Below are 115,343 nucleotides of genomic sequence, written 5' to 3'. Positions count from 1 at the left end.
ACCAAGGCGCTTGAGAGAACTCGGGTGAAGGAACTAGGCAAAATGGCACCGTAACTTCGGGAGAAGGTGCGCCGGTGAGGGTGAAGCACTTGCTGCGTAAGCCCACGCCGGTCGAAGATACCAGGCCGCTGCGACTGTTTATTAAAAACACAGCACTCTGCAAACACGAAAGTGGACGTATAGGGTGTGACGCCTGCCCGGTGCCGGAAGGTTAATTGATGGGGTTAGCTAACGCGAAGCTCTTGATCGAAGCCCCGGTAAACGGCGGCCGTAACTATAACGGTCCTAAGGTAGCGAAATTCCTTGTCGGGTAAGTTCCGACCTGCACGAATGGCGTAACGATGGCGGCGCTGTCTCCACCCGAGACTCAGTGAAATTGAAATCGCTGTGAAGATGCAGTGTATCCGCGGCTAGACGGAAAGACCCCGTGAACCTTTACTATAGCTTTGCACTGGACTTTGAATTTGCTTGTGTAGGATAGGTGGGAGGCTTTGAAGCGTGGACGCCAGTCTGCGTGGAGCCATCCTTGAAATACCACCCTGGCAACTTTGAGGTTCTAACTCAGGTCCGTTATCCGGATCGAGGACAGTGTATGGTGGGTAGTTTGACTGGGGCGGTCTCCTCCTAAAGAGTAACGGAGGAGTACGAAGGTGCGCTCAGACCGGTCGGAAATCGGTCGTAGAGTATAAAGGCAAAAGCGCGCTTGACTGCGAGACAGACACGTCGAGCAGGTACGAAAGTAGGTCTTAGTGATCCGGTGGTTCTGTATGGAAGGGCCATCGCTCAACGGATAAAAGGTACTCCGGGGATAACAGGCTGATACCGCCCAAGAGTTCATATCGACGGCGGTGTTTGGCACCTCGATGTCGGCTCATCACATCCTGGGGCTGAAGCCGGTCCCAAGGGTATGGCTGTTCGCCATTTAAAGTGGTACGCGAGCTGGGTTTAGAACGTCGTGAGACAGTTCGGTCCCTATCTGCCGTGGACGTTTGAGATTTGAGAGGGGCTGCTCCTAGTACGAGAGGACCGGAGTGGACGAACCTCTGGTGTTCCGGTTGTCACGCCAGTGGCATTGCCGGGTAGCTATGTTCGGAAAAGATAACCGCTGAAAGCATCTAAGCGGGAAACTTGCCTCAAGATGAGATCTCACTGGAGCCTTGAGCTCCCTGAAGGGCCGTCGAAGACTACGACGTTGATAGGCAGGGTGTGTAAGCGCTGTGAGGCGTTGAGCTAACCTGTACTAATTGCCCGTGAGGCTTGACCATATAACACCCAAGCAATTTGCGCTTAGAAAGCCAGATTGCGGTGTGGTGAAGACGAAACGAACCGAAAGTTTGCGGCTCACACCTGATCACATACCCGATTTGCTGGAACGCTGAAAAGCGCGCTGGCTMAAGAATTTCTTGACGACCATAGAGCATTGGAACCACCTGATCCCATCCCGAACTCAGCAGTGAAACGATGCATCGCCGATGGTAGTGTGGGGTTTCCCCATGTGAGAGTAGGTCATCGTCAAGATTAAATTCCGAAACCCCAATTGCGAAAGCAGTTGGGGTTTTGTTTTGCCCGCAGGAAAACTCTGACAACAAGCTCGGAAAGCGGGCGGCTGTCACAGCCCCCCGACAGTGCTAAGGTTCTGCCCTAGCTTTTTGCATTTTCAAGGATGCCTTTCATGCCGGACGCAACGTCCCTCAGCCCAGCGTTCATGGTGGTTCACGGGAATCGCCTGGATGAATTGCGCAGCCTGGTGATCAGCCTGATGCGGCGTTATCCGTTGGCTCCTCTTGAAAATGAAATAGCCCTGGTACAGAGCAACGGCATTGCCCAATGGCTCAAGCTGGCCTTGGCTGAGGACCCGGAGGATGACGATACGGGTGGTTGCGGTATCGCCGCTGCCATTGATGTGCAACTGCCCGGCAGCTTCATGTGGCAGCTCTACCGAACCGTCCTGGGGCGTGACGAGATTCCGGCCAAATCCTTGCTCGACAAGTCACCGTTAACCTGGCGCCTGATGCGCTTGCTGCCGCAATTGATCGAGCAACCTCATTTCGAACCGTTGCGTCGTTTCCTTACCCACGACACCGATCTGCGCAAGCGCTATCAATTGTCCGAACGCCTTGCCGACCTGTTCGACCAATACCAGGTATACCGCGCCGACTGGCTGGAAGACTGGGCTGACGGTCGACACCAGACGCGAAACGTCCGAGGGGAAATCAAACCCCTTGCACCGGAAAATTGCTGGCAGGCCGAACTGTGGCGAGCCTTGTTGGTAGACGTGGGGGAGGCCGGTATGGCGCAGAGCCGGGCCGGCGTTCACCAGCGCTACATTGAACGCATCAACAGCCTGGAGACGGCGCCCCACGGTCTGCCGGCGCGGGTCATCGTCTTTGGCATTTCGTCGTTGCCCGCCCAGGCGCTCGAGGCGCTCGCCGGGCTTTCCCGGTTCAGCCAGGTCTTGCTGTGCGTCCACAACCCGTGCCGCCACCACTGGACGGACATCGTGGCCGACAAGGACCTGCTGCGGCATCAATACAAGCGCCAGGCCCGCAAGAGCGGCATGCCCGTCGCCCTCGATCCGCAAACCCTGCATCAGCACGCCCACCCGCTCCTGGCTGCCTGGGGCAAGCAGGGGCGTGACTATATCAACCTGCTCGACAGCTACGATGATCCCAACAGCTATCGCTCGGTATTTCGCGACGGGCGTATCGACCTGTTCAGTGAAGCGAATCCCACGACGCTGCTTGGCCAGTTGCAGGATGACATCCTCGAACTGCGCCCCCTCAACGAAACCCGCGAACATTGGCCGGCTGTCGATACGGCGCAAGATGGTTCGATTCGCTTCCATGTTGCCCACAGTGCCCAGCGCGAAGTCGAGATTCTCCATGACCAGTTGCTGGCTCATTTCAGCGCGGATCCGACCCTGCGTCCCCGGGACATCATCGTCATGGTTCCTGACATCGACAGCTACGCGCCGCACATTCGCGCGGTGTTCGGCCAACTGGATCGAACCGACCCTCGCTTCATTCCCTTCACGTTGACGGATCAGGGGCAGCGCGGACGCGATCCGCTGCTGATCGCCGTGGAACATTTGCTCAAGCTGCCTGACAGTCGTTTCCCCGTCAGCGAAATCCTCGATTTGCTCGACGTCCCGGCGTTGCGTGAACGGTTCGGTATCGATGAGGCCGACCTGCCGACGTTGCACCTTTGGATCGAAGGGGCTGGTATCCGCTGGGGCATGAACGCCGAGCATCGCGCCGGGTTGGGTTTACCGGCGGAGCTTGAGCAGAATAGCTGGCGATTCGGGCTGCGCCGGATGTTGCTGGGGTATGCTGTCGGTCGCTCGGATGCTTACGAAGGCATCGAGCCCTACGATGAGATTGGCGGCCTGGACGCAGCCTTGATCGGTCCGCTTGTGGCTTTACTGGACGCACTGGAGGTCGCTCATCAGGCACTCACCCAGCCGGCCTCTCCACAGGAATGGGGAGCGCGCCTGCACGACCTCCTACAGCTGTTTTTCCAGGCGAGCAACGAACACGACGACTACCTGCTGGCCCAACTCGAAGACCTGCGTGAAACCTGGCTGGAAACCTGTGAATCGGTTGGCCTGTTGGACGAAATGCCGCTGACGGTCGTACGTGAAGCCTGGCTGGCCGGGCTGGATCAAGGCCGACTGTCCCAACGCTTTCTGGCCGGCGCGGTCAATTTCTGTACCTTGATGCCGATGCGGGCGATTCCCTTCAAGCTGGTGTGCCTGTTGGGCATGAACGATGGTGACTACCCGCGCGCCCAGCCACCCCTGGATTTCGACCTCATGGGCAGCGACTATCGTCCCGGCGATCGCTCCCGACGTGAGGATGATCGTTACCTGCTGCTGGAGGCGCTGCTTTCGGCTCGGGAAAAACTGTACATCAGTTGGGTGGGCCGCAGCATCCGTGACAACAGCGAGCGCCCCGCCTCGGTATTGATCGGCCAGTTGCGTGATCATCTGGCCAGCGGGTGGCGGTTGGTCGACGACCGCGAAACGCTGCTCGACGCACTGACCCAGGAACATCCGCTGCAACCATTCAGTGCGCGTTATTTTCATCGCGGTGATGCGCTGTTCAGCTATGCCAGCGAATGGCGAATGCTTCACGATGCCCCGGACCACACCGGCAAGCCCCAGGTGTTGGAGCCCTACATCCAGGACGAGCCCTTGGGCCTCGGCCAACTGCAGGATTTCCTGCGCAATCCGGTCCGCCATTTCTTCAGCCAGCGGCTGAAAGTATTCTTCGAGGCCATCGAAGCCCCCCTGGCCGACGACGAACCCTTCGTGCTCGACGCCCTGCAACGCTACAGCCTGAGCGACAGTTTGCTGGAGGCCGCGCTGATGCGCCTGGACCAACCGGATCTTGCCCTGAGCGCTCACGCCAGGCGGCTTCAGAACAGCGGCCTGTTGCCGATGGCCGGCTTCGGTGAGTGCATGCAACGCGAGTTGATCGAGCCCTTGCCGGACCTGCTCCAGCGTTACCAACAACTCCTGGCGCTATGGCCCACGCCGCTGACCAGCGCCGTGCAGGTCAGTGTGCAGTCGCAAGGTGTGAGCGTCGAAGGGTGGCTCAGCGGCCTGCATCAGCGAGGCGACGGCGAGGTCCTCGCGATCACGGCGATACCCAACGGCATTGGCGCCTCCAAGACGCGTAAATGGCATCGCCTGATACGTCCGTGGGTCAACCATCTTGTGGCCTGTGCCAATGGCCTGTCGCTGACGACAGCGTTGGTGGCCAGTGATGACAGCTTGTTGCTGGCTCCTTTCGAGGCGCCTGTGGCGCAACGGCTGTTGGGCGACCTGTTGCAAGCCTGGCAGGCCGGTATGCGCCAGCCGCTGCCCATTGCAGTGAAGACGGCCTTTGCCTGGCTTGGCCAGAGCGAGGTGCCCAAGGCTGAAGCGGCTGCGCGAAAAGCCTATGAAGGCGACGGGCAGACCTCTGAAGGCGAGCGACGGGAAAGCCCAGCCCTGGCTCGCCAGTTCCCGGACTTCGATGCGCTGATGGCCGACGAAACCTTTCCCGATTGGTGCGACGCGCTTTACCGGCCATTGCTCCAGGCGCCATGGGTTTCATCGGCCGGCGAGCAGGTGCGTCCATGAGTCGGCAAACACCGCTGGCCCTGGCGTTTCCGCTACGTGGCAGCCAACTGATCGAAGCCAGCGCCGGTACCGGCAAGACCTTTACCATCTCGGCGCTGTACCTGCGCCTGGTGCTCGGGCACGGTGGCCCTGCCAGCGGGTTTGGCCGTGAATTGCTTCCACCGCAAATCCTGGTGGTGACGTTTACCGACGCCGCCACCAAGGAGCTGCGCGAACGGATCCGCACTCGTCTCGCCGAAGCGGCGCGTTTCTTTCGTGACGAAATTCCCGCCCCGGATGCATTGATCGCCGAACTGCGTGATGAGTTCGACGCCGGGCAATGGCCGGGCTGCGCGAACCGTTTGGACATTGCCGCGCAGTGGATGGATGAAGCGGCCGTCTCCACCATCCATAGCTGGTGCCAGCGGATGTTGCGAGAGCATGCGTTCGACAGTGGCAGTCTATTTACCCAGACCCTGGAAACCGATCACAGCGAATTGCTTGGCGAAGTGCTGCGCGATTATTGGCGGTTGTTCTGCTACTCGATGCAGGGCGATGCATTGAATTGGGTGCGTAGCCACTGGGGAAGCCCGGCTGCGCTGCTGCCACGTGTGCGAGGGTTGTTTTCCAGCGAACGGGATAACGGTGACGGGACCGAACCGGCCGAACTCATCGCCGCGTCCTTGCAGGAGCGCAGTGCCGCCTTGCTTGATCTCAAGGCGCCCTGGCGTCAATGGGCCGTGGAGTTGCTACAGATCTGCCAGCAGGGCGTCGCCAGCAAGAGCGTCGATGGGCGCAAGATGCAGGCGCGTTATTTCGAACCATGGTTTCAGAAGATCACGGCCTGGGTCGAGGACGAAAGCCTCGAGCTGTTGGACATTGGCAGTGGCTTCACCCGGCTGACGCCCGAGGGGATGGCGGAAGCCTGGAAGGGCGAAGTGCCCAGCCACCCCGGACTGGATGCCATGGCCGGCCTCAAGGCCAGCCTGGACGCATTGCCCACACCCGATGCTGCCGTGCTGCAACATGCCGCGCAATGGGTCGGTGCGCGCTTCGAGTCCGAGAAGCGTCGTCGGGCGGAGATGGGCTTCGACGACATGCTGCTGCGTCTCGATGCAGCGTTGCAGGCCGACGGCGGTGAGCGCCTGGCGAGTCTGATTCGCGAGCAGTTTCCGGTGGCGCTGATCGATGAATTCCAGGACACGGATCCGGTTCAGTACCGGATCTTCGAGAGTATCTATCGCATCGAAGAGAACAATCCAGAAACCGGGCTGTTCCTGATCGGCGATCCGAAACAGGCGATCTATGCCTTTCGCGGGGCCGACATCTACACCTACCTGCGTGCTCGCGAGGCCACCGCTGGCCGATTGCACACGTTGGGCACGAACTTCCGCTCGAGTCATGCCATGGTGGGCGCGGTCAACCACATTTTCCTGAATGCCGAAGCTCGGCGGGAGGGCCGCGGGGCTTTTCTGTTTCGTGAGCGCTCGGGCGAGAACCCGGTGCCATTCCTGGCCGTCGAGTCCCAGGGCCGCAAGGAATCCTTGCAGATCGCCGGGCACACTGTCGCCGCCCTGAACGTCTGGCAGTTGCCTTCGGATCAACCGGTTTCCGGTGCGGTGTACCGGCAGCACATGGCGGCTGCCTGCGCCAGCCAGATCACCGCGTTGCTCAACGGCGGCCAGGCGGGGCGCGACGGCTTCAGGGGCGATGACGAGACCCTCCGCGGATTGCGCCCGGCGGACATCGCCATCCTGGTGCGCGACGGCAAGGAAGCACAGGCCGTGCGAGATCAGTTGTCCGCCCGGGGTGTGCGCAGTGTCTATCTGTCGGACAAGGACTCGGTCTTCGCTTCGCAGGAAGCACGGGACCTGCTGACCTGGCTCAAGGCCTGCGCCGAGCCGGATGTGGAGCGACCGCTGCGGGCAGCGCTGGCCAGCATCACGTTGAACCTGCCGTTGACCGAACTGGAGCGCCTCAATCAGGACGAGTTGGCCTGGGAAGCCCGGGTCATGCAATTCCGTGGCTATCGCACCGTCTGGCGTACCCAGGGCGTGCTGCCGATGTTGCGGCGCCTGCTGCATGATTTTGAGTTGCCCCAGGCGCTGATGGCGCGCAGCGATGGGGAGCGGGTGCTGACGAACCTGTTGCATCTGAGCGAGCTGTTGCAGCAGGCGGCTGGCGAACTGGATGGCGAACAGGCCCTGATCCGGCATTTATCCGAACACCTGGCGTTGTCCGGGCAGGCCGGAGAAGAACAGATCCTGCGGTTGGAAAGCGATGAGCAACTGGTCAAGGTGGTCACGATCCACAAGTCCAAGGGCCTCGAATATCCGTTGGTCTTCCTGCCTTTCATCTGCTCGACGAAACCGGTGGATGGCAGTCGATTGCCGTTGCATTACCACGACGAAGCCGGCAGGGCGCAGATCAGTCTCCAGCCCACGGCCGAATTGATTGCCAAGGCCGATGACGAGCGGTTGGCCGAGGACCTGCGGCTTCTCTACGTGGCGCTCACGCGGGCGCAACATGCCTGCTGGCTGGGCGTCGCCGATCTCAAGCGGGGCAGCAACAGCCGCTCGATCCTGCACCTCTCTGCGCTGGGCTATCTGTTGGGCGGTGGCAGCCCGCTGGCCGAATCGGTCGGGTTGAGGCGCTGGCTGGAGGACCTGCAACAAGGCAGCGATGCAGTCAGTTGCCAGGAAATGCCCCAGGCCACCGACGAGCGCTATCACCCGCCCCGCAACGAGGCGGTGTTGCTCGAACCCCTGGTGCCCGTGCGCAAAGCCAGCGAGCATTGGTGGATCGCCTCCTACAGCGCGTTGCGCATTGGCGAAGTGATGAGCGAAGGCAGCGATGCCGCGCCAGAAAATCCGCAGGCCCAGAAACTGTTCGACGATGAGCGTCTGGACCCGCAAGCCCCCAGAGAGGCCAACGCCGTGGGCGGCGATATCCACCGCTTTCCTCGGGGTCCCAACCCGGGCACTTTCCTTCACGGCCTGCTGGAGTGGGTGGCCGGAGAGGGCTTTTCTCCTGCACCCGCGGTTATCGAGGATGCGGTGGCACGACGCTGCAATCGCCGAGGCTGGAAGGGCTGGATCGCCACGCTGAGCGATTGGCTGCAGCACGTGGTCAAGACGCCTTTGCCTGTCGGCGATGGCCAGGCGCCGGTGGTGCTCGAACACCTGGCCCAGTTCCAGGTAGAGATGGAGTTCTGGTTCGCCAGCCATAAGGTCGACGTGCAAAAGCTCGACCAGTTGGTCTGCCGATTCACCCATGGCGGCGTCGCCCGTGTCGCGGCGGAGCCGGTGTTGCTCAACGGCATGTTCAAGGGTTTCATCGATTTGACGTTCGAGCACGGTGGTCGGTATTACGTGGCCGACTACAAGTCCAACTGGCTGGGTGTCGATGACACGGCCTACACCGCACAGGCCATGGAGCAATCGATCCTGGATAACCGCTATGACCTGCAATACGTGCTGTACCTGTTGGCCCTGCACCGACAGCTCAAGGCGCGGTTACCCGACTATGACTATGACCGGCACGTCGGTGGCGCGCTGTACCTGTTCCTACGCGGGACCCGCTCGGCCAGCCGTGGCGTGTATTTCACCAGGCCGCCACGGGCCTTGATCGAACAGCTCGACCGCCTGTTCCAGGGCGCGCCCGAACCCAAGGCCGAGCCCGCGTGGGTACAGGGAGAATTGCTATGAGCCGTTCCTTTGCCGACCTGCTACCCACGCCGGCCGACGACGAGCGCCTGGTCGACCTGGCCCCTTTAAGCCGGGCAGATGATCTGCTGTTGCTGCTGACGCGCTGGGTCGAGCGAGGCTGGTTGCGTGCCCTGGACAAGGCCTTCGTCGCATTCCTCCATGAATTGGCGCCGGATGACGATCCGCTGGTCCTGCTCGCCGCCGCCCTCACCAGTCACCAATTGGGCCACGGGCACGTTTGCCTGGACCTGTTTGAAACCCTCAAGGAACCGGACTTCGCACTGTCGCTGCCTCCCGAGGGCGATGCGCAGGCCGGGGCCATGCTGCTGCCCTCGCAGATACTGCGCACACTGGACGGGGCCCATTGGTGCAAGGTGCTGGCGGCCAGTCGACTGGTGGCGCTGGCGGTCGATGAGCATGAAGAAGCCCGGCAACGGCCGTTGGTGTTGTCCGGCAAACGGCTTTACCTGCGCCGCTACTGGGGCTACGAGCGCCGTATCGACGAGGCATTGCGGCAACGGCTCGCTGAGCAGGAAGCCGCGCCCGACGACCTGCGCGAGCGTCTGGACGGGCTGTTTGGGCCGGCCCATGCGGCGGGCCCGATCGATTGGCAGAAACTGGCCTGTGCCCTGGCGACCCGCGGTGCCTTCAGCATCGTGACGGGAGGGCCCGGCACGGGCAAGACCACCACGGTCGTGCGCTTGCTGGCCTTGTTGCAGGCACCGGCCGTCGAGGCGGGGAAGCCGCTGCGGATCCGCCTGGCCGCCCCGACCGGCAAGGCCGCGGCGCGCCTGACCGAGTCCATCAGCCAGCAGGTCCGCACCCTGGACGTGGCTGACGCGGTACGCGAACGCATTCCCTGTGATGTGACCACGGTCCACCGTTTGCTGGGCAGTCGTCCCGGCACCCGGCATTTCCGTCACCATGGCGGTAACCGGCTGCCGCTGGACCTGCTGGTGGTCGATGAAGCGTCCATGATCGACCTGGAGATGATGGCCAACTTGCTGGATGCGCTGCCGCCCCAGGCGCGATTGGTGTTGCTGGGGGACAAGGATCAGTTGGCCTCGGTTGAAGCAGGGGCCGTGCTGGGGGATTTGTGCCGGGACGCCGAGGACGGCTGGTATAGCCCCCGGACCCGCGCCTGGCTTGAGTCGGTCAGCGGCGAAAACCTTGCGGCCAGCGACTTGCAGCAGGACCTGGACGGTTCTCATCCCCTGGCGCAGCAAGTGGTCATGCTCAGGCATTCACGGCGTTTCGGCGAAGGCAGCGGGATCGGCCAGATGGCTCGCCAGGTCAATCAGCAGCAGCCTGAAAAAGCTCGTCAGTCATTGGTGGGCGGCCAGTATGCCGACCTGTTTTCCCTGGCGTTGACGGGGGAGCACGATGGCAAGCTCGAGCGTCTGGCGCTCGAAGGCCATGCCGGCGGGCCACAGGGCTACCGGCACTACCTGAACGTGTTGCGCGAGCGTCGCCCGGCCCCGGATCGCCCGTTGGCGGACAGCTGCTGGGCCGATTGGGCCCGGGACGTCCTGTCGGCGTTCGACGCCTTCCAGTTGCTCTGCGCCGTGCGCAAGGGCCCATGGGGCGTTGACGGCTTGAACCAGCGGGTCACCGCCGCGTTGCTCAAGGCTCGCCTGATCGAGAGCGATCACCAGTGGTATGAAGGACGCCCGGTGTTGATGACCCGCAATGACTATGGCTTGGGGTTGATGAACGGTGATATCGGAATCGCCCTCAAATTGCCCGAGCGTGCCGGGCCCGATGCCGGCAAGCAGGTCTTGCGGGTGGCCTTCCTGCGCAACGACGGCGAGGGGGGCGTGCGCTTCGTGTTGCCCAGTCGCCTGAACGATGTGGAAACCGTCTACGCCATGACCGTACACAAGTCACAGGGCTCGGAGTTCACCCACACCGCGCTGATCCTCCCGGATGCGCTGAACCCGGTATTGACCAAGGAACTGGTGTACACCGCCATTACCCGAGCCAAGCAGTGGTTCAGCCTGATCGAACCGCGTGCGGGGGTATTCGAGGAGGCGGTGCGACGCAAGGTCAAGCGCTTGAGCGGTTTGATGCTGGAACTGGAGCGGGAGACGGACTGATCTGCTGTTAGTGCGAAAGGGGGCTGACGTTGTTTTGACGCTTTTCTGTCGCAAGTCACTGTAGAACGGCTTCTCGCTGGCTTTTTGGCACTGTGCTATCGTTCCGACATTTACTGTAACGGATAGAGACTCGCCATGGTTTTGGCTGTTCGGGAGGCAATGCGCTACGGAAGCTGGAGGCATTACGTGCTCGCCAGTCTCCTGTGCCTGTTGCCGCCTGTCGTGATGGCCGAGGAACAAGTGTCGCCGAGCAAGGCCGAGCTGCGGGCCGAATCCGTGACGCAGGTGGTCCTGGGCATCCTCAGCTACGCCCGTTGGCCTGTGGAGCCTACGCAATTGGCGTTGTGCATCGTCGGGCCGACCCAGTACACCGACGACCTGATCAACGGCACTACCCAGGCCACCGGCCGGCCAGTGATCGTGCAGCGCTTGCTGGCCGACAGCCCTCGCATCGCCACCGATTGCAACGCCCTCTACATTGGTCGGCTGACCGACGATGAGCGCTCGCGGCTGTTCGCCTCGTTGATCGATAAACCCGTGCTGAGCATCAGCGAAGGCGGTGACCAGTGCACGGTTGGTAGCCTGTTCTGCCTGAGGGTCGGCGATGATCAGGTCTCGTTCGAGGTCAACCTCGACTCGGTGGCGCGCAGCGGCGTGCGCATCCATCCGAGTGTCCTGCAGTTGTCCCGCCGCCGGCCGGCAAGCCCATGAGCCCGGCCCCGACACGGATCCGCCCGACCCTGGGCTCGGTCATCGGTCGAGGTCATTTGATCGTCGCGCTGGTGGCCGTGGCCATGGCCAGCGTCTCCTTGACCCTGCTTGGGGTGCTTGCGCTGCGGGTCTACGCCGATCACAACCTGCACCTGATCGCCCGCTCGATCAACTACACCGTGGAGGCGGCGGTGGTGTTCGATGACTCGGCCGCGGCCACCGAGGCGCTGGCGCTGATTGCGACCACCGAAGAAGTGGCCGAAGCCCAGGTCTTCAATGAGCACGGTCGCCTGCTGGCGCGCTGGCAACGACCGGACACCGGATTGTTGTCTGAACTGGAAATGCACATCGCCAAGGCGTTTCTTGAAAAACCCATCAGCCTGCCGATCGTCCACCAGGGGCAGAACATTGGCAGGATCCAATTGGCGGGGCACGGTGGCAGCCTGTTGCGTTTTTTGCTCAGCGGTCTGGCGGGAATTATCGTCTGTACAGCGGTGAGTGCCGGGGTGGCACTGTACCTGGCGCGGCGCCAGTTGCGGGCGATCACCGGGCCCCTGCGCAGCCTCGCCGAAGTGGCGCACGCGGCGCGTAGCGAGCGGGCCATGGACCGACGAGTGCCGCCGGCCGCCATCGCCGAGCTGGACAACCTGGGCAACGACTTCAATGCGCTGCTCGACGAGCTTGAGTCCTGGCAGACCCATCTGCAAAGCGAGAACGAAACCCTGGCTCACCAGGCCAGCCACGACAGCCTGACCGGGTTGCCCAACCGGGCGTTCTTCGAAGGCCGGCTGATCCGCGCCTTGCGCAACGCCAGCAAACTCGACGAGCAGTTGGCGGTGCTGTACCTGGACAGCGACCGGTTCAAGGGCATCAATGACAATTTCGGCCACGCCGCCGGTGACGCGGTGCTGACGGCGGTGGCGACCCGCGTTCGGGCGCAGTTGCGTGAGGATGACCTGGTGGCGCGCCTGGGCGGCGACGAATTCGCCGTGTTGCTGGCTCCCCTGCACGATGCCGAGGACGCCGAGCGAATTGCCGAAAAGATCATCGCCTGCATGGAACTGCCGATTCAATTACCCGGAGATGCGTCGGTCCTGACTTCCCTCAGTGTCGGCATTGCCGTTTACCCCGATCATGGCGCCACCCCCGGCGCACTGCTTCATGCCGCCGATGCGGCGATGTACCAGGCCAAACGCCTCGCCCGAGGTGGGCAACACATGGCGGGGGCGGAGCACCCTGTCACTGACTTTCAAACCAGGAGCTGATTCGTGCGTGTACTTTTTCAACTTCCCTTGAGGCGGTTCGCCGCGTTCGTGTTGATCGCCGCCCTGGCCCTGACCGGCTGCCAGACCGCACCGCAGAAAGGCTTGAGCCCGGCCCAGGTTGCCGTCCTCAAGCAACAGGGGTTCGAACTGACTGACGAAGGCTGGGCCTTTGGCCTGTCGGGCAAGGTGCTGTTCGGCAGCGACGTGGAAAAGCTCAACCCGGCCAGCACCGAAATCGTCGAGCGCATCGGCAAGGCACTGTTGGGCGCCGGTATTGCGCGGGTACGGGTGGATGGCCATACCGATGCATCGGGCTCGCAAGCCTACAACGAACAACTGTCGAAGCGTCGGGCCAGCAGCGTCGGCACGGTGCTGGCAAGTGTCGGCATGCGCGAGGAAAACATCCAACTGCGCGGCCTCGGCAGCAGCAAGCCGGTCGCCTCCAACGACACGGCCAGCGGGCGCACCGAGAACCGTCGCGTCGCCATCGTGGTCATCGCCGATTAATCGGCGAACACCATCTCCCGACTCTCGCCCATCAACAACGCCTGATTGCGCTCCGTCACCTCGCGGATGTAATCCCACAGCAACGTAATCCGTTTGAGCTTGCGCAGGTCCTCGCGGCAGTACATCCAGAACTGCCGGGTGACGGTGATCTCATCCGGCAGCACCGGCAGCAGGCGCGGGTCCTGGGCGGCGAGGAAGCACGGCAGGATCGCCAGCGACCGGCCTTGTTGCGCGGCCACGAACTGGGCGATCACGCTGGTGCTGCGCAGGTGGGCGTTGGCGCCGGGGAGTACGTTGGCCAGGTAGAGCAGTTCGGAGCTGAAGGCCAGGTCATCCACGTAGCTGATGAACGAATGCCTGCTCAAGTCGGCCGGGCGCTGGATGGGCGGGTGGTTGTCGAGGTAGGGCTGGGTGGCATAGAGCTGGAGCCGGTAGTCGCAGAGTTTGCAGCACACATACGGGCCGTGTTCCGGGCGTTCGAGGGCGATGACGATGTCGGCTTCGCGCTTGGAGAGGCTGATGAAGTGCGGCAGCGGCAGGATGTCCACCGAGATGGCCGGGTAGGCGTCGACAAAATGGCTCAGTTGCGGGGTGATGAAGAAGCTGCCGAAACCTTCGGTGCAGCCCATGCGCACGTGGCCGGACAGCGCGACGCCAGAGCCGGACACCTGCTCGCACGCCATGTGCAGGGTGCTTTCGATCGATTCGGCGTAACCCAGCAGGCGCTGGCCTTCGGCGGTCAGGACAAAACCGTTGGTCCGGGATTTCTCGAACAGCAGCGTGCCTAAAGATGCCTCCAGCGAACTGATGCGTCGCGACACCGTGGTGTAGTCGACGGCCAGGCGCTTGGCTGCGGTGCTGGCCTTGCGGGTGCGGGCCACTTCGAGGAAAAACTTGAGGTCGTCCCAGTTCAGCGAGCCCAGGGAGGTGAGGTTTTTTTGCATGATGGACCGGTTTTTATGTGCGTTCTTATTAGAAGTTTGCACATCTATACTCCAAAAACGGTCTTATCACCAAGGTGTCTGTACGCCCTGGTTCCTGCTGAAGCAGCGCTCTCTATAAGAACAATCCCGGAGGCCAGCATGAATGTTTCCCTTACCCCCAGCGATACCACCCTGCAAACCGTCAAACTGCTGATCGATGGCGAGTGGGTTGAATCCCAGTCCAGCGAATGGCACGACATCGTCAACCCGGCCACCCAGCAGGTGCTGGCGAAAGTCCCCTTTGCCACGGCGGCGGAAGTCGATGCCGCCATCGCCGCTGCCCAGCACGCGTTCCAGACCTGGAAGCTGACGCCCATCGGGGCACGCATGCGCATCATGCTCAAGCTCCAGGCGTTGATCCGCGAACACTCCAAGCGTATCGCCGCCGTGCTCAGCGCCGAGCAGGGCAAGACCATCGCTGACGCCGAGGGTGACATTTTCCGTGGCCTGGAAGTGGTCGAGCACGCCTGCTCCATCGGCACCCTGCAAATGGGCGAGTTCGCCGAGAACGTCGCCGGTGGCGTCGACACCTACACCCTGCGCCAACCGATCGGGGTGTGCGCGGGCATTACGCCGTTCAACTTCCCGGCGATGATCCCGCTATGGATGTTTCCGATGGCCATCGCCTGCGGCAACACCTTCGTGCTCAAGCCCTCGGAACAGGATCCGCTGTCGACCATGCTGTTGGTGGAGCTGGCGATCGAGGCCGGTGTGCCGGCGGGCGTGCTCAATGTGGTGCACGGCGGCAAGGACGTGGTGGATGCGCTCTGCACCCACCGGGACATCCAGGCGGTGTCCTTCGTCGGCTCGACTGCGGTCGGCACCCATGTGTATGACCTGGCGGGCCGCCATGGCAAGCGCGTGCAATCGATGATGGGCGCCAAGAACCACGCGGTGGTGCTGCCGGACGCCAACCGCGAGCAAACCCTCAATGCCCTGGTCGGCGCCGGTTTCGGCGCGGCGGGCCAGCGCTGCATGGCCACCTCGGTGGTGGTGATGGTGGGCGCGGCCAGGCAGTGGTTGCCGGAGTTGAAGGCACTGGCGCAAAAACTCAAGGTCAACGCCGGCAGTGAGCCGGGCACGGACGTGGGGCCGGTGATTTCCAAGCGGGCCAAGGCACGGATCCTCGAGTTGATCGAGAGCGGCGTGCAGCAAGGGGCGAAGCTGGAACTCGACGGCCGTGACATTCGCGTGCCGGGGTTCGAGCAGGGCAATTTCGTCGGGCCGACCCTGTTTTCCGGGGTGACCACCGACATGCGCATCTACACCGAGGAAATCTTCGGGCCGGTGCTGGTGGTGCTGGAAGTCGACACCCTCGACCAGGCGATTGCCCTGGTCAACGCCAACCCGTTTGGCAACGGCACGGGCCTGTTCACCCAGAGCGGCGCGGCGGCCCGCAAGTTTCAGAGTGAGATCGACGTCGGCCAGGTGGGGATCAACATCCCGATCCCAGTGCCGGTGCCGTTCTTCAGCTTCACCGGTTCGCGGGGTTCGAAACTCGGCGACCTCGGCCCGTACGGCAAACAAGTGGTGCAGTTCTACACTCAGACCAAGACCGTTACCGCGCGCTGGTTCGATGATGACAGCGTCAATGACGGCGTGAACACCACCATCAACCTGCGTTAAGGAGCCGGACATGAACATCGCATTTATCGGCCTTGGCAACATGGGCGCCCCGATGGCGCGCAACCTGCTCAAGGCCGGCCATTCGTTGAACCTGTTCGACCTGAACCAGACGGTATTGGCCGAGCTGGCGGCGTTGGGCGGCACGATCAGCGCCTCGCCGCGCGATGCGGCCCAAGGGGCTGGACTGGTGATCACCATGTTGCCGGCCGCGGCTCATGTGCGCAGTGTCTGGCTGGGTGAAGACGGCGTACTGGCCGGGATCGCCGCCGGCACGCCCGCGGTGGATTGCAGCACCATCGATCCGCAGACCGCCCGCGAGGTCGCCGCCGCTGCCGCCAAGCAGGGCGTGGCGATGGCCGACGCACCGGTCTCGGGTGGCACCGGTGGCGCGGCGGCCGGCACGCTGACGTTCATGGTGGGCGCGAGCACAGAACTGTTCGCGACCCTGCAACCGGTGCTGGCGCAGATGGGCCGCAACATCGTGCATTGCGGCGACGTCGGCACGGGGCAGATCGCCAAGATCTGCAACAACCTGCTGCTGGGGATTTCCATGGTCGGCCTCAGCGAAGCCATGGCCCTGGGCGACGCCTTGGGCATCGACACCCAGGTGCTGGCCGGCATCATCAACAGTTCGACGGGCCGTTGCTGGAGCTCGGACACTTACAACCCATGGCCGGGCGTGATCGAAACCGCGCCGGCGTCCCGGGGTTACACCGGTGGCTTTGGCGCCGACCTGATGCTCAAGGACCTGGGCCTGGCCACCGAGGCCGCGCGACAAGCCCATCAGCCGGTGGTGCTGGGGGCGGTGGCGCAGCAGTTGTACCAGGCGATGAGCCAGCGCGGCGAGGGCGGCAAGGATTTTTCAGCGATCGTTAACAGCTATCGCAAGCCGCAGTAACGCCGTCACGACAGTTAGAGACGACTTTCGTGGCGAGGGAGCTTGCTCCCGCTCGGTTGCGCAGCAACCGCTTAAAGCAAAGGGCCGCTGCGCTGCCCAGCGGGAGCAAGCTCCCTCGCCACGGGGAAAGGTGGGTAGGCAGTCAGTACTTTGCGAGGGACCACGTCGGGTGGTTCCTCGCTTTTTTGCTTCAGGCAAAGACGAAGTATTTGCGCACGGTCTCGACCACTTCCCAGGTGCCTTTCATGCCGGGCTCGACCACAAAGATGTCACCGGCACGCAGGTGGATCGGCGCCATGCCGTCGGGGGTGATGACGCAGTAGCCTTCCTGGAAATGGCAGTATTCCCACTTCACATAATCCACCCGCCATTTGCCGGGGGTGCAGATCCAGGTGCCCATGATCTTGCTGCCGTCTTCGCTGGTGTAGGCGTTGAGGTTGACGGTGTGCGGGTCGCCTTCAAGTTTTTCCCATTTGCAGGCGTCGAGTACGGGCAGCGGATGGGTGTCGCGCAGGACGGTGATGGGTGCGGTCATGTGAGCTCCGAAAAGGGGCGGAAGAGAACCGGCACCCTAACGCGAGGCATGAATGCAAAGATGCCTGTGTTCGACACCGGGTTGTCCAGAACCGCGCTTCAACCGGCCAGATGCCGCGCCAGGGCCCTGGCATAGGCGGGCAAAGCGTCGAAGTCGCGGGCACACAGCAACAGCGCCCGGTGCGCCCAGGGCTCTTGCAGCGGGAGGCATTGATACGAAGGCTCGGGTGGGCGCCGGTCGATGGCCGCCTTCGGCACGATGGCAATGCCTGCACCATGGGCCACCATACGAATCATCCCGTCGAAACCATCGACGCGAATGCGCACTTGCATGCGTGAGCCGATGTGCAGTGCCTGCTCTTCCAGGTGGATCGCCAGGGCGCTGGATGCATTCAGGCCGACATAATCGTGGCTGAGGGTCTCGCTGAAACGTACGGCGCGACCGTCAGCCAGGGGGTGTCCGGTCGGTAGGATCAATACCAGCGGATCGTCCCGAAAAGGCCAGGTCTGAAGGCCATCGGTGTCCACTGCGTCGGAAACGATCCCGAGGTCTGCCGCGCCTTGGCGCAGCGCATGGGTGATCCGTGAGCTGGGCAATTCCTGCAGGTCAATGTCGAGGTTGAGATGGGCCTGGAGAAAATCGGCCAACAGCTCGGGCAGGTATTCGGTCATGGCGCTGGTATTGCACAGCAACCGCACCCGGCCTTTGACGCCCTTGGCGTATTCGGCCAGGTCTTGTTGCAGGCGTTCGGCCTGTTGCAGCAAGACTCGGGCATGCTGGGCCAGGGCTTTGCCTGCGGGAGTCGGCGTCACGCCGCGCCGGCCGCGTTCGAGCAGGTCGATGCCCAGGGACGCCTCCATGGCCCGGACGCGAGCACTGGCCGCCGCCAGCGACAAATGGCTACGAGCCGCACCGGCGGTGATGTTGCCGGTGTCGAGGGTGTTCAGGTAGAGGCGCAGGTCGGTGAGGTCGAAGTGCATGGAAGGGGTCCTGTCTCGAATACTGCGGTGTTGGGTATGCCGCCTTCGCGGGCAAGCACGCTCCCACCGTTTGAAATGCGTTCCGCAGTGGGGAGCGGGCTTGCTCGCGAAGGCGCCAGTGGCACCCCACAAGGTTTTCAGCCTCTTGCGCGAAGAGAGGCTGCCTCAGTATATGGCAGATTTAAAACCTGTCCTCCAGGGCTCACCATGGCCCCATGAACACACTCATCGCTTTCTATCAGAACCTTGGTCCGGCCCTTTCTTTATTGGTCATGGTCACCTTCTTGCTGGCTGGCACCCTCAAGGGCGTCATCGGCCTCGGCTTGCCGACCCTTTCCATGGGCTTGCTCGGGCTGGCTATGGCGCCGACGCAGGCTGCGGCGCTGCTGGTCATTCCGGCGACCCTGACCAACGTCTGGCAACTGGCGTTTGGTGGGCACCTGCGAGCGTTGATCCGGCGATTGTGGCCGTTGCTCCTGGCGATAGGCCTGGGCACCGGGCTCGGTACGCTGTGGATCGGCATGACGGGCGGGGCGTGGGTCGTGCGTGCCTTGGGCGGAGCCTTGTTGCTGTATGCACTGGCCGGGCTGTTGCTGCCGACGCTGCGGGTGGGGGCTGGTGTCGAGCCGTGGCTCGGCCCGCTGTGCGGAATGATCACCGGCGTCATCACCAGCGCCACCGGGGTGTTCGTGATTCCGGCGGTGCCTTATCTGCAAGCCTTGGGCTTGGACAAGGATGAGCTGGTGCAGGCCCTGGGCCTGTCGTTCACGGTCTCGACCCTGGCCCTGGCCGCCGGCCTGTTCTGGCGCGACGCCCTGGGCGTGGGTGAGATGAGCGCTTCATTGCTGGCGTTGTTGCCGGCGCTGCTGGGCATGTGGCTGGGGCAATGGTTGCGCCAGCGGATCAACGCCGTGTTGTTCAAGCGTGTGTTCTTCGTGGGCCTCGGGGTGCTCGGCGGCCATCTGCTGATCAGCGGCTAGCCGAGGATGGGCTGAGCATGTCGATGCGACGGATCTCGAAGTCGCGCTCCAGGTAATCCATGCGCTGCGCGAAGAATTGCTGCATGTGCGGCAGGTTCGAGTGCACGTCCAGGTGTGCCTGGGAGGCCCACACCTCGTAGAAGATAAACAGCGTGGGGTCCTGCTGGTCCCGCAGCATGTGGTATTCGATGCAGCCGGGTTCGGCGCGGCTCGGTTCGACATAGGCGCGAAACAGTGCTTCGAAGGCGTCGGCTTTTTCCGGGCGGGTCTTGGCGTGAAGGATGAAAGCGTGTTGCTCGCTCATCGCGTGGCTCCTGGAATGAATTTCGGTGCAGGAGTCTAAGGCAACAATCTGTGGTTGATTCGTGCGTTTGCGTCAAATCAGTTTTGCCGGTGCGGGGCTTATTCCGCGCGAGGTGCCTCGGTAGTCTGCCGCCATCATTTTCAACCTTCTCCTTCGGCAGCCTTCGAGGCGGTGCCGTGGAACCCGAATGAGGCGCTCCATGAAAAAAGTCCTGTTGCTCAACGGCGGCAAACAATTCGCCCACTCCGATGGTCGCTACAACGCCACCCTTCACGACACGGCGCTCAGCGTGCTGGACCGTGGCGGCCTGGATGTGAAGACCACGTTCATCGACGGCGGCTACGACATCCAGGAAGAGGTGGCCAAGTTCCTCTGGGCCGACGTGATCATCTACCAGATGCCCGGCTGGTGGATGGGCGCGCCGTGGACCGTGAAAAAATACATCGACGAAGTCTTCACCGAGGGCCATGGCAGCCTTTATGCCAGCGACGGTCGAACCCGCTCCGACGCCTCTCAGAAGTACGGCAGCGGTGGCCTGATACAAGGCAAACAATACCTGTTGTCCCTGACCTGGAACGCCCCGCAACAGGCCTTCGACGACCCCACCGACTTCTTCGAGGCCAAAGGTGTGGACGCGGTGTATTTCCCCTTCCACAAGGCCAATCAGTTCCTCGGCATGACCGCGCTGCCGACGTTCCTGTGCGTGGACGTGATGAAGCGCCCGAACATCGAGGCGGATGTGGCGCGGTATGAGCAGCATCTGGTTGAGGTGTTCGGTCTGAAGGCTTGACCTTCCTTTCCCTACGCATCCCGTTACTATCCTGTGGCAATGGATTTGCCTGTGGCGAGGGGATAAATCCCCTCGCCACAGATAGATCCTTGCCACAACAGCTCAGTCGACAGGGGGATACGTGAAAGCCAGATCCGACGAACTGCAGATCTTCGTCTGCGTCATCGAGTGCGGGTCGATTTCCGCCGCCGCCGAGCAGGTCGGGCAAACGCCGTCGGCGGTCAGCCGCACGTTGTCGCGCCTGGAAGCCAAGCTCGAGACCACGCTGATCAACCGCACCACGCGGCGCATGGATCTGACGGAGGAGGGCAAGTATTTCTTCGAGCAGGCCAAGGGCATTCTCGACCAGATGGACGAACTGGAAGAGCGTCTGTCGTCGCGCCAGAAAAACCCCGCCGGGCGCTTGCGGATCAACGCCGCGTCGCCGTTCATGCTCCACGCCATCGTCCCTCACATCGAAGAGTTCCGCAGCCTTTACCCGGACATCCAGCTTGAACTCAACAGCAATGACTTGATCATCGATTTGCTGGAGCAAAGCACCGACGTCGCCATTCGCATCGGCACCCTCACCGACTCGACGCTGCACGCCCGCTCGCTGGGTTGCAGCCCGCTGCACATCCTGGCGAGCCCGGCTTACCTGAAGCGACACGGTACTCCCGCCAGCGTCGCTGAACTGGCGGAGCATGCGTTGCTGGGATTTGCCCAGAACGAAGGGCTCAACCGGTGGCCGTTGCGCCATGTGCACGGCGACCGCTGGCCGATCCAGCCGCTCATCAGCGCTTCCAGTGGCGAAACAGTGCGGCACCTGGCGCTGGAAGGCCAGGGCATTGCCTGCCTGTCGGACTTCATGACCCGTGACGACATCCGTACCGGCCGGTTGAAGGTGCTGCTGGCGGAGGCCAACAGCGGCTACCGCCAGCCGATTCATGCGGTGTACTACCGCAACTCCCAACTGGCGTTGCGGATCCAGTGCTTTCTCGATTTCATCCAAGGCAAGCTCGCCGACTACGCCTCGCGGGAATTCAAGGGCGATTCGTGACTCCAGGACAAGAGTGATTTGGGCAAGGCGGTCTGTTTCCCCCGGCAGCCGTCCTCGATACTCGTCCCATCACTTATCTGGCCAAGGAGTTTGACATGAACGTATTCATCACCGGCGCCGCCGGTTTCATCGGCGGTTCCATCGCCACCGGTTTGGTTCGCGCCGGGCATCGAGTCACCGGGTTGGTGCGCAACGCCGAGCAGGCGAGCGAACTGACTGCGCTGGGCATCGAGCCGGTGATCGGCACCCTTGACGACAGCGCGCTGCTGGCCGAGCAGGCCCGTGCCGCCGACGCGGTGATCAACGCCGCCAGCAGTGACCACCGCGGGGCGGTCGAAGCCTTGATCGACGGGCTCAAGGGCTCGAACAAGGTGCTGCTGCACACCAGCGGTTCGAGCATTGTCGGCGACGCTTCGGGCGGGCATCACAGCGATGAGATCTACCAGGAAAACCACTTGCCGCAGCCCACTGCCGACAAGGCCGCGCGTGTCGCGATCGATACGCTGGTGCTGGACGCCGCCAGGCAGGGCGTGAATTCGGCGGTGATCTGCAACACCCTGATCTACGGCCACAGCCTGGGCGTCAGGCGCGACAGCGTGCAATTGCCTCGCTTGCTCAAGCAAGCGCGCAAGAGCGGGGTGGTGCGGCATGTCGGGCCGGGGCAGAACATCTGGTCCAACGTGCACATCGAAGACGTGGTCCAGTTGTACACACTGGCCCTGAGCCGCAATGTGCCGGGCACGTTCTACTTCGTCGAAAGCGGCGAGGCCTCGTTCATCGACATGACCACCGCCATGGCCCAGGCCCTTGGCCTCGGGCAGCCACAGGACTGGCCATTGGCCGAGGCCGAGGCCGAATGGGGCTACGAAATGGCCAACTACGGCCTGGGCTCCAACAGCCGCGTGCGTGGCCGCAATGCTCGTGAACTGCTGGGCTGGGTGCCGAAGCGGACGTCGGTGGTGGAGTGGATACGCAACGAGATGGTGTGAACGATCCCCTGCTTGTGGGAGCGAGCGTGCTCGCGAAGCGGTGTGCCGGTCGACATCGAGGTTGGCTGGGTCGGCGCCTTCGCGAGCAAGCTCGCTCCCACAAGGGTTTGTGGGAAGCTTGATGCTCAGTCGTGATGCGCATCCGCGCGCTTGAGCATCTGCTTGCATCGCTCGGAGAGGTGGAACACCCGCAGGTGCTTGCCGGCCTTGCTGTAGCGCTCGCGCAGGGTCATGAGCGCGGCGATGGCCGAGTAGTCGACGAAGCGCAGGTGGCGGCAGTCCAGGGTGACCTGGGCCGGGTCGTTGGCCGGGTCGAACTGGTTGAGGAACGGTGTGGTCGAGGCGAAGAACAAGGTGCCGTGCAGGCGGTAGAGCTTGCTGCCGTCGGCTTCCAGGTGCGTGTCGGCGTACAACTCCCGCGCTTGCTGCCAGGCAAAGTTCAGCGCGGCGATGATGATGCCGCAGAGCACGGCGACGGCCAGGTCGGTGAACACGGTGATGAGGGTCACCGCGATGATCACCAGCACATCGTTGACCGGCACCTTGTTGAGCACCCGCAGCGAGGCCCAGGCAAACGTCTGCTGCGACACCACGAACATCACGCCCACCAGCGCGGCGAGCGGGATGCGCTCGATCAGCGGTGACAGGAACAACACGAACAGCAACACCATCACCCCGGCCACCACGCCCGACAGGCGCCCGCGTCCGCCGGAGCTGAGGTTGATCACCGTCTGGCCGATCATCGCGCAACCGCCCATGCCGCCGAACAGGCCCGAGACGATGTTCGAGGCGCCCAGGGCCACGCATTCACGGTCCGGGTAACCGCGGCTCTCGGTGATTTCGTCGGTCATGTTCAGTGTCAGCAGGGTTTCCAGTAGGCCTACCATGGCCATGATCACGGCGTAGGGGGCGATGATCTGCAGGGTTTGAAGGTTCCAGGGAATGTCCGGCCAGGCGAGGCTTGGCAAACCGCCGGCGATGTGGGCCATGTCGCCCAGGGTGCGGGTGGGCAGGCCGAGCAGGTAGACCGCCAGGCCGACACCCAGGATCGCCACCAGGGCCGGTGGTACGCTGCGGGTCAGGCGCGGCAACAGGTAGACGATGGCCATGGTCAGTGCCACCAGGCCCGCCATCAGGTACAGCGCTGTACCGCTCAGCCAGGTGCCGCCACTCTTGAAGTGTTCCAGCTGGGCCAGTGCGATCACGATCGCCAGGCCGTTGACGAAACCGAGCATCACCGGGTGCGGCACCATGCGCACCAGCTTGCCCAGCCGCAACAGCCCAAACGCCATCATGATCACCCCGCCCAATAGCACGGTGGCCAGCAGGTACTGCACGCCGTGCTGCACCACCAGGGCGACAATCACCACGGCCATCGACCCCGCCGCGCCGGACACCATGCCCGGACGCCCGCCGAACAGGGCGGTGAGGGTGCAGAGGATGAACGCGCCGTAGAGCCCCATCAGTGGATTGAGGTGAGCAACCAGGGCGAAGGCGATGCATTCGGGAAGCAAGGCGAAAGACGTGGTGAGGCCGGCGAGGACGTCGGCGCGAGGGCGTGCTGGTTTCATGATTTACCTGACAGGGCACCGATTGAGGCTCGGCGGCCGGGGGACGTGGTGCAAAAACAGGGGCGGATGGTACGCAATTGCCGGGCGCAAGAACAGTGAACCTGAGGGCGCCGGCGCTGCTTGCACAGGAATGAAAGTTTCACAGCGGATTTTCATCAGGCCTGCCGGGCGATGTCCCTGGGCGACACTTCTTGTCTGTGCACGAAAATGACTTTCAGAATGTTTGAAGAATTCTCCTTGAAATGATTTATGAGTTTCACAACTCGACGTGACCCTGTTCAAGGAGTACCGCATGGCCCCTGCTTTCGGATACTGGCTGCTGGTCTATGCGGCCATCGCCATCATTGCGCTGATCGTGCTGATCGCCCGTTACCGGCTCAATCCGTTCATCGTGATCACGCTGGTGTCCATCGGCCTGGCGTTGCTGGCGGGGATGCCGCCGTCGGGCGTGGTGGGGGCCTATGAGGCCGGAGTCGGCAAGACGCTGGGGCACATTGCGCTGGTGGTGGCCCTGGGCACGATGCTCGGCAAAATGATGGCCGAGTCCGGCGGGGCGGAGCGGCTGGCGCAGACGCTGATCGAACGCTTCGGCGAGCGCAACGCCCATTGGGCGATGGTGTGCATCGCCTTCCTGGTGGGGCTGCCGTTGTTCTTCGAAGTCGGTTTCGTGCTGCTGGTGCCCATTGCCTTCACCATCGCCCGGCGCGTGGGGGTGTCGATCCTGATGGTGGGGTTGCCGATGGTTGCCGGGCTTTCGGTGGTCCATGCCCTGGTGCCGCCGCATCCGGCGGCGATGCTGGCGGTGCAGGCGTTCCAGGCCTCCGTGGGACAGACCCTGCTGTATGCGATCCTGATTGGCATCCCCACCGCGATCATCGCCGGGCCGCTCTATGCGAAATTCATCGTGCCGCGCATCCCGTTGCCGGCGGAAAACCCGCTGGAGCGGCAGTTTCTCGACCGCGAACCCCGCGCCCGGTTGCCGGGGTTCGGCATCACCCTGGGGACGATCCTGCTGCCGGTGATCCTGATGCTGATCGGCGGTTGGGCCAACCTGATTTCCACGCCGGGCAGCGGTTTCAACCAGTTCCTGCTGTTCATTGGCAACTCGGTGATTGCCTTGCTGCTGGCGACCCTCCTCAGTTTCTGGACCCTCGGCCTGGCCCAGGGCTTCAACCGCGAATCGATCCTCAAATTCACCAACGAATGCCTGGCACCGACGGCGAGCATCACCTTGCTGGTGGGCGCCGGCGGCGGCTTGAACCGGATCCTGGTGGACGCCGGGGTCACCCAGCAGATCGTCGGCCTGGCCCAGGCGTTCCAGTTGTCGCCACTGGTCATGGGCTGGCTGTTCGCGGCCTTGATGCGCGTCGCCACGGGGTCGGCCACGGTGGCGATGACCACGGCCTCGGGTATCGTCGCGCCCGTGGCGATCAGCCTCGGCTACCCGCACCCCGAGCTGCTGGTGCTGGCCACCGGGGCCGGGTCGGTTATCTTTTCCCACGTGAATGACGGCGGCTTCTGGCTGATCAAGGAATACTTCAATATGACCGTTGCCCAGACCTTCAAGACCTGGACGGTGCTCGAAACCCTGATTTCCCTGGTCGCCTTCGGCCTGACCCTCGGGCTTGCGCGTTTGCTCTGAGCGTTACGCACCCACACAGGAGCCCCCATGGACATCCTCTACCAGATCCGCGCTCGCCAGGATTCCTTCAGTGCCGGCGAAGGCCGAATCGCCCGGCTGATGCTCGACGACGTCGGCTTTGCCGCCTCCGCCAGCCTGGACGAACTGGCCCGGCGCGCCGACGTCAGCAGCGCCACGCTGTCACGGTTTGCCCGTAGCGTCGGTTGTCGCGACCTGCGGGACCTGCGCCTGCAACTGGCCCAGGCCAGCGGTGTCGGCAGCCGGTTTCTCGACCCGGCGGGCGCGCCTGAGCAATCGGCGTTCTATGGGCAGATTGTCGGCGACATCGAGTCCACGTTGCGCCAGCACCTCTCGGCATTCGAAGAAACGCGGTTCGCCGATGCCGTGCGGATGCTGGGCAAGGCGCGGATGATCCATGCGTTCGGGCTCGGCGGCTGGTCGGCGCTGTGTTGCGAAGAGTTGCAGGTGCGCCTGGTGCGTTTCGGCTACCCGATTGCCGCGTGCCGCGATCCGGTGATGATGCGCATCACCGCCACCTCGCTCAGCGAAGCCCATCTGGTCATCGCCTGCTCGCTCACCGGCATCACCCCGGAACTGCTCGATGCCGTTGAACTGGCCCGCGGCTATGGCGCGCCGATCCTGGCCATTACCCGAGCCGACTCGCCGCTGGCCCAACTGGCCGATGGGGTGCTGCCCCTGCAAGGCGCCGAAACCTCGTTCATCTACAAACCCACGGCAGCGCGCTACGGCATGCTGCTGGCCATCGACGTGCTCGCCACCGAGCTTGCCCTGGCCCACCCCGAAGACAATCAAGAGCGCCTGCGGCGAGTCAAACTCGCGCTGGACGACTACCGTGGCGGCGACGACGACCTGCCGCTGGGAGACTGACATGCTGTACGACACGCTTATCCGCAACGCGCACGTCATCGATGGCCGCGACACCCCTGGCTACGACGCCGATGTCGCAATTCGCGCCGGGCGCATCGAGCGCATCGGTGACGTGGGCGCGGCGCGGGCGGTGGTCGACATCGACGCCGCTGGCCGCGTGCTGGCGCCGGGGTTCATCGACGTGCACACCCATGACGACACGGTGGTGATCCGCCAACCGCAGATGCTGCCCAAGCTCAGCCAGGGCGTGACCACGGTGATCGTCGGCAACTGCGGCATCAGCGCCTCGCCGGTGAGCCTGCGGGGCGATCCGCCCGACCCGATGAACCTGCTCGGCCCGGCCTCGGCGTTTACCTACCCGCGCTTCAGCGATTATCGCGACGCCGTGGAAGCGGCTGCACCGGCGGTCAACGTTGCCGCGTTGGTGGGCCACACGGCGTTGCGCAACAATCACATGGACGATCTGCTGCGCACCGCCAGCGCGCCGCAAATCGCCGCCATGCGCCGGCAACTGCGCGAAAGCCTGGAGAACGGCGCGCTGGGGTTGTCCACCGGACTGGCCTACGCCAACGCGTTTTGCGCGTCCACCGACGAAGTCATGCAACTGACCGAAGAGCTGCAGGCCTTCGGTGCGGTCTACACCACTCACCTGCGCAGCGAATTCGAGCCCGTGCTCGAGGCCATGGCCGAAGCGTTCCAGATCGGTCGTCATGCGCAGAGTCCAGTGATCATTTCCCACCTCAAATGCGCTGGCGCCGGTAATTGGGGGCGCAGTCCACAGGTGCTCGCGGCGCTGGAAAATGCCGCGCGAAACCATCCTGTCGGTTGTGACTGCTACCCCTATGCAGCGAGTTCTTCGACGCTGGACCTCAAGCAAGTGACTGACGCCCATCGCATCACCATCACCTGGTCGACGCCGCATCCGTCGATGGGTGGCCGCGACCTGACCGATATTGCCGGCGAGTGGGGCGTGTCGCTGCTGGACGCGGCGCAGCGCCTGCAACCGGCGGGTGCGGTGTACTACGGCATGGATGAAGGTGATGTAAGACGAATCCTCGCCCACCCGCTGTCCATGGTCGGTTCCGACGGATTGCCCGAAGACCCGTTTCCCCACCCGCGCCTGTGGGGCGCTTTCCCACGGGTGCTGGGACATTTCAGTCGTGACGTCGGGCTTTTTCCGCTGCATACCGCCGTGCACAAAATGACCGGTCTTTCTGCGGCGCGCTTCGGCTTGGAAGGGCGCGGGGACATCCGTGAAGGGCATTGGGCTGATCTGGTGCTGTTCAATCCACAGACCATTCGTGATGTCGCCGATTTCATCGAACCGCAACGGGCTGCCGAAGGCATTGATGGCGTGTGGGTCAATGGCGTCCTGAGTTATGACGAAGGCCAGGCGAATGGGCGCCGGGGAGGACGGTTCCTGGCGCGAGGAAGTCTCGCGGGGTGATGAGTCAGTGTGGCGAGGGCGCTTGCTCCCGCTGGGGGGCGAAGCAGCGCTTGTGTTGACATCATCACACGGCAGGGGACGCTGGCGCGTCCAGCGGGAGCAAGCTCCCTCGCCACGGATTCGTTGGAGCCTTCAAATGTGCAGTGTTATCCAGGGGGGGTGGCACTTCGACATTAAAGAACCCCGCGCCAAGGCCGAAGCACTGGGTTCAACCCAGCTAGACTGGGTCCTTTCAGCCAGGGAGCAAACCCATGAGCTTCGGTAAAACCACTCCGATCCTGCGGATCTTCGATGAAGCCAAGGCGATGGAGTTCTACGTCGACTTCCTGGGCTTTACCGTCGACTGGCAACACCGCTTTGGCGACAACTTCCCGCTCTACCTGCAAGTGTCCCGTGGCGAGTGCGTGTTGCACCTGTCCGAGCACCATAGCGATTGCACGCCGGGCTCGGCGCTGCGCATCGAGACGGATGAACTGCAAGCGTTCCAGCAGCAATTGCGGGCCACGCAGTACCGTTACGCTCACCCGGAGATCCAGGCGATGCCTTGGGGGACCCAGGAACTGACCGTCACCGACCCGTTCGGGAACCGGTTGGTGTTTACCGACGCGATCAGTGCCTGAGTCCTGAACTGCCAAGGCGCTAAGGTCGTGTGATTGCCTGGACGTGATCGTTGTACATCTCATAGCTCCTGGGGTGGCGCTGCGTGGGAATATGGACGTTTTCGGGAATGATCCCGCTGCAGTTGAAGCAGGCAATGAACGGTTCCGGTTGAGCCACGCCGGTGATTTTTTCGGTGAACAGGTACGTGTCCGAAAGCACTCGCTCGGCCTGGCCCGGATAGAGCGCGACGACATCGTTCAGTACCCGGACTTCCCCATGCGCCCCCGGCCCCCCGGCGCGCACGGGGATGATGCCGTTGCAGCGCTCGATATGCGTGGCGATGAGGTTCTGGGTGTTGGGCTGGAGCTCCGACAGGGCATCGACCGTCCTGCTCAGCGTGGGCTCGCGCTTGAGTAACTCGGGATCCACTTCGAGTCTGTGGATCGGGTCGTTCTTGGTGGCGCGGTAGCGTTCGGCCAGGTCGCTCAGGTACTCGCTGGTATTGCCGATCCTGTAGCTGCCGAAGTTCAGGTAGAAACTGTCGCTTTTAGCGCTGCCTTCGTAGTGGGCGTCCACGCCGCGATAACCCGTCGGGCCGGATTTGGGGCCGGAGAGATTGTGGTACTCGTAGAGCGCCACCGGCTTACTGTCCAGGGTATCGCCGGTCACGCCAAACGAGTGAACCACCAGGTCCTTGCGCTTTGTCTTGCTCAAGCCTGGGGTCGGACGCAGGGCCAGGTTGAGCGCGGCGTTTTCTCGGTCGTCACCGGCCATTCGCCTGGGCGGCAGGGCCGAGGGAGGCTGCATCATCGCCAGGGACCGGGCGTGCCCATCAGCCTCCACCCCTTTGACGACGTCATCCTTCAGCCATCCCTGATGGTCGACGAACCTGAGCGGATTGTTGGCCACCATGGCGTACAGGTTCAATCCGTCGACCGCCCCCGCCGGGTCGGGGCTGATCCAGCGTTGCAACCAGGGCGCGTAGTAGCGTTGGCCGTAGTAATACAGGCCGCTGGCGTCGCGCTCCTTGCCGCAATAGCGAAGGGTGCGATAGCTGACTTCCAGCGCCGAGCGCGAGGCCAACCAGGCGGTCCCTCCGTAGGGCAGGTAGCCTTCCTGGCTGATCAACCCGCCTTGGGCGTCGAGCTCCAGTGAGCAGGAGCTCAGGTGGTCGCCAAGGCCGTAGCGCATTGGGTTGGCGGCGATGCCGGAGGGTCGGCCTGCGGTCCAGTGCAGGTAACGCACGCTGAAGCGGCCGGCTTGCAGGCTGATCATTTCCAGCCGTTCATTGGGACGGGTGTGGATTTCCAGGCCCGGCAGGTAGCGCACCTCCCGGGTATGGATGATGGCCTCGGTGTGGACCGTGCGGACCTTGCGCACCCGTTGGCCGCCGTTGTCGTAGAGATAGCGCTCAACGTCGTCGGGCGCGTCTGCACGCTGGACCAGCACCACGCTGTCGAGTTGATTGCGGTTGTTCCAGGCCAGCGCCTGCCCGGGCAGCAGCGCCTGCTGGTTGCCGTTGGCATCGAAGGCCATCGTGACGTCGGGCGCCGACTGGCCGGTGTTCCAGCTCAGCAGGCGGTTGCTGGTGGGGCTGACGTTGAACGTCCGGGTGTAGTGGTTGCGCTCGCGGACATGGCGCAGCTCGGTCAGGTTGCCGCCGATGTCGTAGGTGTAGTGCTCGGTGTAATTGAACAACTGACCGGCATCGATCGGAATGTTGAGGAGGGTCGGGGCCAGGCCTGCGGTTTCACGCCCTGTCGCACGGATCAATTGATACAGGCTGTCGTAGGTGAAAGTGCGCGTGGCTTCGACCCGCTGGTTACTGCCGTACTGCACCGGCTGGGCCTTGTCTTCGATGCGCAGCACGTTTCCCACCGGGTCGTAGGTGTAATGCAGGTCCTGCAAGGTTCGGGTGGACAGCGATGCGCTGAGGGCGGTCAGTCGCCCGGTGGCCGGGTCGAACACGGCGCGGCTGATGACACCGTTGCCGGCGGCCTGGGATTCGAGCTGGCCGGAGGCGTTGTAGGTGAGTTGGCTTGCGACGGTTGTTTCGACGGTGGCGTCCCGGGGCTTCAGGCTCACGGCACTGAGCTGGCCCGCGCGATCGAACGTGTACCGCTGTTGGTGCCGGGCCGCATCGGTTTGTTCGATGACCTGCCCGAGTGCGTCGTAGCGCCAATGTGTGGTGTGGCCGTCGCCGTGTTCCAGCAGCAGGTCTCGGTCTTTTTCGTTCCCTGGCCAGTCGCCGGGCGCGGTGTCGGCTGACAGGTGCCGGGTCTGACTCAGCGGGTTGGCGCAAAGCGCGTAGGCATGGGTGAGCAGGGTGCCGGCGCTGTCATCCTGACGGACCAGGGCACCACACAGGTTACGGGCGGCAGACGCTGGCGAACTGTCGCCGTAGCGCAGGCATTCGACTGTGCGTGGCGCCTGCCCTGGCGTTTGCTCGCGACGCATGACCGGCCGCCGTTGATCGTCGAAGGTGGTTTGCTCCTGGTTTCCCCGTTGGTCCCAACGGCGCAGCACCTGCCCGGCGTCGCCCGGCAGGCTCAGGCGCCATCCGGCGTCGACACTGCTCACCCGCAGTGGCTTGCCCGACAAGCTGTAGACGGTGTGCAGGTTGGCTTCGGGGGCGTTGGCGAACAGCCGGGCGTCCCACTGCGCCACCTGCCGCCCCGCCGCGTCGTAGTGATGCCGGATGATGCGCGCCTGGCTTGGCTCGTCTGCCTCGCGTCGGTGGTAAGCCACCTGCCGCACGGGCAGGCCACGGTTGTCGATGACGTTGATCGTGGGCGTCTTGTGGTGAAGGCGAGCGCTCATGCAGCACCCCCGCGGGTCGACATGACCTCCTGCAAGGTGTCGTTCTCGTCTTCGTCCACGCTGTACCAGGGGTGGCGCGTGTGGCGGCGCAAATAGCAAAGGTCATCCTGCCGGGCGAGCCACGTGTGGGTCAGGCGTCCGAGGGGGTCGTGGACATGCTGGTCGAAATGACCGCACTGGCGCAGGGGCGCGTCGTTGATGTGGCGATGATGATCGGCAAAGTAAGGCCGATAGACCCGCACCACCCACCCCTTGCCGTTGTATTCCACCCGTTCGCTGACACGCCAGCGCACCGCGGCGATCTGCGCCTTGGGCTTTCCATCTGCCAGGGTCAGTTCGCCTTTGGCGTCGACGACACAGGCCATGCCCGACTCGACCCGTTGTTTGTTTTGCAACGTTCGACCGAAGCCATCGAAATGGGTGATGGCAATGCGGATCTGTTGCTGCGGGTCATCGGGGTAGCGGTCGGCGACCAGGGTCGCGACATGCACGGGCTCTCGGCTTGAGGCCTCGAGTTCGTCTTTGAGCTTCAGGTCGTCGCCGGACAGTGCTCGGCCAGACGACAACCGGGTTCGGGCTGACGCGCAGAGATGCCCGTCGGCAAGCAGGTCCCCTCTTGCTACGCAACGCGCCAGCCAGTCGGTGTCGGCCAATGCGGCCGTCGATACCCGCCCCATCCAGCTGAAGGGCGCGTAATAGTGGGCCGTGGCGGCGCCCTGCACGGCTTCCCTTTCCCGGCGGACGGCCTGCGCCGCAGGCTCGAACGAAGGGCGCTTGAACTGGGCGAGGGGCTTGAAGCCCGCGGGCGTGCCATCTTCATCGCCATGAAAAGAGCTGGCCAGGACCTGCCCGAACCCATCGAACAAGGCTTCCTGGACGTTGCCGTTGGGGTCGGTGATGCGCACCGGTTGCAGCGAGCGGTAGTCGTGGACAGCCTGGGTGGTGCAGCCATCGGGCAGCGTGAAGGCGATGACCCGGCAGGCATACGGGTCGTAGCTGATCTGGGTCACCCCCTGGCTTTGGCTCGGTTGTACGGCGTTGACCTTGTAGAATCCTTCCAGCGGCGCGTAGCTCGCGAAGTCGCACTTGACCGACCAGAGCCTTGCGGGCGCCGACGCGGGCAGGAAGTCGGTCATTCGGTGATAGCCGATTTGCTCCAGCAGTTTTCCTTGAGGGCGGGCGTCTTGTGGCAGCGACTGGAAGGCTTCCAGGGCCTTTTCATCCAGCTCGGCGTGCTCCAGGTGATCGACCAGGGCCTGCAGGTCGGCGACGCCGTCGGGCCAGATGGCTCCGTTCGACGCCTGTTTATAGCGCTGCACGGACAGGCCTGTGAGCACGCCTTGGGTGTTCCAAATGGTGGCTGTCACACGGTCATCGAGTGTTTCGAACGTGATGTCCCGCGGGGCGAGCCCCTCGTCTTCAGGGGCCTTGGGGCGCTGCAAGGCCTGGGTGCGCTGGCGATAAGGCAGGCCGAGTCGCCATTGCCGGGCTGTTTGCAGGTGAATGAACTCGGCGCGGGTTTCGTTCAGTTGGTAGCGCTGCTGCGCCGGGTCGTGAGCGTCGTGCCACCACTGCTGTTGGTCGGCGTCGTTGAATGGTGGGGTGTCGCTCGCGGTTGTTCGTCGGGCGTAATGGACATCCACGCTGCGGGTCTGCGCACCGTACAGGTCGTGTTGCAGATTCAGGGTGTGCCGGCATTGCGGGTCATCGACAAAGCCGTCGTATTGATACGTGATCGACTCCAGCAGCAGCGGCAGCATCCGGGCCTGGCGGCGATGGTTGTCGGGGGCTTGCAGCAGGCGCAGCCCGTAACGGTGCTCCTGGACCGTATAGAGGCGGGTAGCGTTGCGGCGTTCATCGACGCCGAAGACCTCGCTGCGCAGCAAGCGGCCACACAGGGCGCGGGCCATTTCCAGGTCGGTGGTCGCGTCTGGCGAGGCGATGATCCGGTCGCGCTGCGTCTCGGGTTGGTATTGGCAAAGCAATGTCTTGCCCAGCGCCATGGCCTGCTTGTCTGCGCGGCTGTAGCCGTTTCGCGGCAGATCCACTCGGCGTCCGGTGTGAAACCAGGTTTTCTTCAGGCACAGAGAGGTGATGTCCTGGGCGTCGCTGTCGCCGGGGCTGGCTGGAGTGTCGGTTTGCAGCAGCAGGCCGAAACCGCGAAATTCCCGCTCGCTGCCGTCGTAGTAACCTTGGCGATAGGCGAACGCCTGGGTCAGCTGGTTGCCGGTGGTTTCGTCCAGGCGGGTCTGACTGCACACCAGGTGCAGGGCCAAGGGTAGGCGGCAAGTGAGTGGCTTGCCAGCAGCGATTCTCTCCTGTTTCTCATCCAGCCATTCCTGCGCCGAGCTGCGGTAGTCGATGCGGTCGTCGGCGCCCATGTTGTTGTTGGTGCCGGTGAGCAGATACGGTTTGGCGCTGACGAAGTCGTAGTGCCAATGTTGCGAGTTCATGTGCGGTGAGCTCAGGATCAGACTGGAACAGCCAAGCCCTTGCAGGTCGGCGACGCTCACTTGGCACAACGGATCGTAGCGCAGCTCTTCGGGCCAGGGCAGCGCCACCGGGAGGGCGAAGCCCTGGCCGCAGCGGTTCATGAAAATCAGTGCCTGATCCGCTTGCAGGTAGATCAGGTCGACGGCGCCGGAGCCATCCAGGTCCGCCAGGCGAATACGCGAGGCGTCGAAGCTTTCGTGGGCCAACCCGGGGAAATCCAGCACCCGGCCTTGGCCGAAGCGTCCGCGTCCGAGGTTGTGCCAGCACTTCACTTCGTTATGACGAATGCGCACCAGGTGCTGCTGGCCGCTGCCCAGTACGTCGCTGAAAGCCACCAGTTCGCCGGCAGAGCCGGTGAACACGGGCAGGGCGTCTTCATGCGCTTCTCGGGGGACCTCGAATGGCGGTGAAAAACCGTATTTTCGTTGGTTGGCGTACAGGCGAACGCTACGCGGGCCGATCAATGCCAGATCGCCGAGCCCGTCCCCCATCAGATCGGCCAACTGCCCTTGAGGACTGAAGAACTCTGGGGCAAATGCCTCGAACGTGGCGAAGTCCGACCAGCTTCGATCGGCTTCGAGGGAGAAGAAACCGCTCACTTGCGGCCGGGCGATGAGCCAGTCCAAACGACCGTCCCCCGTGAGATCGCTCAAGGCCTGGTGCACCGATGTTGCCGTGTCGGCTACCGGGAGGTTGGGGAGCGTTCGCCACGGCGCGTAGGCCACTTCGTTGCCGTTGTCCTTGGCGCGCATGGGTTCACGGTAATGCCAGCCTTTTTCGTTTCGATGGAGCACACCCGACAGGCCTTCGCCGTACAGGTCCACTAACTGATAGCTGTGGCCGTCGTTGAGCCCCGGCATGTCCGCAAAACGCTGCCAGGCGAGGGGGTCGAGCGTGAGCTTGAATGCGCTGTAGCTGAACTCGACGGGAGGGCGTCGCTCGACGGTTTTGTCTTCGGCGAACGCCTGTTCGTGGGCGGCGCTCAAGTGCTGATAACCCAAGGGCGTCTGTCGATAGTCAAGCAGCAGGCGCCGCACCAGGACGGGGGCCGCGCCCAGTTCATCGGGGAAACGGTGAAACATCAGGACCTGGCGACACAGGCGTTCGGTGCGTAATTCAAAACCGTAGGCGAAGCTGGAAAATGGATCGCTGCGGGTCGGCCACTGCCGGCCCTCATACGGCGGCTTTTCTGTATAGGCAGTGGTTCGTTCACCGTAGTCGAACACCAGTTCGAAGTGCCATTGCACGGCCGTGAGCCGCTGCGCAGTCCATGAATAGAGCTGCGTGTCGGCCTTGAAATTGCCATAGCTGACCCGGCTCAAATAGCGTTGGGCCGTGGCGTCTGTCTGGTATTGATAGAGGATATGTTCGCCGTGGGCGTTCAGGCTTTCCTCCAGCAGCCATTCGCCGACTCGGCGCGCATCCCCGGGATCGACGCGCCGCGATGCCTGGCTCTTTCCGAACACGTGGAGGCTGCCGTCGGCACCGTGCACCAGCCAGAAGCCCGGCGTATCGCCTGGCGAAGCCCAATGCTCGATCCGGTCGAAACGGTTTTCGGTCCTGGGGAAGTGTCGGGTGACGGTATAAACCGTCCCCAGCGCCAATTCGTTGTAGTGGTCGACGCGGGTCGAGGCGACAGCCTCTTGCGCATCACGCTCGGGCAGCCACACCACCCCGGTGGGCCCGATGATTTCGTCGTCTTGCCCGTAGGCCGGCACACCCTGGCTGGTGCGTCGCGCCACGCTGGGCAATGACAGCCCCCAGCCGATGCCGAACACACCGTTGCCGAGCGTACTGGCGTAGTTCAAGGACAGGGGCGGCGCAAAGCCGCGACCCGGCGAGATGGGCAAGGCCATCTCATAGACAGCCGTACCGTGGGCGCCCACGGGGCTCCATCCTTTGCCAATACTTTGAATGGCGCCCCCACCCTTGGGCAGGGAAGGGGCGGTGACCGGCAACGCGGAGGGCTCGTTCATTGCGCACCTCCGCCGACCCTGGCCGTGTAGCTCACGTGCACGATGATGTCGGTCAGCGATTCCAGCAGGTCTTTTTGCGCCTTGGGGTTCGGGAAGGTCAGCTGCCATTGGGAAATGGCACCGGTGTATTCGAACGGCAGGTAGCGTTCATCGTTGAAGCTCAGGGTAAACAGACCGTTGTCGTCGATCCCTGTCGACAGGGCGATCTGCTGATTGGCGCGGCGGCTCTCCATGGCCTTGCCTCGGTCACCTGGCGACAGGAACACCGTGCTGGCGGTCTGGGTCAGCGTGGCCCGAATGTTTTCGTAAGGACCGACGACGGCCGGCAAGGTCACGCTGATGGTCTTGAGGCGCCGCAGGTAATGTTGCTGGCCCTGGTAATCGTCTTCGAACAACTGATGAGGCAGTTCGAACTCACACGCGCCTTTCTTCAGGTTGTCCAGCATCTGCGGCCATGGTTTGTTCAGGTGGCTGGCCGGGGTCTTGTCCTTCAGGTGTCGCAGCGACACCGTCTTGCGGATCTCCAGCTCGCGCTCATGGCGTTGCAGGTAGCCGGCGTGCATGTTCATCAGGTTCAGCTTCAGCGACTCGCCGGCGCCGAGCCCTCGATAGGTCGTGTGCCACGCTCCGGGTTGAATGAAGCGACTGTCGAAGTCGGCGGTCTCATATTGCCAACAGGCTTCGGCGGCCAGGCACAGGCTCAGGGTTGCGTCGTAGGCCTGGCGATAGACCACGGCCAACTGGCTGTTGAGCCATTGGTACAGCTGCGTCCTGGAGAAGCGCTTGCTCAGGAAATCGTAGTTGGCCTTGGCCTGGCCGAGGGTCGCTTCGACCAGGCGCAATTGCAGGCGGGTGGCGGTTTCCTGCTCGGCGAAGTGCGCCAGTTGGGCGTCGAGCTGCTCCAGTTCGAGTTGGGCCTGGTCGTACGCATGGCGCCACTCGTCCCACCGACGATTGAACGAGGCTGTACGCTCGCAGTGGTCCGCTGCCGTACGGGCGAGGATGGCCGCGCTGTGAGCCGCCGCCGAGGCGGCGAGCGTTGGCCCTTCCCAGCGACTGCCACCGTTGGCGAGGCCAAAGATGTTGGGCAGCGTCATCATGGCGCCTGCCGCGATCTGGCAGGTCATGGCGGCGAGCTCGGCACTGCCGCTGGCCAGGTAGAACTGAGTGGCGTGTTTTTCCGAGTCGTTGAGGTTCTCTTCCATCAGTTTTCCGTAATGGCGGGCTCGGTCCTGGACGATCCCTTTGGTGGCCTCCAGTGCCTGACGGTTACGATGATCGATGTTCAAGGCCTGGCGTTGCAGGTCGACGGCGCGCTTCGCCAGGTCCCAGGCTTGCTGTTGCTGCAAGGCCTGCAACTGGGCTTCTTCCTTGCGTTCGATCAGCGACAGCAACAGGGTGCCGAATTGGCTGAGGCTGTCCACCGCTTGCAGGGCGTGGCTATGCAGGGTCGTGAAGCGGTAAGGGGGAATGGCGGCGGTGGGCAGGCGGGTCGTTGCGCTGTCCGCCAGGTTCAGGGCCAGGGTGCTGGAGAGGGCGCGAGGGTCCAGCGGCGCCGCGATGACCGGCAGGTGCAGCGGCTTGCCGGCGATGTCGAGGTTGTGCCGCAGGTTGTGCAGGCGGCTCTCGGCCGTGTCCCAGCCTCTGAGCAACTGCGGGTTGAACGGCAGATGCAAATACGGGCTATCGATGGCCGGCAGGGTCGAGCGTGTACTGCCTTCGCGAAGGACCAACGCGCGGTGGTCGTTCAGGCGGGTCAGCGAGTACTCGAAGGTGCGCAGGTCGTCGTCGGGTGTTTCGACCAACGTTTGCAGGCTGAGGGCCGTCCAGGGCGCCACTGGCCGAACGGCCGGGCGCGGGCCCAGCAGGTCGAGCACACGCACGTACCACAGCTTCGCTTCGCTGAGGCCGTCTGGTGTCATGGCGCGGTATGCGGCATCGCCCCGGTTGATCAGGATGTCCAGGTACAGGAAGTACAGCGCCTTGCACAAGTGCACGGGATGACTGAGGGCGATCTGGTGCGGGTCATGAGGCGCCTGATCGGCGTACGACGGCACGCCGCGATCGACCAGCGGCACGCTGCGCCAGCATTCATCCTGGTTGCGATCCGGATCGAAGGCGTAGCGCAACCAGCGCTCGGCTTCCTCATACCGCTGCTCGGCGTTCAAGCGATGGGCGACCAGCCATGGCACATGGAGGAACAGCTCGGTGAAGTAACGGCCGTAGGCGCCATGAAAATCCATCGCGATGTTCGGGTCGTCGGGTATCGAGGGTTCCTGCAGGTGTTGGGTCGTCCAGTCGAACAGTTCATCCAGGCCGTCCTCGGTACGCCGGATCAGTTCGGCGGCGAACACGGTGTTCAAACGGATCGGCGAGCGCCGTCGACTGGAGGCGTCACTGGTTTTGATCGTGGACTTGGCGAAATCGATGAACTGGGTGGACCCCAAGCCGGGCGCCGTGACCTGGGTAATGTCGGGCGGTTGCTGGCGTTTCAAGGGGCGTTTGAGCGTGACGGCCCGGAGGACGGAGTAGAGCTTTCTTGTCGGATCGAGAGGGTGGACGAACGCCACCCCGAGAAGCAGGATGGTGCCGTCGCCGCCGGGATCGGTGCCGGGCCACTCGAAGTCAAAGGACGGCGGCAGATGCTCGGCCGGAACGGACTCGGCCACGATGCTCAGGTCTGCGTAGGTCAGCGGTCGGTCTAATGAGGCGGCGGGTTGCCGGAAGACGACGTATTGCTTGTCCAGCGGTTCATCGCAGAGCACGGCGACGTGTTCCACGTCAAAAGTTTTGGCATGCTCGGTCTGCAGGGTCATGGTTTGCGAACCGCTGGTGGAGGAGCTTCTGTTCTTACGCCGGCTGGCCTTGATCAGGTGTCTGACGGCATCCGTGGAGATGAATTTTCCCTCAAGGCTGGTCTGGCTGGAGAGCGTAATGTTGGGCGTGTGTTCGCTGTCTCTCAGAACGTCAGCCGTGTGCGAAAAGGACACCGTGAAGCTTCGATCGAGGGCGACGGGGAGCTTGCTGAGATTAAGGCTCGAACCGCCATGAAGCCGCATGTAGGGCGCCTGCGGCAGGCGTTGGGCAGGGAACAGCAGGTTCATTTGCAGGCGAGGTTCAAGACTGAAGGCGTTCTCTACCCTCAAGCGCATTACGTTGCGCGGCAGGTACCCCATGTTCCCTGCGCTGGTCATGTCGATGTTGGCCGCCATTTGCAACGTGAGCCTGGAGTCGTGCCGGGTGTAGGTGAGCGTGATGCGATCGCGATAGGCGCTTTCGAAATCCGACAGAGTGGGGGGCAGGTTGCCGGGCAGGGCAACTTCTGTGATTTCGAGGTTGGTGGACGTTGTGGCTTGGATACGCTGTGCGGCGGCGCTCAGGAGTTGCTGTGCGTTGTCCGCGTCCGTTGAGCGACCCGGTTCATGATTGAGGTGCCTGTCGATGCAGACCGTCTGTCTGAAGGCAAGCTCCTTGCCGCTGGCCAGGCCTGACGCTGCCGGTGATCCATAACCCTGCAAGGCGAGAAACAGCGAGTCGCGCGAGCCTTGGCGATAATGCACGGCGACCGTGACGAGCAACGTCTTGATCGCCGCAAGGCCTTTGTTGCCCAGGGAACTGTCTTCCCAATGGCCTTGCAGGGCCACCCGCGGCGTACTCCAGGTTCCATCGTGTTTTTTGAAGCAATAGCTCAGGCGCAACAGCGGATGGTGCTTGCTCGCTGCCGTTGTATCGTCCTGCGAAGAGGCGCTGGAGGCTGAAGGGTCCTGGTGAATGCATTCGGCCCAGATAACGAACAGCCGATTGTTGAACCAGACCGGTCGCACCGAATGCTCGGGCGCGTTCTCGGGGATGGGGAGGTCGGCTTTTTCCCAGTCCGACCAGGCGTATGGGGCGGGCTGGTCCAGCTTGGGCGTGATGCCCGGTGGTTGTGTCGGCACACCCGCGAGGGGCCGCTGCGCCATGTTCAGTGAGCGCCAGAAGTAGCTGTTTTCGCTGCGGGACTTGGCGATGAAATAGTAGGTGCTGTTGGCGTAGTCCTCGCCATCGATGTAGCCGTTGAGGATGTTCAGGTTGGCCACTTCTTCGAATCGGGTCAGGTACGCCATGACCGCCGATTGAACGGCGTCGGGTTGGATCTGGTTCTGGTTGAGGGCGTTTTCCAGCTGTTGGAAGTTGGCGCTTTTGTCGGCTCTCAGGTTCGGGTCGAGGTACATCGCAGGGAAGTAAAGCAACTGCTGGTGGGCGGCCCAGGTCGGGTACTGGTGCATTTCGTCGCGCCAGGTTTGCCGCAGATCGGGGGTGATGTCGGCGGGCTCATAGCCGGGCTCCAGGTTCATCAGGATGCGGTTGATGTACTGCTGCAAACTGGCAATGGCGCAGGCCACGGGGGTGGTGGGCACGTCCTGGCTGACGAGTACGTCCAGCAGCCAGAATTCGTAGAGGTCCCGGGCGGTCTTGATCTTGTAGGGTTTCATCCTGTCCCGATCGGGCGCGACCTTGTTCAGGTAAAGCGCCAACAGCGCATCGCGCAGGCTTTCATCGAGCTGCTTCTTAAGGGCAACGGTCATATTCAATCCTTGAATGTTGAAGCGGGGCGCCGGTCAATGGCAGGCCGCGATCAGTGCTGCGCCGACGGTTTTCCAGTCCGATGCAGGACTTTGGGTTTTCAGCGAGGTTGCCTGGAGCAACAGGTCTGCCGACAGTCCTGTGCTGACGCAGCACGCCTGGCAGCGCATGATCCAATCCACCGCTTCCATTGAGGTGGCCTGTCCTGGCTCCAACTGCGCCGTCAGACGACTCACTTGCTCAGTGTTCCAGTTCAAAAGGTTGGCCAGCAGGTTGTTGGCCTCTTTTTCCGAGGAATGCCCATCCTGATTGGCCACTTGCAGGTAGTGCAGCAGGTTTTCTTGCGACTGCGCCTGATGGCGGGCGCAATGGCTGAAGCGTTCGAGCAGATACAGCGTGTGGGGTGTGAGGGTTACGGAGGTCTTCGAGGCCAGCCATGTCGGATTATCCATCAGGGTTTTCAGCGTGCTGCTGTCCAGGTGCAGACGCTGGAAGGCCTCGGCGATGCGAAGGACTGTTGCCAGCACAGGCGGCATCATGCCCGGGGTTGTGTTGATGGCCGTGACGATCGCCTTTGCGTCGGTACCGGCCATTTGCGTCGCGCAAAGGACGTATTCGGCCGGAAGGTCCGCAATGTCATGCAGCAGCGTTTCAATCAGACGCTGAGGATCCTGGTTGGCGTTGTTGTCCGCTCGTAGTCTCGCCAGTCGTTCCTCCACCTTCTGATTCAGCGGCAAGCTCGTTCCTGGTTCATCGAACAGACGGCACCACTGCAGTACATCAAGCTGGTTTTGCCTGAGCCAGTCCACGGCCCATTCCAGCGCCATCAACACGTCGAGAATGTCCGCCTCTGTGGATTGCGAGGTGTGCAATCGCCCGGTTACCAGTGCCTTGCAGAAGTCGTCTCCTCCCAACAACCGGGCCAGCTCGGTGCATTCAAGAGGAGACAGGCCCAGCATCCGGGCGATACGGGCCTGGCGATAGAGTGAAGAAACCGTGGGCAAGTCGTGTTTCGGCGAGCCCAGGTATGTCTCGCTCTGTCGCACAAGCAACAGCAGCGAATCCTGGGTCGTGGGGAGTCCGAGACCTGCGCTCAGATAGCTGAGGGTTTGCCGGTCGGCGGTCAGAGGGCTCTGGGGGAGCTCCCACACGGGGCTTTCAAGCAGCCGGGTGCGATTGAACACTTGATCGAACAACGGCATGCGGTCGCCGCAAGCATCCACCGGCATGTCGTGCAGCAAAGAGGCAAACTCTTCAGGGGCAATGCCATGGCGTTGATTCAGGTAGCGGTAGACGCCCAGTGTGCGCAACGTGTTGGCGTTGAGTGTGTTAGTCCCTTCGGAGCGCTGGGCATTGACGATCAGCGTATCCAGTTCGGCAACGGGGATAGCGGTCCAGCGATGCAGGCGGATCATTCGCTGCGCACGGTCGAAACGCTCATGGGAGTGATGGGTGAAAACCTGCGTCTCCCCTTGGGTGGCAATACTCAGGACGGAAGTCTGTTCCGGCCCGTTGATGTAGCTGGCGCCATAGCCGGTCTGCCTGGCGTCTGGGCTGTTGATTGAGGACCGAGGGGTGTAATTACCTTGCGCCAACAGTTGTTCCACTTGCCCCGTCGTCAGGCCGGTGCGTTCCTTGAAAAACTCCAGCTGACCCAGGTTCGTTATGTTTCGGGTTCCGTAGTTCTTCTTCAGTGGATCTGGCTTGGAGATCGACGCAATGGGCGCGAGCAACAGGTTCTGTTGTTCCGGACTGAGACCGGACAGCAGTATTTGCGCGTCGAGAGGGGACGTCGTTACGCTGCCGTAGGTTGAGTTGCCTCGTGAAAACGGCAATTGCAGGCTGGCCCGATAGTTCAGCTCGCCCAGCGCGGGCTTGCCGGCCCCCAGCCCGAGCAGACACTGATGATGGTACAGGTTGTAGGGCAGCGAAAAGGGATAGCGCTCGCTGCTCAGCACCTGCGGGATTGCCCTGTCCTTGCCTTCCTCTTTCAGGTAAGCCTCGATGTTGCTGCGCAGGGTGTCATTGATGAGGTCGAGCATCGGACGCGTGGCGAATGCGCTCTGTCGATCGAGTATCAGGTGCTTGAGGTCCGGGCGGCGTTCTTCCAGGGTGATCCTGGCGGATGAGGCGGATGCCGGTAGTTTCTCCAGTTGCCTGGCAAACAGATACAGGGCACGTAGATACGCCACGGGTGAGTCGATTGCCGCGATATCGCCTTCGTTGCAGAACTGATCCCAGTTTTCCTCGAAGAGGGCCTGGTAGCCGGCGGACGCGGGCGTCGAGTCCGATCCCAGGCTGCGCCGCACGCGCCCCGGGGCATCCTTCCCGGCCGACACACGATGCGCTTGGTACCGGCGAGCGATTTGCCCGGCGTAATTCGCCGCACGATAATAGGCCAGCCCGGCATCCGCGTCGCTGTACTTGGCCAGCTCAAGGGCGAACGGTGCCTTGCCCATGCGCACGATATCGAAAACCGACGCCAGCCCCATTCGCTGCAGTGCGTTTGCAAAGCGAGCCTTTGCGGTGTCGCTGTCGTTGTCGTCGGCAAAGGCGACGAGCTTGTGCAGCAGCGAGTCATTGCTTGCGTCCATGTAGGGTTCATCTCCTGTTCGCACAAAGGTGCTTGTCCAGGGGAAACCGTACAACAGCGGTCAAAAAAAGGCGGTAGGACGAGAATGGGGGATTTGTACGAAAGGGCGATGCGTGGGGAGGGTTTTGGTTAACCGGGAATCCAGGAGAGGGGCTGGTGAGTGGAGGGTGGCTGGACAAATTGGCTATTCTTAAACTAGGCTGCAATCAATGATTTCATTGATTGCATGGAGCGCTATGGCCAGCATCACTATTCGAAACCTGGACGATCAGATAAAGGAACAATTGCGTATCGCGGCGGCCCATAACGGCCATTCCATGGAAGAGGAGGCTCGGCTGATTTTAGGGCGTGCACTGGCAAAAGTGAGTCCGGAAGGTGGATTGGGAAGCCGTATCCGAAAAAGATTCAGTACTCTGGGCGATGTTGATCTGGATCTACCCTCGCGCGACGAAAAGGCCACTGCGGCGGATCTTTTCGAATGATAGTGCTCGATACCAATGTTATTTCAGAGTTTATGCGTGCAGAGCCAAACCCCAATGTCTTGGCCTGGATTGATTCGCAGCCGGCAATGGATCTGGTCATTTGCGCTATTACCGTGGCGGAAATTCTTCACGGTGTCGCCCGGCTACCCTTTGGGAAGCGCAAGCAAAAGCTTGAAGCCCATGCAATGGCAATGTTCGAAGAGGATTTTGCCGGCAGGATCCTGCCTTTTGATGCCCATGCTGCCGTTGAGTATGCGACCCTCGTTGCGTCATGCGAGGCCAAGGGGAGGGCGGCAAGCACGGCTGATGCTCAAATCGCCGCTATTTGCCGGACTCACGGGGCGTGGATTGCAACCCGCAATATCAGAGACTTTGAGTTCCCCGGCGTTGAGGTGATCAACCCCTGGAACGCCTGAAGGATGCCTGGCGCAAAACGCCCGTGTCCCACCGGACCCGGGCGTTGTGCCTGATCAAACGCGGAAGTGACTGACCATCATCTGCAACTGATTGCCCAACCGCGCCAGCTCGACACTGGAGGCGGCGGTTTCTTCGCTGGCGGCGGCGGTCTGTTCGGAGACGTCGCGCACGTTGATGATGCTGCGGCTGATCTCTTCGGCCACGGCGCTTTGTTGCTCGGCCGCGGCGGCAATCTGCTGGTTCATCGACTGGATGTTCGACACCGTGCGGGTGATGTTCTCCAGTGAGGCGCCGGCCTTGCGGGTCAGGGCCACGCTGCTGTCGGTGAGGCTGCGGCTGTTGTTCATCACCGCGGCCACTTGTTGCGTGCCGTTCTGCAGGCCGGCCACCAGGCCTTCGATTTCCTCGGTGGATTTCTGCGTGCGCTGGGCCAGGCCACGGACTTCGTCGGCCACCACGGCAAAGCCGCGACCGGCTTCACCGGCACGTGCCGCTTCGATCGCGGCGTTGAGGGCCAGCAGGTTAGTCTGCTCGGCCACGGCCTTGATCACGTCCATGACGCTGCCGATCTTGTCGCTTTCCTGTTGCAGCACGGTCATGGCGTCGGTGGAGCGCACCACTTCGCTGGCCAAGCGCTCGATCTGGGCGATGGCTTCGCTGACCACCTGGTCGCCGGCACGGGCTTCGCCGTCGGCCGCGGCGGCGGCTTGAGACGCTTCCTCGGCGTTACGCGCAACTTCCTGCACGGTGGCGGTCATCTCGTGCATGGCGGTCGCCACCTGGTCGGTCTCGACTTTCTGGCTGTTGACGCCGGCACTGGTCTGCTCGGTGACGGCGGACAGCTCTTCGGCGGCGCTGGCGATCTGGGTCACGCCATCGCGGATACCGCTGATCAGGTCGCGCAGGGTCACGCCCATGCGAGCGATGCCTTGTTGCAGCACGCCGAGTTCGTCGCGGCGGGTGACGGTGACCGTGTGGGACAAATCGCCACTGGCGATGCGTTCGACCACGGCCAGGGTTTCGCGCAACGGCCCGGTGATCTGGCGCGTGATGACCACGGCGGCAATGATGCCCACCAGCAACGCCAGCAATGTGCTGACCAACTGCAGGGTACGCGCCTGGGCGCTTTCGGCGTCGCGACGGTCAAGCTGGATCTGGTACAGCTGCTCGCTCAGGTTCACGATGGCCGTGCCCTGGTCGGTCATTTCCTTGCGTGCCTGCACTGTATCGGCGGTGGCGACCTTGAAGGCCTGCAACGCGCTGCGGTACTGGACCAGGGCGTTTTCCAACTGGCGCATTTCAGCTTGGCGGGTGCTGGCGAAATGTTCATCCAGCGGCTTGAGCGAAGCGATGGCGGCGTCCAGTTGAGCGACGGCCTTGCGTTCGGTATCGGCGTTGCTGTTGGCGGTATAGCCGCGCACTTCATAGCGGGCCAGCATGAATTCCTGCTTGGCGCGGGTGATCGCCTGGAACTGCTCGAAGCGCTGGTCGCTCAGGGCCATTTGCTGCACGTCGGTGTTGATCGCCTCGATCAGCTTGTAGGCGGCCTCGGCGTTTGCGCCCATGGCATCGCGGGCGGTGTTGCCCGTGCGATAGGCACTGCGCATTTTGTTCAGGGACACCTGGTAGGCGCTGATGGTCGCGCTCTGCTCCTTGAGCAGCCTGACGTTTTCAGGGCTCTTGAAGCTATTGAGCAGCGCGTTCTGTTGCGCCACGAAACCATCGAGGGTGGTCTGCACATTTTGTGCGGCGGTTTCGTCGCCGTTGGTCAACATGTATTGCAGGCGCGCGACCCGCAACTTGGTCAGGCCGGCATTGAGCTGGGTGATGTCGCTCATCCAGTTGCTGCGATCGATCAGCCCGCCCAGGCTGGTCCAGCCGGTCAGGGCCAGGATGCAAGTCAGGACCAGGACCAGGCCGAAGCCCAGGCCCAGCTTCATGTTGACGCTAATGTTGCCAAACCAGCTGTTCATCCAATTCCTCCAGGAAACGTTGTGCTGCTTGTCGTCGGTTGGCTGGAAGAGTTGTTGTTGTTAAGCACCAGCAGAAATGTGTAGCAGGCTTGTATCGGCCGCCTCCTCTGGATCTGAAAGATTTTTTTCCGGGGCTTCGGCTTTCGTTGAAAGATCGGGATCTGCGCCAAGCTTTTTTTCACATCGGTTTCACCGCTTGCCTACGTGAGCCCCTCTACTGTCGCGCCATCGAATGTTTGGGTGGATGCCGTCGGGGCGGCTTGATGTGGAACTGAGACTGAGTCTTTTCGGCCAGACACGCTCGATTGATACGAGCCGGTTTGCCCGTTACCGAAACACCGCGGTCGTCCTGGCTTCGGCGCTGCTGGTGAGTGCGCTGAGCCTCTGGCTGCTGGGCCCGGCGACGCTGCCGGACCTGGCCCATGGCAACGTCGCCGGTGCGCGGGCGCTGGCTGACGGCTGGGCGAAGGGGGAAATGATCGTGCTGGTACGCCACGTCGAGCGCTGCGACCACTCCAAGGCGGCTTGCCTGAACGATCGCGAAGGCATCACCGATCGCGCCCGTGCCGTGGCGGTGGGCCTGGGAGCGCGGTTCGAGCAATTGGGCCTGGACCACGCCGATCTCTACAACAGCCCATTGACCCGCACCGCCCAGACGGCGGGGTACATGTTCAACAAGGTCAGCGCCGGCGACGATTGGCTGGTCAATTGCCGGCACGACCTGCTGCGCAACGCCCTGGCCCACAAGGTGCCCGGGCGCAACCTGATCCTGGTGACCCACAGCGAATGCATGCAGGCCATGGAGACTGCGCTCAAGCAACCGACCTCGACGTTTGGCTATGGCGCGTCGCTGTTCGTTTCCACCGCCCAACCCCAAGCGCCCCGGCTGCTCGGCTTTATCGAAGCGTCTGACTGGCGCTCGGTGACATTTAAGTAAACTTTCCCACGATCAGGACTGCCCATGCTGACGTCTGCTCGCTCCCGTTTCTACGGGCTCAATCTTGGAATTCCCCTGGTTTGCGCCGTTGTGGTGTTCCTGCTGTTCGACATGACCCGCATCGACATCGCCATCAGCGATTTTTTCTACGACCCGGTGCACCAGGTGTTCCCTTTGGAACATGTACGGCTGTTCGAGCAGATCACCCACAAGTGGGCCAGGATCATCCCGAACTGGACCGGCGAGGCGGCGATCATCGGTGCGCTGCTGTCGTTCATCTGGCCGCTGCTCAAGCCGCAGAATCGCCCTGGGTTGCTGCGCGTGCTGGACAAGGCCAGGCTGAGCAAGCCACTGCGTTTTGCCTACAGGCACCGTCGTGATTTCCTGTATGTGGTCTTCGCTTTCTTCCTCAGCACGGGGGTCATTCATTACCTCAAGGGACACACCAGCGTGTACTGCCCGGTGGAAACCACCCAGTACGCCGGCAAAATCGAGCACAAGGAGTGGTATCAGAATTTCGACCTGCTGAAGGTCGCCGGTGACGGCCGCTGCTGGCCCGGCGGCCATGCCTCCGGCGGCTTTACCATGCTCGCGCTGTACTTTGTCGCCCGTCGTTATCGCTGGCGTCATTCCAAAGCGTTGATGTACGGCGCACTGACCCTGGGGTTCGTCTACGGCACCACACGCGTCCTGCAGGGCTGGCACTACATGTCGCACACCTTCTGGGCGGGGATTTTCGTCTGGTTGAGCTGCTGGCTGATGGCGCTGGTGTTCTACGGCCGCCGGGTCCTGGAGCAACCTGTGCTGAACAAACCCCAGCCGATGGCGACCCGTGTCTTGCCGAACCTGGACGGGGCTCATCCTTCGGCCTGAAGGGCAGGCAAAAAAAAGCCCGCGGGAGAGCGGGCTAAAACCTTAGTTTCTTGAATGAGCGAGGGGACTGTACCGAATCAGGCAGGCGCATGGGGTGAAGAAAAGTTTATACGGGTAAAGGGGATTTCCTGATCCGCTTGCCGAACAATCGCTTTTTTGTGGGAGCGGGCTTGCTCGCGAAGACGGTGGGTCAGTCGATATCGATGCCGGATGCTAGAGCGCTTTCGCGGGCAAGCCCGCTCCCACAGGTGACTTGGGGTGCTCACAAAGGCTGTATTCACCCTAAAGCCCATGTGGGAGCGGGCTTGCTCGCGAAGACGGCGGCACAGTCAACACCACCACAAACTGACCCACCGCTTTCGCGAGCCTGCTCCCACCAGTGTGGGTGCAGGCTCGTGCTCTAAATTTTGAAATGCCTTGTGTAGGCACCTTTCCCATTGACTTGCAGGACATTTCCTAGAAAATTCCAACCCCTTGCGCCTGCGGATTTCGGTGCCTAGTCTCTGTTCGCCGCTGCCCATTCAGCGGTCGGGTTTAGCAGCTCGGAAATCACGTTAGGCGCATGGCAATCACCATGAACGCGGGCATCTTGATCGTCCGAACTTATGGCGGCTGTGCGCAGGGCATCTTCGGGTGCGCCGGTTTCCTAACGTGCCGGTCTGCTAACCTGCGCATGGCTGCCACCCAATCGTTTAGCAGCGAACGTGGCGGCTCCGACATACGTTAGGAGTACCCATGGAAAAACTCATCCCAGACCCACCCGTCCCACCGCTGCACCTGGACATCGCCGCCGATCCCGATGCCGAACGTGTTATCGATTCCTACCTGAACGCCAACGCCGCCCAGCCCGCAGAGAACCCCTCGCCGGACCTGCTCTTCACCATCGTCGATGGCGTCGATGCGGAGAGTCTGTTGGCCAACCTCAGCGAAACCCTGGCCTCTGCCAACGTCATGGCCGGTGACCTGGCATTCGAACTGGAGGGCTCGCGACGGCACTTTGCGTTGGGGCTGCAACAGCTGATCGAACTGGGCCAGCTCTTAGCAAACCGGGCGTTGGATACGGTGGACCCGAGGTAGAAACTGAAAAAGGGTTTGATCGATGATCAAACCCTTTTTTGTGCCTCTTTGCTTGACTCACATTGACAGAAAGTTGGCCGGCACATGGTCCGTCAACCAGACCCCGTTATCGGCTTGAAAAAAACTGAAGCCCTGCTGATGCATTCGCAGCGCTTCAACTTCAAGCACTACGGGCTTGCCGTAACGCTGTCCAACCGCGATCGCTGTTGGCATGTCCTGTGACAGGTGCACATGATGACGCGAGCCAGCGATCAGGCCTTTTTCTCTGATTGAGTCCAGAAAGCGTGTTGCAGTGCCGTGATAAAGAAGCGCTGGTGGCTCTTTCTCTATGTATTGAATGCGGACGCTGGCGTTGGAGTGCCCCTGTACGGCGCCAATACGCAAGCCATCTTCGGAGAGACTGAAGCGTTTTTTATCGCTGCTGTCGACGACGGCTTGGATCAGGGCGATATCCAGGGATCGGCCGTCACACGCAGCGCCGGCTATTAACGATCCAATGTCTGCCCAGCCTTCGCCGTCCAGTTGTAAACCGATCGCTTGTGGTTCATGCCTGAGAACATAGCTCAGGAACTTGCTGGTTTCGTTGAGTCGCTTGGTGTCCATACGGCTTGAGCCTCAATGTCATGCTTTGATTGGCCAGTCGCTGCCCGTGCCTGATTTTGTCGTCGCAAGCTTACAGCAGGGCCTTGATACGGTGCTGGTTTCCCAGCGTTGAGCGCTCACTGACGAAATCATTTCGGTGCAGGATTGCGCCGATAAAGGATTGCGCCTCTGCTAACCTGCGTGGGCTGCCACCTTAATACTCACTTCGGACCTCCAGCCCGTGCCAACCCCCAACCGCGACGCCCTGACCGCCCACCTCGCCCGCGCACCCGATGACGTGGCGGCGCGTGCCTCCCTTTATCGTGATCTGCTCGATGGCGCCGAGGTTTCCCTGGCGGGCGTGCGGGTGGCGGCCGGGTTGTGTGACCCGGCTGCGATGGCGGTGATTGCCGCGTTGAACGTCACGCCCCATTGCAATCGCCCCGGCCCTTTATTGCCGCAGTTGCGTGGCCTGCCGGTGGACCAGGTGGTGCTGGAGGAGGCCGAGTCGCAGTGGCTCGATGCCCTGGCTGGGTTGCCGTTGCGGACACTGGTGCTTAACGGCCCGAGGTTTTGTTGCGGGCCGGACATCTGGGGGCGTTTGCCGGGTGTCGCCCTCGAAAGCCTGGCCATCAGCGGCTTTGCCCGCAGCGATGACGCCACCAGCCTCCCGTCGCTCGAACGTCTGCGGCACTTGAAGCTGGACACCTACGGTGAGGACTTCGACGACGGTTTTCTTCGGCGATTGGCCGGCAGCCCGTTGCAGACGTTGTCGTTGAACCGCTGCGATGACATCACCGATGACGGCCTTCGCGCGTTGTCGTCTTTCTCGTTGCGCTCGCTCACCTTGGGCTGTGCAGGGGCGCTGACTTCTGCCGGTATGCGGCACCTGTGCGCGCAGCCACTGGAACAACTGAGCGTCGGCTCCAGCAGCGCCATCCTGCAAGATCCTGCGTGGCTCAGCGCGCTAACGGCGTTGCGGTCATTGAGCCTGAACGATTGCTACGCGAGCGATGCCGCGCTCCAAGCCATTCGCGATCTGCCCCTCGAGCGACTGTCACTTCACGCGGCGTATGTTTGCGAGGACGATTTCGAAGGGCTCGAAGGCATGCCGCTCGCCGACCTGGACCTCAAGGGCTCACGGCAAATGATCGAGCGACTCGATGTACTGCACGGTTTTCCACTCAAGCGGCTTGGGCTCTGCGATGTGCAGGGGATCAGCGCGCAGACGTTGCGCGATCTTGAAGGGTTGGGGCTGGAGGCGCTCGACCTGTCCTTGAACGAGGTCACCTGGAAGGAACTCAAACAACTGGCCGGCCTGCCGCTGAAGCGATTGAGTCTGAGTTTCTGTCAGGGCGTGGATGGCAAGGTGTTGCGCAAGCTCACCGAACTGGGATTGCCGTTGGAGCAACTGGAAATCAGCGGCCTGGACCTGCGCGACAGCGACCTGGCGTGTCTGCGTAACCTGCCGTTGCAACGCCTGGGCTTGTATGAAAGCCCGTGGCTGACCGATGCCGGCGTCGCCCATCTGGCCGGGCTGCCGTTGCGGGATCTGACGCTTGAGGCGGGGCCGGGGGAGTCGCGGCTTACGTCGGCCATGGTGTCGGTGCTGGAAGGGTTGCCGCTGGAAAGGTTGTCGTTGCGCAATGGCTCGCAGATCAGCGCAGACGGGTGGGATCGCCTGGCCAGGCTGCCGGCCCGCGTCAGCGGCCCGGGTATTTGATGCGCCGCGGTACTTTTAGTTATGCGCAGTGAGGAACCTTCTCCACTTCCCGGTAGATCTGCTCACCTTTAGCAATCTCGGCTGTACGTAAATCATAGGCAATCTGCAGGTTCAGCCAAAATTGCGCTGACGTATCCAACGCGGCTGCCAAGCGCAAGGCAACATCTGCGCTGATGCTGCGACGCTTCAACACAATGTCATTTATCGTGGGAGCCGAAACGTGCAAAGCCCTTGCAAGCGCGGCTGCCGAAAGACCAAGTGGTTCCAGGTATTCTTCTTTGAGAATTTCCCCGGGATGTACAGGCCTCATGCCGTTCTTAAACATGGCTCACCTCAGTGATAATCGACGATTTCTACCTGTTCGGGGCCATTGATGCCCCAGACAAAACAGATTCGGTACTGACCATTGATCCGAATGCTGTGCTGACCCTGTCTGTCGCCCTGCAGCGGCTCCAGCCTGTTTCCCGGTGGGGAGCAGAGGTCATTGAGTTCGACCGCTGCGTTGAGCATCCCCAGCTTTCGTTCCGCAACTGAAAGGATAGCGGCCCAGCGCCGGGCCTTGCCGGTTTCAAAAAGGGCTTGGATGTCGGCGCATTTGAAGCTTCGGATCATAGCTTAATGCTTAACGTTATTCGTTAAGGCGAGTCTACATCGTTTGCAGGGATACTCAACGGGTTGCCGCATACCGGTTGTCGTGAGGCAGCAAGCCTTGATGCTGGTCGGGCCCATAGAACCCTGTTCGATAACTGACCGCATCAAGTCGAGCACCGCCATAAACAGCAGACTTACCAGTTGTAACTCAGCTTCGCGGTGATTTCGCGGCCGGGGTTGTAGTAGTTCGCGGTCCCTGAGCCGACCACATGCTGCTCATCCAGCAGGTTGCTGACGTTGATCGCCAGGTCGGTGCCTTTGAAGAGTTTGTAGTTGAACGCCGCGTCGAACAGTGTCGTGCCATCGCTGGTGTCGGTGTTGGCCGCGTCGAAGTAGTAAGCGCCCACATAGCGTGCACCCAGGCCAACGCTGACATCGGTGTCGGGTACGTTGTAGTAGGTCCACAGCGATGCGGAGTGTTTTGGCGCCGTGGCGAATTCATTGCCCTTGAGTGAGCTGCCGTCATACAGCGTGCCGCGCAACACTTCGGACTCCATGTAGGAATAACCACCCACCAGGCTCAGGTTGGGGGTCAGCTCGGCCTTGGCTTCCAGGTCCAGTCCGCGGACCCGTGATTCACCCACGGTTTGTTGTTCGATGACACCGCTGGGCAGTACCACGGCGATGCTGACATTTTCCTGGGTCAGGTCGTAGACGGCCGCCGAGAACAACGCGTCCATGCCGATGGGCGCATATTTTACCCCCACCTCATATTGTTTGCCGGTTTTCGGAATGACCCCCACCGTTGGTGGCGAGACCGACTCGACCATGCTGATGTAGGTGGAAACTTCGTCGTTGACGATGTAGGTCAGCGCGCCACGATAGGACGTCTCGGAGAAGTTGTCCGACTCTTTTACGCGGTTGATGTCGGTGCTGGACAGGTCCATCGAGTCGTTACGCACACCGGCGGTGACGATAAAGCGCTCGTAGAAGGACAGGTTCTGTTGCAGGAACACGGCCTTGGTCTTGGTATCGAGCTTGTCATTGCTATAGGGCGCTACGCCGCGTGGAACGCCGGTGAACACCGGGTTGGCCAGGTCGATGGAGCCGGTTGGGGCATAGACAGATCGTTCCTCGGTCGAGGAGTCGCCATACTCCACGCCCACCAAGGTGCTGCTGTCGATGTTTTCGAAGCGGGCATCGTATTGCAGCATCAAGTTGCCGTTCAGTTGCTCGGCTTCGCTGTCCGTGCCAAAGATGTAGCGAGGCACGGTGGTGCCGGTGCGCGTGGTGGAGTCGCTGAGGAACACATAGCCGAAATCATCGGTCAGCTCGCTGTAGCGCAGGTTGCTGCGCAAGACGAAACCATTGTCGAAGTCATGGCTGAAGGTGCCGCTGAGGTTGGTGCGTTCGACATCGTGGAAGTTGTAGCTGGGTTCGCCGTAGAACTTCTTGCGGTCGTATTCCTTGTCCAGCGGGTAACCGCCACTGTTGGGCGAGCTTTGGGTTTTCAGGTAGTCCACGATCACCGAGGCCGAGGTGAAGTCGGTGGGTGACCAGGTCAGACCGCCCATCACAAACTTGTTGTCGTCCTGGGAGTGGTCGTACTCGCGCTCACTGTCTTGCATTTTTGCCGTGAAGCGACCGGCCACGGTCTTGTCTTCATTCAGCGAGTCGCCGACGTCGATGCCGGTTTCGGCGTGGTCGAAAGAGCCGTAGGTGACATAGCCCTGGCCGAACTTTTCGAAGCGCGGCTTCTTGCTGACGAAGTTCACCGAGCCGCCCGGGTCGGCGGGGCCGAACAACGTGGAGTTGGCCCCGCGTATCACTTCAACGCGTTCATAGGCGAACGGTTCCTCGCGCACACCGCGCATCGAGCCCAGGGTCAGGCCATCCCGATAGGTGGTGGCCTGGAAGCCGCGGATCTGGAAGTAATCGTTGCGGTCGTCAGTGCCGTAATAGTCGGTGATCACCCCCGGCGTGTACTGCAGCAATTCTTCCGTGGTGCTGGCGCTGCGTTGCTGCATTTCCTTGTCGGTTACCACGGAAACCGAGGCGGGCGTGTTGAGAATGCTGGTGGCCACCTTGCCACCGACCCAGAGTTCCTGGGCGACCACCGACTGGGTGTCCTCGGTGCCATCGACCCGGGCCTTGGCGTTGACGAGGATGGGGGCGAGGCGATAGTCGTCCAGTTCGCCGTCCACCTTGGCTTGCGGCGTCAGCAGGTAAGCGTTCGGGCCTTGCTTTTGAATCTCCATGTCGCTTCCCTGTAACAGCGCCGACAGGGCTTGAGGGGTATCGAGTGCGCCGCTCACACCCGAGGTCGTGCGGTTCGCGACGCTTGGCGCATCGAAGGAAAGACTGATGCCGGCTTCACGCGCAAAGCGATCCAGCGCCGGTGCCAGTGGACCGGCAGGGATGTTCCAGTGGTGAACGGCGTGGGGCTGCTCGACGCTTGAGGTTTGCGCCAGGGACGGTAGCGCGTAGCTGCTGACGATGACGCCAAAGACCGCGCCGTGCAGGGCGCGATTCAGTCGAAGGCGCTGTGGAACCAGGGACGAACTCATTTACTCGCTCCGTGAAAGGGGATCGGCAGATCGGCCTGTATGTCGGCCTTTCTTACATGCCGAACGAGAATGAGAAATCACCTCATTTTTATTTGATAAGGTTGCGCAACGAGAACGTCACTCAGCTGGCGGCGCTCAAGGTCACCCAATAGTGGGTTCGATAATCGATGCGCAACTGCAATGACTGCGCAACCAAGGCCAGTACCTGATCGGTATCGGCGAGCTGGAAAGTGCCGGAAACGCGCAGCCCCGAGACTTCTTTGGCGCAGCGCAACACGCCGGGGCGATAGCGCGACAAGGCCTCGATAAAATCATCGAGGCGCATGTGGCGGGCGCTGATCACGCCGTCGCTCCAACTCCATAGGTCCAGGCCGTTGTCCTGGAACTCAGCCACGCCCTTGGCGGTGAACAACCGTTGGTTGGCGGCTTGGACGGTGTCGCTGGCCAGGCTTCGACTGGACCCGGGAAACACCGTGACGGCGCCCGACTGCACCGCGAGGAGGGTGCCGTCGTCACGCTCGTGCGCCAGGAAGCGGGCATTGAGGGTGCGTATGAACCCGTCGCGGGTCTGCAGCCAGAATGGACGCGGTTGCGCCGCGCCGGCATCCGCACCGGTGTTCACGATGATTTCGCCGCGCCGCAGAATCACCAGACGCCTTTCTGCGGTGAAGTCGCTGTCGACGGCACTGTCGCTGTTGAGCTGGATAAGACTGCCATCGTCGAGTTGGACGCGTTTGCGCTCGCCGGTTTTGCTGTGCTGTTGGGCGAGCAGGGCCGGCAGCGGCGTGTAGTCCCGGCTGAGCCAGGCCGCGCCGCCTGCCGTGGCAAACATGCCCAGCAGCTTCAGGCTCTGGCGCCGATGCAGGCCTGAGCGCGTGCCCTTGAGGGTGTGCCGGGCCAGATCAGGCGGGATACCGGCGAAGTCATCGCCAAGCGCTTCGACACGTTGCCACGCCAACCGATGCTCCGGCCGCTGGGCCAGCCAGTGCTCGAAGGTGCGTTGGGTTTGCTCATCGGCCGGGTTGAAGCGCAGGCGCACCAGCCAGTGGATCGCCTGGTCGACCACGGCCGGGTCCAGCCCCCGGGCTTCACTGGTCGGCATAGCGCAAGCGATAGCAGTGTTGCAGGGCCTTGGCCAGGTCGCGTTCCACCGTAGAACGGGAAACCCCCAATTTTTCGGCGATTTGCAGGCAGGTCAAACCGTCGAGCTGGGCGAGCAGAAACGCCTCGCGCACTCTCGGCTTGAGCAGGTCAAGCAGGCGGTCGATCCGTTCGAGGCTGTCGAGAATCAGCAGCCGTTCTTCTTCAGAGGGAGCCTCTTGGGCAGGCAGCAGCGCGAGGCTTTCAAAGTAGGCACGTTCGAGCTCGCGACGGCGGTACCGATCGATCATCAGCCCGCGGGCGATGCTGCTCAGATACGCGCGCGGTTCGCGCAAAGGGCTGGATTGACGGGACTTGAGCAGACGCACGAACGTGTCCTGCGCCAGGTCTGCTGCGCTTTCGCGACAACCGATGCGCCGGCTCAGCCAGCCATGCAACCACGAATGGTGGCTGCGGTAGAGCAGCGCGAGATCGGCATCACCCAGTGTGTCGTTGCTGCGCATCAGCATCCCGGAAACTACATAATTGATAATGAATCGCATTATATTCAGGCGGCAGACGCCAGAGCAAATTTGCCGGCTTTTGGCGTTCGCCACGGTGTTCTCGGGCTGCTAGGAGCAGGCAAGGCTTCACGAGCGAGCTGTGCCCGGGCCCTCCAGCGGTGGATTGGCAAACAGGTGCTCGGCGGCGAAGTCTACGAATACGCGGATTTTTGGCGAAAGATGACGACTGGACGGCCACAGTGCCCAGAATTGCCCCTGGTCTTCGCTGTGACCATCGAGCAGCGTTTCCAGGCGACCTTGGGCGATGGCTTCGCGCGCCAGGAAGTCCGGGACAAAGGCGATTCCGTGCCCATCCACCACGGCCATCAACATGGCCTCCATGTTGTTCAGCGTCAGGGCGGTGGGCAGGCGCAACTGCACGAACTCCGGGGCGGCAGACATGCTCCAGTCCATTATTTTGCCCGTCGTGACAAATCGATAACGCAAGCACTCGTGGTGTTCGAGGTCGCTGATCGCGGTGGGCCGTCCCTTGCGTTGCAAGTAATCGGGTGACGCGCACAGGACAAACTTGAAAGGCCCCAGCTTTCGCGCCATCAACTTCGAGTCGGCCTGGCCGCCGCTGCGAATCACCACGTCAAAGCCCTCATCGATCACATCCACCAATTGATCGTTGAAGTCCAGCTCCAGCTCGATGTCCGGATAGGTCTTGCGGAACCGCGTCATGTGCGGCAACAGAAAGCGATAGCCAATGGTGGGCAGGCTCACGCGCAGCTTTCCGCGGGGCTCCTGCGTGGCGTGGGACAGCATCGCCTGGGCGTCTTCAAGGTCGTCGAGGATCTTTCGGCAGCGTTCATAGAACAGCTGTCCTTCGGCTGTCAGGCTGACTTTGCGCGTGCTGCGGTGCAGCAGCCGCACATTCAACGAGGCCTCCAGTTTGGCCACGTTCTTGCCCACGGCGGAGGCGGAAATCCCCAACGCCCTGGCGGCACTGATAAAACTCAGCGCCTCGGCGGTTTTTACGAAAGAGGTCACGCCACTGAGACTGTCCACGAATCGATTACATCCTTTTAGTTCATTATAAGTGGAATAAAAGCCCGTTTATCTTCGATTGTATCCTAACTAGAGTGTACGAAACGATCGCGCGCCTTAGCCTGGACAGCACGGATACTTCAAAGATATGCAGGGAATGACGTCATGAACTCAGCTACCGAACCGCTGCCGACCCGGGGCCGGTATTCCATCCTGGCTGCCATTTGCCTGGCAGCCCTGGTATTGCCCATGAGCTTTACCGGCGGGGCAGTGGCCACGCCGTTCATTGGTCAGACCTTCGATGCCCATCCCACCGAACTGGCCTGGATCACCAACGCCTTCATGCTCAGTTTTGGCAGCCTGTTGATGGCGGCCGGCACGCTCGCCGACCTCTATGGGCGTAAGCTGGTGTTCATGTGCGGTATCGCGCTGTTTGCGTTGGTGTCGATCCTGTTGGCGGTGGTGCCCGACATGATCTGGCTGGACCTCTTGCGTGGCGTACAAGGCATCGCCGCGGCGGCTGCGTTGGCCAGCGGTTCGGCGGCCCTGGCCCAAGAGTTCGACGGACATGCCAGGACACGTGCGTTCAGCCTGCTGGGCACCACGTTTGGCGTTGGCCTGGCCTTCGGCCCGTTGGTATCGGGTTTGCTGATCGAGTCCATGGGCTGGCGCAGCATTTTTCTTTGCACCGCCTTGCTCGCCATTCTTTCCTTGATCTTTGCGCTGCCCAAAATGCGCGAAAGCCGCGACCCGCAGGCTCAGCGCTTGGATACGCCCGGCGTGCTGACGTTTTCCGGCCTGTTGGTGGCCTTCACCACGGCAGTGATCCTGGCGCCGGAGCAGGGCTGGGGTTCGCCGGTCATCCAGGCCCTGTTTGGCGCGGCGGCGGTCTTCTTGCTGCTGTTCATCATTGTTGAAAATCGGGCGAAGCATCCGATGCTGGAACTGGGCTTGTTCCTGTTTCCGCGTTTTGTCGGCGTACAGATCCTGCCGATCGGCACCTGCTATTGCTACATCGTCTTGATCGTACTGCTGCCGTTTCGGTTTATCGGTGTGGAGGGGGCCAGTGCCTTTGAAGCGGGGTTAATGATGTTGGCCCTGTCCGCCCCGATGCTGGTGATCCCCATGATCGCCGCGTCGCTGACCCGCTGGTTGTCCGCGGGCGTGCTGTGCGCCATTGGTTTCGTGATCGCCGCGGTGGGGCTCTACTGGCTCAGCGTGATCCCGGCCGGCGAACACGGGCAGATCCTCGCGGCCATGTTGCTGACCGGGATCGGCACAGGACTGCCCTGGGGCCTGATGGATGGCTTGTCGGTCAGCGTGATCCCCAAGGAACGAGCCGGGATGGCCGCCGGTATCTTCAACACGACACGAGTGGCCAGCGAAGGCGTCGCCCTGGCAATCACTGTCGCCGTGCTGACGGCGCTGGTCGCGCACCACCTGAGCCTCAATGCCTCGGTCAGGCTGCCTGTCGCTGATTATTCAACGATCGCGCAACGGCTGGTCATGGGCGATCTCCAGCACGCCAGCACCAGCGCCAGCCAGATCCCCTTGACGATGCTGCGCTTGGCCTACACCGCAGGCTTCAAGACCTTGCTGCAACTGCTGGCGATCTTCACCTTGCTCACTGCCACTGTGGTCTTTCTGTTTTTGGGACGCCAAAGCGAAGTCGGTACCGAGTCCACGACCGATGCCGTGCGATTTTCATCGGATAGCTGAAAACTGCTTTGGAGTTATGGGTAATGTCGTCCAACACACACTTTACGCCGCTGATTTTGGCGGGCATTGCCGCATTGTGCGGCTTGTCGGTGGCCAACGTTTACTTTAACCAAGCACTGCTGCCGGTGTTTGCCGGTGCGATGAGCATTGACGCGGGGCAGACCAGTTGGATCGCCACGGCATCGCAGATGGGCTATGCGCTGGGGATATTGCTGATCGTCCCGTTGGGCGACAGGGTGGCGCCCTTGCGACTGTGCCGCGTGCTGCTCGCGTGGACCGCGGCCATGCTATTGCTGGCCAGCCAAGCCACCCAACTTTCGTTCCTGGCGGGCGTCAGCTTCCTGATCTGCATGGGTACCTGCATTCCGCAGGTACTGCTCCCTTATCTGGCAGGTCTGGCCACTGCCGGCGAACGCAGTCGCGTCATTGCCTGGATACAAACGGGTTTGGTCATCGGAATCCTGCTGTCCAGGGCCATTGCTGGATGGTTGGCCGATCACCTTGGCTGGCACTCGGTGTATTGGGTGGCGGCTTGCGTCATGGCCCTGTGCGCGCTGGTTCTGCCGAGGATTCTGCCTCAGCGTCATGCGCCCGGAATACCGGTTGCCTATGGCCGACTCCTGAGTTCGATGCTGCACCTTTTCTGGCATGAACCGTTGCTGCGCCTGTCTTGCGCCTTGGGCGCCGCCGTGTTTGCCGCCTTCAGTGCGTTCTGGTCGGTCATCGCTTTCAAGCTAATGGGGCCACCCCACAACATGAATGCCACGGAGGTCGGCCTGTTCAGTCTGTGGGGCGCCCTCGCCACGTTGCTGACGCCGGCGGCTGGCAAACTGTGTGAACGGTTTGGCACGGTCGCTATCAGCCTCGCTTCTATTGCGCTGTGTTGCCTGAGCTTCGTCTTATCGATGGCCTGGGCCAATCTGTTCATTGTGCTGCTGGCGTGCGCCAACCTGCTCAGCTTTGCCTTGCAGCTGGGGCAGGTGGCCAACCAGACACGGATTTTTTCTCTGAGCCCGGAAAGCCGAAGCCGCTTGAACACCGTGTACATGGTCTGCAATTTTTGTGGTGGGGCATTTGGCAGTGCCTTGGGTGGGTATCTTTGGCTGCGATTCGGATGGACCGGATGCGCCACTCTGGGATTATTGTGCGCCGTATTGGCAATGGTCGCCTTGCTGGCGATCCTAAGGCCGCGCTCCAAACAACTTTCGGTCGTATAGCCATTGAGTGACCGGTCGTCCACGTTCGTAACTTGTTATTCCTTCCTTGTACTGATTAGTTGTATGGGTGCTCGCATCAATACAGCTATCTGCTGTTCTTCGTGATACCTCCCTCCCCTTAAAATTCCTGTCATGTTTTTACCCGTCCGTTCGCCATCTCCTGTAATGGCTTTTTAATATGCGCGGATATTGAACTTATAGTTCAGACAGTTGAGCCGAAAACGCTCAACCGCTTTGAAATACTCTGAAATACAATTGCTCGCAGTAAACGGTTTTTTCGGAAAACCAGGCAGACTCCAACTTGGCAGAACAGTCAGGGACGAACATTAGTTTCCTGAGCTTTTTTTGATCTCTCAAACAAGGAGTCTTCGATGATGCTCATCGACTCTGAAAAAGTGTGTGTGTTCATACCGTTCGCCGGGGGCAGCGGCTTGTCGTTTGAAGCGTTGCGACGTGCCGTGGGTACTGACATGCCGGTGACGGGTGTCACTTATAAACGTCGCTATCAAAAAGATGTCACGCAGGCACCCGGTACTGTCGAGGCCATGGCAAATGAAGTCATTGCGCTGATCGACAACCTGGCGGCGCGCGAGGTCATTGTTTTTGGTTACAGCCTGGGGGCCATTGTTGCGTATGAGGTTGCTCGTCGCCAGCATGAATTTGGCCCGCATTTGATCAAGTTAGTGGTAGCTGCCTGCCGTGCGCCGCACCTCTTTAACTGCGCACAGGTAACACTAGACGATTCAGAAGAGGTATTCCTTAAAACGGTTGCCAAGTTTGGAATTATTCCGGATTTCATGTTCAAGGATTCGGCAGCCAAGCACCGCATGCTGCCTTCCTTGATCAAGGATTTCCAGGCGGCAGCCTCATACCGGCACCTTCCGGGCGAGCCGTTGGGCCTTCCCATGACGGTTTTAGGCGGTAGCCAGGATCCCTTTGCACCGGTTCAGGATGTGATGGCCTGGAAGGAGCATAGTCAAGATTCTATTCGGCTGGAGTTCTTTGAGGGGAACCATTTTTTCCTCACCCAGCATGTGCCTGCCATCACCCGAATGATTACCGAGCCTGTCAGTCCGGTGACACTTCAGCCTGTTTCATCCCAATACCTGGATTCTGTAAGCCTATAAAGGTGAAAAAAATGGAAGAGCTCAGTGTCTCAAGCAGCGTTTCTTCGTGCCCGTTTTCTGGATTTTCCCCGCTTAGTTCACATCAGCAGGAACCGCCCAGACATTACGTCGTAGTGGGAGATAGGATAAAAAGTCAGTGCAGCGATAATCTATTTATATCGGTGACAGCGGCCGAAGAAATGGTTGCTCAACTCGCTGAAAGCGAAAAGTTGACCTTACATGTTGGTCAGGGTGTTACCGATGAGCAACTAAACACGCTGTACGGATTCAAGGAGGCGTTGGCGCCGACATTGAATATCCTTCCGGTGGAGCATCCCCCGCGCGCCTCTTCAAGTGCTACGCACAAATTGAAGAGTCATAACATTGCCATCTCCGCGCCTTGGGAAAATGGTAATGGCACTTATTCTGCTTCGTTAATGATCGATGATGCCAATGCTGAACTAAGCGATCATCTGACCGGCCAGCATGTTTCTGGAATGATGGTCATCGAGGCTGCACGCCAAATGACCATCGCCGTTGCAGAGGCCTATTACGTAACCCCGGCGGCCAAAGGCAAAGTCAACTTTGTGACCAACAAAATGGATGTTACGTATCGGGACTTTCTGCTGCCGATACACACCGAAATCCTGTGTATTCCGGTGGAGCTGCGCCGCTCGGGCGCCTCGAATTTTCGTTTTGGCTGCCGCCTTGAGTTCAAACAACAAAACCAGTGCCTGGTGGTGCTTGGCTTTGAATTATCGGTGATCGACTCGCGCTACTTTCAACTCAAGGAAGCGCAACTTCTTCATCAATTCGTCAAGCGTCTCGCCTGATCCACTTTTGAGAGAGTCCCTATGAAAGAGCAAGTTCTCAGCATTATTTATAATGCGATTGAAAATGAAAACCACAGTCTCGCCCAGCCCATCAGCCTGGAACAAGGCGAAGACACCGCCCTCTACGGTGCCGGCGGTGTCCTCGATTCGATGAGCCTGGTGTCCATTGTGATTGACGTCGAGCAGATGCTTGAGGAACAGCTGGGGGTCAAGATGACGCTGGTCAACGACAGCGCCATGTCCCCCAAGCGCAGTCCGTTCCAGTCGGTAAGCACCTTCGCCAATTACATTCTTGAACTGAATGCTCAGGTGCCCCATGGACGATAAAAAGCCTGTCACGCTTATCACGGGGACACGCAAGGGGATCGGCAGGCATCTGGCCGAGTATTACCTTGCTCAGGGGCATCGCGTAATCGGCTGCAGCCGTTCATCCAGCGATCTTACCCATTCAAGCTACGACCACTTTATTGCGGACGTGGCCGATGAGCAGGCCATCGGCGAGCTGATGAAACACGTGCGTGGCACCTGCGGCCGGCTTGATCACCTGATCAACAATGCCGGCATCGCCAGCATGAATCACTCGCTGCTGACGCCCTACAAAACCGCGCAAAACATCATGCAAACCAATGTGCTGGGCACATTCCTGCTCAGCCGGGAAGCGGCAAAGCTCATGCGCGCCGGGCGTCAGGGACGCATTGTGAATTTTTCCACGGTGGCCAAGCCGCTGAAGCTGGAAGGAGAGGCGCTGTACGCCGCGTCCAAAGCCGCTGTGGAGACCCTGACCTGTGTAATGGCCAAGGAGCTGGCCAGTTTTGGCATCACCGTTAATGCGCTGGGCCCCACGCCGATCGATACCGATCTGACGCGGGTCATCCCCGCACAAAAAATGAAGGACCTGCTGGCGCAGCAGTCGCTGAAGCGCTTCGGCACGTTCGACGACGTGACCAATGTGACGGACTTTTTCCTGTCTTCGCGCAGCCATTTCATTACCGGCCAAGTCGTGTATCTCGGCGGCCTCTAACTCAGCTCTCCTGCAAAAGGACTTCACCATGAACCTGGACGCCATCAAGAAAGAACTCGCAGAACTCCTGGAACTGCGCGAATCGGAACTTCAAGCCGATGTATTGCTGCATCCCCTGAGCAATTGGGACTCGTTGACCAAGGTCACGCTGCTGGGGGTGTTGAATGACCAGTTTGGTTTTGCCTTGAGTCCGGCCCTGCTCGATGAGGTGGAAACCATTGGAGAACTGTTCGACGCCATCCAGGCCGATGCGGCGCACGTTCGTGTCGGTGAGCCTTCGTGAACGCGGCCATCGATGGAGTGTCCATCCGCGCGCTATCGGCTGCCATCCCTGAAGACGTCATGACCCTGGACGATTTCGCCACGTTGTTTGGTGAAAAAGAGGTGCAGCGAATCGCCAAGAGCACCGGCATCCATCAAGTGAGGGTGGCTAACCGCTTGTCGACGGTGGACCTCTGCGCTGCGGCTGCCCAGGCGTTGTTCAATGCCGCGGACATCGACCCCGCCAGCATCGATGGCCTGGTGCTCGTCACGCAGACGCCCGATAGCCTGATGCCGGCCAGCAGTGCCTTGCTGGCGGATCGCTTGGGGTTGGGAAACGCGCTCGCGGCTTTCGACCTCAACTTCGGTTGTTCCGGCTACATCTATGGCCTCTTTCAGGCGGCCATGCTGATCAAGGCCGGCGGTTGCCGCAGGGTGCTGGTGTGTACCGGCGATGTGATCAGCAAACTGCTCAACCCTGAAGACCGGCACGTGCGGCTTGTCTTCGGCGATGCAGCGACGTGCACGCTGCTGGAGGACGGCGATCAGACGCTCGGATTTGCATTCACGACCGATGGCGCTGGCGCGCAATACCTCAACACGACTCTGGACTACACGCCCAGCGCCACCAGCCGGGTACAGGCCGCAGGGCTGCACATGGACGGTGGCCAAGTGATGAACTTTGCCCTGGAGAAAGTGCCGTCGGCGATCAACGCCTTCATTCGCGACCAAGGTATCGACCCTGAACGTGTGCCGTTCTTCCTGCTGCATCAGGCGAACAAGTTCATGCTCGATTATTTGGCCAAAAAACTGGGTGTCGCGTCCTCCAAGGTCCCCATCGAAGTGGCCGACGTGGGCAATACCGGTCCTTCGTCGATCCCGCTGATGATCTGCAAGCGGCACGGCCGCGAGGATTTACGGCAGGACAACCTGATTGCCTGTGGCTTTGGCGTCGGGTTGTCCATCGGAACGGCCCGTTTATCCCTGCGCGATGCCCACATTATCGCGCCCGTAACAGTACCCGCCTTCCCTAACTGAGCTGACAATCAAGGAAAGATCCCATGACTATCCAAGCAATCTGGTTCGACTTCGGTGGTGTGTTGTCGCCTTCCATCGACGAGTTGTACCGCGTCTATCAGCAAAATACCGGCATCAGCCGCATTCAGATGGAGGCCGCCATGCACGCCGTGGCCAAGCCGCTGAATGTGCAGTTCCAGGCGCCCATCGAGCTGGCCATGATGACCCAGGTCGAATGGGGGCAGGGCATGAGCAAGGCATTGTCCGAGCTGTATCCGGGAATCGATTTGAGCCGTTGCGATTTCGATAACCATGGCGAGCAGTGGTTTTCCCCGCACAGCGTCAACGAGCACATGTTTGAGCTTTTCCATGAAGTGAAAGCCGCTGGCCTCAAGGCGTGCATCCTCACCAACAACGTCGTGGAGTGGGAGACACCTTGGCGGCGCATGGTGGGCCTGGATGATGTCGCGGACAGCATCGTCGATTCCTGCAAGGTCAAACTGCGCAAGCCTGACCCGAAGATTTTTGCCCTGGCCGCCGATCGGATCGGTGTACCGGCCGCCGGCTGCGTGCTGATCGACGATGTCGAGGAAAACTGCGAAGCCGCGCGAGCCGCCGGCTGGCACGCCATTCTGTTTGTCGACAGCCACCAGACCCAGCAAGCCGTGCGTGCGCTCATCGGCGAGGCACAACCCCGTGCACAGGCAGGTGCCCGATGAACATGCGCGTCCATCCCAGCGTGCTGGATATCCCCAACCTCGATGCCGCACCCTATTACCAGGCCGTGGGCTGGCAGGATCAATTGCCGCAGATCAAGTTGCCCAGCGGGCACGTCGCCATTCATCTGACCGGGTACGCCGACTGCAAGGCATTTCTGGCTGACCCGAGCATCAGTCGAACCCTGTGCAACATCGAAGACGGCCCGACTTTTCTCCCTGGCCCGACTCAACCGGAACTGTTGCTCAACCTGGACAACCCGGCCCACATGCGTTCGCGCGCGACGGTTACGCGGGCTTTCAGCAAACGTGGCCTGGAGAGTGTGCGCCAGCATGTGACCACGGTAACCGTCGAGAGCATCGAGCAGATGCGCCAAGGGGGGACGCCGCCGGACCTTTTTGCTTCGGTGCTGGAGCGGCTGACGTCATCGACGGTGTGTCACATCCTGGGCATTCCCGAAGAAGACCGGCTGCTGTTCCGGCCTTGGAGCCAGATGATTCAATCGGCTCCGCCGGACGATATCGTGGGCATCGAGGTGGCGGTCAAAGCCAGTTTCGATTACATGCTGGACTTTGTGCAGGGCCGCCGGGAGGCACATCCGGACGGATTTATTCGCCAATATGTCGACCAGCGCCACACCTTGGAAGACCCGCTGAGCGATCGGGAATTTGTCGGGGTGCTGCTGGGGATTCTGTTGGGGGGCGACCATAACGCCTTGAGCGTCATGACTAAAAGTCTCTACACCTTGTTGTGCGCGCCGTCGCTGTGGCGGTACCTGCGCGAAAACCCCGATCGCGCACCGCAGTTGATCGAAGAGCTCATTCGATTGATTCCCATTGGCAAGCTATCGGCGTTCCCGCGGATGACCACCCAGGCTCTGCAAACCAGCCGCGGTGTGATTGCCGCGAATACGACGGTGTATGCCAACGTGTTCCTCGCCAACCGCGACCCCAGTGTGTTCAACGCTCCTTTGCTGATCAATCCCGAGCGTCAGGACAAGGCTGCGCATATGCAATTTGGCCATGGCATCCACAGCTGCATGGGGCCGGCCCTGGCACGCCTGGAAATAGCCACGGTGCTGTCGACCCTTGTACAGGCGTTACCCGACCTGGAACTGGCCTGTGACCCGACGTCGATCCGCTGGATCAACGGTACGGTGCTGCGCCGCCCCGACGAACTGCCCGTGCGTTTCTGATGCCATTTCAATCAAGGGAAAAAAGCCATGATCTTTAAACCGCTGATAAACGGATTTGCGCAGTTTTCGAATCAGATCTTTCTGAATGACCCTGAACAGTCCTACACATATGCCCAGTTGAACGACGAAATCGGTGTCCAATTGGAGTGGCTCGCCGGTCATGGCGTGGCCAGGCAAGCGGTGGTTTTCATGAATGGGGACTTTTCGTTCACAGGCATCGCGCTGTTCCTGGCGCTGTACCAGAACGGCAACATTATTGCCCTGAACACCGCTGAAAACCCGGCGGAAATTCAAAATAAGCAGGCGGCGGCAAACCCCGAGTTCGTGATTGATATCGAAGCCCGCCAGATCCGGGCTTGTACCGTTGCCCAAGCTCCGCAAAACCCCATGATCGGTGAGCTTAAAAAACAGGCGCATGCGGGCCTGATTCTGTTCAGCAGCGGCACCACTGGCAAACCCAAGGCGATGTTGCACGACCTCGACCGATTAGTGGGTGAGTTTGCCGATAAGCGATCGCGTCGTCTCGATATCTTTCTGTTCCTGTTGTTCGATCATATTGGTGGCATCAATACGCTGTTGAACATTCTTTCCATTGGCGGAACGGCCACGATCGCCGCCAGCAAAACGCCGGACACCGTTGCCAGCCTGATTGAAAAGCACCGCATTACCGTGCTGCCGACTTCACCCACTTTCTTGAACCTGATGCTGATCAACCAAGTGTTCGATACCTACAACCTCAGCAGTTTGCGCATGATCACCTATGGCACGGAGCCGATGCCGGAGAGCTTGTTGCTCAAACTGCGTGAGCGCCTGCCCAGGGTGAAGTTCTTGCAGACATTCGGTACCAGCGAAACAGGTATCATCAACACCAGTTCGTTGTCGTCCGATAGTCTGTACATGCGCTTTCAAGAAGGATCAAGTGAGCACAAGATCGTCGACGGCGAGCTCTGGCTGCGCAGTGCGACGCAAGTCATGGGCTATCTGAACCACTCAATGGACAGCTTCACCGAAGACGGCTGGTTCAAAACCGGCGACCTGGTGGAGGTCAATGCCGACGGTTACCTGAAAATCCTCGGTCGCAGCAAGGAAATCATTAACGTCGGAGGCGAGAAGGTCTACCCGGCGGAAGTCGAATCCGTGCTCCTTCGTCATCCACAGGTACGTGATTGCAAGGCGTACGGTGAGGCCAACGGCTTGACCGGCCAGTTCGTCGCCGCGCACATCGTCCTCGACAGCGACTACGGAGACTCGACGGCAACGGTGCTGCGCGATATCCGGCACTTTGCCCGGCGGCTGATGGACGCCTACAAGGTACCGGTACGCTTGAAGTCGGTGAACGCCATCCAATATTCGACGCGTTTCAAAAAGCTGCTGATCGATTGAGTGCGGCGTGCCCTGAAGGAGCGATCAGCCACCTTCAGGGCTGCTTATCAGCTGTGTTTCACCGAGAAAATCAATGAACGCGCGGGTCTTGGGGGACAGCAGGCGGCTTGGCGACCAGACAATCCAGAAGTCCCCCTCCAGGCTCAATTCGGGCAATACCCTGATCAGTTCATGGCTGGCCAGGTACTCCTGGATGACGAAGTCAGGCAGATAGGCCAGGCCCAAGCCATTACGGCAGGCTGCCAGGACCGCTTCCACACTGTTCATGACCACGGTGGTTTCCAGGCTGATCTTGATGGTGTCGCCATTGACCTTCAGCCACCACGGCTGAAGCTTGCCGTTGGAGGGGAATTTGTAGGCGATCCCCTTGTAATGCTGGAGATCCTCGACGTTCTTTGCCGTGCTGTAGCGCTGTAGGTAGTCGGGCGCTGCACACAAAACAAACCGGAAGGTGCAGATTCTTTTCGCCGCGAGGCTGGAATCGGGCAACTCGCCGCTTCGGATCACCGCATCAAAGGCTTCGTCGACCACATCGACCAGTCGATCGCTGAAGTCCAGGTCCAGTTCGATTTCGGGATAGCGCTGGTAAAACTCGCGCAACATTCCTGAGATCAGCCGATAGCCCACGGCGGGCAAACTGATCCGCAGACGCCCCCTGGGACGGGTCTTGGAATGGGAAAGCGCAGCCTCGGCATCCTGCAATTGCTGAAGCAAGGTCCGGCAGCGACCAAAAAAGTCCAAGCCTTCGCTGGTCAGACTGATCTGTCGGGTACTGCGATGGAACAAGCGCACGCCAATCCGCTCTTCAAGACGGCTGACACTTTTACCCACGGCAGAAGACGAGATGCCCAGTGCCCTGCCCGCCAAGGTAAAGCTTTGATTTTCCGCTGCCCGCACAAAGGCAATCAACCCGCTCAGATTATCCATATTCCGTGTCCGCCCACTTTTTTTGGGGAGGGGTCGATCGCTACAGATCTATTGAGGCTTCAGATCCAACGGGTCAAAAAGGGGAAGCATCGGCGCTTTTCCCAGGAGTTAAACAGTATTTCTTCACCTGTTTATCGATTTGAAGTCTGCCGTGACGTCACTAAGAGAGCAACCATTTTGTCGGGAAGCGTGGATGTGGAGGTGGTTTGGGTGGCGGGGAGGGCTTCACCCCGTGTGTCGTTGCTGCGCATCAGCATCCGGAAACTACATAGTTGATATTGAATCGCATTGTTTTCGGGCATCAGACACCAAGGCAAATTTGCCGGCCATGGCATTCGCCACGGTGTTCTTTGCCTGATAGGAATAGGCAATGCTGCAAGGCAAATCGGCATAGGTGACACGCCTGCCGATGGCTACCATGGCGGACACCAACCGATGGGAGTTCGTCATGAATGGTATAAAAACCCTGTTCATCACCGGCGTCAGCAGTGGCTTCGGGAACGCCTTGGCCCAGGAAGCCCTGGCGGCCGGGCACCGGGTCATTGGCACCGTGCGCAGCGAGGCGGCCTTGCAGGCTTTCGAGCAACTGTCTGCCGAGCGGGCCCACGGCGTTCTTTTGGATGTCACCGACTTCGCCCGGATCGACAGCGTGGTCGCCGCCACAGAAGCCGCTCACGGCCCGGTCGATGTGCTGGTCAATAATGCCGGCTATGGCCACGAAGGCATTCTCGAAGAGTCGCCGCTGGAAGAGATGCGGCGTCAGTTCGACGTCAATGTGTTTGGTGCCGTGGCGGTGACCAAGGCGTTCCTGCCGTATTTCCGCCAGCGCCGCGCCGGGCATATCCTCAACATCACGTCGATGGGGGGCACCATCACCATGCCAGGCATCGCCTACTACTGCGGAAGTAAGTTCGCCCTGGAGGGGATCTCCGATACCCTGAGCAAGGAGTTGCAACCGTTCAACATCTTCGTGACGGCCGTCGCGCCCGGTTCGTTTCGAACGGACTGGGCCGGTCGTTCGATGCAGCGCACCCCGCGCAGCATTGCCGACTACGATGCCAGTTTTGACCCGGTTCGCCAGGCGCGCCAGGAGAAGAGCGGCAGGCAACTCGGCGACCCGCACAAAGCGGCGCGGGCGATGTTGCAGGTGATCGCCAGCCCGACCCCGCCTGCCCACTTGCTGCTGGGCAGCGACGCCTTGAACCTGGTGCGCGACAAGCTCAGTCGTGCGGCCAGTGAGATCGATCAGTGGGAGGCGCTGACCCGTTCGACCGACGGCTGAGCGACCCGCGCAAGGAGAAGTGGATGACCGAGGCTGATCCGCGCACCGCGCGCATGGTGACGTTGATGGAGCGGCTAGCGCCGGTGGAAGGCTACAACCTCAGCGCCCTGGAGGACGTGCGTTTCCTGCGTTCGAACCGGCCATTGAGCCGCACGCCGGTCTTGTATGACCCCGGCATCGTCATCCTGTGCCAGGGGCGCAAGCGCGGTTACCTGGGGGATGACGTCTATGTCTACGACGCCCGGCACTACCTGGTGGTGTCCGTTCCCGTGCCGTTCACCATGGAGACCGACGCCAGCGAGGCGCAGCCCATGCTGGCGGTGTATATGCGCCTGGACCTGCAGCTGGCGAGCGAGTTGATGTTGCAGGTCGACGAAGCCCTCGGCCCGAGCGATGCCCCGCCCAAGGGCATGTACGCCTCGCCCATGGACGAGGACTTGTGCGCCTCGACGCTGCGCTTTCTTGAAGCCATGAGCACACCGGGTGACGCGCACATCCTCGGGCCAGCGCTGGTGCGGGAAATCTACTACCGCATTCTCACCGGCGAGCAGGGCGGCTCGATGCGTGCGGCGCTGAGTCGCCAGGGCCACTTCGGCCAGATCACCCGCGCGATCCGCAAGATCCACAGCAGCTACCCAGAGCGCCTGGATGTCGAGACTCTCGCCCGCGAAGCCAACATGAGCGTGCCCAACTTCCACCTGCACTTTCGCAGCGTGACAGACGCCTCGCCCATGCAATACCTCAAGTCGACACGCCTGCACCAGGCACGCCTGCTGATGCTGCGCAACGCCATGAACGCCAGGGCGGCGGCGTTCAGCGTGGGCTACGAAAGCGCCTCGCAATTCAGCCGTGAGTTCAAGCGCCTGTTTGGGCGAACGCCTCAGGCCGAGGTGCAGTGGATGAAGGCGACGTATGCGTTGCCGGCGCCGGTGGGGGCGTCGGTTTATGTGGCGTCGCATTAGGCATCGGGTGAGTTGGCCAGGGCTGTCGTCGCACGTCGACGAGGCGCGGTAGATTGCTTTGTTCAACACGGTTACCAGCTTGCAAGTGGCTGCTGGTGTGCAGGGATAAAGGACGCTAGTGCCGTATCAGGTACCTCACAAGTATTCCGTTTCGTTAGGTCGCAGTGATTTGTGCTCTCTCATGCCCGAGCTCACGGCTGATAATTTGTCGAGCAATACGGTCTTCAGAACGCTGCACTGGGGTCAATTCTCTGGAAGAGATTCCTCCTGCCGCCGGTGCCTACCACCCTGTCAAAGCTAAGTAACGGCTCTGTGCAAAATGATGACGTAGCCCATGCATAGGGCTTTGGCCTGCTTGCACTGATCATCGTAAATGTTTCTTTGCTGGATATACGTTTTCTGAGCTGGGATTAATGAGCCGGCTCCCGCTAGCTGATGTGCCGCCTTCGGCACCTCGCACTGTAGTGAAGTAGCGATGGGCAAAGCGCGATACGCGCACCGTCGTCCGTGAACCCTTGAGGAAAATTTGATCTCCTTGATCCGACTACAGAAGCTGGCTATCCACCTCGCTATAGGACATTAGGATTTCCTTCGGTAGAGCAGTTTAATCGCCTCACTGCCTTGTGATCGCTGCTCAACTAATCTGACGCACTACGATGGAGGTATGAATGCCCGACACTTACAGCGCGCATGATCATGCGAACCGCAATCAGGCAGAAATCCTCATTAGCAACGATTGCGCTTGCTTTGGTTGCTATGCGGTATTTCCTGCTTCTGATGTGACACGGTTTACTGAGACCACGGAATGGTGTCCAAAATGCGAGGCTTTCAGCACGGTCGTTGGCGATGCCTCCGAGCTGCCTTTGGATCGAGAGTTTCTGGAGGCAGTTCACGATCATTGGATCGGGCCTCAAGATTGGTTAGATGAGATGGCGGCGCAGACTCATGCGATCGCAACTGCTGTTTACAGGCAGGCAAGCACAACGATGGATGAGGAACGAGCTCGTCCTTGGTGGAAGTTTTGGCGATGAGTACAAGGTGATGACGGCGAGTTTTACTCTTCAGGACACTGAGAGCGACAGATCGCCAAAAAATCCAATCATAGTCCCGTGCAGGACCGTCCTGAAGGGCTGCTTTAGGTTACGGATTCAACCGGTCGACGCCACACAACGGTATTGCAGAGCGGGCGAGCCCTTACAATTGTCTCGGAAAATACATTTTTCAGAGCCGTCTAGCCAAGGAGCTAAGTGTTGAGAAGTATTGGGATACTGCTGTTGCTCTATTGCATGAATGTTTTCGCCATAGAGTCGTCGCTTGAGCACTACACCAACGCTAATAGCGCCCGTGCGATTGGCATCACTCAATTGGATAGCGCGACAATTCTTGCTGAGGAGGCGCGGCTCGCACCTTTGGCCAGTGACTTGTTACTCCAGGTCAAACCCATGATCCGAGAAGGCGGCAGCGGTGCGGCGATTCAAGATTATGTGTTGAAGCAATTCGAACGTTACGGTTGGCTGCCAATGCTGGTGGGCTACAAAGGCTATACGGCGGCGGTGCCGGTTTCGGTGAATAACCAAGTGGGTAACGCACTGCCTACTGATACGCCGTTCCCGACCGCAGCCTTAGTAAAAGTTGAGTTGATTGCCGCATCGGCCCAGGCCCATGTCGCCCAGGTATGGACATTCGCCACCCCCAACGCGACCGAACAGCAGCGTCAGTTATTGGCAACAGCCCGTAGCGCATTGCGCAGCGGCGTTGATCAGGTTCGTGCTGGCGAGCGGCTGTTCAATGTGGGCCAGGCCATTCAACAGGTGCTTGATGCCAACCAGGCGGTCGCGATTCATGAATTGGCGGGCTACGCCATGGGGCAGGCGCGGGTTCAGAAGCCTCAGGTGCTGGGTTACAAGGGCAACGTTAACGATGACACCCCCATGCAACCCGGGCAGGTGCTGAATGTTTATGTGATCGCGAAGGCTGGCGCCTTCGGGGTGCGGTACCAGCCGCCTGATTTTTGGACCGTCCTCACCCAAGACGGCGCGGACAGCGTCATGCTGTCGGCGATGGTGGAGGTGACGGTTGACGGGCACCGGCTGCTGAGTAGATTGGTCGACTAATCGCCGTTCGCCAAGTAGTAGAGGAGGTATCCGAAGTACGCCAACGAACCGGTCGAAATTCTATCTTGAGTACATTCTCATCCGAGGAGCCTGCCTGAGCAGCTTGATGACGTGAGGCGCATTGATTTCTGAGCCGGGGTAATTTGAAACAAGTCGGTATCTATCTGTTTTTTCTAGTTAATAATTTATTGGTCAACTTGCTTGGAATACCAGTTGGAACGCAGCGTGGTCTGGATTCCGATGGACGGTGCTTTTGTGAACCGCCCCCAAAAGCGAATCGGGGCCAAATCTATCAAGCAAATGGTCGTGCTGTTGATTGTTGCCCCTGCGCGTACGATGTCCCCACTCGCACGTACAGGAGCTCCTGACAACGATACCGTCAATGATTACTGTGCTGGCTAAGCCGACTCTCGAAGTACTGCGCAGTCTCTTTGTCGGTGCAGTACAGGTAGCAACCCTTCATCCCGCGTGTCATCAGGGTTCGGTACGTATTTTTGATGATCAGGTCTGTTTCACTTTTCGCGAGGGTAGGCTGCTCTTTCATCATTTTTTTCCACCCGCGAATCGATTTATCGTGCTTGTCGCGCTCATCCGGGGATGTCACTACCTGACCGTCACGTACGACTAGATCTGGCCCGATAATCACCCCGATGTAGTCGACTTCCAAACCTTGGCAGGTATGAATGCAGCCAACCTGCTCGATGGAGTTCTCAGCGATGATCCATAGGCTGCCATCCTGATCCAGGTTCCATTGGCGTTTGTAGTCACCAATGACGATATCAGCAGCGGCGGGGTCTTTCTTGCTCAACCATGGCCAGCAATAGCCCGCGACCACACGAGCTTTGTTTCCATGGTTTTTCTCGTTGATTGCTTCATGCATCGCCTGAGGTGAGTCGAACACCTTAAACTCGTACTCTTGAGTCTCAAGCGTCGGATTTGCCGTCGTGCGAATGCCTAGCGTGTCATCCAGCCATGCCAGGTAACCGTCAGAACCACTGCAGCGAAACTGCGAAGACAGCACGTGTTCTTCCACCACAGCACCCTTGGCTTTTGCAAAGGCGCGTATAGCCTGCTTGCTGCCGATATCGCTCAAGGTTACACGCTGGTCTTCATCAATGAAGAAAATTGAGCATTTCGCTGAGTCAATCAGCTCTTTGATCTGGTTCTCCCCAAGGTTTCCGTAAAGCCCGCTTTTCTCATTCAGCCGGTGAGCTTCGTCCACGATAAGCGCATCGAATGTGTTGGGCTCAGTGTCGATGAATGCCCCAGAGCCTGAAAAGAAATTCGAGAAATGGCTGCGCTTGATGGTGCCAACCAGTTTGCTTTCGTAGACCTTGCGTGGGGCAGCATTCTTGGAGACGTATTTGCTCATCAGCTTCAATTCGGTGAGTTTCACCAGCAGATTGATAGCGAGAACAGTTTTCCCGGTGCCCGGTCCACCTTCGATGATCATCACCTTGGGTGCTTGGTCCGAGGCCTCGCTTGCCGCCGCCAGCGCCGACTCAAAAATTGCTTTCTGATCGTCAATCAATACGAACTCGGGTTTGCCTTTCATCAACCCCCCGAGCGCTTCGGCTAGCGCCTTGGACGGGCGAATTTTTCCTTCGGACAGCTCGTAAAGAACCTCTTTGTTGTCGCCATGACTTATATGCTTTTTCAGAAAGCTTCTGAGTTTACTGAGCTCTTCCGGGCCTTTCAGAAACAGGGGAGCCTTGCTGATGTGGGGCTCGTAGTGAGCTGAATCTATGATGCCGTCGCTGACGTAGTTATGGAGGTAGGCACACGGGCGGATTTCGATGCTTTTGTCATACACCGCCTCGTTGAAGCCTTCCAACAGCGCTGCATATGACCACACCTGATAGGACGGGTGAATGGTCTCAATGAGGCCGCCACCCAATGCCGTTTTGACGATGGCATCCTTGGTTGTGGCGTTGGCCTTACTCCATTGCTTCAGCTCGATCAGTACGGCCTTTTTTGCCTGGTTTTCGTCGCGACCGGTGAGTAGAAAGTCGATTCGCTTCGACGACTGCGGAATGTGCAATTCAATGGCCAGGCCTGCATCACTCGGCAGGCCCTCATCTCTAAGGACCTTGGCCATATATGTTAGGGACCCTTGCCACGACCTGATTTCCGAGGTGCCAACGTTCTTGCCGGTAGCTTCCTTGTAATGCCTGAGGATCACCTCCTCGATGTCATCGTTATCGTTGTCTTTAAGAAATTGCTGTTTGGTCGCAGCGTAAACGATCACGGGTTGTCCTTAGATACGGGGTGGTCAGAGTCGGTCGTACTTTTTGCTGCTGCTTCTGGCTTTAGCCACGGGGTACTTCTGGCCATTCGAGGCGAGTTTCCGTGTCACCGCCTCGTTGAGGTCAATGCCGAGCACGCTGCTCAGGCGAACCAGGTACATCAGTACGTCCGCCAGTTCGTCCATGACGGCTTGGCCGATTTCGGGATCTGTTGCGGCAGAGATCGAGTCGGCATCGCTCATCCATTGGAAAATCTCGCACAGCTCGCCGACCTCGCCAGTGAGAGCCAGGATGAGATTTTTGGGAGAGTGGAACTGCTGCCAGTCGCGATCATCTGCGAACCGCTGGAGGGATGCGGCAAGCTTCACTACGTCAACCAGTGGCGCGGATGAGCTGTCTGAGTCACTCACGGGGTTATCTCTTTGGGAATCGGTGGGGAAAATGTGTAGGAAAACTGGCCTTGGATTGTAAGAGTTTTTGCTGTGTTCGCAGATTTTTTTGTGTTTTTTCTCACCTGTTGGTTGCCGGCCGGATTGCTTGCCAGTGTTCGCCATCGATGAGTGTGAATCCGCAGAGGGTGACTGCGAATTCACAGCTGGGGTCTGTCGCTTTTTAGTGAACTATTTCTTGGATTGTGGGCTGAATGTGAGTTGCCCAAAATTTCACCAGAGGGCTACAAGTGATGTGAAACATTAGCCAGCATGCGTAGATGACGTACCCCCCGATCACAAGCTGCCCCTGTACTGACTCGGTTATCCAAACGTAGGCAATCCCCCCCAATACTTTGGGGGGGTTAATTACTGTTTAACCTTGAAGGAGTGAACCTATGGAGATGTGAAGATCTTGAGATCTACATCAAGTTCATCCGCAGTACTCAACCAGTCCTCAATCAGTTGATACGCCTGAATACTAGTGGCCGGACAAGCTAGTGGGTTTTCCATGCTTTTTATGAAATGTTTAGTGGAGAAGGAGTTGCCAGCGACAATCCAAATCTCCTTCTTACATTTCATCGATACTCTTCGCTTGCAGATAACATCCCAGACTTTGTCAGAAAGTGAATCGTCATCCGGGGCAGGATGATTAATAACTCCGTCCACTAACCGATAACGGGTGTCTAGCGGAAACTCTGCATCATCAGAGGGCCAAGATTGCTTCCATGTAAAATAGTTCCCAGGCTTTACGCTCTTACGGCCCGAAACCAACATGTGAATATTTTTTATTGCCTGACTACCCACCTCTGCAATAGCACCAGCTGAAGAGCCTGGATTTAGGGCATCACCGCACTTGACATGAACGAAGCATAACTTATCTGGCGAAGACAAAATAAAATCAGCGGGCTCAACTCCCATGTCGCAGCACAGTACAATATCGCAGCCAGGGATATATGTCGTGAAGGGGCCGAGCGATCCAAGTGGAGTTGCTGGGTCTCCGTAACCCTTCAGTAGGTCGATCAGGTGAAAAATCGAATCCGTATCAAAAAAATCTCGGGTGGTGCGATGATACTTATGATCACGGGTGTGCCCCTTCTCTCTGAGATCGGGAGCTTTCAGTGCATCTAGTGGAAAGAGGGCATTGCCTGCGAAGCTGTCCTCGGCAGAAATTCCACGCTCATAGGGCAAGGCTAATCTGTAAAAAGCCCCTGCCAAATAAGTTACGCCGTCTTCATACAATACTTTCAACTTGTGTCCTGTATTCAGATACTCGACGACCCACTCGATATCAGCTCTGTCTTCGGAAGCCCCAGATAGAGAGACCTCGAAATAACCGTCATTATCCAAATACTCCAGCGCAAGTTCTATCAGATCACCCTGCGCGTCGATAGTTATCCCTTGTTGATAGTCAGCATAAATGAAATCAGGATAGATTACCCCGTTAGCAGTTTGTACCGGGCCCTCAAGATCCGTAAAGTCCAGTAGCACGGACAGGATTTCTGAGGTCGGCTTTTCGGTGATCGGTTGTGCGTAGGACTTTATCAGACGCCCAGCATTACCTCCGGCATTGATACATTCGCCAATCGCGTCGACCCATTGAGAAACATCTTGAAGGGTAAAATTAGATTCTTTTTGATCTACGACCCTTCCTGACCTTGCGCCAATGTAATAGCTGCTGTCTCTTTTGCCATCCAGACCAATGTTATCGACCTTTACCATAGTTAATGCATAACGAGAATTGCTCTGACTGCCGCGTCCGCCATCGAGGTTCTGCCCCTTCAGCGCCACGGACTCCGGGCGGCGTACCGCCTGGCCGATTGCACGCGCGTGGGTTTCTTTGATTTGGTGAATTGCTGTTTTTGCAGCCAACGCAGTCAATTTGTCAATATGAATGGCATCACCGAGCCGATATTGTTCCTGATTGTAATAGCGCCCACCGCCGCTATCGAAGATAGCTACGCCTGAGTCAATTTCCTTTACAACAATGACGTGCAGCTTCGGCTCGAAGAAAAGCTTGCCTGTAAAGAATTTTGAGCTATTGAACTCAACATAGATCATGACCCGTAAATCAAGAACCTCGTCATAGGCCTTGACTAGTGAGCCAGAACCATGCAACTCCCAATACAGGCGATCCATAAGTAAAGGCAGAGAAAAATCATTTTCTTTCTGAACAAAGCACACCGACACATAAGGAATCTTTAGATCATCTTCCGGGTCTATGGTGTTGAGATTTACCCTCTCTTTGAATTTTCCGTCAAAATAGCTGTACCTCGGGAAACTTTCGAGAAAAGATTCAATCAGATAACTTGTGCTCAGGGAGCTAACAAATTCTGATGCGCCGCCATTGGCAAGGTAGTCATCGAATTGTTTGTATCCTTCCCACATGCCCTCATTCGCGCCCCGGCTTAAGTCGACCACTAGTGGTTGAACATCCCCATAGCGGCGTACGATCCGACCTACGGCCTGGACCAGTTCGCGCCCACTCCCCAACTCATAGGTGAGGATCAGCAGCTTAGCCTCAGGAATATCAACTCCTTCATCAAGCTTGTGCTGGTGAATGATCACCCGCAGCCCTTCGACTTTAAGCGCTCGGCCAACTCGCTTGAACTTATTTTGCGCCTCGTCGATTTCCAATCGCTCATGCACGCTTGCCGTGGTGAATGATTGAGAAAGGAGGTCATGATATTTTTGTATCTCCTCAAGGCTCTTGCACTTCACGATACACTTCACGTTCTTGTTCGTATCGAGATAGTCTATGATACCTGCAAGTAACTCCGCTTCCCCTTCGATCTGCTTGTACTGGGGCTCCATAATGACCCCATCCTCGATGGCCTCTTTAAACGTAAAAACATAAAAATGGTCGGTGCTTACATTTAGCTCAAATAAGTCATTGCGATAAGGTGTTGCAGTGACCACCACTTTCATTGCTGAGGACTGACGTATTATTTCACGCCAAACTGGAGATGGCTCAGAGTGTCCTTCGTCTACAATGATCAGATCAAAGTCGTCTTGGACGTTTTTTAGTTCATCCTCACCCAACCTCGTCAGTTTCTGGAAGCTGGTGATGTAGACTCCATCACCCTGATCAAAATCAGAGTCACGAAAGGTTTTTTTAAGCTCAAGCTCTTGGTCGCCAATCGTACTCCGGAAAAATTTTCTTGAGATCTCTCGGAAAAGCTGATCTTTCACAGCTTTTCGATGGCATATCACAAGAACTTTCAGCGCATCTGATAGATGCGATATGAGAGAGATAACACCTGTTTTCCCGGCGCCCGTGGGTAAGTTGATCAGGAAGCCCCTCTCAGTGTCGTTTTCTTCGGCATATCTGACAAAGCTGCGAACAGCTTCCAGCTGACATTTTCTTAACTTTTCTTCAGCAGAATCCAAGTATTCCAGGATAGTCACAGCAGTCTTCCATGCAATTGAAAGTGGCCGTCTCGGCTATTAACGCCGCGAAGCCAGTAGAGAGTGTCAAAAGGCCACAATGCCACATCCCTCCGGGCCGGTGGCAGTTTTTTTGATACCCTTCATGCAGCAGAGTCGAGTCCCCTCCGTGCTATGCCGCAGGCCCGTGATCGACCATCGCCTCTGTTTTCGGCTAAAAACATTATTTGAAGCCTATACGACCAGCTTTCTTTCAGCGCCTCAGCCAGAGGTGGCGCCAATGCCCACAGAATCGGTATTCGCACTGGCCAGGTAACGTATGCTATTGCGTACGTTAGGTGCGTAAACGGCCACCTAGGTATATGAAAATAGACGTTATGCTTATCCGAAGCATGTCCGACTCGGCAATCAGCGAGACCATTGGCCAACCCATGGTTTTTCTAATCGACGAGAAAGCAGTCGTATGGTCAGCAGGTAGTAGTACCGCGTCGCCTCGCTGTGTCGATCTAGGCGATGTTCAAGAAACCAAACCACATGCTTTCTCTGCCAAGCCCAAGGTGTTTCTCGCTGCCAGCGATCTGCAATTTCAGCTTGGATAAGCGTTGCTTGCCGTAAATGGCGCTGCTGCGTCGCGTGCGATCCGGTCAGCACTCCAGCCAAGAACAGCTCCATATCGAATGGCTTGCTCATGTCCGTCCTCCAATGTAGGTAGCGACCACATCGATCCGACCGTGCCCCAGCTCATAGCTGATTTGACTCCGGGCCACACGATCAAGGTGCCTATTTACCTGGCAGCATCGGCCGCCGTTGATAGGCGCGAAGTGTTGGGTGATTTGCTCGTAGCGATCACATGCGTACGCCGCCCGCAGCTCATGAAAACCTTTGAGATTGCCTGCATGTAGGATGTCCCGCGCTGGGCGGACGATTTCCTGCAGAACGTTCAGGTAGCTTTCGTTTGGCGCAATCAGGTTGCGGCTACCTGCAGGCAATACCTGCCGTGCAAACTCAAGTGCATCTCGAACATCGACATCCACCGCAATCCAACGGGGCGCCGAGGCGCCGGCGCGGCCTCCTTTGGTGCCATCCTGAATGTTTATCCTTCCTAGGTCAGTAGCCTCACGGCTTAGCCGTGGCAGGTCACCCAAGATGGCTTCACGCAAGCGCATGCCGGTGGCTCGCGCCAATAGAACGATCGCAGCGGCCCGCAGTTGATGTTGGCTGCAAAGCGCATCGACGATCTGTTTCACCTGTTCGCGATTCTGGCCTTGCGGCACTGATTGTCGAACCCCGTTGCGCTGCATACCTAACGCCTTGCTCGGACTTGGCAGCTTCACGTACTGATCACCGCGAAGCGCGGCCATGGTCCTGTTAACGCTGGATAGCCGGTTTTGTGCAGTGCTGATGGCGAGCTCACCGCGCGCTACAACGTCGCGCAGATACGCCGCATAGTCGGCCAACACCTTCCGATTAATCTGCCGCGCATCATTAATGCCGGGCCCCTGTTCGGAGCGGCACCACTTCACGAATGCCTGCCACCGATCACAGTGCGCCTTGACCGTGCCGTAATGGCCTCCGCCGAACATGCCTTTCAGCGCCTGCGGTCCTGCGTAGCTCAACTGCCTGCCGTAGCCGAAATTGCGGCCATTCCGCCTACCTATCAATGCCATGTCGATCACCTCTTCACCTGGTCTCAGACTTTCGCCCCACGTCATCCCGCCAAGAATGCTGAGTGTTATCAGGGATCAAGGCCCCTGCGGCCTGTGGGGTGTCCTCTAGCGCGGGACTGGCGGCTCCTTACGACCGGGAGCAAGGGCATCTCATGATCTGGCCTCCTGAGCACCGTTACCGGTGGGCGGGTGGAGGCAGCACTGGCTGACGAGACCAGCGCCTGAAGATCCTGAGTCGGGTGAACGCAGCGGTGCGATGACCGGGGCATGCCTGACTGTCAGTCAGGTGCAGTCCATTCCCTGGTCTGCGGCACCATCATCTGTAGCGCTGTTGCTGGTGACATCGGCGTTTGTCACGCCGATTGTCACGAGGAGAGTTGCGGCAAAGCCCCGTTCTATATGGGCTGCAGCAGTGGTAGGAGCGCCCGTCTCTTTCCAGTAGAAAGAGACGGGCGCAGGTTGGCGCAAGATTTGGCCAAGCGGATAGGTTGCTGCAGGGCAGCGAAGTAGGAAGTGTCGTTGGCACACGAGGGCCATGATCTGAAGTAGGCATCCATCACCGGGGAGGTGACCGGGCGAGCTGCCGGACGCGAATCGCCATTTGGGGGGGAGAACCACCGCGGGAGCGGCGTGACCTTCAAGGTTCGGGCCACCTGGGTTGCTGTCATCGACAGCGCTTGCACGGCCAGTTCTACGCTTGTGGATAAACACGGTCAAGGTTCGAAATTCAGCGCCACTTTGGACTTGAAGAACGGTTATCCACCGGTGGAATTCCGTGGTAAATCCTGGACATCGTTTTGGCTTTTAGCTTTTCAAAGTGAGGTCCATCCAAACAGGGCGGCTTTGCAGCCCTGTTTGGATGGACCCGCGCTGAGAAGCGGATAAGCGAGGCTGCTTGCCCCGAATCTTGAACGTTCAGTTATTGCAGCAATTCTTGCACCTGTACATCGCTAGCGAATCGGCACCACGTTCTTGTCTCTGACTTGGCCGTACGCTGAGGCGAGCAGGCTGCCGGTGGCGGCTTTCTGGATGTACTCACTCCACCACGCCATCATCGGGCGTCGGCGCTCAATGTAGTCGGCTCGGTTGTAGGCGCTGCGCACCTCATCCTTGTCGACATGCGCCAGGGCTACCTCGATGAGCTCAGGATCCCAGCCATGTTCATTCAATATGGTGCTAGCCATCGAGCGCATGCCGTGGCTGACCAACCGATCCTGGAACCCCATACGTTTCAACGCCATGTTGGCCGTCTGGCTATTGGCATGGGTGCGTGGATTTCTATCGGCCGGGAAGACGTATTCGCGATGTCCGCTGTGTGTCTTCAATGACTCCAACAGTGCGACAGCATGATCACTCAGCGGGATGGCGTGTGGGCGGCGCTTCTTCATCCGCTCCGGTGGGATAGTCCAGACACGCCTTTCAAAGTCGATGTCTGCCCAGCGTGTGGTCGCCGCCTCGGCGGGGCGAGTCATCGTGTGCAACTGCCATTCGATCAGGCAGCGGGTAGTGCGTTTGATACTGGCGTTCGCGATCTCCAGCATGAGCTCCGGGAGCTCTTCTGGCGGAAGCGCAGCCATGTTCTCTTTCTTGGGCTTCTTGAATACTGCCCTGATGCCGCTGAGCGGGTTGGCGAAGATCAGGCCGGAGTTCACGCCGTAGGTCATGATCTCGTTTAGCCGCTGGCTGAGACGCTTGACCGTCTCCAGGCTGCCTTTCGCTTCAATCGGACGAAGCAATCCAATCACCATTGGCGCGGTGATTTTCGCCAGTGGTGTCGTCCTTAAGTCGGGGAGCAAATGCAGCGTAAGCGACCGCCAAATGTCCTCGGCATAGGCCGGGGTGACCGAGTCTTTCTTAAGCTCGAACCAGGCGGTGGCCACATTCTCGAAGGTGTGTTCCGTTTCTGCGCGCTTGGCTTCGTTCAGCATGTTGCGCTGCACCTTCGGATCGATGCCCTGTGCGAGTAACTCGCGGGCTTCCACTGCCATCTTCCGTGCGTTCGCCAGTGACAATTCGGGGTAGGTCCCGAAGCCGATGTTGATGCGCTTTTTGGTCACCGGTTCGCGGTAGTTGAAATTCCACAGCAACGACCCGTTGCTACGGACGCGGAGCTGCAAACCGTCACCGTCTGTGAGGACATAATCCTTGGACGCGGGTTTGACTCCCTTGAGCTGTCGATCGGAGAGGCGGAGGTTTTGAGCAGGCATGAGATTCTCCTCAGGCACTGATTCGGTATTCCAAAGATTAGCACCGGGTGAGGTGGAATACCGCCTGGAATACCCGAACGGTTGGAACTCAAAAACTCTCAAAAGACCGCAAAAGCGCTGGAGGCCGCGTATTTCCTGGGTTTCAGGCACAAAAAAAGACGTCCGTGGACGTCTTTTTTTGATCATTTGGTGGAGCCGGGGGGATTTGAACCCCCGTCCGCCAGTACTCCGCTGTCGGTACTACATGCGTAGCCGTGTCTATTAAGTTAACCCTCAGCGACCCGACGGGCAGGGTGCTTTGGGCGAGTTGTGTAAGTTTTAGCCGCTTCGTCCACAACGTACTGCACGGCGATTCTGTTCTATATGACAATCACTTTGGGTTTACAGACATCCCCTAATGATTGCTGGACCCGAAGGTACCAGAAGCTCAGGATCTAAGGCTGCTTACGCAGCGATAGCGAATTCCTGGCCGTAGTTTTCGTCATTGGCAACTATAGAAGTTGCAACAGTGGATTTACGAGTTCTGTTACCAACTCGGCATGCACCTAAAGTTTCGCAACCGGCGTCGAATCCTAAACGGCCCCGAACCTGTCGCTTCGTGAAACTGCTGAAGCGACAGGCGTTTGCAGTGTACGCCAATCTGGGGCTGAGGCCAACCCGGAGGTTGGCCTTGCCCACCGATCACTTGTTGGTGCCGTCGGAGGCTTGTCTGATTTCCAGGATGGTTTGCTGGGTTTCAGCAACGCATTCGTCAATTTTGCCTTGCGCTTTGAGCTCTTGTGCCCTTGTTACGCTGCGTGTCACACGGTCATTGAGATCGGCCGAGGATTGGTACTGTGTCTTGGCATTGTTGATGGTTTGGATATTGGCTTCGCACAGGCTGTCCGGCTTATCGGCGGCGAACGAAGCGGAGGCCATCATCGAGGCAGTAATGAATAGACCTAACAGCGCAGAACGTTTCATATGTATCTCCTTGAACTGAGGATCCAGACTTCGCTGGCCGTCAGACGGACAACCGAATGTAGGAAAAGCCCCAACGTTTGGGGCTTGTTCTGTGGACTACCGTCGCGCTGAAGGGTTCTATTTTTCTTCAGGTGGCCCTGGCTTGAGTCACCCGATCCACCAGGTAGACCAGTCCGTGGTAGTCGATGGTGCCGTGTTGTGTCAGGCCGATCTCGCAGGTGCGGCTGGTGGAGATGCCTTCGCTGCAATGCTGGACGGCGTCCTTGAGTGTGCGCAGTGAGTGGGCGTTGAGCTCCGGTGTGGTGAAGCCTTTGTCGCCGGCAAAGCCGCAACAATGAATGCCTTCGGGAATGACCACGTGTTTGCTGCATTTGCGCGCCAGGTCGATCAGTGCCTGGCTTTCGCCCAGGTGCTGGGTGCTGCACGTGACGTGCACGGCGATCGGGGCTTCTTGCGGGGTGAAGTCCAGGCGATCCATCAAGTGCGTGCGGATGAAGCGCACCGGGTCGTACAGGTCCAGGCGTGTTTCGCCAAGGTCCTGGACCAATCGCAAGGTGCAGGGGCTGGTGTCGCAGTAGATCGGATCGAGCCCGCCGCGGCTGGCGTGCAGCAGGGCGGCGATCAGTTCCTGGCGCTTGTGGTCGGCTTGTTCGGCGTAGCCTTTGGAGGCAAAGGGTTGGCCGCAGCACAGGTTGTCCTGATTGTCGGGAATGACGACTTGATAGCCGGCTTTTTCCAGCAGGCTGCGGGTCTTGTCGTACAGCGAGGCCTGTTCTTTGTCCCCTGCCGCCGGGCCCATGACGCGTGACACGCAGGCCGCCAGGTAGACCACGCGCGGGCGTTCGTCCGCCACGGCAGGGCTGAAGCGGATGGCTTTTTCCGGCTGGGGCATGGCGTTGGTCCACTGCGGCACCTGGCCCTTGGACAGCCGTGACACCGTTGCCGAGAGTTTCGCCAGGCGCGGCGCCCCCAGCAGCATGCGTGCGCCGTTGGCGACGTGCAGGGTGAAGCGCAGGCCTTGCAGTGTGGTGGCGAAGTTTCCTTCGATCCAGTTGGCGGTTTTCGTGCGCGTGGCTTCTCGGCTGCGCAGCTTTTTCACCAGCTCACCGGTGTTGATGCCTACGGGGCAGCGTTGAGCACACAAGCCGGTGGCCGCGCAGGTGTCGATGCCCTGGTATTGATAGGCCTGTTCCAGCTCGGTGGTGTCGGTGCCGGCCCGTTGTTTGGCCTGGATGTCGCGCCAGATCACGATGCGTTGGCGCGGGCTCAAGGTCAGGTCTTTGGAGGGGCAGACCGGTTCGCAGAAGCCGCACTCGATGCACTTGTCCACGAGCTCGTCGGCGGCGGGCAGCGGTTTGAGGTGCTTGAGATGGATCTTTGGGTCTTCGCTGAGCACCACGTCCGGGTTGAGAATCCCCTGGGGGTCGAGCAGGCGCTTGAGCTGCCACATCAGTTGATAGGCATCGCTGCCCCATTCCAGCTCGACGAAGGGCGCCATGTTGCGGCCGGTGCCGTGTTCGGCTTTCAGCGAACCGCCGAACTCCACGGCCACCAGTTGCGCGACGTCGTCCATGAACGCCTGGTAGCGTGCGATTTCGTCGGCGCTGTTGAAGCCTTGGGTGAAGACGAAGTGCAGATTGCCTTCCAGTGCATGTCCGAAAAGGATCGCTTCGTCGTAGTGATGTTTGTCGAAGAGTTCGATCAGGCGGTTCACACCGATGGCGAGTTGCTCCACCGGGAAGGTCACGTCTTCGATGATCACCGTGGTGCCGGTCTTGCGGACTGCGCCCACCGCCGGGAAGGTGTCTTTGCGGATGGCCCAGAGCCGGGCGTTTTCCCGTGGGTCTTCGGTAAAGTCGACTTGTTTTTCCACCGGGAAACTGGCCAACGAGGCCATAATCCGGGCGAGTTGCTCTTGCAGCAGGGATGAAGACGCCGCGCGGGATTCGATCAGCAGGGCGCAGGCATTCGTCGACAGATGCTGTACGAAATCCGGCATGCCCGGCTTGTCCTGCACCGAGCGCAGGCTGCGGCGGTCGAGCAGTTCCACGGCCGACACCGGCTGGCTTTTCAGCACGGTGACGGCGTTGCAGCAGGTTTCCACGTCAGGGAACACTATCAGCGCCGAGGCTTTGTGCGGATGGTCGATCACGGTGTTGTAGGTCACCGCGCTGATGAAACCCAGGGTGCCTTCTGAGCCCACCAGCAGGTGGCTCAAGATATCCACAGGCTCGTCAAAATCCACCAGCGCGTTGAGCGACAGCCCAGTGGTATTTTTCAGACGGTACTTGTGGCGAATTCGGGCAGCCAATTCGTTGTTGTCGCGGGTCTCGCGGCCCAGGGTCGCCAGGCGCTCCAACAGGTCTGCGTGGCTGTTGCGAAACGCCGCGACGCTGGCGGCGTCCTCGGTGTCGAGGCGGGTGCCATCGGCCAGTACCAGGCGAATGCCGGCCAGGGTGTGATAGGTGTTTTGCGCCGTGCCGCAGCACATGCCGCTGGCGTTGTTGGCGACGATGCCGCCAATCTTGCAGGCGTTGATCGAGGCCGGATCGGGGCCGATCTTGCGCCCGAACGGTGCCAGCCAGGCGTTGGCCTGGGCACCGATCACGCCCGGTTGCAAGCGGATCTGCGTGCCTTGCCCGCGAATCTCCCGGGCGTTCCAGTTATCCCCCAACACGATCAGCACCGAGTCGCTGATGGCCTGGCCGGACAGGCTGGTGCCGGCCGCGCGGAAGGTGACCGGAACCTGGTCGCGCTGGGCCAGTTGCAGCAGGGCGACCACTTCATCTTCGGTTTCGACCCGCACCACCAGTTTCGGAATCAGCCGGTAGAAACTGGCGTCGGTGCCGAAGGCCAGGGTCGACAGCGGATCGTCGAATCGGCGCTTGGCTGGGATCAGTTGGTGGACGTCGTGTAGGAAAGCAGCCGGAAGCGTCATTGGTCCTCCAGGATCAACACCACCAGGTCCTTCGGACCGTGGGCGCCGTAGGCCAGCACCTGTTCGATGTCGGCGGTTTTCGATGGGCCCGACACCAGCAGGGCATTGGTGGGCATGCCTTGGGCCCATTCGAATGCCTGCTGCACTTCATAGAAGTTGTTGTGGATCTCGCTGGCCTTGAGCAAGGCGAAATGCACCGGCGGCACCAGGCTCATCAGGCGTGGCTCTTCCCGCGTTGGCCAAAGGATCAGGCTGCCGGTGGCGGCGATGGCGCCGAGGGTTCCGGTCAGGCTGGCGGGCGTCTCGTTGAACAGCTCGGCTTTCCATTCTTCTATCGGCCGGTCGTAGGCCTTGAGGGTCGGCAGGTCCGGATGATTCGCCCAGTACTGCATGATTTTTTTCCCGTGGGGTGTCGTCGGGGCAATCAGCAGGCTTGGCAGTTGGCGGTCGCGCAGCAGTTGGGCGAGCAACGCCGGCCAGTCTTCGGCACGGGTCAGGTGGATTTCGGTGTGCACCGCTTCCATCAACTTGCGCAACTGCGGGATGCGTTCTTCGGGCGCATAACGGTAGGTCTGCGTCACCAGGTCGACATCGAAGTTGTCGGCCACGGGCGTGGTGCCGGTCAGGCTTTTACGCAACTTGGCGAGGATGTTTTCCTTGGCGCTCATCGACGGTCTCCCGGGCGGTTCAGGTGTTCGCGGGCCAGGTCATGCAATGAGCGGGCGGCGGGTTGGGGGGCGCTGTGGTTTTGCGTCCAGGGGCCAACGTTGCGCGGCGTGAGGGCGCGCAGGCGCGTGGCAAGGAAGCCGAACAGCCGATACAGGCGTGGCGAGCTGTTGAGCCAGGCCCAGGCATTCCAGATGAAGCGTTCCTTGGGCGAGTATTTGCTGCCCTGGCCACGCATCACTTGATGCGGGCTGTCCGGTGCCTTGACGTTTTCTTCGCGCAGGCGCCGCAGCAGGGCCGGGATCGGAATCTTCACCGGGCACACTTCTCCACAGGCACCGCAGAGTGATGAGGCGCTGGGGTGATCGGGCACCTTGGCCAGGCCGACCATGTGTGGCGTGATGATTTTTCCGATAGGCCCCGGGTACACCTCCCCATAGGCGTGGCCGCCGATTCGGGTGTACACCGGGCAATGATTCATACAGGCGCCGCAGCGGATGCAGTTCAGGGTCTGGCGCAATTCACTGTCGGCAAAGGCCTGGCTGCGACCGTTGTCCAGCAGCACCAGGTGAACTTCCTGGGGGCCGTCCAGTTCCTCGGCCTTGCGTGGGCCGGAGATCATGTTGACGTAGGTGGTGATCGGTTGGCCGAGGGCCGAGCGAGTCAGCAGCGAGAGCAATGGCACGACATCGCGCAGGTTCTCCACCACTTTTTCGATGCCGGTCACGGCGATGTGCACCGGTGGCACGGTGGTGGACATCCGTCCGTTTCCTTCGTTTTCCACCAGCAGCAGCGTGCCGGTTTCGGCGACGGCGAAGTTGACGCCCGACACGCCGATATCGGCTTCGAAGAATTTCTGCCGCAACACCTTGCGACCGATCTGAATGAGTTGGTCGACGTCCTTGGTGTACTCCACGCCGAGTTTGTCGTGGAACAAGGACGCGACCTGACCGGCATTCTTGTGGATCGCCGGCATAATGATGTGTGAAGGCTTCTCGTGATCGAGCTGGACGATGAACTCGCCCATGTCCGATTCCAGGCATTCAATGCCTTGAGCCGCGAGGACATGGTTCATTTCCATCTCTTCGCTGACCATCGATTTGCCCTTGATCACTTGCCGCGCCTCGTGAGCGCGGATGATCGAGAGGACGATGCCGTTGGCTTCGTCCACCGTTTCCGCCCAGTGCACGTTCACACCGTTGCGGGTCAGGTTGGTTTCAAGTTGTTCGAGCAGGTCGGGCAACTTGGATAACGCACGGGCGCGGACGGCATTGCCCAGCACCCGAAGGTGTTCTCTTTCGTGGGCATCGCTGAAGGACGTTGCCCGCTTGGTCATCAGTGAATCCATCGCGCTGCGAAAGTTGTTTCGCAGTTGCGTGTCGCCCAGCGCCTTGTGGGCTCGGGCGCGAAAATCTTCCTGCACCTCTACAGTGGGGATCAGCGTCGGCGTGCTCATGCGGCACCTCCGGTTCGCTGCCAGAGGAAACTCGCCAGATGCTGCCCGCGTAGCGCCTCCTGCTGCTTTTCCAACGCACCGTTGATGTTCATCAAGCAGCCGCAATCGGCACTGACGATCTTATGTGCGCCGGATTCCTTCAGCGCCCGGGTCTTGTCGGCCACCATCGCCCCGGAAATATCCGGCAGGCGCACGCTGAATGTCCCACCGAACCCACAGCATTCACTTTCATGGCTGTGCTCCACGCGTTCCACGTTGTGCAGCTGCGCCAACAGGGCGCGGCCGTGCAGGTGGGTGTTCATTTCCCGCCGCGCCGAGCACGAAGTGTGCAGCGCCACCTTCACCGGCTCGCCGCCATCCTTCAGCTGCACCTGACAGACGAACAACAGGAACTCGGCCAACTCGTAGGTCCGGGCGGCCAGGGCCCGGACTTGTTCAAGCGTGTCGGGTTCGTCCTTGAACAGGTCGCTGTAGTGCTCGCGCAACATGCCCGCGCAGGAGCCCGACGGCACGACCACCGGATAATCTTCGGCAAACAGCGCCAGTTGTGCCCGCGCCACGGTGCGTGCCTGCTCGGTGTAACCCGAGGTGTAGGCCGGTTGCCCGCAGCAACTCTGTCCTTGCGGGTATTCCACCCGGATCCCTTCGCGTTCCAGCAGGTGGATCGCATCCATCCCGGCTTCGGGGTAGAACAGGTCCACCACGCAGGTGCCGAACAGGTAGACCCGTTGCGGTTTCACGCTGGGGTATTGCCGCGGTTCAGGCAGTGGCGGGGCGACACGGGTCGCGTTTGGCACAGCGTTGTAAAAAAGCTCGCTCATCAGGCGTGTCTCCGGGTGGTCCCGGTTATCCGTCCGCTGAGGCCGCTGAATATAGAGAGCAAATCTTTCAGCAGCCTTGCAGACCCGGTGATCAATAGCGAACGCCGGCGGCTATTCCGGCGTCGGTTTTTTCTCTGCGGCGTGTGGTACTCAGTGCACCAGCATGCCGGTAAACCAGTAGGCCTGGGCCAAGGTGATCAGGCCGACGATCGTTGCAAAGAATAGGCTGTGTTTGAGGGTGAACCGGAACAGATCCGATTCCTTGCCCACCAGTCCGGTCGCGGCACAGGCCACGGCGATCGATTGCGGCGAGATCATCTTGCCGGTCACGCCGCCGCTGGTGTTGGCGGCCACCAGCAAGGTGTCGTTGACGCCGAGTTGGTGCGCGGTGGTGGCTTGCAGGGAGCTGAACAGCGCATTGGACGAGGTGTCGGAGCCGGTCAGGAACACCCCCAGCCAACCGAGGAACGGCGAGAAGAACGGGAACGCCGCGCCTGTGCCGGCCAGTACCAGGGCCATGGTCGACGACATGCCCGAATAGTTGGTGACGAAGGCAAACGCCAGGACCATGCCGATGGACAGGATCGGCCAGCGCAGCTCGAAAAGGGTCTCTTTAAAAGTGGTAAGACCAGTTTTGAGGTTGATTTTCAACACCAGCATCGAGATCAGCGCGGAGAAGAAAATCGCCGTGCCGGTGGCGGAAATCGGGTCGAGCTTGAACACGGCCGGAATGGCGGTGGGGTTGATCACGATCGGCGCGACCTTGATCACCATCTGGTCCAGGTGCGGGATGGCAAAGTTGAACACCCAGCCGTACATCGAGCCGCCCGCGGCGAACATCGCCTTGAACGGTTTCAGGGTCCAGATCGTGACCAGCACGGTGAGGATCAGGAAGGGCGACCAGGCCTTGATGATTTCCCCCAGGCTGTAGGGCGAAGCCACGGTGCTGCGCGGTTGGCCGAAACCACCCACGCTGGCGGTGACCGTTGCGCCAGACGTGGCGCCGGCAATCTGGGCGCCCGCGGTGCGCTTGGGCTGCCAGACCTTCAGGAACAGGGTCAGGGCGATCAGGCTGGCGAGTGCCGAAGTGATGTCCGGCAGTTCCGGGCCAATGAAGTTGGAGGTGAAGTACTGGGTGACGGCAAAGCTCAGGCCGGCCACCAGTGCGGCTGGCCAGGTTTCCCGCACGCCGCGCAGGCCGTCCATCATGAACACCAGCCAGAACGGCACGAACAGCGACAGCAACGGCAGTTGGCGACCGGTCATGGCGCCGATCTTGAAGGCGTCGATCCCGGTGACCTGGCCGGCCACGATGATCGGAATACCCAGCGCGCCAAACGCGACTGGGGCGGTGTTGGCGATCAGGCACAGGCCGGCGGCATACAGCGGATTGAACCCCAGGCCGACCAGCAGCGCGGCGGTGATCGCGACGGGTGCGCCGAAACCGGCGGCGCCTTCCAGGAAGGCCCCGAAGCAGAAGCCGATCAGCAGCACTTGCAGGCGTTGGTCGTCGGTAATCGACAGCACCGAGCTGCGGATGACCTCGAACTGACCGCTCTTGACCGTCAGTTTGTACAGGAACACGGCGGCCACGATGATCCAGGCGATGGGCCACAGGCCGTAGGCAAAGCCATATCCGGCGGCGGCGAAGGCCATGTCGGCGGGCATGTTGAAGGCAAATATCGCCACGGCAATCGCCAGGGCCAGCGTGATGCTGCCGGCCACGTGTCCCTTGAGGCGAAACACCGCCAGGGCCAGGAAGAAAAACACGATGGGAATGACGGCCGCGAGTGCGGACAAGCCGAGGCTGCCGAGCGGGCTGTAGAGCTGTTGCCAGGTTTGCATAGTGGGTGGGCCCCTAATTGTTGTTGGTCAGGCACTGATCAGCGAAACTGGATAATTGGTAATACCAATTTACAATCGCTGTTGGCTAGGGTAAAAGCCTTGGTTGTCGTGTGTCAATTTGCCGCTTGGAAACTTTCGTCGAATAAGCGGTGCAGATCGCATCTGATCTGCGTGTGCAAATGGCGTCTGGTGGGTGTGGCCGTGGCCCGGATGGGCCAGAATAGAGAGCCCGGCGAGCGGTCGGGATCGTGGAGAGTGGAGTTATGGGGTTTGATCAGATTCGTCAGCGCCGTTTGTCTGACGATATTGTCGAGCGGCTTGAAGGCATGATCCTTGAGGGCACGTTGAAGTCTGGCGAGCGGCTGCCGGCCGAGCGGACCCTGGCCGAACAGTTCGGTGTGTCACGGCCTTCGTTGCGCGAGGCGATCCAGAAGCTGGCGGCCAAGGGCTTGCTGGTCAGTCGCCAGGGGGGCGGTAACTACGTCGTGGAGTCACTGGGCTCGACGTTCAGTGACCCGTTGTTGCAATTGTTGGAAAGCAACCCCGATGCGCAGCGGGACCTGCTGGAATTTCGTCACACCCTGGAAGCGTCCTGTGCCTATTACGCCGCACAGCGGGCCACGGATGTCGATCGCGAACGCCTGACGGCAGCCTTCGAAGAATTGCAGGATTGTTATTCGCGGCACGAAGAGGTGAGTCGGGCGGAGGAGGGGGCGGCGGATGCGCGCTTCCACCTGGCGATCGCCGAAGCCAGCCATAACGCGGTCTTGCTGCACACCATCCGTGGCTTGTTCGACCTGCTCAAGCGCAATGTGGTGACCAACATCGGCGGCATGTACAAGCAGCGCAGCGAAACCCGCGACATGCTGATCAGCCAGCACCGCGAGCTGTACCAGGCAATCATGGACGGGCACGCCGAGCAGGCGCGGGAAGTGTCCAGCCGGCATATTCTGTACGTGCAGGAAGTCTTGGAAGAGGTGCGCCAGGAAGTGCAGCGAGTGGCGCGGGCAGAGCGGCGCAAGGGGATTTAGATTCGATCCTGTGGGAGCGAGCTTGCTCGCGATGGCGTACTTTCAATCAACATCGATGTTGACTGACCCGCCGTTATCGCGAGCAAGCTCCCACATTCGATTTTCCGAGGGCTAGTCTTCCTTGCCCTTGTTGCGCACCGCACGCTGCAGTTCACGCCCGGCGTCGCGCTCGCGTTCGGTATCGCGCTTGTCGTATTCCTTCTTGCCCTTGCCCAGCGCAATCTCGCACTTGATCAGGTGCTTGCTCCAGTACAGCGACGTACAGACGCAGGTGTAGCCTTTCTGCTGCACGGAGGCGAAGAGCTTTTCCAGCTCGCGCTTGTTGAGCAGCAGCTTGCGCGAGCGTACCGGGTCGGCAATCACGTGGGTGCTGGCCGTGGTCAGCGGGGTGATGTGACTGCCCAGCAGCCAGGCTTCGCCGTCCTTGAGCAGTACGTAGCTGTCCACCAGTTGCGCCTTGCCGGCGCGCAGGCTCTTTACTTCCCAGCCGGCCAGGACCATGCCAGCCTCGAAACGTTGTTCGATGAAGTAGTCGTGTCGCGCCTTTTTATTTTGCGCGATGGTCCCTGTGGGGTGTTTCTTCTGTTTAGCCATAGGGGCGGCATTATAGGCAGTTGCGTGCGTGTCGGCTACGGTGAACCTGCATGCTTGAGCACCTTGAGTGAATCCCGGACAATGCGGCCTCTTTTTTGAACGCTTGGGCGTGATCACGATGTCGACAGACAAGGTTTCTGTCCACGGCAGTTGGGCTAGCCGCTGGGTCTTCATACTCGCTGCGACCGGTTCTGCGGTGGGGCTGGGTAGTATCTGGAAGTTTCCGTACATGGTCGGGGTCTACGGTGGCGGCGCCTTCGTATTGATGTTCCTGGCGTGCATCGCACTCATCGGCGCGCCGGTCATGCTCGCCGAGACCCTGATCGGTCGCCGCGCCCGGCAAAGTCCGGCCAATGCCTTGAAGGTGCTCGCGGTGGAAGCCGGGCACTCGACCAAGTGGTCGTGGGGCGCCTTCGCCGGAATGATCACGGCCTTGTTGATCCTGTCTTTCTATAGCGTGGTCGGCGGCTGGTCGCTGGACTACATCATCGACATGGGCCGCGGCGATTTCCAGGGCGTCGCGCCTGACCAGGTCGGAGCGTATTTCGGCAAGGTCATCGATGATCCCTGGCGGTTGACCCTCTGGCATACGATCTTCATGGTGCTGTCGGCGGTGGTGATCGCCAAAGGCGTGGTGGCCGGGCTTGAGCGCAGCTTGCGAATCATGATGCCGCTGCTGTTCGTGATGATCCTGGTGCTGCTGGGCTACAGCATGACCACCGGGCACTTCATGGAAGGCCTGCACTTCATGTTCGATTTCAAGCCGGAGAAAGTCCTGGATGGCTTGCTGCCGGCCATGGGGCACGCGTTCTTCTCGCTGAGCGTGGGGGTCGGCTCGATCATGATCTACGGCGCCTACATGCCCAAGAACGCTTCGCTTACCCGCACCGTCGTCGGTGTCGCGCTGCTGGACACCTTCGTGTCGCTGATGGCGGGCGTGGCTTTGTTTCCGATTGTGTTCGCCGCCGGCCTCAACCCCAGCGAAGGACCGGGGTTGATGTTCGTCAGCCTGCCCTTTGCCTTCGGTAGCATGGCGTTCGGCCAAGTCATGGGCGTGGTGTTTTTCGTGCTGGTGGCCATCGCGGCCTGGAGTTCGGCGATTTCCCTGCTGGAACCCATGGTGGCTTACCTGGTGGAACGGACTCGAATCGGTCGCGCCTGGGTCACCTTCTGGCTGGCTTTCACCTGCTGGTTCGTAGGCCTGGGCACGGTGTTTTCCTTCAATATATGGAAACAGGCGAAGTTTTTCGTGAACGAAGGCGGCTTGTTCCATCTCTACCAGTGGGGAGCAACCGGAGGACTGGATTTCTTCGGCGTGATTGATTTCTTCACATCACGGATCATGCTGCCATTGGGCGGTTTGTGTTTCGTGGTGTTTGCAGGATGGGTCATGGGGCGTGAGGCGGTGCGTGATGAATTGTCGCTGCGCAGCCCTGTATTGTTTGCCTTGAGCCTGTTCTTGATGCGCTACGTGGCGCCCATCGGCATTCTCGTAGTGTTTGCCGCCCAGCTGTGGAAGTGACGCTTACATGACGACACATATTCAACGCTCGGCCTTGCTGCCTTACCCGGCGCAGGCGCTGTACGACCTGGTCAACGATGTGGCCAGTTATCCACAGTTCCTGCCGTGGTGCTCGTCCGCCGAGGTGCTGGAGAGCTCCGGCACCCACATGCGCGCCAGTCTCGATATTGCCAAGGGTGGGTTGAGCCAGCGCTTTGTTACGCGCAACACCCTGGTGCCGGGGCAGTCCATTGAAATGAATCTGGAGGAGGGGCCGTTCAACCAGCTCCACGGCGTCTGGGTGTTCAAGCCTCTGGGCGACAAGGCCTGCAAGATCAGCCTGGACTTGTCCTTCGATTACGCCGGTCCACTGGTGCGGGCGACGCTGGGGCCGCTGTTCAACCAGGCGGCCAACACCCTGGTCGATGCGTTCTGCCAGCGTGCCAAGCAGAACGCAGAGCTCAAGCGTTGATTGAAGTCGAAGTGGTGTACGCGTGCTTGGAGCGCCAGTTCTTGCGCGCATTCGCGGTGCCGGAAGGTACGAGCCTGCGCGCGGCGTTGACGGCCTCCGGGGTAGCCGAAGCCTTCCCTGAACTCGATCTGGCGACCTGCCCGGTCGGGATCTTTGGCAAGGTGGTTGCCGATCCCGAGAACCAGCTGGTGCAAGCCGCCGATCGCCTGGAAATCTACCGGCCGCTGTTGGCGGATCCGAAGGAGATTCGTCGCCTGCGTGCCCTCAAGGCAGCGCAAGCGCGCCAGTCCGAGCAGTAGTCCGTCGAATCGAGGCAATAAAAAACCCGGCATGCCGGGTTTTTTCATGTCGCCGATTATTGCGGCGAGGTGTCCAGCGGTTCTGGCGTCGGGACGGGTACGGTCTCGACGTTGTCCACATCCTTCTGGATCTGGTCCAGCAGCGATCCTGGCTTGGCCGGTTTTTCCGGTTTCGGCTTTTCGGCGTTCTGGGTCGGATCGGTAACGGTCGTGCCGCTGTCCTTGCCCATGATGGCCTCGTCGCGGCTCACACCGGGCATGAAGTCGCCCGACAGGCTGACGAGTTGGTCATTGCCATTGAAGATAACGCTGATGCGTTCCTGTTGGCGCTCACCGCCACCTGGCTGCAAGCTGTACAGATAATCCCAGCGATCGGCATGGAACGTGTCGGCGAGCAGGGGGTTGCCCATGATAAACCGTACTTGCCGGCGGGTCATTCCCGGGCGTAACTGGTCTATCATGTCCTGCGTGACGACATTGCCCTGCTGGATGTCGATTTTGTAAACCCCGGGGAATGAACAACCGGCGAGTGCGAGCAGTCCCACGAAGGTGAAACTGGTTAGCAAGAGCTTGGTGTTTTGCATCGGTGGGCGACTTCCACTATCTTGGCTGGGACAACGTAAACGCCGATCATACCCGCATTAAGAGAAGCTGCGAAGCAGCATCGCGAGAAAGCTGACCATGGTTGAAAATAGCGAACTACGCAAAGCCGGCCTCAAAGTGACCCTGCCACGGGTCAAGATTCTACAAATGCTCGATTCTGCCGAGCAACGCCACATGAGTGCCGAAGACGTCTACAAGGCGCTTATGGAAGCTGGCGAGGACGTTGGTCTGGCCACGGTTTACCGTGTCCTGACTCAATTCGAGGCAGCGGGTCTTGTGGCTCGTCACAATTTCGATGGCGGTCATGCGGTCTTCGAATTGGCTGACGGGGAGCATCACGATCACATGGTGAACGTGGAAACCCGTGAGGTCATCGAATTCGTCAGCCCGGAAATCGAAAAGCTGCAAAAGGCAATTGCTGAGGAGTATGGCTTCGAGTTGATCGACCACCATCTCGTCCTGCACGTGCGCAAAAAGAAGTAAGCACGTTGCGTGAGCCACGGCTCCCAAAACGATAGAAGGCGACCCCAGGGTCGCCTTCTTGCTTTGTGGCTTTTATCGGTCGTATGTCAGGTTTTTGCGGCGATGACCATTTTTTTCGCGTGGGCCAGGGATTCCTTGGTGAGGTCGATCCCTCCCAGCATTCGAGCCACTTCCTCCACGCGCTCGCTCTTGTTGAGCTTGGACACGGCCGTTCGGGTGGCATCCTCGCCGCGCACCTTATGCACAAATAGATGCTGGTGCCCTTGGGCGGCCACTTGGGGCAAGTGAGTGACGGTCAGCACCTGACCGCGCTCCCCCAGTCGGCGCAGCAACTGGCCGACAATCTCCGCCGTCGGGCCGCCGATGCCCACGTCCACTTCGTCGAAGACCAGTGTCGGCACGCGCGAGGTCTGCGCCGTGATGACCTGGATGGCCAGGCTGATCCGTGACAACTCACCGCCCGAGGCGACTTTTGCCAGGGCCTTGAGCGGTTGCCCGGGGTTGGCGCTGACCAGCAATTCCACTTGCTCCAATCCGTTGGGCTGGAGTTCATCGCTGGCGTTGGGTTTCAGCTCGATGGTGAAGCGGCCCCCGGGCATGCCCAGGCGCTGGATTTCCTGTTCCACGGCGCTGGCCAGCCCGGTGGCGGCCTGCTGCCGAAGTGCGCTGAGCTCCTTGGCCTTTTCCTGGTAATGACGGGCGTAGGATGCCAGTTCCTCCCCCAGGCGCTCGATGGACTCATCGTTGGCGTTCAGGGTTTCCAGTTCCTCCAGCAGGCGTTGCTGAAGTTCGACGACGTCGGTCGGCTGGACGCGATGCTTGCGTGCCAGGGTATAGATGGTATCCAGCCGCTCTTCCAGGTATTGCAGGCGCGCTGGGTCGGCATCGAAGTGGTCGAGGAAGCGGTTCAGTTCCCCGACGGCTTCCTCGACCTGAATCTGTGCACTCGTCAGCAGGTTGGTCGCTTCGTTCAGGGCTCCGACCGAGTTGTTCACGCTGGTGAGTCGATTCAGGCTGGCGGTCAGCGCATTGAGCACGTTTCCCGAATCGCTTTCGCTGCACTGCTCCACGACCTGGCGGCAGATGCCCAGCAGGGCTTCGGCGTTGGTCAGGTTCTTGTGTTCCTGCTCCAGCTCTTCCAGTTCATTTTCGCCCAGGGCCAGGTTTTCCAGCTCCTCGAGCTGATAGCTCAGCAGTTGGTGGCGCGCCCGTTGTTCGTCGCCGGAGTTGGACAGTCGGTCCAGTTCCTGGCGCGTTTGTCGCCAGCGCTGGGCCGCCAGTTGAACCTGGCGCGCCAGGTCGGTGGCACCGGCGTACTCGTCGAGCAGGCGTCGATGGGTGTCGGTCTTGAGCAGGGATTGGTGTTCGTGCTGGCTATGGATGTCGATCAGCAGTTCGCCCAGGGCCTTGAGGTCGCCCAGTGGGCAGGGCGTGCCGTTGATGTAGCCTCGCGAGCGGCCTTCCGCCGTGATGACCCGGCGCAAGATGCACAGGCCGTCGGTGTCCAGGTCGCGCTCGGCCAGCCAGGCACTGGCTTCGGGGATGTCGACCAGGTCGAAGGTCGCCAGGATGTCGGCCTTGTCCGCGCCGGGACGCACCACGCCGTTGTCGGCGCGATCGCCCAGCGTCAGGCCCAGGGCGTCGAGCATGATCGATTTGCCGGCACCGGTTTCACCGGTGATCACGCTCATGCCTCGATCGAGTTCGAGGTCGAGGTGTTCGACGATGGCGTAGTTGTGTACGGACAGGTGCACCAGCATAAGGCCGCTCCCAGGCTTTAGGTCTGGTTATTTATACAGTGTTTTGTTTTGGCCTGACAATGCCTTCGCTTAGCTCGATTTGCTTGAGCGGAAGCATTTCTTAGCGCTGGCTGGAATGGATATGCAGCTGTTTTTTGTAAGGTTAATTCGTCGGCAAGCCCTTGAAGCTGAAAAACCTGGCCCCATATACCGGGGCAGAAGCGCGAGTCGAGCTCGCGGACGAAATTGAAAGGAGAAATCTATGGCTGACGAACAGACGCAGGATACGCAAAATCTAGACGCCAATCAGGCTCCCCAGGATTCGGGTGATGATCTGGCAGCACGTGTACAAGTGCTCGAAGAGCAATTGGCCGGCGCGCAGGATCAGGCGTTGCGTGTGGCAGCCGACCTGCAGAATGTCCGCCGTCGCGCCGAGCAGGATGTGGAAAAAGCCCACAAATTCGCCCTGGAGCGTTTCGCCGGCGACCTGCTGCCGATCATCGACAGCCTGGAGCGCGGCCTGGAGCTGTCCAGCCCGGACGACGAAAACATCCGTCCGATGCGCGAAGGCATCGAGCTGACCCTGAAAATGTTCCAGGACACCCTCAAGCGTTATCAGCTGGAAGCCATCGACCCGCACGGCGAACCCTTCAACGCCGAGCATCACCAGGCCATGGCGATGCAGGAAAGTGCCGACGTCGAGCCAAACAGTGTCCTGAAGGTGTTCCAGAAGGGCTATCTGCTCAACGGTCGCCTGCTGCGCCCGGCCATGGTCGTGGTCAGCAAGGCGCCAGCTCCGGTTTCGCCTTCTATTGATGAGCAGGCTTGAAAACGGTCGTAACGGCCCCATCTATAAGTCAAGCGTTTAAGTGCTACCGCAGTTAGCCACCACTGCTGCGGCAACCAAATCCAAGTTCCGGGAGAGTTAACATGGGCAAGATTATCGGTATCGACCTGGGGACCACCAACTCGTGCGTCTCCGTGCTGGAAAACGGCAAGGCCAAGGTGATTGAGAACGCCGAAGGCGCGCGTACCACGCCGTCGATCATCGCGTACGCCAACGATGGCGAAATTCTGGTTGGCCAGTCGGCCAAGCGTCAGGCCGTGACCAATCCGCATAACACCCTGTACGCGGTGAAGCGTCTGATCGGTCGCAAGTTCGACGAAGAAGTTGTTCAGAAAGACATCAAGATGGTGCCTTACAAAATCGCCAAGGCTGACAATGGCGACGCCTGGGTCGAAGTGAACGGCCAGAAAATGGCACCGCCACAGATTTCGGCTGAAATCCTGAAGAAGATGAAGAAAACCGCCGAAGACTACCTCGGCGAAGCGGTGACCGAAGCCGTTATTACCGTGCCTGCCTACTTCAACGACAGCCAGCGTCAGGCCACCAAGGACGCCGGCCGCATCGCGGGCCTGGATGTAAAACGTATCATCAACGAACCGACCGCTGCGGCGCTGGCCTACGGCATGGACAAGGCCAAGGGCGACCACACCGTGATCGTCTATGACCTGGGTGGTGGTACTTTCGACGTTTCCGTGATCGAAATCGCCGAAGTCGATGGCGAGCACCAGTTCGAAGTACTGGCAACCAACGGTGACACGTTCCTGGGTGGTGAAGACTTCGACATCCGCCTGATCGACTACCTCGTCGACGAGTTCAAGAAAGAAAGCGGCATGAACCTCAAGGGTGACCCGCTGGCGATGCAGCGTCTGAAAGAAGCCGCTGAAAAAGCCAAGATCGAACTGTCCTCGAGCCAGTCGACCGACGTGAACCTGCCGTACATCACCGCAGATGCCACCGGTCCTAAGCACTTGAACGTGAAGATCTCCCGCGCCAAGCTCGAAGCGCTGGTGGAAGACCTGGTTCAACGCACCATCGAACCTTGCCGCATCGCCATGAAAGATGCCGGTATCGACGTCGGCTCGATCAACGACGTGATCCTGGTGGGCGGTCAGACCCGTATGCCACTGGTCCAGAAGCTGGTGACCGATTTCTTCGGCAAGGAAGCACGTAAAGACGTGAACCCGGACGAAGCCGTTGCCATGGGTGCTGCGATCCAGGGCGCCGTTCTGGCCGGTGACGTGAAGGACGTCCTGCTGCTCGACGTCAGCCCGCTGACCCTGGGTATCGAAACCATGGGTGGCGTGATGACTGCGCTGATCGAGAAGAACACCACGATTCCTACCAAGAAATCCCAGGTGTTCTCGACGGCCGACGACAACCAGAGCGCCGTGACCATTCACGTGCTGCAAGGTGAGCGCAAGCAAGCCGCCCAGAACAAGTCCCTGGGCAAGTTCGACCTGGCCGAGATTCCACCAGCACCACGTGGCGTGCCACAAATCGAAGTGACCTTCGACATCGACGCCAACGGCATCCTGCACGTCGGCGCGAAAGACAAGGCCACCGGCAAGACCCAGTCCATCGTGATCAAGGCCAACTCCGGCCTGTCCGAGGAAGAAATTCAGCAGATGGTTCGCGATGCTGAAGTCAACGCCGAGGAAGACCGCAAGTTCGAAGAGCTGGCCAGCGCCCGTAACCAGGGTGATGCCCTGGTGCACTCGACTCGCAAGATGATCGCTGACGCCGGTGACAAAGTGACCGCGGAAGAGAAGACTGCGATCGAAGCTGCCGTGGTTGCCCTGGAAGCCGCTGTGAAAGGCGACGACAAGGCGGCCATCGAAGCGAAGATCGAAGAGCTGTCCAAGGTCTCCGCGCCAGTGGCCCAGAAGATGTACGCCGAGCAGGCTCAACCTGCCGAAGGCGCGGCGGCACAGGGCGAATCGGCCGAAAAAGCCGACGACGTCGTGGACGCCGAGTTCGAAGAAGTGAAAGACCACAAGTAATCGCTTGTTGGTCGGCCGGTTGACTGCATTTGTGCGGTGGCTGGTAGGATGTCGCCGCGCGGGGGCTTGCTCCCGCGTTGGCGTGTCTGGAGCCAATGAATTTTTACAGCGTGCGACAGTGCTCGGACGCTGGCGGTGTGAACGGGAATGCTCCTGCTTTCCGGGCAAGTGACACCGCGTTTTGGCCGGTTCCCTGGCTGAAAGATGTGGGTTTGCATGAAGGGGCGCGCAGGCGCTTTTCATGCAGAGCTTGAGACCAGGATCGTTGAATCGACGTGGTTGGGCCTGGGCCTTTGCGGGGAGGGCTCAACGAGTTTGGCAAGGTTCAGGAGAGGTTTGCCGAACGTCCTATAAGAGTGCAAAGACTAATGGCAAAGCGTGACTATTACGAAGTATTGGGTGTTGAGCGGGGGGCCAGCGAGGCAGAGCTGAAAAAGGCCTATCGTCGTCTGGCGATGAAGCACCACCCGGATCGTAATCCCGATGACAAGGCGTCCGAGGAACTGTTCAAGGAAGCCAACGAGGCTTACGAAGTCCTGTCCGACTCCAGCAAGCGCGCGGCCTACGACCAGTATGGTCATGCTGGTGTCGACCCGAGCATGGGGGGCGGCGGTGCCGGGTTTGGCGGCCAGAACTTCTCCGACATTTTCGGTGACGTGTTCAGTGACTTCTTTGGTGGCGGTCGCGGCGGTGCCCGTGGCGGCGCCCAGCGTGGCAGCGATCTGCGCTACACCCTGGAGCTGAACCTGGAAGAAGCGGTGCGCGGTACCACCGTCAACATCCGCGTGCCGACGCTGGTCAATTGCAAGCCGTGCGACGGCTCGGGTGCCAAGAAGGGTTCCTCGCCCGTCACGTGCCCGACCTGCGGTGGCATCGGCCAGGTTCGCATGCAACAGGGCTTCTTCTCGGTGCAGCAGACCTGCCCGCGCTGCCATGGCCAGGGCAAGATCATTTCCGATCCGTGCGACTCCTGCCACGGCGAAGGGCGTGTCGAAGAGTACAAGACGCTGTCGGTCAAGGTGCCGGCCGGTGTCGATACCGGTGACCGCATTCGTCTGTCCGGCGAAGGCGAGGCGGGTGCCCAGGGCGGCCCGACCGGCGACCTGTACGTGGTGATCAATGTGCGCGAGCACGCGATCTTCCAGCGCGACGGCAAGCATCTGTTCTGCGAAGTGCCTATCAGCTTCGTCGATGCGGCCTTGGGTGGCGAGCTCGAGATCCCGACCCTCGACGGTCGCGTCAAGTTGAAGATTCCCGAGGGTACGCAAACCGGCAAGCAATTCCGGATCCGCGGCAAAGGTGTTGCGCCCGTGCGCGGCGGTGGCGCTGGCGACCTGATGTGCCGCGTCGCGGTGGAGACGCCGGTCAACCTGAGTCGGCGCCAGCGTGAGTTGCTGGAGGAGTTCCGCAGTTCGCTGGAGGGTGACAACAGCCACTCCCCGAAAACCACCGGTTGGTTCGAAGGCGTGAAGCGCTTCTTCGGCGATCTGTAAGGAGGTCGCATGCGACGTATAGCTGTGATGGGCGCTGCGGGGCGCATGGGCAAGGCGTTGGTCGAAGCGGTGCAGCAGCGCTCGCCGCTCTCCGGCCTGACGGCGGCCATCGTGCGGCCCGACAGCACGCTGGTGGGCGCGGACGCGGGTGAGTTGGCTTCGCTTGGGCGCATTGGCGTGCCGATGTCTGGCGGCCTGGAAAAGGTGCTCGACGAGTTCGATGTGCTGATCGACTTCACGCTGCCAGACGTGATGCTGAAGAACCTGGCCATCTGCCGTAAGCACGGCAAGGCCATGGTGATCGGCACCACCGGGCTGGACGCTGCGCAAAAGCAGTTGCTGGCCGAGGCGGGCAAGGACATTGCGATCGTGTTCGCGGCGAACTTCAGCGTGGGCGTGAACCTGTCGCTCAAGCTGCTGGACATGGCAGCCCGGGTCCTGGGTGACGATGCGGATATCGAAATCATCGAGGCGCATCACCGGCACAAGATCGACGCGCCTTCGGGAACGGCCTTGCGCATGGGTGAGGTGATTGCTGATGCGCTGGGGCGCGACCTGCAACAGGTGGCCGTGTACGGACGCGAGGGGCATACCGGCGCTCGCCAGCGCGACACCATCGGTTTTGCCACGGTGCGCGGTGGCGATGTGGTGGGTGATCACACGGTGCTGTTCGCCACCGAGGGCGAGCGCCTGGAAATCACCCACAAGGCTTCGAGCCGGATGACCTTTGCCAAGGGCGCCGTACGTGCCGCACTGTGGCTGGATGGCCGCGAGCCTGGTTTGTACGATATGCAGGACGTTCTCGACCTGCGTTGATGCCAAAGAAAGCGGGGTTCACGTTATACTGAGCCCCGTTTTGCACCGCTTCGCGACGGCCTGTCGCATTCCCCTGCCTTTAAGGCTCATTAGCGGTGGACCAAAAAAGCCTTTTTCTGTAAGCTACAGCTTTAGTGTGTCCACTAAAAGCGCGCAGAATAATTCAGTGAAGAAGCGGGGTGACGTGTCCATACGTCACTCCGCTTTTTTACAACCTGCGATCGCCCTTTCAGGCTTTATTTACGGGAGGTCTTCTTGACTAAGCCAGCCATACTCGCCCTTGCTGATGGCAGCATTTTTCGCGGCGAAGCCATTGGAGCCGACGGTCAGACCGTTGGTGAGGTGGTGTTTAACACCGCAATGACCGGCTATCAGGAAATTCTTACCGATCCTTCCTACGCCCAGCAAATCGTTACCCTGACTTACCCGCACATCGGCAACACCGGTACCACGCCGGAAGATGCCGAGTCCGATCGTGTCTGGTCCGCCGGCCTGGTCATCCGTGACCTGCCGCTGGTAGCGAGCAACTGGCGTAACACGATGTCCCTGTCCGATTACCTGAAAGCCAACAACGTCGTGGCGATCGCCGGTATCGACACTCGCCGTCTGACCCGTATCCTGCGGGAGAAGGGCGCGCAAAACGGCTGCATCATGGCCGGCGACAATATCTCCGAAGAAGCCGCCATCGCTGCCGCCCAAGGGTTCCCGGGCCTCAAGGGCATGGACCTGGCGAAAGTCGTCAGCACCAAGACGCAGTACGAGTGGCGTTCCTCGGTCTGGAGCCTGAAGACCGACAGCCACCCAACGATCGAAGCGTCCGAGCTGCCGTATCACGTGGTGGCCTACGACTACGGCGTCAAGCTGAACATCCTGCGCATGCTGGTCGAGCGCGGTTGCCGCGTGACCGTGGTGCCGGCACAAACCCCGGCCGCCGACGTCCTGGCCCTCAAGCCCGACGGCGTGTTCCTGTCCAACGGCCCGGGCGACCCCGAGCCTTGCGACTACGCGATCCAGGCGATCCGGCAAGTGCTGGAAACCGAAATCCCGGTATTCGGCATCTGCCTGGGCCATCAACTGCTGGCCCTCGCCTCGGGCGCCAAGACCGTGAAGATGGGTCATGGCCACCACGGTGCCAACCACCCGGTGCAGGACCTGGATACCGGTGTCGTCATGATCACCAGCCAGAACCACGGTTTCGCCGTGGACGAAGCGACCCTGCCGGCCAACGTGCGGGCGATTCACAAGTCGCTGTTCGACGGCACGCTGCAAGGCATCGAGCGTACCGACAAGAGCGCGTTCAGCTTCCAGGGCCACCCTGAAGCGAGCCCGGGCCCGAACGACGTGGCTCCGCTGTTCGATCGCTTCATCAACGAGATGGCCAAGCGACGCTGACCGCGCGAAGCCTGAGGGCGGCCCCGAGCGCGGCGGCCCCCTTGGGCGCTTCAAAGATTGTTCGACGGCCTAGCCGACTGACCTGCGGATTTGAGTGACAAACCCATGCCAAAACGTACAGACATAAAAAGCATCCTGATTCTCGGCGCTGGCCCGATCGTGATCGGCCAGGCCTGCGAGTTCGACTACTCCGGCGCCCAGGCCTGCAAGGCCCTGCGCGAAGAGGGCTACCGCGTCATCCTGGTGAACTCCAACCCGGCCACCATCATGACCGACCCGGCCATGGCCGACGCCACCTACATCGAGCCGATCAAATGGCAGACCGTCGCCAAGATCATCGAGAAAGAGCGTCCTGACGCCCTGTTGCCGACCATGGGTGGCCAGACCGCGCTGAACTGCGCCCTGGACCTGGAGCGCGAAGGCGTCCTGGAAAAATTCGGTGTGGAAATGATCGGTGCCAACGCCGACACCATCGACAAGGCCGAAGACCGTTCGCGCTTCGACAAGGCAATGAAGGCCATCGGCCTGGAGTGCCCTCGCTCGGGCATCGCCCACAGCATGGAAGAGGCCAACGCGGTTCTCGAGAAGCTCGGCTTCCCTTGCATCATCCGTCCGTCCTTCACCATGGGCGGCACCGGTGGCGGTATCGCCTACAACCGTGAAGAGTTCGAAGAAATCTGCGCCCGTGGCCTGGACTTGTCGCCGACCAAGGAACTGCTGATCGACGAATCGCTGATCGGCTGGAAAGAGTACGAGATGGAAGTGGTCCGCGACAAAAAGGACAACTGCATCATCGTCTGCTCCATCGAGAACTTCGACCCGATGGGCGTGCACACCGGTGACTCGATCACCGTCGCGCCGGCCCAGACCCTGACGGACAAGGAATACCAGATCCTGCGTAACGCCTCCCTGGCGGTGCTGCGTGAGATCGGCGTGGAAACCGGCGGCTCCAACGTCCAGTTCGGCATCTGCCCGGACACCGGCCGCATGGTGGTCATCGAAATGAACCCGCGGGTATCCCGCTCGTCGGCCCTGGCCTCGAAAGCCACGGGCTTCCCGATTGCCAAGGTCGCGGCCAAGCTGGCCGTGGGCTACACCCTCGACGAGCTGTCGAACGACATCACCGGTGGCAAGACCCCGGCGTCCTTCGAACCGTCCATCGACTACGTCGTCACCAAGCTGCCGCGCTTTGCCTTCGAGAAGTTCGCCAAGGCCGATGCCCGCCTGACCACCCAGATGAAGTCGGTCGGTGAAGTCATGGCGATTGGCCGTACCTTCCAGGAATCCCTGCAGAAAGCCCTTCGCGGCCTGGAAGTCGGTGTCTGCGGCCTCGATCCGAAGCTGGACCTGAGCCATCCGGACAGCATGAGCGAGCTCAAGCGCGAGCTGACCGTGCCAGGCGCCGAGCGCATCTGGTACGTGGCCGATGCCTTCCGTGCCGGCATGACCGTCGAGCAGATCTTCGGCATGAACATGATCGACCCTTGGTTCCTGGTGCAGATCGAAGACCTGATCAAGGACGAAGAAAAGGTCAAGACCCTGGGCATGTCCAGCATCGACCGCGACATGATGTTCCGCCTCAAGCGCAAGGGCTTCTCGGACCAGCGCCTGGCCAAGCTGCTCGGCGTGACCGAGAAGAGCCTGCGCGCCCATCGCCACAAGCTGGAAGTTTTCCCGGTCTACAAGCGCGTCGACACCTGCGCGGCCGAGTTCGCCACCGATACCGCGTACCTGTATTCCACGTACGAAGAAGAGTGCGAAGCCGCGCCTTCGACCCGCGACAAGATCATGATCCTGGGCGGTGGTCCTAACCGGATCGGCCAGGGCATCGAGTTCGACTATTGCTGCGTGCACGCTGCACTGGCCCTGCGCGATGACGGGTACGAGACCATCATGGTCAACTGCAACCCGGAAACCGTCTCCACCGACTACGACACCTCCGACCGCCTGTACTTCGAGCCAGTGACCCTGGAAGACGTGCTGGAAATCGTCCGCGTCGAGAAGCCCAAGGGCGTCATCGTCCAGTACGGCGGCCAGACCCCGCTGAAACTGGCGCGTGCCCTGGAAGCCGCCGGCGTACCGATCATCGGCACCAGCCCGGACGCGATCGACCGCGCCGAAGACCGTGAGCGCTTCCAGCAGATGGTCGAGCGCCTGAACCTGCGCCAGCCGCCAAACGCCACCGTGCGCAGCGAAGACGAAGCGATTCGTGCCGCCGCCAAGATCGGCTACCCGCTGGTGGTGCGTCCGTCCTACGTATTGGGCGGCCGTGCGATGGAAATCGTCTACCAGGAAGAAGAACTCAAGCGCTACCTGCGCGAAGCGGTCCAGGTGTCCAACGATAGCCCGGTGCTGCTGGACCACTTCCTCAACTGCGCCATCGAAATGGACGTGGATGCGGTCTGCGACGGCAAGGACGTGGTGATTGGCGCGATCATGCAGCACATCGAGCAGGCCGGTGTTCACTCCGGTGACTCCGCGTGCTCGCTGCCGCCTTACTCGCTGCCGGCCCACATCCAGGACGAGATGCGCGAGCAGGTCAAGAAAATGGCCCTGGAACTGGGTGTTGTCGGCTTGATGAACGTGCAGTTGGCGCTTCAGGGCGAAGACATCTACGTCATCGAGGTCAACCCGCGCGCTTCGCGTACCGTGCCGTTCGTCTCCAAGTGCATCGGTGTTTCCCTGGCCATGATCGCCGCGCGTGTCATGGCTGGCAAAACCCTGAAGGAACTGGGCTTCACCAAGGAAATCATCCCGAATTTCTACAGCGTGAAAGAGGCGGTGTTCCCGTTCGCCAAGTTCCCAGGTGTCGACCCGATCCTCGGCCCGGAAATGAAATCCACCGGTGAAGTGATGGGCGTCGGTGACACCTTCGGCGAAGCCTTCGCCAAGGCCCAGATGGGCGCCAGCGAAGTGCTGCCGACCGGTGGTACGGCGTTCATCAGCGTGCGTGATGACGACAAGCCACTGGTTGCAGGCGTGGCCCGTGATCTGATCAACTTGGGCTTCGAAGTGGTCGCCACTGCCGGTACTGCCAAGCTGATCGAGGCGGCAGGCCTGAAAGTGCGCCGCGTGAACAAGGTGACCGAGGGCCGTCCGCACGTGGTCGACATGATCAAGAATGACGAAGTCACGCTGATCATCAACACCACCGAGGGTCGCCAGTCGATCGCCGATTCCTACTCCATTCGTCGCAACGCCCTGCAGCACAAGATCTACTGCACCACGACCATTGCTGCGGGCGAAGCGATCTGCGAAGCGCTCAAGTTCGGTCCCGAGAAGACCGTGCGCCGCTTGCAGGATCTACATGCAGGATTGAAGGCATGAGCATAACCAAGTACCCGATGACCGTTCAGGGCGCCAAGGCCCTGGAAGAAGAACACGCTCACCTGACCAAGGTCGAGCGCCCGCGCTTGAGTCAGGCCATTGGTGAAGCGCGTGAGCTGGGGGATCTGAAGGAAAACGCCGAGTACCATGCCGCCCGTGAAGAGCAGGGCATGGTCGAGGCGCGGGTTCGCGATATCGAGGGTCGCCTGCAAAATGCGGTGATCATCGACGTCACGACCATTCCTCACACCGGCAAGGTGATCTTCGGCACCACCGTGGAAATCGCCAACGTCGAGACGGATGAAAGCGTTACCTACCAGATCGTGGGTGAGGATGAGGCTGACATCAAACTCGGCAAGATCTCTGTCGGTTCGCCTATTGCCCGCGCCTTGATTGCCAAGGAAGAGGGCGATGTGGTGGCGGTGAAGACACCTGGCGGTGTCATCGAGTATGAGATTGTCGAAGTCCGTCACGTCTGAGCGAAGGCGCCCGCTACGTGCCGGCGCCATGATCTGGCAGCTTGCCCAGATGTTGTGGGTGGGCGGCGTGTGGTTGTTGCACATCGGTTTGCTGCCGGTGCTGGGCCGAATCGGCCTGGCACCGCTGCTCATCGATGAAATCGCGAGTATGCTGACGGCACTGCTGGTGGGTTTTTGTGCAGTGTGCGTGACGGTTCAGGCTTTGGTGCTGGTTCAGGCCGAGGGCCTTGCCAGCCTATGGCGCGACATTCGTGGGCAATTGCTGCTCATGGCCTTGTACGCGTGCGGGATGTTCTTTGCCGTGCGGCTTGGCTGGCCGGATGCAAGCCAGTGGCAGGTCTTCAGTTACCTGGTGCTGGGGTTTTCCGGTTTGGTGCTGGTGCTGCAACCGGTTCCCGGGTGGAGCGGCAGGGTGCGCGAAGCACACCCTTGAGCCTTGGCATCACTTGAAGCGGTGAACGTTCGACAGTTGCTTGTTGACGCTGAAGTTCTTGCGATAAATCAGTGCCATCTTGCCGATGACCTGCACCAGGTCGGCCTTGCCGGTCTTGCACAGTTCAGCAACGGCAGCCAGGCGGGCTTCGCGGTCGAGGATATTGAGCTTGATCTTGATCAGCTCATGATCACCCAGTGCGCGTTCCAGCTCGGCGAGTACACCTTCAGTCAAACCGTTGTCAGCCACAGTCAAAACCGGTTTCAGATGGTGGCCAATGGATTTGTATTGTTTCTTCTGCTCTTGAGTGAGCGGCATAATCTGACCCCTGCGTCTGATCTTGTAAAAAAGCGGCGGCCAGTTTACCCGAGCGAGTCCGGGACCGCCCACTTAATCACGACCCGTTTTATTTTTAGAGGTGGCCCGTGGCCCGTTCCAAGACTAGCCAGAACTGGCTCAAAGAGCATTTCAACGATCCGTACGTCAAAATGGCGCAAAAGGACGGCTATCGCTCTCGTGCCAGCTATAAATTGCTGGAGATCCAGGAAAAGGATCGCCTGATCCGTCCCGGCATGACCGTGATCGACCTCGGCGCGGCGCCGGGCGGCTGGTCCCAGGTGACCAGTCGTCTGATTGGTGGCCAGGGGCGGTTGATCGCCTCCGACATCCTGGAAATGGACGGCATCCCTGACGTGACCTTCATTCAGGGCGATTTTACCGAAGACGCCGTATTGGCAAAAATCCTGGAGGCCGTCGGAAATACCGAGGTTGACCTTGTGATTTCCGATATGGCCCCCAATATGAGTGGATTGGCGGCTGTCGACATGCCTCGTGCAATGTTCCTCAGCGAGCTGGCCCTGGATCTTGCCGGGCGGGTTCTGCGTCCGGGTGGTGATTTTTTGATCAAGGTCTTCCAGGGTGAAGGCTTCGATGAATACCACAAGGGCATACGCAAGTTGTTCGACAAGGTGCAAATGCGCAAACCATTGTCGTCCCGTGACCGTTCGCGCGAGCAGTACCTGCTGGCGCGGGGGTTTCGCGGTATCGAAGGCGCTGCCAGCGATGAGCGTCTCTGACTGGGGCGATAGATTTTTTTGTCTCGCGTTGAAAACGCCGCGTAACGAAAATGATGCGGTCAAAGTTTCACAAAGGGTTACAGACGGCGCCTGCCAGAGTCGTAGGTAATGTAGTAAGTTAGGCCGGTGAATATCATGCGAAGCGCGCGCCAGTAGCGGAGCTTGCTTCAGAGGGTAGTTAATTGAACGATATGGCAAAGAATCTGATCCTGTGGTTGATCATCGCCGCTGTCCTTGTGACCGTGATGAACAACTTCTCCAGCCCTAACGAGCCGCAGACCCTCAACTATTCCGACTTCATCCAGCAGGTCAAGGATGGCAAGGTCGAGCGCGTAGCCGTTGATGGCTATGTGATTACCGGCAAGCGCACCGACGGCGACAGCTTCAAGACCATTCGTCCGGCGATCCAGGACAATGGCCTGATCGGCGACCTGGTGGACAACCATGTCGTGGTCGAAGGCAAGCAGCCTGAACAGCAAAGCATCTGGACCCAGCTGCTGGTCGCCAGCTTCCCGATCCTGGTGATCATCGCCGTGTTCATGTTCTTCATGCGCCAGATGCAGGGTGGTGGCGGTGGCAAGGGCGGGCCGATGAGCTTCGGCAAGAGCAAGGCCCGGCTGCTGTCCGAAGACCAGGTGAAAACCACCCTGGCCGACGTCGCCGGTTGCGATGAAGCCAAGGAAGAGGTTGGCGAGCTGGTCGAATTCCTGCGCGACCCGGGCAAGTTCCAACGCCTGGGCGGCCGTATCCCGCGTGGCGTGCTGATGGTGGGCCCGCCAGGTACCGGTAAGACCCTGCTCGCCAAGGCGATTGCCGGCGAGGCCAAGGTGCCGTTCTTCACGATTTCCGGTTCCGACTTCGTGGAAATGTTCGTGGGTGTCGGTGCAAGCCGTGTCCGTGACATGTTCGAGCAGGCCAAGAAGCATGCGCCGTGCATCATCTTCATCGACGAAATCGACGCGGTCGGTCGCCATCGTGGCGCCGGCATGGGCGGCGGTCACGACGAGCGCGAACAGACCCTCAACCAGTTGCTGGTGGAGATGGACGGTTTCGAAATGAACGATGGCATCATCGTGATTGCCGCCACCAACCGTCCCGACGTGCTGGACCCTGCGCTGTTGCGTCCAGGTCGCTTCGACCGTCAGGTCGTGGTGGGGTTGCCGGACATTCGTGGTCGTGAGCAGATTCTCAAGGTCCATATGCGCAAGGTGCCGATGGGTGACGATGTCGCTCCGGCCGTCATCGCCCGTGGTACGCCTGGCTTCTCCGGTGCCGACCTGGCCAACCTGGTCAACGAGGCCTCGCTGTTTGCCGCTCGTTCCGGCAAGCGCCTGGTGGAAATGAAGGAATTCGAACTGGCCAAGGACAAGATCATGATGGGCGCAGAGCGCAAATCCATGGTCATGTCCGAGAAGGAAAAGCAGAACACGGCCTACCACGAGGCGGGTCACGCCATCGTCGGTCGTGTGGTGCCCGAGCATGACCCGGTCTATAAGGTCTCGATCATTCCCCGTGGTCGTGCCCTGGGCGTGACCATGTTCCTGCCGGAAGAAGATCGTTACAGCCTGTCCAAGCGGGCGCTGATCAGCCAGATCTGTTCGCTGTACGGCGGTCGTATCGCCGAAGAGATGACATTGGGTTTTGACGGTGTGACCACTGGCGCCTCCAACGACATCATGCGTGCCAGCCAGATTGCCCGGAACATGGTGACCAAGTGGGGGCTTTCCGAGAAGCTGGGGCCGCTGATGTACGCTGAAGAAGAGGGCGAAGTGTTCCTCGGCCGTGGTGGCAGTGGCCAGCATGCAAGCTTTTCCGGCGAGACGGCCAAGCTGATCGACTCCGAAGTGCGCAGCATCATCGATCAGTGCTACGGCACCGCCAAGCAGATTCTCACGGACAACCGTGACAAGCTCGACGCCATGGCCGATGCACTGATGAAGTACGAAACCATCGATGCCGAGCAGATCGATGACATCATGGCGGGGCGCGTGCCTCGTGAGCCACGAGACTGGTCGGGAGGCACCGGTACTTCCGGTACGCCGCCGGCGGTCCAGGGCGAGCGTCCGGAAACACCGATTGGCGGTCCGGCTGCTGATGTATAAGGCGTGAAATGACTTCTGTTCAGTCCTCGACCCGGTTGCCTTGCGGCAACCGGGTTCTTGATTTGGCCCAGGCGCATGTCATGGGCATCCTCAATGTCACCCCTGATTCCTTTTCCGATGGTGGGCGATTCAGCCAGCTCGATGCTGCGTTGCGCCATTCCGAGGCAATGGTGCTTGCGGGCGCCACGCTGATCGATGTGGGCGGCGAATCGACCCGGCCGGGTGCGCGGGCTGTCTCGCCTACCGAGGAGCTGGAGCGAGTGGCGCCGATTGTCGAGCGCATCCACCGTGAGCTCGATGTCATTATCTCGGTCGATACGTCCACGCCGGCGGTCATGCGTGAGACGGCGCGGTTGGGCGCTGGCCTGATCAACGATGTGCGGTCGCTGCAGCGCGATGGCGCCCTGGATGCGGCGGCGGCCACCGGCCTGCCGGTTTGCCTGATGCATATGCTCGGCGAGCCCGGCACCATGCAGAACGACCCGCATTATGATGATGTGGCCCGCGAGGTGAGTGAGTTCCTGGCCCAGCGCATGAGCCAATGCGCCGCCGTGGGCATCCCTGCCGAGAAAATCATCCTTGATCCCGGGTTTGGCTTTGCCAAGACACTGGATCACAATCTGAGCCTGTTCAAGCATATGCAGGCATTGCACGCGCTCGGGCGGCCCCTGTTGGTTGGGGTTTCGCGAAAGAGCATGATAGGCAATGCATTGGGGCGTCCGGTGGGAGAGCGCCTGTATGGCGGTCTTGCACTGGCTGCCTTGGCCCTGACCAAGGGCGCGCGCATATTGCGCGTCCATGACGTGGCCGAAACGATGGATGTTGTACGGATGATCGCAGCTGTGGATTCAGCCGAATAAGAATGACGGAGCACTTATGAGCAAAAAATATTTTGGCACCGACGGTATTCGTGGTCGGGTCGGCGAATATCCGATTACTCCGGATTTCATGCTCAAGCTCGGCTGGGCTGCCGGCATGGCGTTCCGCAAGATGGGCGCCTGCAAGGTGTTGGTTGGCAAGGACACGCGTATTTCCGGCTACATGTTCGAATCGGCGCTCGAAGCTGGCCTGACCTCGGCGGGTGCCGATGTGATGCTGCTGGGGCCGATGCCGACGCCAGCCATCGCCTACCTGACGCGTACGTTCCAGGCGCAGGCCGGGATCGTGATCAGTGCTTCGCACAACCCGCATGACGATAACGGCATCAAGTTCTTCTCCGGCCAGGGCACCAAGTTGCCGGATGACATCGAGCTGATGATCGAAGAACTGTTGGACACACCGATGACGGTGGTTGAGTCGAGCAAGATCGGTAAGGTGTCGCGGATTAACGACGCATCGGGTCGCTACATCGAATTCTGTAAAGGCAGTGTGCCGACCGGCACCAGTTTTGCCGGCCTGAAAATCATCGTCGACTGCGCTCACGGGGCCACCTATAAAGTCGCGCCGAGTGTATTCCGAGAGTTGGGTGCTGAAGTGGTGGTGCTTTCCGCCCAGCCCAATGGGCTGAACATCAACCACAACTGTGGTTCCACCCATACCGAGGCGTTGCAGGCTGCGGTGCTGGCCGAGCAGGCTGATCTCGGTATCGCCTTCGACGGCGATGGTGACCGGGTACTGATGGTCGATCACACCGGTACGGTGGTCGATGGTGACGAGTTGTTGTTCATCATCGCCCGCGACCTGCACGGGCGCGGCAAGCTGCAGGGCGGCGTCGTCGGTACATTGATGAGCAATCTCGGCCTCGAACTGGCGCTGGCGGACCTGGATATCCCGTTCGTGCGGGCCAACGTGGGCGATCGTTATGTGATCTCGGAGCTGCTGGAACGCAACTGGGTGATCGGTGGCGAGAATTCCGGGCACATCGTGTGCTTCGATCACACCACCACCGGTGATGCGATCATCGCGGCCTTGCAGGTGCTGATGGCACTCAAGGCGCGGGATGAAGGGCTCGCACAGTCGCGCCAGGCGTTGCGCAAGTGTCCGCAGGTGCTGATCAACGTGCGTTTCGGTGGTGGCGCCAATCCGATCGAGCACGCGACGGTCAAGCAGGCCAGCGAGCGCGTGACACAGGCGATGGCGGGGCGTGGGCGGGTGTTGCTGCGCAAGTCCGGTACAGAGCCTTTGGTGCGTGTCATGGTCGAGGGCGAGGACGAAGCACAGGTTCGAGGCTATGCCGAAGAGCTGGCAAAACTGGTTACTGAAGTTTCTGCCTGAATTCGGCTTGCCAGTCATGAATCGGTTGGGTAACATCTGCGCCCACTTTGACCGACGAGGTACAGCATGCGTCGCCCTATGGTAGCTGGTAACTGGAAGATGCACGGTACCCGCGCCAGCGTCGCTGAGCTGATCAATGGCCTTCGTCATCTGGCCTTGCCAAGCGGTGTTGACGTCGCGGTATTCCCGCCTTGCTTGTATATCAATCAAGTGATTGATGGCTTGAAAGGCAAGTCGATTTCGGTCGGCGCGCAGAACTCTGCGGTGGAATCCATGCAAGGTGCGTTGACCGGTGAGGTTGCGCCGAGTCAGCTGGTGGATGCAGGTTGTACCCTGGTCCTGGTCGGACACTCCGAGCGTCGCCTGATCATGGGCGAGCAGGATAAGACCCTGATTCGCAAGTTTGCAGCGGCCCAGGCGTGTGGTCTGACTCCGGTGTTGTGTGTAGGGGAAACCCTCGAGCAGCGTGAAGCCGGCAAGACTCTTGAAGTTGTCGGGCGTCAGCTGGGCAGCATCATCGAAGACCTGGGTGTCGGCGCTTTTGCAAAGGCAGTCATCGCTTACGAGCCAGTCTGGGCCATTGGCACCGGGCTGACGGCTTCGCCGCAACAGGCGCAGGATGTGCACGCAGCCATCCGTGCGCAGTTGGCGGCAGAGAATTCTGAAGTGGCGCGAGGTGCGCGACTTCTATACGGCGGCAGCGTGAAGGCGGCCAATGCGGTCGAACTGTTCGGCATGCCGGATATCGATGGGGGGCTCATTGGTGGAGCGTCCCTGAATGCAGATGAGTTCGGTGCGATCTGTCGCGCCGCGGGAAACTGAAAAAATGCTGGAAACAGTCGTAGTCGTTTTTCATCTGCTGGGTGCACTGGGTGTAGTAGCCCTCGTATTGCTGCAGCAGGGTAAAGGTGCGGATGCTGGCGCGTCTTTCGGTGCAGGTGCTTCAAATACTGTGTTCGGAAGCCAAGGTTCCTCTACCTTTCTTAGTAAGTTTACTGCTATACTTGCCGCCGGTTTCTTCATGACCAGCTTGGGGTTAGGTTACTTTGCTAAAGAGAAAGCTCATGAGCTGACTCAAGTAGGTTTGCCAAACCCAGCG

General features: G+C 60.4%; 89 protein-coding genes, 2 rRNA genes and 1 pseudogene (2 of these 92 running past the window's edge). 58 read left to right on the top strand and 34 right to left on the bottom strand.

Annotation, left to right across the window (positions count from 1 at the left end; genetic code table 11):
- The 8 genes from VM99_20860 to VM99_20825 form a co-directional block, all read left to right on the top strand.
- Positions 1 to 1,282: ribosomal RNA gene (locus VM99_20860) — 23S ribosomal RNA — on the top strand; it begins 1,633 nt to the left of the window's first position.
- Positions 1,283 to 1,402: 120 nt separating this feature from the next.
- Positions 1,403 to 1,518 (top strand): 5S ribosomal RNA (locus VM99_20855).
- 154 nt (positions 1,519 to 1,672) lie between these two features.
- Entirely contained in the window at positions 1,673 to 5,125 is a 3,453-nt protein-coding gene (locus VM99_20850; GenBank protein ID AKK00402.1) for an exodeoxyribonuclease V subunit gamma, read from the top strand.
- Entirely contained in the window at positions 5,122 to 8,811 is a 3,690-nt protein-coding gene (locus tag VM99_20845) for an exodeoxyribonuclease V subunit beta (protein ID AKK00401.1), read from the top strand. The genes VM99_20850 and VM99_20845 overlap by 4 nt, the downstream gene beginning before the upstream one ends.
- Positions 8,808 to 10,907, top strand: a complete 2,100-nt coding sequence (locus VM99_20840; protein ID AKK00400.1) for an exodeoxyribonuclease V subunit alpha — start codon at positions 8,808 to 8,810, stop codon at positions 10,905 to 10,907. The genes VM99_20845 and VM99_20840 overlap by 4 nt, the downstream gene beginning before the upstream one ends.
- 135 nt (positions 10,908 to 11,042) lie before the next feature.
- Positions 11,043 to 11,618 (top strand): hypothetical protein, encoded by a 576-nt coding sequence (locus VM99_20835; protein AKK00399.1) that lies wholly within the window; start codon positions 11,043 to 11,045, stop codon positions 11,616 to 11,618.
- Positions 11,615 to 12,883, top strand: coding sequence for a DeoR faimly transcriptional regulator (locus tag VM99_20830; protein ID AKK00398.1), 1,269 nt, complete (start codon positions 11,615 to 11,617; stop codon positions 12,881 to 12,883). Before VM99_20835 ends, VM99_20830 begins: the two co-directional genes overlap by 4 nt.
- A gap of 3 nt (positions 12,884 to 12,886) precedes the next feature.
- On the top strand, positions 12,887 to 13,390 hold the full coding sequence (locus VM99_20825; GenBank protein ID AKK00397.1) for a membrane protein: 504 nt from the start codon (positions 12,887 to 12,889) through the stop codon (positions 13,388 to 13,390).
- Here the strand turns inward: VM99_20825 and VM99_20820 are convergent.
- Positions 13,387 to 14,334: a LysR family transcriptional regulator gene (locus VM99_20820; GenBank protein AKK00396.1), complete on the bottom strand. Its 948-nt coding sequence runs from the start codon at positions 14,332 to 14,334 to the stop codon at positions 13,387 to 13,389. The two genes, VM99_20825 and VM99_20820, sit on opposite strands and share 4 nt — an antisense overlap.
- 138 nt (positions 14,335 to 14,472) lie before the next feature.
- Here VM99_20820 and VM99_20815 point away from each other — a divergent pair, with 138 nt between their 5' ends.
- Together VM99_20815 and VM99_20810 are read left to right on the top strand one after the other, a co-directional pair.
- A complete protein-coding gene (locus tag VM99_20815) occupies positions 14,473 to 15,999 on the top strand; it encodes a methylmalonate-semialdehyde dehydrogenase (GenBank protein AKK00395.1) in 1,527 nt (508 codons plus the stop codon).
- 10 nt (positions 16,000 to 16,009) lie between these two features.
- Positions 16,010 to 16,897 carry a 3-hydroxyisobutyrate dehydrogenase gene (locus VM99_20810; GenBank protein ID AKK00394.1) on the top strand — a complete coding sequence of 296 codons (888 nt, stop codon included), beginning with the start codon at positions 16,010 to 16,012 and terminating at the stop codon, positions 16,895 to 16,897.
- Positions 16,898 to 17,087: 190 nt separating this feature from the next.
- On the opposite strand, the gene VM99_20805 is transcribed toward VM99_20810, so the two are convergent.
- On the bottom strand, positions 17,088 to 17,432 hold the full coding sequence (locus VM99_20805) for a cupin (GenBank protein ID AKK00393.1): 345 nt from the start codon (positions 17,430 to 17,432) through the stop codon (positions 17,088 to 17,090).
- A 98-nt stretch (positions 17,433 to 17,530) separates the two neighbouring features.
- Positions 17,531 to 18,412: a LysR family transcriptional regulator gene (locus VM99_20800; GenBank protein ID AKK00392.1), complete on the bottom strand. Its 882-nt coding sequence runs from the start codon at positions 18,410 to 18,412 to the stop codon at positions 17,531 to 17,533.
- A gap of 215 nt (positions 18,413 to 18,627) precedes the next feature.
- Between VM99_20800 and VM99_20795 the strand changes: the two genes are divergently transcribed.
- On the top strand, positions 18,628 to 19,392 hold the full coding sequence (locus VM99_20795; GenBank protein AKK00391.1) for a membrane protein: 765 nt from the start codon (positions 18,628 to 18,630) through the stop codon (positions 19,390 to 19,392).
- On the opposite strand, the gene VM99_20790 is transcribed toward VM99_20795, so the two are convergent.
- The gene (locus VM99_20790) at positions 19,382 to 19,696 is read right to left on the bottom strand and encodes an antibiotic biosynthesis monooxygenase (protein ID AKK00390.1); all 315 of its coding nucleotides are present in this window, start codon (positions 19,694 to 19,696) and stop codon (positions 19,382 to 19,384) included. The two genes, VM99_20795 and VM99_20790, sit on opposite strands and share 11 nt — an antisense overlap.
- A 199-nt stretch (positions 19,697 to 19,895) precedes the next feature.
- On the opposite strand from VM99_20790, the gene VM99_20785 reads away from it, so the two are divergent.
- The 3 genes from VM99_20785 to VM99_20775 all read left to right on the top strand — a co-directional run bounded on the left by VM99_20785 (position 19,896) and on the right by VM99_20775 (position 22,514).
- On the top strand, positions 19,896 to 20,486 hold the full coding sequence (locus VM99_20785) for an NADPH quinone reductase MdaB (GenBank protein ID AKK00389.1): 591 nt from the start codon (positions 19,896 to 19,898) through the stop codon (positions 20,484 to 20,486).
- 121 nt (positions 20,487 to 20,607) lie between these two features.
- Positions 20,608 to 21,525 (top strand): LysR family transcriptional regulator, encoded by a 918-nt coding sequence (locus VM99_20780; GenBank protein AKK00388.1) that lies wholly within the window; start codon positions 20,608 to 20,610, stop codon positions 21,523 to 21,525.
- Positions 21,526 to 21,620: 95 nt separating this feature from the next.
- Positions 21,621 to 22,514, top strand: a complete 894-nt coding sequence (locus VM99_20775; protein AKK00387.1) for an epimerase — start codon at positions 21,621 to 21,623, stop codon at positions 22,512 to 22,514.
- 125 nt (positions 22,515 to 22,639) lie between these two features.
- On the opposite strand, the gene VM99_20770 is transcribed toward VM99_20775, so the two are convergent.
- The gene (locus VM99_20770) at positions 22,640 to 24,085 is read right to left on the bottom strand and encodes a sulfate transporter (GenBank protein AKK00386.1); all 1,446 of its coding nucleotides are present in this window, start codon (positions 24,083 to 24,085) and stop codon (positions 22,640 to 22,642) included.
- A 292-nt stretch (positions 24,086 to 24,377) separates the two neighbouring features.
- On the opposite strand from VM99_20770, the gene VM99_20765 reads away from it, so the two are divergent.
- The 4 genes from VM99_20765 (at position 24,378) to VM99_20750 (ending at position 28,682) form a co-directional block, all read left to right on the top strand.
- Entirely contained in the window at positions 24,378 to 25,727 is a 1,350-nt protein-coding gene (locus VM99_20765) for a permease DsdX (GenBank protein AKK00385.1), read from the top strand.
- 27 nt (positions 25,728 to 25,754) lie between these two features.
- Complete coding sequence (locus VM99_20760) at positions 25,755 to 26,615, top strand: RpiR family transcriptional regulator (GenBank protein AKK00384.1); 861 nt, start codon at positions 25,755 to 25,757, stop codon at positions 26,613 to 26,615.
- A 1-nt stretch (position 26,616) separates the two neighbouring features.
- Positions 26,617 to 28,062: a D-aminoacylase gene (locus VM99_20755; protein ID AKK00383.1), complete on the top strand. Its 1,446-nt coding sequence runs from the start codon at positions 26,617 to 26,619 to the stop codon at positions 28,060 to 28,062.
- Positions 28,063 to 28,313: 251 nt separating this feature from the next.
- The gene (locus VM99_20750) at positions 28,314 to 28,682 is read left to right on the top strand and encodes a glyoxalase (protein AKK00382.1); all 369 of its coding nucleotides are present in this window, start codon (positions 28,314 to 28,316) and stop codon (positions 28,680 to 28,682) included.
- Between the two features lie 19 nt (positions 28,683 to 28,701).
- Here VM99_20750 and VM99_20745 read toward each other — a convergent pair whose 3' ends face one another.
- Genes VM99_20745 through VM99_20730 form a run of 4 tightly spaced genes read right to left on the bottom strand, consistent with a single transcriptional unit; the run spans position 28,702 to position 43,111 of the window.
- On the bottom strand, positions 28,702 to 31,482 hold the full coding sequence (locus VM99_20745; GenBank protein AKK00381.1) for a toxin: 2,781 nt from the start codon (positions 31,480 to 31,482) through the stop codon (positions 28,702 to 28,704).
- Positions 31,479 to 35,951: a toxin gene (locus VM99_20740; GenBank protein ID AKK00380.1), complete on the bottom strand. Its 4,473-nt coding sequence runs from the start codon at positions 35,949 to 35,951 to the stop codon at positions 31,479 to 31,481. The genes VM99_20745 and VM99_20740 overlap by 4 nt, the downstream gene beginning before the upstream one ends.
- Positions 35,948 to 40,519 (bottom strand): toxin, encoded by a 4,572-nt coding sequence (locus VM99_20735; GenBank protein AKK00379.1) that lies wholly within the window; start codon positions 40,517 to 40,519, stop codon positions 35,948 to 35,950. The genes VM99_20740 and VM99_20735 overlap by 4 nt, the downstream gene beginning before the upstream one ends.
- Before the next feature lie 33 nt (positions 40,520 to 40,552).
- Positions 40,553 to 43,111, bottom strand: a complete 2,559-nt coding sequence (locus VM99_20730) for a toxin (GenBank protein AKK00378.1) — start codon at positions 43,109 to 43,111, stop codon at positions 40,553 to 40,555.
- Between the two features lie 235 nt (positions 43,112 to 43,346).
- Between VM99_20730 and VM99_20725 the strand changes: the two genes are divergently transcribed.
- Positions 43,347 to 43,592: a plasmid stabilization protein gene (locus VM99_20725; protein AKK00377.1), complete on the top strand. Its 246-nt coding sequence runs from the start codon at positions 43,347 to 43,349 to the stop codon at positions 43,590 to 43,592.
- On the top strand, positions 43,589 to 44,008 hold the full coding sequence (locus VM99_20720; GenBank protein AKK00376.1) for a plasmid stabilization protein: 420 nt from the start codon (positions 43,589 to 43,591) through the stop codon (positions 44,006 to 44,008). Before VM99_20725 ends, VM99_20720 begins: the two co-directional genes overlap by 4 nt.
- A gap of 54 nt (positions 44,009 to 44,062) precedes the next feature.
- Here the strand turns inward: VM99_20720 and VM99_20715 are convergent, their stop codons facing one another.
- Positions 44,063 to 45,982, bottom strand: a complete 1,920-nt coding sequence (locus tag VM99_20715) for a chemotaxis protein (protein AKK00375.1) — start codon at positions 45,980 to 45,982, stop codon at positions 44,063 to 44,065.
- A gap of 244 nt (positions 45,983 to 46,226) precedes the next feature.
- On the opposite strand from VM99_20715, the gene VM99_20710 reads away from it, so the two are divergent.
- The 3 genes from VM99_20710 (at position 46,227) to VM99_20700 (ending at position 48,869) form a co-directional block, all read left to right on the top strand.
- Positions 46,227 to 46,919, top strand: a complete 693-nt coding sequence (locus VM99_20710) for a phosphoglycerate kinase (GenBank protein AKK00374.1) — start codon at positions 46,227 to 46,229, stop codon at positions 46,917 to 46,919.
- A gap of 24 nt (positions 46,920 to 46,943) precedes the next feature.
- Positions 46,944 to 47,792: a phosphatidic acid phosphatase gene (locus VM99_20705; protein AKK00373.1), complete on the top strand. Its 849-nt coding sequence runs from the start codon at positions 46,944 to 46,946 to the stop codon at positions 47,790 to 47,792.
- A 735-nt stretch (positions 47,793 to 48,527) separates the two neighbouring features.
- Complete coding sequence (locus VM99_20700; GenBank protein AKK00372.1) at positions 48,528 to 48,869, top strand: hypothetical protein; 342 nt, start codon at positions 48,528 to 48,530, stop codon at positions 48,867 to 48,869.
- Between the two features lie 57 nt (positions 48,870 to 48,926).
- Here the strand turns inward: VM99_20700 and VM99_20695 are convergent, their stop codons facing one another.
- Positions 48,927 to 49,472 (bottom strand): RNA 2'-phosphotransferase, encoded by a 546-nt coding sequence (locus tag VM99_20695; GenBank protein AKK00371.1) that lies wholly within the window; start codon positions 49,470 to 49,472, stop codon positions 48,927 to 48,929.
- A 220-nt stretch (positions 49,473 to 49,692) separates the two neighbouring features.
- Here VM99_20695 and VM99_20690 point away from each other — a divergent pair, with 220 nt between their 5' ends.
- Positions 49,693 to 51,174 (top strand): hypothetical protein, encoded by a 1,482-nt coding sequence (locus tag VM99_20690; protein AKK00370.1) that lies wholly within the window; start codon positions 49,693 to 49,695, stop codon positions 51,172 to 51,174.
- Between the two features lie 19 nt (positions 51,175 to 51,193).
- Here VM99_20690 and VM99_20685 read toward each other — a convergent pair whose 3' ends face one another.
- The 6 genes from VM99_20685 to VM99_20660 all read right to left on the bottom strand — a co-directional run bounded on the left by VM99_20685 (position 51,194) and on the right by VM99_20660 (position 56,986).
- Positions 51,194 to 51,499 carry an XRE family transcriptional regulator gene (locus VM99_20685; protein AKK00369.1) on the bottom strand — a complete coding sequence of 102 codons (306 nt, stop codon included), beginning with the start codon at positions 51,497 to 51,499 and terminating at the stop codon, positions 51,194 to 51,196.
- An 8-nt stretch (positions 51,500 to 51,507) separates the two neighbouring features.
- Entirely contained in the window at positions 51,508 to 51,786 is a 279-nt protein-coding gene (locus VM99_20680) for a proteic killer protein (GenBank protein ID AKK00368.1), read from the bottom strand.
- 173 nt (positions 51,787 to 51,959) lie between these two features.
- Positions 51,960 to 54,332 carry a ligand-gated channel gene (locus tag VM99_20675; protein ID AKK00367.1) on the bottom strand — a complete coding sequence of 791 codons (2,373 nt, stop codon included), beginning with the start codon at positions 54,330 to 54,332 and terminating at the stop codon, positions 51,960 to 51,962.
- A gap of 121 nt (positions 54,333 to 54,453) precedes the next feature.
- Positions 54,454 to 55,434, bottom strand: coding sequence for a siderophore-interacting protein (locus tag VM99_20670; GenBank protein AKK00366.1), 981 nt, complete (start codon positions 55,432 to 55,434; stop codon positions 54,454 to 54,456).
- On the bottom strand, positions 55,421 to 55,936 hold the full coding sequence (locus VM99_20665) for an RNA polymerase sigma factor (protein ID AKK01815.1): 516 nt from the start codon (positions 55,934 to 55,936) through the stop codon (positions 55,421 to 55,423). The genes VM99_20670 and VM99_20665 overlap by 14 nt, the downstream gene beginning before the upstream one ends.
- Before the next feature lie 126 nt (positions 55,937 to 56,062).
- On the bottom strand, positions 56,063 to 56,986 hold the full coding sequence (locus tag VM99_20660; protein ID AKK00365.1) for a LysR family transcriptional regulator: 924 nt from the start codon (positions 56,984 to 56,986) through the stop codon (positions 56,063 to 56,065).
- A 144-nt stretch (positions 56,987 to 57,130) separates the two neighbouring features.
- Here VM99_20660 and VM99_20655 point away from each other — a divergent pair, with 144 nt between their 5' ends.
- From VM99_20655 to VM99_20605, 11 genes are all read left to right on the top strand, one after another.
- Positions 57,131 to 58,684: an MFS transporter gene (locus VM99_20655; protein ID AKK00364.1), complete on the top strand. Its 1,554-nt coding sequence runs from the start codon at positions 57,131 to 57,133 to the stop codon at positions 58,682 to 58,684.
- A 23-nt stretch (positions 58,685 to 58,707) separates the two neighbouring features.
- A complete protein-coding gene (locus VM99_20650; protein AKK00363.1) occupies positions 58,708 to 59,901 on the top strand; it encodes a hypothetical protein in 1,194 nt (397 codons plus the stop codon).
- Positions 59,902 to 60,272: 371 nt separating this feature from the next.
- Positions 60,273 to 61,028 (top strand): hypothetical protein, encoded by a 756-nt coding sequence (locus VM99_20645; GenBank protein AKK00362.1) that lies wholly within the window; start codon positions 60,273 to 60,275, stop codon positions 61,026 to 61,028.
- 479 nt (positions 61,029 to 61,507) lie between these two features.
- On the top strand, positions 61,508 to 61,840 hold the full coding sequence (locus VM99_20640) for a hypothetical protein (GenBank protein ID AKK00361.1): 333 nt from the start codon (positions 61,508 to 61,510) through the stop codon (positions 61,838 to 61,840).
- Between the two features lie 21 nt (positions 61,841 to 61,861).
- Complete coding sequence (locus tag VM99_20635) at positions 61,862 to 62,167, top strand: hypothetical protein (protein AKK00360.1); 306 nt, start codon at positions 61,862 to 61,864, stop codon at positions 62,165 to 62,167.
- Entirely contained in the window at positions 62,157 to 62,861 is a 705-nt protein-coding gene (locus VM99_20630; GenBank protein AKK00359.1) for an oxidoreductase, read from the top strand. Before VM99_20635 ends, VM99_20630 begins: the two co-directional genes overlap by 11 nt.
- 28 nt (positions 62,862 to 62,889) lie before the next feature.
- Positions 62,890 to 63,144, top strand: coding sequence for a hypothetical protein (locus tag VM99_20625; GenBank protein ID AKK00358.1), 255 nt, complete (start codon positions 62,890 to 62,892; stop codon positions 63,142 to 63,144).
- Complete coding sequence (locus VM99_20620; protein AKK00357.1) at positions 63,141 to 64,160, top strand: hypothetical protein; 1,020 nt, start codon at positions 63,141 to 63,143, stop codon at positions 64,158 to 64,160. The genes VM99_20625 and VM99_20620 overlap by 4 nt, the downstream gene beginning before the upstream one ends.
- A 23-nt stretch (positions 64,161 to 64,183) precedes the next feature.
- Positions 64,184 to 64,858 carry a hypothetical protein gene (locus VM99_20615; GenBank protein ID AKK00356.1) on the top strand — a complete coding sequence of 225 codons (675 nt, stop codon included), beginning with the start codon at positions 64,184 to 64,186 and terminating at the stop codon, positions 64,856 to 64,858.
- Positions 64,855 to 66,051 carry a hypothetical protein gene (locus tag VM99_20610; GenBank protein AKK00355.1) on the top strand — a complete coding sequence of 399 codons (1,197 nt, stop codon included), beginning with the start codon at positions 64,855 to 64,857 and terminating at the stop codon, positions 66,049 to 66,051. The genes VM99_20615 and VM99_20610 overlap by 4 nt, the downstream gene beginning before the upstream one ends.
- Positions 66,052 to 66,078: 27 nt before the next feature.
- Entirely contained in the window at positions 66,079 to 67,434 is a 1,356-nt protein-coding gene (locus VM99_20605) for a hypothetical protein (protein ID AKK00354.1), read from the top strand.
- 24 nt (positions 67,435 to 67,458) lie between these two features.
- Here the strand turns inward: VM99_20605 and VM99_20600 are convergent, their stop codons facing one another.
- Positions 67,459 to 68,361 carry a LysR family transcriptional regulator gene (locus VM99_20600; GenBank protein AKK00353.1) on the bottom strand — a complete coding sequence of 301 codons (903 nt, stop codon included), beginning with the start codon at positions 68,359 to 68,361 and terminating at the stop codon, positions 67,459 to 67,461.
- A 448-nt stretch (positions 68,362 to 68,809) separates the two neighbouring features.
- Here VM99_20600 and VM99_20595 point away from each other — a divergent pair, with 448 nt between their 5' ends.
- The 4 genes and pseudogenes from VM99_20595 (at position 68,810) to VM99_20580 (ending at position 72,719) form a co-directional block, all read left to right on the top strand.
- Positions 68,810 to 69,643, top strand: coding sequence for a short-chain dehydrogenase (locus VM99_20595; protein AKK01814.1), 834 nt, complete (start codon positions 68,810 to 68,812; stop codon positions 69,641 to 69,643).
- A 23-nt stretch (positions 69,644 to 69,666) separates the two neighbouring features.
- Positions 69,667 to 70,605 carry an AraC family transcriptional regulator gene (locus VM99_20590; protein AKK00352.1) on the top strand — a complete coding sequence of 313 codons (939 nt, stop codon included), beginning with the start codon at positions 69,667 to 69,669 and terminating at the stop codon, positions 70,603 to 70,605.
- A 668-nt stretch (positions 70,606 to 71,273) separates the two neighbouring features.
- A pseudogene (locus VM99_20585) lies at positions 71,274 to 71,513 on the top strand (hypothetical protein).
- Between the two features lie 378 nt (positions 71,514 to 71,891).
- The gene (locus VM99_20580; protein AKK01813.1) at positions 71,892 to 72,719 is read left to right on the top strand and encodes a methionine aminopeptidase; all 828 of its coding nucleotides are present in this window, start codon (positions 71,892 to 71,894) and stop codon (positions 72,717 to 72,719) included.
- A 379-nt stretch (positions 72,720 to 73,098) separates the two neighbouring features.
- On the opposite strand, the gene VM99_20575 is transcribed toward VM99_20580, so the two are convergent.
- From VM99_20575 to VM99_20565, 3 genes are all read right to left on the bottom strand, one after another.
- On the bottom strand, positions 73,099 to 74,967 hold the full coding sequence (locus VM99_20575) for an ATP-binding protein (protein ID AKK00351.1): 1,869 nt from the start codon (positions 74,965 to 74,967) through the stop codon (positions 73,099 to 73,101).
- 24 nt (positions 74,968 to 74,991) lie between these two features.
- Positions 74,992 to 75,375 (bottom strand): nucleotide pyrophosphohydrolase, encoded by a 384-nt coding sequence (locus VM99_20570; GenBank protein ID AKK00350.1) that lies wholly within the window; start codon positions 75,373 to 75,375, stop codon positions 74,992 to 74,994.
- A 414-nt stretch (positions 75,376 to 75,789) separates the two neighbouring features.
- Positions 75,790 to 78,801: a type III restriction protein res subunit gene (locus VM99_20565; protein ID AKK00349.1), complete on the bottom strand. Its 3,012-nt coding sequence runs from the start codon at positions 78,799 to 78,801 to the stop codon at positions 75,790 to 75,792.
- A gap of 356 nt (positions 78,802 to 79,157) precedes the next feature.
- Between VM99_20565 and VM99_20560 the strand changes: the two genes are divergently transcribed.
- Positions 79,158 to 79,379 carry a hypothetical protein gene (locus VM99_20560; GenBank protein AKK00348.1) on the top strand — a complete coding sequence of 74 codons (222 nt, stop codon included), beginning with the start codon at positions 79,158 to 79,160 and terminating at the stop codon, positions 79,377 to 79,379.
- An 87-nt stretch (positions 79,380 to 79,466) separates the two neighbouring features.
- Here the strand turns inward: VM99_20560 and VM99_20555 are convergent, their stop codons facing one another.
- The 8 genes from VM99_20555 to VM99_20520 form a co-directional block, all read right to left on the bottom strand.
- The gene (locus tag VM99_20555; GenBank protein AKK01812.1) at positions 79,467 to 80,447 is read right to left on the bottom strand and encodes an integrase; all 981 of its coding nucleotides are present in this window, start codon (positions 80,445 to 80,447) and stop codon (positions 79,467 to 79,469) included.
- Positions 80,448 to 81,397: 950 nt separating this feature from the next.
- Complete coding sequence (locus tag VM99_20550; protein AKK00347.1) at positions 81,398 to 82,654, bottom strand: integrase; 1,257 nt, start codon at positions 82,652 to 82,654, stop codon at positions 81,398 to 81,400.
- 681 nt (positions 82,655 to 83,335) lie between these two features.
- Positions 83,336 to 83,617 (bottom strand): tmRNA, encoded by a 282-nt coding sequence (locus VM99_20545; GenBank protein ID AKK00346.1) that lies wholly within the window; start codon positions 83,615 to 83,617, stop codon positions 83,336 to 83,338.
- 127 nt (positions 83,618 to 83,744) lie between these two features.
- Positions 83,745 to 86,555, bottom strand: coding sequence for a 4Fe-4S ferredoxin (locus VM99_20540; protein AKK00345.1), 2,811 nt, complete (start codon positions 86,553 to 86,555; stop codon positions 83,745 to 83,747).
- Positions 86,552 to 87,223, bottom strand: a complete 672-nt coding sequence (locus VM99_20535; protein AKK00344.1) for a lactate utilization protein B/C — start codon at positions 87,221 to 87,223, stop codon at positions 86,552 to 86,554. Before VM99_20535 ends, VM99_20540 begins: the two co-directional genes overlap by 4 nt.
- Positions 87,220 to 88,677, bottom strand: a complete 1,458-nt coding sequence (locus tag VM99_20530; protein AKK00343.1) for a (Fe-S)-binding protein — start codon at positions 88,675 to 88,677, stop codon at positions 87,220 to 87,222. Before VM99_20530 ends, VM99_20535 begins: the two co-directional genes overlap by 4 nt.
- A complete protein-coding gene (locus VM99_20525) occupies positions 88,674 to 89,498 on the bottom strand; it encodes an oxidoreductase (GenBank protein ID AKK00342.1) in 825 nt (274 codons plus the stop codon). Before VM99_20525 ends, VM99_20530 begins: the two co-directional genes overlap by 4 nt.
- A 150-nt stretch (positions 89,499 to 89,648) precedes the next feature.
- Entirely contained in the window at positions 89,649 to 91,343 is a 1,695-nt protein-coding gene (locus tag VM99_20520) for an L-lactate permease (protein ID AKK00341.1), read from the bottom strand.
- 263 nt (positions 91,344 to 91,606) lie between these two features.
- Between VM99_20520 and pdhR the strand changes: the two genes are divergently transcribed.
- On the top strand, positions 91,607 to 92,374 hold the full coding sequence (pdhR, locus tag VM99_20515) for a transcriptional regulator PdhR (GenBank protein AKK00340.1): 768 nt from the start codon (positions 91,607 to 91,609) through the stop codon (positions 92,372 to 92,374).
- 111 nt (positions 92,375 to 92,485) lie between these two features.
- Here the strand turns inward: pdhR and smpB are convergent, their stop codons facing one another.
- Complete coding sequence (gene smpB / locus VM99_20510) at positions 92,486 to 92,968, bottom strand: SsrA-binding protein (GenBank protein ID AKK00339.1); 483 nt, start codon at positions 92,966 to 92,968, stop codon at positions 92,486 to 92,488.
- 118 nt (positions 92,969 to 93,086) lie between these two features.
- Here smpB and VM99_20505 point away from each other — a divergent pair, with 118 nt between their 5' ends.
- The 3 genes from VM99_20505 to VM99_20495 are packed head-to-tail and all read left to right on the top strand — an operon-like array spanning position 93,087 to position 95,240.
- The gene (locus tag VM99_20505) at positions 93,087 to 94,490 is read left to right on the top strand and encodes a symporter (GenBank protein ID AKK01811.1); all 1,404 of its coding nucleotides are present in this window, start codon (positions 93,087 to 93,089) and stop codon (positions 94,488 to 94,490) included.
- Between the two features lie 7 nt (positions 94,491 to 94,497).
- The gene (locus VM99_20500) at positions 94,498 to 94,941 is read left to right on the top strand and encodes a ribosome association toxin RatA (GenBank protein AKK00338.1); all 444 of its coding nucleotides are present in this window, start codon (positions 94,498 to 94,500) and stop codon (positions 94,939 to 94,941) included.
- The gene (locus tag VM99_20495) at positions 94,938 to 95,240 is read left to right on the top strand and encodes a protein RnfH (protein ID AKK00337.1); all 303 of its coding nucleotides are present in this window, start codon (positions 94,938 to 94,940) and stop codon (positions 95,238 to 95,240) included. Before VM99_20500 ends, VM99_20495 begins: the two co-directional genes overlap by 4 nt.
- Positions 95,241 to 95,296: 56 nt before the next feature.
- Here the strand turns inward: VM99_20495 and VM99_20490 are convergent, their stop codons facing one another.
- Positions 95,297 to 95,824, bottom strand: coding sequence for a membrane protein (locus VM99_20490; GenBank protein ID AKK00336.1), 528 nt, complete (start codon positions 95,822 to 95,824; stop codon positions 95,297 to 95,299).
- Positions 95,825 to 95,921: 97 nt separating this feature from the next.
- Here VM99_20490 and VM99_20485 point away from each other — a divergent pair, with 97 nt between their 5' ends.
- Complete coding sequence (locus VM99_20485) at positions 95,922 to 96,326, top strand: Fur family transcriptional regulator (GenBank protein AKK00335.1); 405 nt, start codon at positions 95,922 to 95,924, stop codon at positions 96,324 to 96,326.
- An 86-nt stretch (positions 96,327 to 96,412) separates the two neighbouring features.
- Here VM99_20485 and VM99_20480 read toward each other — a convergent pair whose 3' ends face one another.
- Positions 96,413 to 98,086, bottom strand: a complete 1,674-nt coding sequence (locus tag VM99_20480) for a recombination and repair protein (GenBank protein AKK00334.1) — start codon at positions 98,084 to 98,086, stop codon at positions 96,413 to 96,415.
- 241 nt (positions 98,087 to 98,327) lie between these two features.
- On the opposite strand from VM99_20480, the gene VM99_20475 reads away from it, so the two are divergent.
- The 8 genes from VM99_20475 (at position 98,328) to VM99_20440 (ending at position 108,852) form a co-directional block, all read left to right on the top strand.
- Positions 98,328 to 98,894 (top strand): heat shock protein GrpE, encoded by a 567-nt coding sequence (locus VM99_20475; protein ID AKK00333.1) that lies wholly within the window; start codon positions 98,328 to 98,330, stop codon positions 98,892 to 98,894.
- Positions 98,895 to 98,995: 101 nt separating this feature from the next.
- Complete coding sequence (gene dnaK / locus VM99_20470; GenBank protein ID AKK00332.1) at positions 98,996 to 100,912, top strand: molecular chaperone DnaK; 1,917 nt, start codon at positions 98,996 to 98,998, stop codon at positions 100,910 to 100,912.
- Between the two features lie 368 nt (positions 100,913 to 101,280).
- Positions 101,281 to 102,405: a molecular chaperone DnaJ gene (locus VM99_20465; GenBank protein ID AKK00331.1), complete on the top strand. Its 1,125-nt coding sequence runs from the start codon at positions 101,281 to 101,283 to the stop codon at positions 102,403 to 102,405.
- A 9-nt stretch (positions 102,406 to 102,414) separates the two neighbouring features.
- On the top strand, positions 102,415 to 103,221 hold the full coding sequence (locus VM99_20460; protein AKK00330.1) for a dihydrodipicolinate reductase: 807 nt from the start codon (positions 102,415 to 102,417) through the stop codon (positions 103,219 to 103,221).
- 255 nt (positions 103,222 to 103,476) lie between these two features.
- Positions 103,477 to 104,613 carry a carbamoyl phosphate synthase small subunit gene (locus VM99_20455; GenBank protein AKK00329.1) on the top strand — a complete coding sequence of 379 codons (1,137 nt, stop codon included), beginning with the start codon at positions 103,477 to 103,479 and terminating at the stop codon, positions 104,611 to 104,613.
- A 105-nt stretch (positions 104,614 to 104,718) separates the two neighbouring features.
- Positions 104,719 to 107,940, top strand: a complete 3,222-nt coding sequence (gene carB, locus VM99_20450) for a carbamoyl phosphate synthase large subunit (protein ID AKK00328.1) — start codon at positions 104,719 to 104,721, stop codon at positions 107,938 to 107,940.
- Positions 107,941 to 107,942: 2 nt separating this feature from the next.
- Entirely contained in the window at positions 107,943 to 108,419 is a 477-nt protein-coding gene (greA, locus tag VM99_20445) for a transcription elongation factor GreA (protein AKK01810.1), read from the top strand.
- 28 nt (positions 108,420 to 108,447) lie between these two features.
- A complete protein-coding gene (locus tag VM99_20440; GenBank protein ID AKK00327.1) occupies positions 108,448 to 108,852 on the top strand; it encodes an MFS transporter in 405 nt (134 codons plus the stop codon).
- Positions 108,853 to 108,861: 9 nt separating this feature from the next.
- Here VM99_20440 and VM99_20435 read toward each other — a convergent pair whose 3' ends face one another.
- Positions 108,862 to 109,170 carry an RNA-binding protein gene (locus VM99_20435; protein AKK00326.1) on the bottom strand — a complete coding sequence of 103 codons (309 nt, stop codon included), beginning with the start codon at positions 109,168 to 109,170 and terminating at the stop codon, positions 108,862 to 108,864.
- A 107-nt stretch (positions 109,171 to 109,277) separates the two neighbouring features.
- Between VM99_20435 and VM99_20430 the strand changes: the two genes are divergently transcribed.
- The 5 genes from VM99_20430 (at position 109,278) to VM99_20410 (ending at position 115,066) form a co-directional block, all read left to right on the top strand.
- Positions 109,278 to 109,928, top strand: coding sequence for a 23S rRNA methyltransferase (locus VM99_20430; protein ID AKK00325.1), 651 nt, complete (start codon positions 109,278 to 109,280; stop codon positions 109,926 to 109,928).
- 191 nt (positions 109,929 to 110,119) lie between these two features.
- Entirely contained in the window at positions 110,120 to 112,030 is a 1,911-nt protein-coding gene (hflB, locus tag VM99_20425; protein AKK00324.1) for an ATP-dependent metalloprotease, read from the top strand.
- An 8-nt stretch (positions 112,031 to 112,038) separates the two neighbouring features.
- Positions 112,039 to 112,890, top strand: a complete 852-nt coding sequence (gene folP / locus VM99_20420) for a dihydropteroate synthase (protein ID AKK00323.1) — start codon at positions 112,039 to 112,041, stop codon at positions 112,888 to 112,890.
- Between the two features lie 16 nt (positions 112,891 to 112,906).
- Positions 112,907 to 114,244, top strand: a complete 1,338-nt coding sequence (gene glmM, locus VM99_20415) for a phosphoglucosamine mutase (protein ID AKK00322.1) — start codon at positions 112,907 to 112,909, stop codon at positions 114,242 to 114,244.
- Positions 114,245 to 114,310: 66 nt separating this feature from the next.
- Positions 114,311 to 115,066, top strand: coding sequence for a triosephosphate isomerase (locus tag VM99_20410; protein ID AKK00321.1), 756 nt, complete (start codon positions 114,311 to 114,313; stop codon positions 115,064 to 115,066).
- A 214-nt stretch (positions 115,067 to 115,280) separates the two neighbouring features.
- Here VM99_20410 and VM99_20405 read toward each other — a convergent pair whose 3' ends face one another.
- Positions 115,281 to 115,343 carry the 3' portion of a hypothetical protein gene (locus VM99_20405; protein AKK00320.1) on the bottom strand. The gene runs 162 nt beyond the window's last position, so only the last 63 of its 225 coding nucleotides appear in the window; the start codon falls outside the window, past its right edge; its stop codon occupies positions 115,281 to 115,283.

It is taken from the genome of Pseudomonas chlororaphis (assembly GCA_001023535.1).
GTDB lineage: Bacteria > Pseudomonadota > Gammaproteobacteria > Pseudomonadales > Pseudomonadaceae > Aquipseudomonas > Aquipseudomonas chlororaphis_E.
This window is presented reverse-complemented; position numbering and strand designations above follow the sequence as displayed.

Bases quoted from the DNA above. Each gene is read 5' to 3' on its own strand.
- VM99_20440 (AKK00327.1), top strand. From the start codon at position 108,448: ATGATCTGGCAGCTTGCCCAGATGTTGTGGGTGGGCGGCGTGTGGTTG.
- VM99_20685 (AKK00369.1), bottom strand. From the start codon at position 51,499: ATGTTTAAGAACGGCATGAGGCCTGTACATCCCGGGGAAATTCTCAAA.
- VM99_20755 (AKK00383.1), top strand. From the start codon at position 26,617: ATGCTGTACGACACGCTTATCCGCAACGCGCACGTCATCGATGGCCGC.
- VM99_20610 (AKK00355.1), top strand. From the start codon at position 64,855: ATGAACATGCGCGTCCATCCCAGCGTGCTGGATATCCCCAACCTCGAT.
- VM99_20695 (AKK00371.1), bottom strand. From the start codon at position 49,472: ATGGACACCAAGCGACTCAACGAAACCAGCAAGTTCCTGAGCTATGTT.
- VM99_20850 (AKK00402.1), top strand. From the start codon at position 1,673: ATGCCGGACGCAACGTCCCTCAGCCCAGCGTTCATGGTGGTTCACGGG.
- VM99_20475 (AKK00333.1), top strand. From the start codon at position 98,328: ATGGCTGACGAACAGACGCAGGATACGCAAAATCTAGACGCCAATCAG.
- VM99_20770 (AKK00386.1), bottom strand. From the start codon at position 24,085: ATGAAACCAGCACGCCCTCGCGCCGACGTCCTCGCCGGCCTCACCACG.
- hflB (AKK00324.1), top strand. From the start codon at position 110,120: ATGGCAAAGAATCTGATCCTGTGGTTGATCATCGCCGCTGTCCTTGTG.
- VM99_20740 (AKK00380.1), bottom strand. From the start codon at position 35,951: ATGAACGAGCCCTCCGCGTTGCCGGTCACCGCCCCTTCCCTGCCCAAG.
- VM99_20640 (AKK00361.1), top strand. From the start codon at position 61,508: ATGGTCATCGAGGCTGCACGCCAAATGACCATCGCCGTTGCAGAGGCC.
- VM99_20560 (AKK00348.1), top strand. From the start codon at position 79,158: ATGCTTATCCGAAGCATGTCCGACTCGGCAATCAGCGAGACCATTGGC.
- VM99_20750 (AKK00382.1), top strand. From the start codon at position 28,314: ATGAGCTTCGGTAAAACCACTCCGATCCTGCGGATCTTCGATGAAGCC.
- VM99_20460 (AKK00330.1), top strand. From the start codon at position 102,415: ATGCGACGTATAGCTGTGATGGGCGCTGCGGGGCGCATGGGCAAGGCG.
- VM99_20545 (AKK00346.1), bottom strand. From the start codon at position 83,617: ATGAAACGTTCTGCGCTGTTAGGTCTATTCATTACTGCCTCGATGATG.
- VM99_20600 (AKK00353.1), bottom strand. From the start codon at position 68,361: ATGGATAATCTGAGCGGGTTGATTGCCTTTGTGCGGGCAGCGGAAAAT.
- VM99_20500 (AKK00338.1), top strand. From the start codon at position 94,498: ATGACGACACATATTCAACGCTCGGCCTTGCTGCCTTACCCGGCGCAG.
- VM99_20680 (AKK00368.1), bottom strand. From the start codon at position 51,786: ATGATCCGAAGCTTCAAATGCGCCGACATCCAAGCCCTTTTTGAAACC.
- VM99_20765 (AKK00385.1), top strand. From the start codon at position 24,378: ATGGCCCCTGCTTTCGGATACTGGCTGCTGGTCTATGCGGCCATCGCC.
- VM99_20735 (AKK00379.1), bottom strand. From the start codon at position 40,519: ATGACCGTTGCCCTTAAGAAGCAGCTCGATGAAAGCCTGCGCGATGCG.
- VM99_20645 (AKK00362.1), top strand. From the start codon at position 60,273: ATGATGCTCATCGACTCTGAAAAAGTGTGTGTGTTCATACCGTTCGCC.
- pdhR (AKK00340.1), top strand. From the start codon at position 91,607: ATGGGGTTTGATCAGATTCGTCAGCGCCGTTTGTCTGACGATATTGTC.
- dnaK (AKK00332.1), top strand. From the start codon at position 98,996: ATGGGCAAGATTATCGGTATCGACCTGGGGACCACCAACTCGTGCGTC.
- VM99_20840 (AKK00400.1), top strand. From the start codon at position 8,808: ATGAGCCGTTCCTTTGCCGACCTGCTACCCACGCCGGCCGACGACGAG.
- VM99_20730 (AKK00378.1), bottom strand. From the start codon at position 43,111: ATGGACGCAAGCAATGACTCGCTGCTGCACAAGCTCGTCGCCTTTGCC.
- VM99_20505 (AKK01811.1), top strand. From the start codon at position 93,087: ATGTCGACAGACAAGGTTTCTGTCCACGGCAGTTGGGCTAGCCGCTGG.
- VM99_20630 (AKK00359.1), top strand. From the start codon at position 62,157: ATGGACGATAAAAAGCCTGTCACGCTTATCACGGGGACACGCAAGGGG.
- VM99_20705 (AKK00373.1), top strand. From the start codon at position 46,944: ATGCTGACGTCTGCTCGCTCCCGTTTCTACGGGCTCAATCTTGGAATT.
- VM99_20485 (AKK00335.1), top strand. From the start codon at position 95,922: ATGGTTGAAAATAGCGAACTACGCAAAGCCGGCCTCAAAGTGACCCTG.
- VM99_20410 (AKK00321.1), top strand. From the start codon at position 114,311: ATGCGTCGCCCTATGGTAGCTGGTAACTGGAAGATGCACGGTACCCGC.
- VM99_20700 (AKK00372.1), top strand. From the start codon at position 48,528: ATGGAAAAACTCATCCCAGACCCACCCGTCCCACCGCTGCACCTGGAC.
- VM99_20830 (AKK00398.1), top strand. From the start codon at position 11,615: ATGAGCCCGGCCCCGACACGGATCCGCCCGACCCTGGGCTCGGTCATC.
- VM99_20810 (AKK00394.1), top strand. From the start codon at position 16,010: ATGAACATCGCATTTATCGGCCTTGGCAACATGGGCGCCCCGATGGCG.
- VM99_20815 (AKK00395.1), top strand. From the start codon at position 14,473: ATGAATGTTTCCCTTACCCCCAGCGATACCACCCTGCAAACCGTCAAA.
- VM99_20540 (AKK00345.1), bottom strand. From the start codon at position 86,555: ATGACGCTTCCGGCTGCTTTCCTACACGACGTCCACCAACTGATCCCA.
- VM99_20675 (AKK00367.1), bottom strand. From the start codon at position 54,332: ATGAGTTCGTCCCTGGTTCCACAGCGCCTTCGACTGAATCGCGCCCTG.
- VM99_20775 (AKK00387.1), top strand. From the start codon at position 21,621: ATGAACGTATTCATCACCGGCGCCGCCGGTTTCATCGGCGGTTCCATC.
- VM99_20720 (AKK00376.1), top strand. From the start codon at position 43,589: ATGATAGTGCTCGATACCAATGTTATTTCAGAGTTTATGCGTGCAGAG.
- VM99_20650 (AKK00363.1), top strand. From the start codon at position 58,708: ATGTCGTCCAACACACACTTTACGCCGCTGATTTTGGCGGGCATTGCC.
- VM99_20525 (AKK00342.1), bottom strand. From the start codon at position 89,498: ATGAGCGAGCTTTTTTACAACGCTGTGCCAAACGCGACCCGTGTCGCC.
- VM99_20665 (AKK01815.1), bottom strand. From the start codon at position 55,936: ATGCGCAGCAACGACACACTGGGTGATGCCGATCTCGCGCTGCTCTAC.
- VM99_20805 (AKK00393.1), bottom strand. From the start codon at position 17,432: ATGACCGCACCCATCACCGTCCTGCGCGACACCCATCCGCTGCCCGTA.
- VM99_20435 (AKK00326.1), bottom strand. From the start codon at position 109,170: ATGCCGCTCACTCAAGAGCAGAAGAAACAATACAAATCCATTGGCCAC.
- VM99_20835 (AKK00399.1), top strand. From the start codon at position 11,043: ATGGTTTTGGCTGTTCGGGAGGCAATGCGCTACGGAAGCTGGAGGCAT.
- VM99_20535 (AKK00344.1), bottom strand. From the start codon at position 87,223: ATGAGCGCCAAGGAAAACATCCTCGCCAAGTTGCGTAAAAGCCTGACC.
- folP (AKK00323.1), top strand. From the start codon at position 112,039: ATGACTTCTGTTCAGTCCTCGACCCGGTTGCCTTGCGGCAACCGGGTT.
- VM99_20655 (AKK00364.1), top strand. From the start codon at position 57,131: ATGAACTCAGCTACCGAACCGCTGCCGACCCGGGGCCGGTATTCCATC.
- VM99_20710 (AKK00374.1), top strand. From the start codon at position 46,227: ATGCCGTCGGGGCGGCTTGATGTGGAACTGAGACTGAGTCTTTTCGGC.
- VM99_20595 (AKK01814.1), top strand. From the start codon at position 68,810: ATGAATGGTATAAAAACCCTGTTCATCACCGGCGTCAGCAGTGGCTTC.
- VM99_20580 (AKK01813.1), top strand. From the start codon at position 71,892: ATGAATGTTTTCGCCATAGAGTCGTCGCTTGAGCACTACACCAACGCT.
- VM99_20480 (AKK00334.1), bottom strand. From the start codon at position 98,086: ATGCTGGTGCACCTGTCCGTACACAACTACGCCATCGTCGAACACCTC.
- glmM (AKK00322.1), top strand. From the start codon at position 112,907: ATGAGCAAAAAATATTTTGGCACCGACGGTATTCGTGGTCGGGTCGGC.
- VM99_20530 (AKK00343.1), bottom strand. From the start codon at position 88,677: ATGAGCACGCCGACGCTGATCCCCACTGTAGAGGTGCAGGAAGATTTT.
- VM99_20795 (AKK00391.1), top strand. From the start codon at position 18,628: ATGAACACACTCATCGCTTTCTATCAGAACCTTGGTCCGGCCCTTTCT.
- VM99_20615 (AKK00356.1), top strand. From the start codon at position 64,184: ATGACTATCCAAGCAATCTGGTTCGACTTCGGTGGTGTGTTGTCGCCT.
- VM99_20800 (AKK00392.1), bottom strand. From the start codon at position 18,412: ATGCACTTCGACCTCACCGACCTGCGCCTCTACCTGAACACCCTCGAC.
- VM99_20520 (AKK00341.1), bottom strand. From the start codon at position 91,343: ATGCAAACCTGGCAACAGCTCTACAGCCCGCTCGGCAGCCTCGGCTTG.
- VM99_20625 (AKK00358.1), top strand. From the start codon at position 62,890: ATGAACCTGGACGCCATCAAGAAAGAACTCGCAGAACTCCTGGAACTG.
- VM99_20590 (AKK00352.1), top strand. From the start codon at position 69,667: ATGACCGAGGCTGATCCGCGCACCGCGCGCATGGTGACGTTGATGGAG.
- VM99_20465 (AKK00331.1), top strand. From the start codon at position 101,281: ATGGCAAAGCGTGACTATTACGAAGTATTGGGTGTTGAGCGGGGGGCC.
- VM99_20845 (AKK00401.1), top strand. From the start codon at position 5,122: ATGAGTCGGCAAACACCGCTGGCCCTGGCGTTTCCGCTACGTGGCAGC.
- VM99_20605 (AKK00354.1), top strand. From the start codon at position 66,079: ATGATCTTTAAACCGCTGATAAACGGATTTGCGCAGTTTTCGAATCAG.
- VM99_20785 (AKK00389.1), top strand. From the start codon at position 19,896: ATGAAAAAAGTCCTGTTGCTCAACGGCGGCAAACAATTCGCCCACTCC.
- VM99_20555 (AKK01812.1), bottom strand. From the start codon at position 80,447: ATGGCATTGATAGGTAGGCGGAATGGCCGCAATTTCGGCTACGGCAGG.
- VM99_20715 (AKK00375.1), bottom strand. From the start codon at position 45,982: ATGAACAGCTGGTTTGGCAACATTAGCGTCAACATGAAGCTGGGCCTG.
- VM99_20760 (AKK00384.1), top strand. From the start codon at position 25,755: ATGGACATCCTCTACCAGATCCGCGCTCGCCAGGATTCCTTCAGTGCC.
- VM99_20635 (AKK00360.1), top strand. From the start codon at position 61,862: ATGAAAGAGCAAGTTCTCAGCATTATTTATAATGCGATTGAAAATGAA.
- VM99_20490 (AKK00336.1), bottom strand. From the start codon at position 95,824: ATGCAAAACACCAAGCTCTTGCTAACCAGTTTCACCTTCGTGGGACTG.
- VM99_20790 (AKK00390.1), bottom strand. From the start codon at position 19,696: ATGAGCGAGCAACACGCTTTCATCCTTCACGCCAAGACCCGCCCGGAA.
- VM99_20820 (AKK00396.1), bottom strand. From the start codon at position 14,334: ATGCAAAAAAACCTCACCTCCCTGGGCTCGCTGAACTGGGACGACCTC.
- VM99_20725 (AKK00377.1), top strand. From the start codon at position 43,347: ATGGCCAGCATCACTATTCGAAACCTGGACGATCAGATAAAGGAACAA.
- VM99_20745 (AKK00381.1), bottom strand. From the start codon at position 31,482: ATGAGCGCTCGCCTTCACCACAAGACGCCCACGATCAACGTCATCGAC.
- VM99_20550 (AKK00347.1), bottom strand. From the start codon at position 82,654: ATGCCTGCTCAAAACCTCCGCCTCTCCGATCGACAGCTCAAGGGAGTC.
- VM99_20670 (AKK00366.1), bottom strand. From the start codon at position 55,434: ATGCCGACCAGTGAAGCCCGGGGGCTGGACCCGGCCGTGGTCGACCAG.
- carB (AKK00328.1), top strand. From the start codon at position 104,719: ATGCCAAAACGTACAGACATAAAAAGCATCCTGATTCTCGGCGCTGGC.
- smpB (AKK00339.1), bottom strand. From the start codon at position 92,968: ATGGCTAAACAGAAGAAACACCCCACAGGGACCATCGCGCAAAATAAA.